The sequence below is a fragment of the Frigoribacterium faeni genome (genome assembly GCF_007988805.1).
GTDB classification, from domain to species: Bacteria; Actinomycetota; Actinomycetes; order Actinomycetales; family Microbacteriaceae; genus Frigoribacterium; species Frigoribacterium faeni.
Genome location: NZ_BJUV01000015.1, coordinates 1 through 91,019, shown reverse-complemented (window position 1 = coordinate 91,019; position 91,019 = coordinate 1). Strand labels below are relative to the sequence as shown.

Annotated in this window: 65 protein-coding genes; 27 read left to right on the top strand and 38 right to left on the bottom strand. The window is 70.0% G+C overall.

All coding sequences use genetic code 11. The annotated features are described in order from the left end of the window. The first annotated feature begins 259 nt into the window (after window positions 1–259). Both FFA01_RS08875 and FFA01_RS08870 read left to right on the top strand, forming a co-directional pair. Window positions 260–1,717: an ATP-binding protein gene (locus FFA01_RS08875; RefSeq protein WP_146855163.1), complete on the top strand. Its 1,458-nt coding sequence runs from the start codon at window positions 260–262 to the stop codon at window positions 1,715–1,717. Next, window positions 1,714–3,651, top strand: a complete 1,938-nt coding sequence (locus FFA01_RS08870) for a Druantia anti-phage system protein DruA (protein WP_146855161.1) — start codon at window positions 1,714–1,716, stop codon at window positions 3,649–3,651. The genes FFA01_RS08875 and FFA01_RS08870 overlap by 4 nt, the downstream gene beginning before the upstream one ends. Window positions 3,652–3,753: 102 nt before the next feature. Here the strand turns inward: FFA01_RS08870 and FFA01_RS08865 are convergent, their stop codons facing one another. From FFA01_RS08865 to FFA01_RS08855, 3 genes are read right to left on the bottom strand one after another with little or no spacing between them, the layout of a single operon-like run. Next, window positions 3,754–9,372, bottom strand: coding sequence for a DEAD/DEAH box helicase (locus FFA01_RS08865; RefSeq protein ID WP_208720875.1), 5,619 nt, complete (start codon window positions 9,370–9,372; stop codon window positions 3,754–3,756). Continuing rightward, a complete protein-coding gene (gene druD / locus FFA01_RS08860; RefSeq protein WP_146855158.1) occupies window positions 9,336–10,421 on the bottom strand; it encodes a Druantia-type antiviral defence protein DruD in 1,086 nt (361 codons plus the stop codon). The genes FFA01_RS08865 and druD overlap by 37 nt, the downstream gene beginning before the upstream one ends. After that, window positions 10,418–13,237, bottom strand: a complete 2,820-nt coding sequence (locus FFA01_RS08855) for a hypothetical protein (RefSeq protein ID WP_146855155.1) — start codon at window positions 13,235–13,237, stop codon at window positions 10,418–10,420. Before FFA01_RS08855 ends, druD begins: the two co-directional genes overlap by 4 nt. 252 nt (window positions 13,238–13,489) lie before the next feature. On the opposite strand from FFA01_RS08855, the gene FFA01_RS08850 reads away from it, so the two are divergent. Continuing rightward, window positions 13,490–14,704, top strand: a complete 1,215-nt coding sequence (locus tag FFA01_RS08850) for a hypothetical protein (protein ID WP_146855152.1) — start codon at window positions 13,490–13,492, stop codon at window positions 14,702–14,704. A 462-nt stretch (window positions 14,705–15,166) separates the two neighbouring features. On the opposite strand, the gene FFA01_RS08845 is transcribed toward FFA01_RS08850, so the two are convergent. After that, complete coding sequence (locus FFA01_RS08845) at window positions 15,167–15,721, bottom strand: hypothetical protein (protein ID WP_146855149.1); 555 nt, start codon at window positions 15,719–15,721, stop codon at window positions 15,167–15,169. Continuing rightward, window positions 15,688–16,824, bottom strand: coding sequence for a hypothetical protein (locus tag FFA01_RS08840; protein WP_146855146.1), 1,137 nt, complete (start codon window positions 16,822–16,824; stop codon window positions 15,688–15,690). The genes FFA01_RS08845 and FFA01_RS08840 overlap by 34 nt, the downstream gene beginning before the upstream one ends. A gap of 344 nt (window positions 16,825–17,168) precedes the next feature. On the opposite strand from FFA01_RS08840, the gene FFA01_RS08835 reads away from it, so the two are divergent. Further along, window positions 17,169–17,369 (top strand): hypothetical protein, encoded by a 201-nt coding sequence (locus tag FFA01_RS08835; RefSeq protein ID WP_146855143.1) that lies wholly within the window; start codon window positions 17,169–17,171, stop codon window positions 17,367–17,369. A gap of 464 nt (window positions 17,370–17,833) precedes the next feature. On the opposite strand, the gene FFA01_RS08830 is transcribed toward FFA01_RS08835, so the two are convergent. Further along, window positions 17,834–18,127 carry a hypothetical protein gene (locus FFA01_RS08830; RefSeq protein ID WP_146855140.1) on the bottom strand — a complete coding sequence of 98 codons (294 nt, stop codon included), beginning with the start codon at window positions 18,125–18,127 and terminating at the stop codon, window positions 17,834–17,836. A gap of 175 nt (window positions 18,128–18,302) precedes the next feature. Here FFA01_RS08830 and FFA01_RS08825 point away from each other — a divergent pair, with 175 nt between their 5' ends. The 3 genes from FFA01_RS08825 to FFA01_RS08815 all read left to right on the top strand — a co-directional run bounded on the left by FFA01_RS08825 (window position 18,303) and on the right by FFA01_RS08815 (window position 20,807). Continuing rightward, complete coding sequence (locus FFA01_RS08825; RefSeq protein ID WP_146855137.1) at window positions 18,303–19,154, top strand: helix-turn-helix domain-containing protein; 852 nt, start codon at window positions 18,303–18,305, stop codon at window positions 19,152–19,154. Then, window positions 19,151–19,855: a GOLPH3/VPS74 family protein gene (locus tag FFA01_RS08820; protein WP_146855134.1), complete on the top strand. Its 705-nt coding sequence runs from the start codon at window positions 19,151–19,153 to the stop codon at window positions 19,853–19,855. Before FFA01_RS08825 ends, FFA01_RS08820 begins: the two co-directional genes overlap by 4 nt. A gap of 232 nt (window positions 19,856–20,087) precedes the next feature. Then, a complete protein-coding gene (locus FFA01_RS08815) occupies window positions 20,088–20,807 on the top strand; it encodes a small multidrug efflux protein (protein ID WP_244289777.1) in 720 nt (239 codons plus the stop codon). Window positions 20,808–20,855: 48 nt separating this feature from the next. Here the strand turns inward: FFA01_RS08815 and FFA01_RS08810 are convergent, their stop codons facing one another. The 15 genes from FFA01_RS08810 to FFA01_RS08740 all read right to left on the bottom strand — a co-directional run bounded on the left by FFA01_RS08810 (window position 20,856) and on the right by FFA01_RS08740 (window position 42,458). After that, on the bottom strand, window positions 20,856–22,316 hold the full coding sequence (locus tag FFA01_RS08810; RefSeq protein WP_208720873.1) for a hypothetical protein: 1,461 nt from the start codon (window positions 22,314–22,316) through the stop codon (window positions 20,856–20,858). Continuing rightward, window positions 22,309–23,286: a hypothetical protein gene (locus tag FFA01_RS08805; RefSeq protein ID WP_146855131.1), complete on the bottom strand. Its 978-nt coding sequence runs from the start codon at window positions 23,284–23,286 to the stop codon at window positions 22,309–22,311. The genes FFA01_RS08810 and FFA01_RS08805 overlap by 8 nt, the downstream gene beginning before the upstream one ends. 116 nt (window positions 23,287–23,402) lie before the next feature. Further along, window positions 23,403–24,686, bottom strand: a complete 1,284-nt coding sequence (locus FFA01_RS08800; protein WP_167627327.1) for an exonuclease domain-containing protein — start codon at window positions 24,684–24,686, stop codon at window positions 23,403–23,405. Window positions 24,687–24,816: 130 nt separating this feature from the next. Further along, window positions 24,817–30,720 (bottom strand): anti-phage protein ProA, encoded by a 5,904-nt coding sequence (gene proA, locus FFA01_RS08795; RefSeq protein ID WP_146855126.1) that lies wholly within the window; start codon window positions 30,718–30,720, stop codon window positions 24,817–24,819. Window positions 30,721–30,826: 106 nt separating this feature from the next. Further along, the gene (locus FFA01_RS08790) at window positions 30,827–32,620 is read right to left on the bottom strand and encodes an alpha/beta hydrolase family protein (RefSeq protein ID WP_146855123.1); all 1,794 of its coding nucleotides are present in this window, start codon (window positions 32,618–32,620) and stop codon (window positions 30,827–30,829) included. Window positions 32,621–32,776: 156 nt separating this feature from the next. Next, the gene (locus FFA01_RS08785; protein WP_146855121.1) at window positions 32,777–33,871 is read right to left on the bottom strand and encodes a type I restriction endonuclease; all 1,095 of its coding nucleotides are present in this window, start codon (window positions 33,869–33,871) and stop codon (window positions 32,777–32,779) included. A gap of 234 nt (window positions 33,872–34,105) precedes the next feature. Then, window positions 34,106–35,425 (bottom strand): hypothetical protein, encoded by a 1,320-nt coding sequence (locus FFA01_RS08780; protein ID WP_146855119.1) that lies wholly within the window; start codon window positions 35,423–35,425, stop codon window positions 34,106–34,108. 214 nt (window positions 35,426–35,639) lie between these two features. Further along, the gene (locus FFA01_RS08775; protein ID WP_146855116.1) at window positions 35,640–36,170 is read right to left on the bottom strand and encodes a hypothetical protein; all 531 of its coding nucleotides are present in this window, start codon (window positions 36,168–36,170) and stop codon (window positions 35,640–35,642) included. Between the two features lie 816 nt (window positions 36,171–36,986). Next, window positions 36,987–37,688, bottom strand: a complete 702-nt coding sequence (locus FFA01_RS08770) for a hypothetical protein (RefSeq protein WP_146855113.1) — start codon at window positions 37,686–37,688, stop codon at window positions 36,987–36,989. 62 nt (window positions 37,689–37,750) lie between these two features. Next, on the bottom strand, window positions 37,751–38,038 hold the full coding sequence (locus tag FFA01_RS08765) for a hypothetical protein (RefSeq protein ID WP_146855110.1): 288 nt from the start codon (window positions 38,036–38,038) through the stop codon (window positions 37,751–37,753). Between the two features lie 103 nt (window positions 38,039–38,141). Continuing rightward, a complete protein-coding gene (locus FFA01_RS08760) occupies window positions 38,142–38,546 on the bottom strand; it encodes a Rid family detoxifying hydrolase (RefSeq protein ID WP_146855108.1) in 405 nt (134 codons plus the stop codon). Next, window positions 38,543–39,682 (bottom strand): aminotransferase class V-fold PLP-dependent enzyme, encoded by a 1,140-nt coding sequence (locus FFA01_RS08755; RefSeq protein WP_146855106.1) that lies wholly within the window; start codon window positions 39,680–39,682, stop codon window positions 38,543–38,545. The genes FFA01_RS08760 and FFA01_RS08755 overlap by 4 nt, the downstream gene beginning before the upstream one ends. Then, complete coding sequence (locus tag FFA01_RS08750; protein ID WP_146855103.1) at window positions 39,679–40,494, bottom strand: amino acid ABC transporter ATP-binding protein; 816 nt, start codon at window positions 40,492–40,494, stop codon at window positions 39,679–39,681. Before FFA01_RS08750 ends, FFA01_RS08755 begins: the two co-directional genes overlap by 4 nt. Beyond that, a complete protein-coding gene (locus FFA01_RS08745; RefSeq protein WP_146855101.1) occupies window positions 40,491–41,483 on the bottom strand; it encodes an amino acid ABC transporter permease in 993 nt (330 codons plus the stop codon). Before FFA01_RS08745 ends, FFA01_RS08750 begins: the two co-directional genes overlap by 4 nt. Further along, window positions 41,484–42,458: an ABC transporter substrate-binding protein gene (locus tag FFA01_RS08740; protein WP_146855098.1), complete on the bottom strand. Its 975-nt coding sequence runs from the start codon at window positions 42,456–42,458 to the stop codon at window positions 41,484–41,486. Between the two features lie 111 nt (window positions 42,459–42,569). On the opposite strand from FFA01_RS08740, the gene FFA01_RS08735 reads away from it, so the two are divergent. Next, window positions 42,570–43,409 (top strand): helix-turn-helix transcriptional regulator, encoded by an 840-nt coding sequence (locus FFA01_RS08735; protein WP_146855095.1) that lies wholly within the window; start codon window positions 42,570–42,572, stop codon window positions 43,407–43,409. A 193-nt stretch (window positions 43,410–43,602) separates the two neighbouring features. Here the strand turns inward: FFA01_RS08735 and FFA01_RS08730 are convergent, their stop codons facing one another. Further along, entirely contained in the window at window positions 43,603–43,902 is a 300-nt protein-coding gene (locus FFA01_RS08730) for a hypothetical protein (protein WP_146855093.1), read from the bottom strand. A 213-nt stretch (window positions 43,903–44,115) separates the two neighbouring features. Between FFA01_RS08730 and FFA01_RS08725 the strand changes: the two genes are divergently transcribed. Continuing rightward, window positions 44,116–44,823, top strand: a complete 708-nt coding sequence (locus tag FFA01_RS08725; RefSeq protein WP_146855090.1) for a 2OG-Fe(II) oxygenase family protein — start codon at window positions 44,116–44,118, stop codon at window positions 44,821–44,823. Between the two features lie 394 nt (window positions 44,824–45,217). Here FFA01_RS08725 and FFA01_RS08720 read toward each other — a convergent pair whose 3' ends face one another. Beyond that, a complete protein-coding gene (locus FFA01_RS08720; RefSeq protein WP_146855088.1) occupies window positions 45,218–46,417 on the bottom strand; it encodes an HAD-IA family hydrolase in 1,200 nt (399 codons plus the stop codon). Window positions 46,418–46,633: 216 nt separating this feature from the next. Between FFA01_RS08720 and FFA01_RS08715 the strand changes: the two genes are divergently transcribed. The 3 genes from FFA01_RS08715 to FFA01_RS08705 all read left to right on the top strand — a co-directional run bounded on the left by FFA01_RS08715 (window position 46,634) and on the right by FFA01_RS08705 (window position 48,722). Beyond that, window positions 46,634–47,185 carry a GNAT family N-acetyltransferase gene (locus FFA01_RS08715; RefSeq protein WP_146855084.1) on the top strand — a complete coding sequence of 184 codons (552 nt, stop codon included), beginning with the start codon at window positions 46,634–46,636 and terminating at the stop codon, window positions 47,183–47,185. 239 nt (window positions 47,186–47,424) lie between these two features. Beyond that, window positions 47,425–48,141: a G5 domain-containing protein gene (locus FFA01_RS08710; protein WP_182501129.1), complete on the top strand. Its 717-nt coding sequence runs from the start codon at window positions 47,425–47,427 to the stop codon at window positions 48,139–48,141. Between the two features lie 71 nt (window positions 48,142–48,212). Next, on the top strand, window positions 48,213–48,722 hold the full coding sequence (locus FFA01_RS08705; RefSeq protein ID WP_146855081.1) for a hypothetical protein: 510 nt from the start codon (window positions 48,213–48,215) through the stop codon (window positions 48,720–48,722). A gap of 104 nt (window positions 48,723–48,826) precedes the next feature. On the opposite strand, the gene FFA01_RS08700 is transcribed toward FFA01_RS08705, so the two are convergent. Beyond that, entirely contained in the window at window positions 48,827–49,258 is a 432-nt protein-coding gene (locus FFA01_RS08700) for a GNAT family N-acetyltransferase (RefSeq protein ID WP_146855079.1), read from the bottom strand. 148 nt (window positions 49,259–49,406) lie between these two features. Further along, window positions 49,407–50,174, bottom strand: coding sequence for an inositol monophosphatase family protein (locus FFA01_RS08695; protein WP_146855076.1), 768 nt, complete (start codon window positions 50,172–50,174; stop codon window positions 49,407–49,409). Between the two features lie 246 nt (window positions 50,175–50,420). On the opposite strand from FFA01_RS08695, the gene FFA01_RS08690 reads away from it, so the two are divergent. After that, window positions 50,421–51,641, top strand: a complete 1,221-nt coding sequence (locus tag FFA01_RS08690; protein ID WP_146855074.1) for an MFS transporter — start codon at window positions 50,421–50,423, stop codon at window positions 51,639–51,641. 150 nt (window positions 51,642–51,791) lie between these two features. On the opposite strand, the gene FFA01_RS08685 is transcribed toward FFA01_RS08690, so the two are convergent. Continuing rightward, window positions 51,792–52,406 (bottom strand): histidine phosphatase family protein, encoded by a 615-nt coding sequence (locus tag FFA01_RS08685; protein ID WP_146855071.1) that lies wholly within the window; start codon window positions 52,404–52,406, stop codon window positions 51,792–51,794. 217 nt (window positions 52,407–52,623) lie between these two features. On the opposite strand from FFA01_RS08685, the gene FFA01_RS08680 reads away from it, so the two are divergent. From FFA01_RS08680 to FFA01_RS08655, 6 genes are all read left to right on the top strand, one after another. Beyond that, window positions 52,624–54,237, top strand: coding sequence for an ABC transporter substrate-binding protein (locus tag FFA01_RS08680; RefSeq protein ID WP_146855069.1), 1,614 nt, complete (start codon window positions 52,624–52,626; stop codon window positions 54,235–54,237). Continuing rightward, complete coding sequence (locus FFA01_RS08675; protein ID WP_244289776.1) at window positions 54,234–55,343, top strand: ABC transporter permease; 1,110 nt, start codon at window positions 54,234–54,236, stop codon at window positions 55,341–55,343. The genes FFA01_RS08680 and FFA01_RS08675 overlap by 4 nt, the downstream gene beginning before the upstream one ends. Beyond that, window positions 55,340–56,317, top strand: coding sequence for an ABC transporter permease (locus tag FFA01_RS08670; protein WP_244289775.1), 978 nt, complete (start codon window positions 55,340–55,342; stop codon window positions 56,315–56,317). Before FFA01_RS08675 ends, FFA01_RS08670 begins: the two co-directional genes overlap by 4 nt. Window positions 56,318–56,388: 71 nt before the next feature. Beyond that, on the top strand, window positions 56,389–58,227 hold the full coding sequence (locus FFA01_RS08665; protein ID WP_146855172.1) for a dipeptide ABC transporter ATP-binding protein: 1,839 nt from the start codon (window positions 56,389–56,391) through the stop codon (window positions 58,225–58,227). Then, entirely contained in the window at window positions 58,224–60,569 is a 2,346-nt protein-coding gene (locus FFA01_RS08660) for a CocE/NonD family hydrolase (protein ID WP_244289773.1), read from the top strand. The genes FFA01_RS08665 and FFA01_RS08660 overlap by 4 nt, the downstream gene beginning before the upstream one ends. Before the next feature lie 47 nt (window positions 60,570–60,616). Then, the gene (locus FFA01_RS08655; RefSeq protein ID WP_146855067.1) at window positions 60,617–61,198 is read left to right on the top strand and encodes a TetR/AcrR family transcriptional regulator; all 582 of its coding nucleotides are present in this window, start codon (window positions 60,617–60,619) and stop codon (window positions 61,196–61,198) included. 49 nt (window positions 61,199–61,247) lie between these two features. Here FFA01_RS08655 and FFA01_RS08650 read toward each other — a convergent pair whose 3' ends face one another. The 3 genes from FFA01_RS08650 to FFA01_RS08640 are packed head-to-tail and all read right to left on the bottom strand — an operon-like array spanning window position 61,248 to window position 67,359. Continuing rightward, window positions 61,248–64,712: an ATP-binding protein gene (locus FFA01_RS08650; protein ID WP_146855064.1), complete on the bottom strand. Its 3,465-nt coding sequence runs from the start codon at window positions 64,710–64,712 to the stop codon at window positions 61,248–61,250. Further along, a complete protein-coding gene (locus FFA01_RS08645; protein ID WP_146855061.1) occupies window positions 64,709–65,605 on the bottom strand; it encodes a DUF4194 domain-containing protein in 897 nt (298 codons plus the stop codon). The genes FFA01_RS08650 and FFA01_RS08645 overlap by 4 nt, the downstream gene beginning before the upstream one ends. Next, window positions 65,602–67,359: a DUF3375 family protein gene (locus tag FFA01_RS08640; RefSeq protein ID WP_167627326.1), complete on the bottom strand. Its 1,758-nt coding sequence runs from the start codon at window positions 67,357–67,359 to the stop codon at window positions 65,602–65,604. Before FFA01_RS08640 ends, FFA01_RS08645 begins: the two co-directional genes overlap by 4 nt. Before the next feature lie 141 nt (window positions 67,360–67,500). Here FFA01_RS08640 and FFA01_RS08635 point away from each other — a divergent pair, with 141 nt between their 5' ends. Continuing rightward, window positions 67,501–68,460 (top strand): ATP-grasp domain-containing protein, encoded by a 960-nt coding sequence (locus FFA01_RS08635; RefSeq protein WP_146855055.1) that lies wholly within the window; start codon window positions 67,501–67,503, stop codon window positions 68,458–68,460. Window positions 68,461–68,651: 191 nt separating this feature from the next. Here FFA01_RS08635 and FFA01_RS08630 read toward each other — a convergent pair whose 3' ends face one another. The 5 genes from FFA01_RS08630 to FFA01_RS08610 are packed head-to-tail and all read right to left on the bottom strand — an operon-like array spanning window position 68,652 to window position 75,082. Beyond that, window positions 68,652–69,983 (bottom strand): amidohydrolase family protein, encoded by a 1,332-nt coding sequence (locus FFA01_RS08630; protein ID WP_146855052.1) that lies wholly within the window; start codon window positions 69,981–69,983, stop codon window positions 68,652–68,654. Between the two features lie 60 nt (window positions 69,984–70,043). Then, window positions 70,044–71,363: an ABC transporter permease gene (locus FFA01_RS08625; protein WP_146855049.1), complete on the bottom strand. Its 1,320-nt coding sequence runs from the start codon at window positions 71,361–71,363 to the stop codon at window positions 70,044–70,046. Then, window positions 71,360–72,469, bottom strand: coding sequence for an ABC transporter permease (locus FFA01_RS08620; RefSeq protein WP_146855047.1), 1,110 nt, complete (start codon window positions 72,467–72,469; stop codon window positions 71,360–71,362). Before FFA01_RS08620 ends, FFA01_RS08625 begins: the two co-directional genes overlap by 4 nt. Continuing rightward, on the bottom strand, window positions 72,466–74,034 hold the full coding sequence (locus FFA01_RS08615; protein WP_146855044.1) for an ABC transporter ATP-binding protein: 1,569 nt from the start codon (window positions 74,032–74,034) through the stop codon (window positions 72,466–72,468). Before FFA01_RS08615 ends, FFA01_RS08620 begins: the two co-directional genes overlap by 4 nt. Window positions 74,035–74,038: 4 nt before the next feature. Next, entirely contained in the window at window positions 74,039–75,082 is a 1,044-nt protein-coding gene (locus FFA01_RS08610; RefSeq protein ID WP_167627325.1) for a BMP family lipoprotein, read from the bottom strand. 180 nt (window positions 75,083–75,262) lie between these two features. Here FFA01_RS08610 and FFA01_RS08605 point away from each other — a divergent pair, with 180 nt between their 5' ends. Genes FFA01_RS08605 through FFA01_RS08585 form a run of 5 tightly spaced genes read left to right on the top strand, consistent with a single transcriptional unit; the run spans window position 75,263 to window position 83,046 of the window. Then, the gene (locus FFA01_RS08605) at window positions 75,263–76,696 is read left to right on the top strand and encodes an amidohydrolase (RefSeq protein WP_146855038.1); all 1,434 of its coding nucleotides are present in this window, start codon (window positions 75,263–75,265) and stop codon (window positions 76,694–76,696) included. A gap of 2 nt (window positions 76,697–76,698) precedes the next feature. Next, window positions 76,699–77,457, top strand: coding sequence for a creatininase family protein (locus FFA01_RS08600; RefSeq protein WP_167627324.1), 759 nt, complete (start codon window positions 76,699–76,701; stop codon window positions 77,455–77,457). After that, window positions 77,454–78,512: a LacI family DNA-binding transcriptional regulator gene (locus FFA01_RS08595; protein ID WP_146855033.1), complete on the top strand. Its 1,059-nt coding sequence runs from the start codon at window positions 77,454–77,456 to the stop codon at window positions 78,510–78,512. The genes FFA01_RS08600 and FFA01_RS08595 overlap by 4 nt, the downstream gene beginning before the upstream one ends. A gap of 40 nt (window positions 78,513–78,552) precedes the next feature. Further along, on the top strand, window positions 78,553–82,029 hold the full coding sequence (locus tag FFA01_RS08590; RefSeq protein WP_244289772.1) for a TM0106 family RecB-like putative nuclease: 3,477 nt from the start codon (window positions 78,553–78,555) through the stop codon (window positions 82,027–82,029). A gap of 9 nt (window positions 82,030–82,038) precedes the next feature. Continuing rightward, window positions 82,039–83,046 (top strand): SseB family protein, encoded by a 1,008-nt coding sequence (locus tag FFA01_RS08585; protein WP_146855030.1) that lies wholly within the window; start codon window positions 82,039–82,041, stop codon window positions 83,044–83,046. 93 nt (window positions 83,047–83,139) lie between these two features. On the opposite strand, the gene FFA01_RS08580 is transcribed toward FFA01_RS08585, so the two are convergent. From FFA01_RS08580 to FFA01_RS08565, 4 genes are all read right to left on the bottom strand, one after another. Further along, window positions 83,140–83,532 carry a hypothetical protein gene (locus FFA01_RS08580; RefSeq protein WP_146855027.1) on the bottom strand — a complete coding sequence of 131 codons (393 nt, stop codon included), beginning with the start codon at window positions 83,530–83,532 and terminating at the stop codon, window positions 83,140–83,142. 150 nt (window positions 83,533–83,682) lie between these two features. Next, on the bottom strand, window positions 83,683–85,509 hold the full coding sequence (locus tag FFA01_RS08575) for a DEAD/DEAH box helicase (protein WP_146855024.1): 1,827 nt from the start codon (window positions 85,507–85,509) through the stop codon (window positions 83,683–83,685). A 102-nt stretch (window positions 85,510–85,611) separates the two neighbouring features. Continuing rightward, complete coding sequence (locus FFA01_RS08570) at window positions 85,612–87,042, bottom strand: threonine/serine exporter family protein (RefSeq protein ID WP_244289771.1); 1,431 nt, start codon at window positions 87,040–87,042, stop codon at window positions 85,612–85,614. A gap of 231 nt (window positions 87,043–87,273) precedes the next feature. Next, on the bottom strand, window positions 87,274–87,654 hold the full coding sequence (locus FFA01_RS08565; RefSeq protein ID WP_146855021.1) for a hypothetical protein: 381 nt from the start codon (window positions 87,652–87,654) through the stop codon (window positions 87,274–87,276). Window positions 87,655–87,819: 165 nt separating this feature from the next. Between FFA01_RS08565 and FFA01_RS08560 the strand changes: the two genes are divergently transcribed. Beyond that, complete coding sequence (locus FFA01_RS08560) at window positions 87,820–88,908, top strand: SDR family oxidoreductase (RefSeq protein ID WP_146855017.1); 1,089 nt, start codon at window positions 87,820–87,822, stop codon at window positions 88,906–88,908. A 251-nt stretch (window positions 88,909–89,159) separates the two neighbouring features. Continuing rightward, complete coding sequence (locus FFA01_RS08555; RefSeq protein ID WP_146855014.1) at window positions 89,160–90,851, top strand: alpha-amylase family protein; 1,692 nt, start codon at window positions 89,160–89,162, stop codon at window positions 90,849–90,851. Window positions 90,852–91,019 lie beyond the last annotated feature (168 nt).

Genomic DNA, 91,019 nt, shown 5'->3' with positions numbered 1-91,019 from the left:
CCCCCCCCCCCCCCCCCCCCCCCCCGTGCACTTTGAAACTTCCAGCCGTCGCCGTCATCTGGAGGTCGACGGCACCCATATCATCGGCAAGGTCCGACCCGTTCTCCGTCCGAACCGGGCGCAGTCAACCATGTTTTACCGCCCCGTGGATTCGGTGGGCAGGTCGACTTACGTCGATGAGAATTAGTACCGTGGCTCGCTCGCGACGGCTTCGCCCAGCTACTTTGGAGTGACCCCGATTTACAGCGAGAGGGCTTTGATGAGCAATAGGAACGATCCCGCCCGGCGAACCGAAGAACTTGTCGTATCTTCTAATTTCATCAGGGCAGTGCGCGAATCGGGCTACGTCAACCTCGCGACGGCGCTCGCGGAACTCATCGACAACTCTATCCAAGCAGGAGCAAGCGAGATTGACCTTACAATCGCGCGACCGAAAAACGGAGTATATCCTGTGATCGAGGTACTCGATAATGGCGTCGGAATGGACCGACGAGAGCTCGAACTATGTCTAAAATTTGGCGGCTCCTCTCGCTTCGATGGACGAGAGTCTTTTGGCCGATTTGGAATGGGCTTACCTGCAGCATCCCTTAGTCAGGCGCGCCACGTCGAGGTCGCGGCGTGGCAAGGCAGCACCCCTGCCCTAGTCGTTGCTCTCGATGTTGATGCGATCGTCGCTGGAAGCCCTCCCGCGCTGCGAGCAAGGGTCGCGGCGCCTTCGTCGACGCCCTCCGGGTGTCGGGTGACGTGGCGTATCTGTGATCGTATTGACTATCAGCGCCTTGGGTGGCTGGAGCGTTACCTTTGCCGGGAACTTGGGCGGATGTACCGAAGATTCCTGTCCGGGGGATTGAAGCTTTCACTGAACAACCGGCTGCTCGAGCCCGATGATCCGATGATGATGTCTAAGTTTATTAAGGGTGAGGCGGCAACCCTTGCCTTCGCGCCACTTGCGTACGAGCTTCGAACACCTGATGGCGGTTTGGCCTGGGTGCACGTTAGGTTCGCCAGTCTTCCGGTGCATCGCTGGCATGATCTCGACAAAATTACAAAGCGGCGGAGCGGGATCGTTGGTGGGGGCGGGATCTCGGTACTTCGTGCCGGAAGAGAGATCACCCACGGCTGGCACCTCATGGGAGGTAAGCGCCGTGAGAACTATGATGACTGGTGGCGCTGCGAGATCGAGTTTGAGCCAGCACTTGACGACCATTTTGGAATCACCATCAATAAGCAAGGTATACGTCCCTCCGCAGAACTACGCGAAGCGCTCGAACCCGAACTCGAGTCGATCGCGCGCATGCTCAACGCCCGAGTTCGGCAATCGTTCGAGGACGTGAAGTTCCAGGCTGCCGCCCAAATTTCCTGTCGAGTGGCTGCGACGGCCGATCCGGACCTCCCCCTAGTAGGAGACGGCCGTGGGAGCGGAAGGGGCCCACTGTCATACCGGATCAGCACCACTCAACTCACTCCTGACTTGCTATTCGCGACTTCTCTCAACGACAGCACACTCGAAGTGCAACTCAACGTCGACCACCCGGCGTTCCCTGCGCTCTATGCACCCCTACAGGGGCTGTCTGAAGGAGCCGGTGTCCAACTCCGCACTGCGGTGGAACTGCTTCTTCTCTCCCTCGCGCGAGCAAGCGTCGACAGTGGCAACGGAACAGATCAACTTCTGGCTCGATGGAGTTCGACCTATGGACGAATGCTGCAGAAAGTATGACCGAGTCGAAGTATCTGCCGCTCAGCCTTCCTGCCGGGTCGAGTCGCGCCGAGCGGGCGAAGTATCTCCGGCTCTGTCGCCTGCTCGCCGAGTCACCCGCGCCGGGATCGACGCATGCCCAATGGCTGGAGCGCGCAGGACTAGGAGACACTTACGCTCAGCCGGCTCTCGCGGCCGCCGCACACACTGCGATTGATCTAGTGGACCAGGGATGGGTTGTCCAGGTGAACCGACTTGGCCCGCTTTTTTCGCCACCTGCTGTTCATGGAGACCGTGATTCCGAGAAGTCGCGCCTTCGCGCCCAAGAGCATCTCAGGCGCGACGAACAACTTCAGCGCCCAAGCGTGCGGCGCTTCGTGCAAGGCATGGAGAAACCGCGCGAGTTCGGCGATTCATTGGTTTCGATTTTCGATCTGATGCGCGATGGGCGAGACCTCGTGGACGCACTTGACCGCGACTCAACAGGGCGCAGCGCGATTCGGCCATACGTGCAGGTGGTCGACGATTCTGTCTGTAGCTTGACTGGTTTCAGGCTCCACGATATTTGGCGGTACTTTCGCCACACGTGGTCGAACGCCTATGCGACGGTGCCAGGTCGCTCGATGCCGATTCTCGTTCGCGACGCGGCCACCCCTTATCACTCAGTTATCGGACTCGCCGCCATCTCGAGCCCCGTCGTCCAGATCGCCGAACGCGACAATTGGATGGGCTGGGAAACAGACAAGTTCCTCCAGTCGATCCGGAACGAGCCCACCGATGAGCTGGCGATTTGGGTAAACCGGCGGATTGCATCGCAAATCGACGCAATCTACTTCGAGGACCTACTCCGTGGCGGCGTGCTGCAGCCCACGGACATCTTGAAGCCAACTCGAGAACTCGTCGCGCGCCTCAAGGTGGACGCGGAACGATATCGGCGGCGTCATCATCGGTCTACGACGATTCGTGAAGTCCGCAACATCCAGCGCGATGCTTGGGTCGCTCGTGCCGAGACGGACCTCTTTCGAAGCAAGCGGTCGGCGGCCCTCGCTGAAGCGCTCGACATTCACATGGCACTGGGCTCGTACCTTCGCCCTCACCCGTCCGCCGAGGGGCTTGTCGCGGCATTGGGGGATCGCAGAGCCCACGCGCAACTCCGCCGGCTCATTCGCCGTGCTCGCGGCGAACGGGTCGGAACCGTCATCGCGGACCTCACCGTATGCGGTGCGGTCGCCCCCTACAACGGACTCACGGCGGGCAAGCTCGTCGGGGCGCTCGCAGTATCACCGACCGTGTTGGCCGCATATAAAGAGAAGTACAACCGACCAAGTGAGATCGCGTCCGCCATGGCGGGCCGGCCCATCGTGCGCGAAGCCCGCCTCTCTCTTATTAGCACCACATCGTTGTACGGAACGGGGTCGAGCCAGTACAACCGGCTCTTCTGGTCAGCCGACGTTGTCGGCGGTGATGAGGGAACGCGCATGGGCTTCCATGAGCTGGGACGGTCGCGGTCGTTCGGCACGTCGCACTTCACGGACGAGACGGTCGAAGCGCTGCTTCGTCTTTCATCACTGCGCGGCTCGTCCGTAAGTGTGAACAGTCTGTTCGGCGAGGGCGTGAGCCCGCGGCTTCGCAAAGTGCGTCTCGGTCTTGCCGCGCTTGGCTGGCCGTCGAACGAACTTCTGAAGCACGGACGTCAGCGAATTCTTTATGGCGTGCCTCTAGTGCGAAATGTCCGGGACTACTCCCTCGGGATCGATGACAATCCCGAGTATCTCCTTAATCCCTCCCTTCCCGACGGCGATCAACGAATCGCTGAATGGTGGCTGGACCGTTGGGCGCTGCGGCGGGCTGAGCGGGCAGAGACTCGAGACGCCATGGTTCGACACCGCCTGACTCGTCCCGTAACGCACGGCGCTCGAGTGCACCTTCCTTCAGAGGACGGCGATTGGCCGTAGTTCGCCGCAAACGCGCAGTGATAACCCAGGAAGCGGCATGGGAATACTGACTCTCCCCACCTATCGTTCCTTTGATACCTGTCTCAGGGCCGTTCGGCGTGGTCACTGTAGGAATTCCAGCACCTCACGAGATGCGTTCGGAAGACTGCGCGCGATGATCAGGTCGTCGACGAACTTAAGTCGTTCGGAAGTTTCCTCAGCCACGCGATGCAATTCGGGCGTGGGAGCCATTTTGGGTGTCAGGGGGCCATGGACACCGATCAGCGCTCGCTCTCCGCTCGACTTGGTAGCAAGGATGGGAACGACCACTTGACCGATGCCGGTGACGTCGATCTGGGCGTCGCGTTCGAAACGAATGTCATCCGCGCCGAACCGATCGAGGTCCTCGAAAAGACGTTGTACGGAGCGGTTGACACGTGCGGGCGAAAGCTCAGGGAGCGTGCCTTCGAGCAGGTAGCGCAGCAGACTAGCGCCGACATGGCGGTCGAGTTGGGAGTGCTCGAATCGGTTGCGGAAGCTCCGAAGGCACCTGTAACAGGATTCTTCGCACTCAGCCGGGCAATCAATTAGTCGCTCAAGTGCGAGCTCAAAGATCTTCCGTCCCAGTTGGCTCACCTGCTGAGTGAAGCCAGCGCCGCCGGAAAGTGTGTCGTAGAGGTAGATTTCGGCTTCACGTCCATGCCCGCCCCATTGGGTGAGTGCCGGCCGAAATTCCGCTTGCAGTTCGCTGGCCTCAATCTGGAGGTGCTTCGCCGCCGCGATGGTGATTGCCTCCGCGATGGTACGCAGCGCGACTTGAGAGGACAGATATGACGGTCGGAGTGTCACCGGGTCGGAGACCGTCAGTCGGAGCAGCAAGACATCCGAGAAGAAGTCCGTGCCGAGCACCAAACCTCGGGAGGCTCGACCGCCGGGACACATCGGATCCTTGTCAGGGAACGGCTTGGCATGCGTTCCCGCGAGCAGTGGTGTTGGCATCGCGGTCGGTTCGATGAGGCCGCACCATGTGCAAAAAGTGTAACCCTCGTTGTTCGGGCCGGTGTTGGACACCAGAAGCTTCTGGTGATCAAAGTTCAGTTGAATGCGATCGTTCACGTGCTCCCAGAGTTCCGTATTTCCGGGGCCGTCGGCGATAAGTTTGGCGCGGGTCGCGTAGCTCACGGCTGGTGCATCGTCAGGGCTCGTGCCAGGCGGTTGGCCAATTCGATGCGCGAATCCTGGCGGACGAAGCCAATTCATGCCGGGACCGAAGCGGTCGCCCATGCAGGCAGGGCAGACGTCCGTGCGCCCACGATCCGCGTGCTCCCATGGAGTGTGGATCGCGTAGTGGCAGTCCTGGCACTCGAAGTAGATGCGACGATCGTTCCAAGCCTCCGAGAGCTCCCTGCGCATTGGGGAGTAGAGGGCGCCGGATGTCCATTCGCGCTTGTCGACCCAAACGACTTTGCCGGGCGCGTACTGACTCAGGGCGACGGTAAGACCCTGACTTGGCGCGTACTGGAATGCCGGACGATATGGGGTAGACCGATCCTCGTCGAATACGTGGAAGCTGACAACGTCGGTCGGGAAGGCATAGCGGGGAAGTACGCCCTTATAGAGCAGACGATCGAGAAGCTTGTCTCGCGCGCGCTGAGAGCTCAACTCCTCGCCACTGTCCTCAGCAACATAAGCTTCATCCCCTGAGTCCGTTCCTGCTGCTCCTGAGCCCCCGTTGGCCGAAGTTGCGTCATCGGCTGGGGGGGGCTGGTTGGGCGCCGGCTCGGCGATTGCCGGCCTCGTTCGGATGTCGAGAGCGTCATCGATGCCGTGAAGTGTTGTGGTGACCAGGCCTTGCAGTGCTCCGTCTCGACGATCACCGCTAATTTCGCTTGGAAGCCAGTCGTCGACTTCGGTGCGAAGCGAGGCTTCGTTGCTCAAGAGCCAACTCTCGAAATCTCTCCGGTTAAGCGTCGCCGAACTCGACAGAAATTCGCCAACCGAGCCAAGCACTTCGAAGAGATTGGCGGGCATCTTCGCCGGGTCAATGTTCGGAACTCGGTCTTGATGATATCGCTGCAGCAGAAAGGCGGTGATGTGCCGCTTGGCGATCTCCACGTTGTCGATAGTAAGGACGGGATCGGCGACTTCTCCGCTCACCATCTCGGCTGGCTCGCGGAAGTAGTGGTCATCGTGCGTGTCAGCGCTGCCGAACGCGATCACCGTTGCTACCGCGTTGCCGCGGCGCCCTGCCCGACCAGCACGCTGCTGATAGTTAGCTCGTGATGGAGGCATGTTGCGCAGTGCGACCCCGCTCAGCGACCCGATATCGATGCCGACCTCCATCGTGGTCGTGCAAGACAGAAGGTCGATCGCTACTTCTGGTTGCTCTCCTGGTGCGGGCACCACGATGTTCACGTCCTGGAACAGCAACTCGTGCATCTCTGCCTTTGAGAACACGTCGTCACTCCGAGACGAGTTCAGCTGGGCGGTGTGCTCAGCTGCAACGACACTCATCACCTCGCCAGATGGCACCGCAAGGGCGCGACGCGAACTTGCGCGGTAGTAGCCCTTGCGAGCTTGGAAGACTTCGTCCGCCTCTGCATCGAGTGACCTCAGCTTGTCGGCACCACAGGAGATGCAGGTGAGCCGGCCGGGGAAGTGGCGCTGGGTCGAGCGGCACCGCTCGCAGTAGCCCCAGACGGTGTCGAGATCGAGCGCGACCGTGCGGGCGGCGAGCTGATACTTGTCGCCGACCTTTTGACAGAACTTGCTCTGCAGCACGGGCAGCCATTCGGCATTGAAGGTCCGCCGAGCCTCTCGCGTGCCGAGCCAGGTCGTCAACTTCGTAAACTTGCCGCTCACGGCCTGCACCTTGGTGCCCTTCCAGTCCGCACTCATCGAGGAGAACCAGATACCGGGGCGAATCCAGAGCGACAGCCACATCCGGACCAGCGCGAGCTTCTCGTCCTCGGTCGTCGCGACACCCGGAATGTCGACCAGTTCGGCGAGCACGGAGTTCTTCAGATTGCCCCGCTCGCGGAGAGAGGCGAGGCCGAGCGACATGAATCCGTAGTAGCGGCTCGTGAGCGCGGGGACCAGGCTTCGCAGAAGCGACTGCGGTGGCGGATCCTTAATGGCGTACAACTGCATAAACTCCGCAGAATCGCTCAGAGCGCCGCGATCGAGCGACTCCGAGACCTGCGTGAAGGCCTCAAAGTTCTCCGTACCTGTGAGCTCAGGGCGGAGGCGAACCCCCAACAGCTTCGCCCCCACCATCGCGACCAGGTAGAGGTCCTCGAGGCTCATGGTTGGCGCGACAGGGTGCTTCGATAGCTCGCTCCAGCCCTTGAGGATGATCGGCCGCACGGCGTCGCGGAGTGAGTACTCCTGGACATTTGGTGCGAGTCGAGCGGCAACCTGTCGCGAGTCGGAGAAGGCGAGCACCTTGCGGCCTCGCAGCGGAGCGAAGTCGTCGGCTGGCTTCGGCCCGGGAGGCTGCACCTCAATCTGGCGACTTACGAGTGCTCGGAAGGGCTCGTCACCCTTGGTCTGATGGTCTTGAACGCTGGTGCGACCAAACAGTGCGTGGTCGCCGCACACGCCACATGGGTTGAACTCTCCGGGTTGCTTCTGTCCGCCCGCAGGTTCGGCATCTGCTTGGTGCCCGTCGTCTTTCTGAAGTCGCACCCAGACTCTCCGCCAGCGATCACCGGGATCGTGTGGGTTGAGGCGACCGGTAACGAGGTCGAGCTCCTTGAGTACGGCATTGCCGACATCTTCGGACGGTTCTTCAAGAAGCAGGTCGATCGGTTCAAGCGCCGCGATAGGCCCCGAGGCCGTCTGGAAGGCACTTCCAGGCTCTTGCCACAAGAACGAAGGATTGGCGACGTCGTCCGTGTACGCCCGTGCATACGTAGCGCCGCATTCGCGACAAGTGAAGAACTCAAAGACGCGCGCACCGCAGTCGCAGGTGCTTCGGGGCTGGCCGTACATCGCACCGACGGGCCCCTTCGGGATTCCGCCGCGGTCTACAGAGCAGTCCTCATCGAGGCACACCCAGATGCCAGGAAGGCCTCGGAAGAAGGCGTGCACGCGGCACGGGAGCAGCCCCGCATCGTCAGGCTTGAGGCGAGCGGCGCTCGCGAGCGCGATCAAAGTGGAAGCGGCGCGCTCCGCCTCCGTTGGGTCGATTCCCGGGAACGCGTGCGAGCCCAGTGTATGGACCGGCAACGCCTGCTTCATCGTCTTGTTGATCAGAAGGCTGAGTGGGGCGTACCCATTCAGCGCGCGGAACAGCAGGGCGCTCGAGGAGCTTTCGGCGTCGTGAGCGACTTCCCTGTACTTCAGCAGCGGAGCCAGCGCCTGAGTTCGCGCCTCGTCGGTCTTCGCGCTGTAGTAGGCGTCCATGTGAACTGAGGCCAGCACTTCAGCATCTTTAGGCGACCCAGGTTCCGCTGAATTTCGCAGGTCGAGTGTGCCCGTGACCGCGTCAAAGTCGCTTACGTCCTTGCCGGTCAGCTGCGCGGCGAACGCCTGGGCTTTCTCGGCCCCCGAGAAGCTCGCACTGGTGGCGATGACCTGGAGGCGATCGGCGGGGATATCGAGCCTCGCTCGCAGACGTCGCATCAGGAGCGCAACCTCGGCGCCTGCCGCGCCGCGGTATAGGTGTGCTTCGTCGACGATTAGGAGGAACTTCTCCTCCGGGTTTTCCCGTAGCCACTGCCGAGTCGCATCGAAGATGGGACGCTCGAGCGGCCGCATCAGCATGTACTCGAGCATTGAATAGTTGGTGATGAGAACATCGGGCGGCCATGCCAGCACCTCGTGGCGCGTGAGGAGCTCAGCGTCGCCCGGGAGCATGACCGCGCGCTGGAAGGCACCGGTCTTCGAGTCCACCCAGTGTTGTCCACTAGACCCGTACCAAGCCTTCAAGTCCGGCTTCGCCGGCCACTTGCCGCGCGCCTTTAGCTCGCCAACGAGCCTCGCTGCGCGCTTCTGCCGGGGCGAAGCCGGCTTCGCTGCTTCATCGAGGAGCGCGATGTAGTACTTCTCCAGCGACTTAAGTTTGATTCTGTCTTTGGCAACAGTTCGCACACCGGGGTAGAGGGTTCTACTCGTGTAGCGCGCAAAGCGTGCGGGTCGATCAGCCCACGTTGTGAACTGGCTAGTCACTCGCCCATCACCGAGAAGCAGTCTAAGGCGGCCAAGCTGGTCGTTTACGAGCGCGTTCATGGGATAGAGCACGAGAGCGCGGACTCCAGGCGCCGCGAAAGACTGCGGCCGATTGGCGGCTTCCTCGGCAAGCTTCGCCAGCATTGGGAGCAAGAAGGTCTCTGTCTTACCGGAGCCGGTACCGGTCGTGACCACGAGACTCCGCCCGGACGCCGCAGCCTCGAGCGCGGACGCCTGGTGCGTGTAGGGAGGATCGAAGAGCAGCGGCGCGTCATTGCGCTCCGTCGACGTCAGTCGAGCGAATAACGCTAGTGCGGCCTTGTCAAGCGTGAGGTCGGCGAATTGCGTGCCCGGGGTGTAGCGGGGCGTGCTCTCAAGGAACGGGGTTTGGAAAGTGTTGCCCTGCTGATCGAGGAGCACCTGCCGCTGACGGATCAACGACGGATGGCCGACGTGATATGTCGCTTCGATGTAATCGCGGAGGGCGTTCCTGATTTCGTCCGCCGTTTGAGCGATCGTGAGTGATCGTCCTGTCATCGTCCCTGCACTTCCTTGATTCTCGTCATCCACAGCGATTTCGAGAGAAGCCCCGCGAGTGAATCCTCAGCATCGAGCGGAACTCGATAGGTGAGGAGCGCACCCTTTGATCGGCTCACCGGTATTCCGATAAGCGTGATGTACCGCTCTGCCCATGAGGGTAGCGGAGCGAAGAGGTCGAGCAGTCGACTGCCGTCGGGCAGTCCGGCCGAGCGGATCTTGAAGACCTGTGGATGGCCTCGATAATGATCGATGGCCGCTTGGAGATGGCGGGCCTCGTCCCACCCCGGCATAACTGAGGAGTCGATCGGGAAGTCGAGAACGGCGCGCGGAATCCCGCCCGCGACGTACAGGACACACCACACCGGGGCGCCATATGCCTGCGGGCGCCGGCCAACGAGCATGCCTTCATCGTTGGAGGTAAGTTCCCGCCAGCGACCGACGTAGTACTGCACCTGTGTCGCCGAATCGATGATCTCAAGACCCTGTATCTCGCCGGGCATCTGGTGCTGGCCAAGCAGGCGGGCCGTTCGCTCAATAAGCGATGAAGCAGGCTCTTCGCGAGGGACGCGTGCCCATTGCTCGGTGGTCACACGATGAAGCCCGGCGGCCACCAACGAAGCTGCGGTGTTGTCCATCTCGAGCGTCAGGAACCGCGTGTGGGCTTCGTACTCCACCGGGGCGCCGATGAGGGACTCGTCGACGATCGGACTTGCGTTTGGCCTGACGCCGAGCAACAGGTGCCGGCTTGGTCCAACTGTCACATACGAGGGTGGGGCGAGGTAAAGCTGGCGCACGCCTGATTCCCCTAATTTTAGTTCGAGAAGATCGCCAACGCTGACGACCAGATCAAGTGCTTCGGCGACTACGTCGCGCTTTAGGTCCCGTGAGAGCGGACGTAACACTTCGAGTACGGCGTCGACAAGTTGACGCGGCGTCGCCGGACACAGCAGTGACGCTGCACGGCGGATGGACGTGCACAATCCCTCTATCGAGAGCAGCCCGGTCGCTTCGTGGTCGAGACCGAGCAACTTGGCCGCCGTTGCCTCGAGGTCCCCCTGAGTCATCCGTTGAATGTTCATCCGACGCCTCCTGCGACTTCTTCAACGGTACCAAGCACGGCGAATCGTGCCGCGCGTAAGAGCACAGGGTCAGTCATGACTGCGCGGAGGTACTGATTGCGTTCGGCCGTTTCCCACTCGAGAAGCTCGCTCGGAGAACTGGCGAGCTGGAGTAGGAACCGCGCGCCCTTGTGTTTATTCGGCATGCCCGACGACGATATAAGCGCCCCCGCTGCCTCGCTGAACCCTTCGATAAGCCGCGCGCGGGTATCCCACTCCCACAGGTGGTTCGCAATCGCATGCGCGGCGGCACGGTGCGCAGTACTCTCTCCAACGAGTGACTGGGCGCGGTCGAGGTCCACATCCGCCGCCGCCCTCGTCGCGATTTGGCCCTCAATGCTCAACCATTTGCCAGGCGTAAGCAATCCCACAAGCGCCCCAGTGATCGCGTCGAGAACCCGACGACGCTGGCGTATTCCGAACGGATGGGCAGGGAGCTGTGCGTTCTTCCACAACTGGTGACCCTTCATGAGTCTCGTGCATTCGACCAAAGACTTCTGCACGGTAGGAATCGATGGCGTTGCTTCACAGGCGCCAATCAATTGGGTCGCGTCGGGGGGAATGATCTGCAGGGCTCGATCCTGATTGTTACTGGCAACGAGTAAGCCGCCGCGTGGCGGGCCTGAGAACTCCTGGTTGGCCGGCTGTGGCTGGCCGCTGAGAGGGCGTTCGGCTGGATAGAAGACGACGTCGACCGGGTCGCCATCGGTGCGGTCGATGAGACGCGCAATGTAGCCGTTGTCGCGATGCCGCCTTGAGATAATCCATCGCAGCCCCTGAAAGCCGCGCTCACATCGGAGCGTGGCGAACCCCACGCCCGCCCTACTCACGGCCAGTTCGGCCGTGTCTGCTGCGTCGTAGTGACGAGCAATCTGGGGCTGCTCGCGCAGCCGAACAAGGAGTTGTTGCCAATCGCTGCCCGTGACCGGGAGCCGGAGATTCTGGCGGTGGATTGCCAGTTGCGTGCCGCCACCACCGTGAAGGGTAAGCGCGAGTTCGGCGCCCGAGTCACTTGGCCCATCGATCTCTAGGAACGCTCGACCATCCCAGAGTTCAGGAAGACTCGGCTGCGCGGGGAAGCTGCGTACTCGAATACCTTCGCCTGCGAGGCCGGCTTCACCGTGCACGTCCGGATTACGGATGATCGCAAGCAGGGACCCCTCGGTCTTGAAGTTCTCGCCGTTCAGGTCAACCGACACAGCGATCTCGTGTGTCCCCGCGGCCAACTCCCCAAGCGAGAGGAACATCTCGGACTCGCCCTCAGGCCAGTCGAGTAGATAGGCATCTCCGTTGATGTGAAGGCCGACCTTATTGGGCGAGTGCTCGGCATGGATTGCAATCAGCACCGACTCGCCTGACAGCCACTCGGCAAGGCCGTCGCCATCCCAGCGGCCCGCCACAACCCCGACTGGGCGCACTCGGATGTCGGAAACTACTGAGATGCCAGCTTCGACCAGCGCCGCAGCGTCCTCCTTACTCAGTGTGGTGGGCACGCTCAGGACGTAGGCACTCATGCCTTCAAGGGCGATGTCCACCTTGACGCACCATTCAAGCGCCGGCGGGGATAGTGCTTGGTCGCCGAGGATGCAGTAGCTGGCTCCGGGCCGAACGAACTTGCCTTTTACCTCGCCCGCGGGTGCTCCTGGTTTCCGGCGAAAGACCCACCATGGCCCCTGGGTGATCCGGCATTGCTCAGCGAGCAGGAGGTTGACCTCGTCCGATGCGCGTCGCAACTGCAGGAACGGCTGGGGCGGTGCAGGCCAACGGGTGAGTTCGATCGGTGGCGTGGCGTAGAGGAGTCCACTGGTGGGGATGTCCCGACGGGCGCCCGCAACGACCGCACGTGAAGTGCGTAGCGCCTCGTAAAGGTGAGGCATGGCGTGCTGCAGGAGTCTAAGATCCGGCAGAATCGCCAATGCTCGCCAGAGTCCGGTGGCGTCTTCGCGCAATTGAAGTGGCGGGTCAGTTGCTGCCGGACGCCGGGGCCGAAGACGCGTCGGGTCTTCCTGGGCGTCCGGGGGTCTAAAGTTGTGGGTGTGGATGCTGCTGGCAGAGCGGCGAGCTTCTGACAGCCACCGCCGCGACTGGCGCTCCGAATTAAGGCTCTCGACAATGCGTGCGAGGGCAGTCGACTCAATTAGCGGCGAATCTGTGTATTCGTCGGTGATGAGTAGGGCTACGGCAAGGCGGCCAACGATCTCCGTGTTTTGGCAGAACTTCTCGAGGCGGTCACCGTAGTACCGAGACCATGCATGCAGCCGCGTACCCAGGGCTGAGGGGTCGTCGAGCAAACTCGGCCAGCTCGCTCGGTAGTCGGACAGCATCTTCGCGAGTTGCACCTGGAGATACCGGGGGAGGACTGCATGGGTAATCGGCCAGGCAATCTTGCTGAAGGTTCGCGCCCAAGCACCCTGCGGGATAGCACCTCCATACTGCCGCGAGAACTTGACGAACCAGTTGCGGACGCGATCTCGCTCGTAGTCGCTGTCGGCCCAGCGGAGAGTCTTCGAGGCGTAGATCGGCCAGTACTCGACTCCGTCGTAGATATAGCCAACCTCGGCGGCATGCACCACGAAGGGGAGCCAGGAGTTTTGGCTCGCGGCTGGCATCAAGCCCAGTCGATGTGCGTCGCCTACTGCTTTGGTCAAGAGCGTGATGTCGTTGGCGCTCAGGCCGTGCTCGAGTGCAAAGACAGGCGCTGGTGGCGCGAGATTGGCGCGGCGCGCAGCCAACTCGGTGAAGTGAGCGTCAAGGTTGGCATGCAGGTGCTCGATCAACTCACTCGGGCTTGCGCGTGCAACGTCCTCCAAAGCGATAGCCCCCTCTGTTTCCCGAGTCCCTGACCCGTACGATGAATGTTCCTCAGTCTGCCTGAGCGCACCGACACTCCACGACGCGAAAGCGTGCGTGTCCGCCAGAACGGGCTTGCCGCATTGCGTCTCCGGCACACTTGAATCTTCGTAAAGCCTGCGCGTGGCGGATGTCGACACGCGCCGATAGGTTTTTCACTCAGCACGAAGGAGCAGGGAGTGGCAGAGATCGAACTGGTCGGCGACGACGACGGCGTGGTTGTAGTTGGCGATCGCTCGGCCATCGGACGATTCCTAGATCACGCTGGTCTCGTGACGTGGGCGCGTGAGTTCGACCTGGGTAAGCTCCGCACCGTCACGAAGACGGGTGCCGCTGTCCTTGGGGCCGCTTCGGGTGTCGTGGAGCAGTCGGCGATGTACCTCAAGCTGACGCCCGAGTCCGCAAAGCGACTTCAAGATGCGGGCGGACTGATGAAGACAAGGACTAAGGGTATTAGCCACGCGATGCTCGGGGAAACGGGCAGGACATCACTCAAGTGGCTCCAGGTCGAAGACGGCCCAGCGTCCATGCTCGCGAACCCTGCGGTGTTCTCCGGCGTGGGAGGGCTCATGAGCCAGTTCGCCCAGCAGGCGGAGGCTCAAGAGCTTCGAGCGCTGCTCGTCAGCATCGACGAGAAGCTCGACGATGTACGCCGTACACAACGAGACGCCGTGCTCGCCAGGATGAAGCGCGCCGGTGAGGCGATTGAGGAGGCCAGGACACTCGGTGAAAACGGCGGGGACCCGAGAACGCTGTGGGAAAAGGTGAGCGGTGAAGCTTCGACGATCCTGGACGTGCAGGAGGACGCGTTGCTCGCACTCCGTGCACTAGCGGACAAAATCGACGGCCAGCGGAAGACCGGTGAGCTCAAGAAGGTGACTCGAAAGGTCGAGCGCGAGGTTACAGTCCAGCTCGCCATCCTCGCTCGCTGCTTCGAGCTCCAGGACGAGTTCAGAGTCGTCGAACTTGACCACGTCCTTTCGACCGCGCCCGAGAATTTCGAAGGTCACAGGCGTGGACTGGTTGCTGCACGCGAGAAGCGCCGGGCGGGTGTGCTCGAACACACGACCCGGTTGATGGCACGAATGGATGCCGCCGGCGGCATCGCCAACGAAAACATCATCCTCCACGCGAGAGCCGCGCGGTCCGTGGTCGCTTCGCTCAACTCACTGGCAGAGATCGTCGATGGCTTCCATGCCCCACTCGGTATCGAGTCCGATCGCTACGTCCTCAGCGCGACGCCGTGGCAGGTGGCGTTCCTTGATCCTCAGCAACGCAGAACGGCGGCCAAAGAAGCCGGACGGAGGGCGCTCGTAGGAGTTGGAGTTATCGGTGCCATTGCGCTCCCGGCAGTCGCGACGCTTTCCAAAAATGCCTCCAAGCCCCGCGTCTAAACACGGCCTCGTCGTCCTCCAACCTCTTGATCAGGTCGACCGAAAGGCCGATGCGCTTTCTACCAATATCTGTCTGCGGCGCCCTGTCTTGCTGTCAGCCTCGATGAACGGTAAGGCGCGCATCCGCATAGATTAAGCCGCGGCACCTATATGGTCTATCGCTTCTGAAGCGACGGCGCGACCGATATCTCCACATACTCCCATAATGAAGGGCTCGCTCGTTACCACGGCACCAAGCAACTTCACCGAGTGCTGGCAGGGATGCCCGATTAATAACATGCAGATTACGTCGTCGCGGACCTGGTCGATCCGTCGGAACTAAAGTTGGATGTGTGTCTCGCGCCTTCTTTCGTAGATACTTTATCGACTGTTCCACATTCGATAGCATCGGTACGCGGCCAGACAGTGACTTCGTCGATGGTCACCGAGGGGTGGCCTCCAAACACTGATGGCCTGCGCGCGCTAAATTTTTTTCTGTGCGTCGCGCTGGGCCTGCGTAATAGCGTCTTGTTCTTCAATGCCATTATTCCACTCATAAACGGCGGTGACGTCGCGAACTATTTGCAGCGACATAAGACCAAGCAAAACCACGCCAGATATCGCGATGGCGCTGATGGATCTGGCCAGGAAGTCGTAAACATCAGTTCCTACTAAGTCCGCAAACTGACCCTTTATAGCAGGTGCGATTACACTGAACAGCATGAGCATGAACGAAAGCGTAGACCCCCGGAGCGCGAAGAGTACGCTACGGTCAATCACGCTTCGCCACTTGTCCTCAACCTGCATGTAACGCTGTTTCCGGTTAGTGACGGCGCTTCGCCACGAGGTCAGGATGGTAAAAACGCCCAAAAGGGCAGCAGAGTAGAGACCTAGTGCGCTCGCAATCGTGTCGAAAGAGGATGCACGCGCATTCAGTAGAAAGAGGAGAGCAAGGCAGATAACTATCGCGGCTATGCCGATGCCGCGGTGATACTTAGGAACAGCTACTCGTTGTTTGGAGTCTCCTGCACTTGCCACCCTTCCTCCTCTCGTTGAACCCACTCGATCATTTCTGAGCCCTCGGGTGTTACGAGAGGGATTTGCGACGGCTTTTTTAGTTGATCAATCTTACTGAGCGTCGTTGTGTAGTAAGGGGAGTCTCCTGGTCGGCCTGCTGCCTTAAAGGAATAATTGAAGAGATCCGAGATCTTTCCCGGCGCGAGAGTAGTTGTGCCGTCGTTGCCGCGCACATGCGCCTTTACCTTATTCGGTTCGATTTTCGCCGCACGAAGCCCCTCGGCATCCATGTCAAGCTCCTCGAGTGTCTGCCTGATAATGCTGTCACCGTCACCTGTACCCGCAAGCAAGTCGACAATCGATCGCTGGACCTTTTTCTCGCGAACCTTCACGATGAGGCGCTTGTCAGTCTCGTTGTTATCTTCGTCAAGTTCGGTGTACTCAGTATCCATCGACTGAATATCATCCAGAATTTGCTTGAGTAGCTCAGGGTCTGCTACGCGCTCCACTCGAATGCTGAGCGTCTTAGGTACCGCGGCGTGAGCCTTGGTCTTCGACACACGGGTGCCTTCTGGGTCAGGTGTTTGGTAAAGGCTCGTGATTGCGTCAAGCTTCTGTTTCCTCTGCCTCATTGAGACGTGTCTAATCCATTTAGCAAGCAGGGGTATTGGATCCTTCATTCCTACAACTTCGGTGACGAGGAAGCCCTCGAAGCCGGCCGAGGCGAAGTAAAAGTCGGTCCGACGTGGCGTTTCGGCGGAGCGGCTCTTGACGTCAACTCGATCGGAACCTTCAGCGGGATTAATGGCGTAATCATGGAGCCCCTGTTCGCCGAGGGCAATGTTGGCGTGGATAGCCGAGAGGTCTTTGTCGAAGGCGCTACCACGCACTGTCAGAGTGGGTTGAGTGTTCTCGTACTCATCTTCGGGCAGCTCCTGGAGGGCTTCTTCATCGCCCACTTCAGCTTCCGTCGTGCCTCGATATGGCTTTCCAACTCGCGTTCTCTGTCCAACCAGAGTCAGCACTTCGTGAAGGCGCTCCCGATGTTCTTCGATCTCTTGGGAAAGCTCGTCCTGACCCCCAACCAGCTTAAACGTGTAGACACGGTATCCCCAGGTCGCCATAGCTCTCCTCGGTTGATGGATGACTTTGTCACCGGGCAATTTTGCCCATCGATGACGCTGATCACCATACATTGAGCCACCGACAGAATTGCTTTAAACGCGCCCGCGGGTTCGCGGCGTCGATCTTGCGATGCGGCTGCGGGGCCCGTCGGTGGACTAGAAATGGGCTCCGCGGAGGTGGCCTAAGTCGGACCTGCCTGTCCTGGTGCGGCGGGCATCCGCTTTGTTGTCTGCTTTCGAAGTCAAGTCTTGTTAGCGCGCGAGTATTCAAGTTGCGCAGCAGTCGATCCCAGGTGTCGTCGCCGGCATCGCGACGCCCCCGCGTCCAGGCTTCTCGGGACAGCGTGAGTGAACTGCAGCAGAACCTCGCCACCGAGCCGGCCAGCAGGCCGGGCGACAACCCCGAGCGGACCGCGGTCAGCGCCTCCCTGCCGCGAGCGCAGGGGATGGGATTCGGGGTCAGCACACTCTCTAGGCCAGGCGAGGAGCCTCTGGTGTTCCTGCTCGATTGTTCCGGGGACTGGGACGTCGTCCCCATCCCGTGACCTGACGGGTATCGACGCTGCCGGTCGAACACCTCCAGTCCGGCGCCACAAGGCCACGCGGGGGCGCCCAAGACCGAGACGACCGCGTCGAGCGCCGCCGGCGTGGTCGTCGCATGCACGCTGAGACTCGCGCGGTCGTCGCCGTGCAGCGTCGCTGTCACACCCCCGGCCTCGAGGCGGGCGCCCACCGACACGGCCAAGCCACCGGGGACACCCGCCACTACGATGCCGGCCCGTTCCTCGCGAACCGTCGGCAACAGCACCGCCACCTGCAGCGCCCAGCCGAGATGAGGACACCCTCCGTAGCGCCGATCCGCCACGCGATCACGTCGACGCCGACCGACTCCACCTGCGACAGCGCCGTCGCCAGCGGACCCGACGCGAACGGCGGTCCGTTCGTAACTGACAGACGCTGTGCCCCGGACAACGGCTCGTGCGGCACGCCGTCGTACCGCGACACTCCCTCAACACCTGTCCAGCCACCCAGCAGCAGCCGTAGACGCTCCAACGCCCTCGATGACAACGCCACGAAACCCGGCACCCCACCGGGCCGGCAACCACTTCTGACCACCCATGACCAGCGCATCGGCCAGCGTCCAGTCGAGATCGACCACGCCGAAGCCCTGGATCCCGTCGACCACCAGCAGCCGATCACCCATGGTTTCCCGCAGCACCGCCAGATCGGCGACCGAATTCGGGCGGACGTTGACCGCACTCACCGCCTCAGCTCGGACGGCACTCACTTCAGCAAGAGCCATCGACCCGCGCCAGCTGTCCGATCACCCGTCGTGACTCGTGCAATTCGAGCCAAGGGCAGGTTCGTCGCCTGTCTTAGCGAGAAAACTGCGTGCATACCTTGACCCTGCCCCGAGGTCACAGTCTCTACTGGGTACACGCCGGCATCCCGCCGGCGCAACCGAGAGGAGCCCACCCGTGGCCTGGAGCACCCGCGAGCTGGCCGGGCTGGCCGGCACGACCGTCAAGGCGGTGCGGTACTACCACCAGCTCGGGCTGCTCGACGAGCCCGAGCGGCTCAGCAACAACTACAAGCAGTACGAGGTGCGGCACCTCGTCCGCCTGCTGCAGATCACCCGCCTCACCGAGCTCGGCGTTCCGCTCGCTCAGATCGAGTCGCTCGGGTCGTCCGTCGACGACCCCCAGGCGGCCCTCCGCACCATCGACGCCGAGCTCGCCGCCACGATCGAGCGCCTGCAACGGATCCGGCGCGAACTGGCGGCCATCCTGCAGCACGGGACCAGCGCCTCCTTGCCCGAGGGGTTCGCCGAGGCGGGGCGCGACCTGAGCGCGGCGGACCAGTCGCTCCTCCTCATCTGGTCGCGTGTGTTCGACGCCGAGGCCATGGGCGACCTCCGCCAGATGCTCATCGACACCCCTCGGACCGCCGCCGACATCGCCCTCGACGAGCTCCCCGCCGACGCCGACCGCGCCACCCGCCGGCGACTCAGCGAGGAGATCGCCCCGGGGCTCGCCGCGATGGTCGAGAAGTACCCGTGGTTGAACGATCCGGGGTCTCGGGCGCGGGGGAGCGCCTCCTCGACTCAGTCGACCGTGGTCGACTCCGTGGGCGAGCTCTACAACGGAGCTCAGCGCGAGGTGCTCTACCGCGCCAGCCTGATCAGCAGCGGCTCTCTCGACGCCCTGGCCGCCCTCGAGGCGGCGCTGCCCCCGGAGGACGATGCCGAGGAGGCGCGGGCCTCCTCCCCGGATCCCGTCACCTCCGCAGACTCCACCTCGACTGCGACTCCGCGAGGAGACGACCGATGACCGATGCGATCACCACGGCGGCTCCGTCGCTGGCCGAGGACCTCCTGCTCGTGCTGTTCGACCCGCCGTCGGGCTCGATCCGCAGCGAGGGCTCGCCGCTGTTCCACGTGCTGGCCGGGGCGGTGCTGACCGAGCTCACGCTGGCGGGTCGGGTCGACATCGACCGCACGACGACGCTGCGTGGGCGGCAGGTGCGTGTGACGGACCTGCCGGCGCCGACCGATCCGCTGCTGCGCGGCACCTGGCAGCGGATCGAAAGGAAGCCCACCGACGCGTACTCGCTGGTGCTCGAGATCGGGCCCGGACTGCGGGCGCCGACGATCGAACGACTGGTGCAGCGTGGTGCGTTGCAGCGCGAGGCGACCAAGAGGTTCGGGTTCATCCCGGGGTCGCGGCTCGTCGAAGGAGGCACGGGGCGGAGGAGCGAGCTCGTCGCGTCCTTGAGGCGCGTGCTGGTGGACGGCGCGGAGCCGTCGGTGCGGGAGGCGGCGCTCGCCGCTCGCGTCTCGGCCAGCGGGTCGCTGCCGGCGATGCATCGTGAGATCCCGTGGTCGGGGGACGTGTACACGCGGGGTCGGGCGCTGCAGCACGGGGAGTGGGGCGCGCGGGTCGCGGGAGACGCGATCGCTGCGGCGGCGGCCGCGATGCTGTCGACGACGCTGTTCGTGACAATCGGATTGCCGGCGGCCGAGGGCTCGTGAGGTGCGTTCTTGCGGGCGGGGCGGGTTCTCGTCGTGGGTGGCGGGTCAGGGCTGACCCGCCGCGGATGACGCCCACCCGCCGCATCTGCCGGATCCGCCGACTCGGCTAGAACGCTCGGCACGTTCCGTTTCGCCGTGCTCGACCGCTCGAGCGCTCGGTGTCTACCGCTTCTCTCGCGCCGGTGTTCGGCGCGCCTGTCCGCTTCAGCGACACCAATCGAAGGAGATCATCATGTCCATCAGGTTCACTGCACCGTCCACTACGTCCTTCGCATTGCCAGGTGCGGCGGGTGAGTCGGGTGCTTTGCCGGGAGGCCCGTTCGGCTGGTTCCAGGAACTGGTGGGCCAGGTGCCCGAGATCCTGCAGCCGCTCGTGATCATGCTGGCCGGGGCGGTGCCGTTCATCGAGGGGGAGGGGTCGGCCGTGCTGGGGGTGGTCGGCGGGATGAACCCGGTGGTGGCGGCGCTCGCGGGCATCGTCGGGAACCTGCTGTGTGTCGCGGCGGTGGTGTTCGTCGGGTCGCGGGTGCGGGAGGGGGTCGTCGGGAGGCGCAGGAGGAGCGGGTCGGCCGGGGTGGGAACGTCCGGTCAGGCCGGCGCGTCGGGTTCGGGCGGTTGGTCGGGCTCGGCCGGTGCGGCTCGTTGGGCGGGCACAGCTCGCTCGGCCGGTGTAGCGGGTACGGCGACGGTCGTGGTGCCCGAAGCGACGTTCGAGCCCAAGCCCGAGAAAAAGGGCCAGAAACGTCTGAAGCGCTGGCTGGTGAGGTTCGGCGTCCCGGGAGCGAGCCTCCTCGCCCCGCTCGCCCTCCCAACCATGTTCACCGCCGCGACCCTCGTCGGCAGCGGAGTCCCCAAGAACTGGGTCATGCTCTGGCAGGCCGTCGCCATCGTCCTGTGGACGACGGTGCTGACGATCCTGGCGACGGGGATGGTAAGCGTGGTGGCGAGCTAGACACTCATCGCCGTGTCAGGGGATGGCGCGGGTCGGTGAGCGGTGTCCTCAGCCGAGGAAGAAGGTCATGGCTTTCTCCTCGGTGTCGAGCACCTCCGCTTCGTCCACCCCCATCTTCATCGCGAGTTCGACCGACCCCAGGGCGGCGACCACGACGTCAGGGGAGAAGGCGCGCTCGAGCACCTCGAGGTAGTCGGACAGGCTGACGTTGAGCGTCTCGATCAGCTGGTCGTACTCGGCGCTGAGTTCGTCGCCGAGCTCTCGCTGGATGCGCAAGTAACCCTCGATGAGGTCTCTCTCCCTCCGAGACAGTGAGGCACGGGTCGCCTGGTACATGACGGTCCCGACCGTATTCCCGATGACAGCCCCGAGGACGGGCACGGGGATGAAGGCCTGACCGACGAGTGACGACAGTGCGCTCACTGCGGCATCGAGGCAGACCAACTCGGCGTTCTCGATGAACTCCATCTCCGTCATCTCGCCTCGACGGAGCTTGCTCGCCTGTTGTGCGATGCTGAACGCGCTCGTGACGACCGAGCTGGCCACCGCCGCCGAAGTCGCAGTGAAGTTCGTCAGCGAGTAGATGGTGACTCCCCGCACGCCTCCCTTAACGAAGCCGTGACCTGCGGTGCCCGCGATATCCGTCCAGTCGTCGCGCGTGAAATCCCGGAGCTTCATGCCGCCGCGGACCTTCTGGACGATCGCCATCACGAGTGCGGCTCCACCCTCGAAGGCGGCACTGAGGAGGGTGACCTGAAGCCCCTCTTGGAGACCCGGGCGGCTGTCGTTCCGCAGGTCGTCGCGAATGTTCTCGTCCGTCGACTGCAACGCCTCTTTCTCGGCGTCGAGGGTCTCTCCGAAGGCACTCCTCTGAACCTGGTCGTAGTCGAGTCGGGAGGGTTCCAACGAACCGAGGCCGACATCCCCTGTGTCGAAGAACGCTTGGACGCGACTCCAATCCTTGAACGACGGGCCCTCACCGGTCCGGGACAGGAGTGTTCCCGCATCCTCAGCGCTCATGGCATGGAGGTCCCGGATCACTTCGTAGTGATCCCGCGGGATCTGATATCTGCCCCCGTTCTCGACGAAGTCGGGGTATCTCGTCAGGTGATCGGTGATGGCGCCGAGCCCGAGACGACCGCCGGCCGCGACGAACTTCTGCTGTATCTCGATGCCCTCCCGCAGCAGGTCGACCGGTCCGTTGTCGTTTACCCATTCGAACGCCGCGCCGTCGCCGACGACTAGACGTCGCGCATTCCCGATCCCGACTTCGGCCACCTCGGCGATGAAGCCGTGCATTCCCTTCACCCCACCGCGATTCCTGCTGACGACCTCGAGATCGATCTTCCTGATCGCGGAGTCGATGCTCGAGAGTGCGTCGCCCAGGTGCTCATCCTGCGCCGCCAGTCGGCTGAACAAGGTGTCGAGTCGCAACTGGTTGAGATGCCCGATCCAGGCAGCGACTGCCTGCTCCTGATTGCTGCTGGCGACGTCGGAGACGTCACGCACCGTCGACGCTCCGCTCCAGTCGCGTGCCCAACAGAGCCGCACAGCTCTTCGTGTTGTTCACCAGTGCGATGAGCTGGCTTTGCTCGGGCGATGTCAGAGAGAGGTAGTCGCGGCCGTAGGTCGACAAGGCCTCACCGTAGGTCTTGGCCAACGAAGCACGGATCGATGTCGTCCTCGTGAGGAGATCGCCGATCTCGGCGTCCATTCCCCTCACCATCGCCGTGTTCGCCTTCACCGCGGTCAGAGCCTCTTCCAGCGCTTCTCGGTTCTCGAGCTTCTTCTTCGTGAAGAGAGCGATGGACGCGAGGAGTCCTGCACCCGCGATCGTCCAGCCGACCGGCCCTGCGAGTGCGAGTAAGGCACCCCCTGCGGCCGCGCCTCCTCCTCCGGCGGCGAGTGTGCCCCCGCCCAGCCAGGCGAGTGCGGCGTTGGTCGCCGCGACTCCGGAGAGGGTGGAGATCGCCGTGCCCGTCGACGCAGCACCGAACGTGGTCGCGACCCAGAGTGCTGCGGTCGGGGCGAGGCTGGCGATGGCTGCGCCCGTCGTTAGACCGGCCCCGACGCCCAGGGCTGATCTGCGAGCGGCATCGAGATCCCTCCGCGCGAACTCCTCGGCGTCGAGGAACTCCGACCTGGCCGCGGCGATCTGCTCGAAGTCCGCATCGAACGACTTGGGCGTGTTCGCCACGCTGTTCACCAGGAGCTCAATGAAACCGATCAGGTCGGTCGACCGATCACGTTGACCGAGGAGAGCGACGCCCTTCTCACTCATCGACGTGAAGGCGTCGTTGTAGTCGGCTATCGCCTCCGTATACGGGTCCGCCTTCTTCGTGGCGAACCTCTCGACGGTGTCCGCGGCAGCCTCCTTGACGTCGGCTGCTTGCTCGGCGACCTTCGCCGACGACTCTCGGGCGAACCTGGCGAGGTTCCCGACGGCCTTCACCACGTTGTCTTTAGCCTTTTCCGGCATGCGCGAATCCGTGATCGCAACCCCCCTGGTCTTCTGATCTGCGGTCTGAGTGCGAGCGTATCCAGAACGCCCGACATCGGAGATGCCCGGCCGGGGTGCCCGAGATCTGGCGATCGTCAGGGCGTTCGCAGCAAGGCGCGCAGCTCGGCCTCGCCGACGATCGGGATGCCGTACTGGCGGGCCTTCTGGGATTTGCCGGAGAGGCTGTCGGGGTCGGCGGCCACGAGGAGGGACGTCTTCTTCGTGATGCCGGCCTTCACGACGACCCCCAGCGCGATCAGAAGTGCCTCGATGCGATCGCGGGGTTCGGACATCTCGCCGGTGAGCACGACCAGATCGCCGGGTGCCAGACGTGTCATGGGTGCCGTCTCAGCGACGATCGCTGTGGCCGCGCGCGACTCGAGTGCTGCGCGGCGCGGCCCGGCGGCGATGTCGAGCATGATGGCCACGGCCTCGATGTCGGCCTTCTCGGCCGAGGTGAGCACGCCGTCCGCCCACGCCGCATCGACGATCCCGTCGAAGTACTCGTGGTGGAGCTCGACACGACGGGTCGGGGTGACGCCGATGGCCTCGGCGACGCTCCGCAGCTCTTCGCTCTCGGACACCGACAGGAAGCCGTCGGACAACGCCCGGTCGAGCACGGCCACGTAGTCGAGCTCTCGACCCGTTCCTGCGATCGGACGCAGACGGTCGGTGGTCCGATCGAGGAACGACTTCGTTTCGCCGACCAGCGATGCGCTGGGCTGACCCGCGCGCACGAGAGCCGGAGCGTCGACGCCGACTCCGCGACGACGGGACATCCACGGAGCGGACGACCCCGTCGTGAGCACCGGCCAGGGAGCCTGCGCGGCGAAGTCGCCCCACTGCGCCCACCAGGCGCGCTGATCGCGGCCCGCCTCGAGGTACGCGCTGAGGAGGTGCGCCGTAGCACGCGCATCGGCCAGAGCCTCGTGGGCGTCGACCAACGGGATGTCGAACGCGGCGCAGCAGTCCGCCAGCTTGCGCCCCGAACCCGGCAGATACGTGGTCGCGAGCTTCATGGTGCAGAGCGCGCCGTCGTCGGTGATGGGAGATGTCACGCCGAGCTTGCCGAGCTCGTGACGCAGGAAGGTCGTCTCGAAGCGGGCGTTGTGCGCGACGAGCACCCGACCGCGGAGGTGCTCGACGAGCTGCGGCGCGATGTCGGCGAAGGGAGGGGCGTCTTTGACGTCCGCACCACGCAGCTGGTGAATGTGCGTCGGACCTAGGTCGCGCGACGGGTTGATCACAGTCTCGTACGAACCTTCGATCGTGCCGTCGGGAGCGACGTGGACGATGCCGACCTCGATGATCCGATGGTGGTGCTGAGGTGAGAGCCCGGTCGTCTCGAAATCGATGACCGCATAGCCGTTGTGCACCACGTTCGTTCTCCTGATCCGACTGCGCATACGCCGAGCACAATCCTTGATCCATGCTCACATACGCATGGCCCGCAGTCACCCGTGTCGGCGACCCCGTTCTGGGGCCGACGGCAGGTGCCGAGCGCTCTGCCTAGCGGCCGGCCGGCCCAGGAACGGCCGCGACCAGCCTGTCGAGCACACCCTCACGATCAGCGAGCCACTCGGGCAGCCACACGCGCTCGACCGCAGGCCATTTCATCAACCCGCCGAGCACCTCCACGGGCAGTGCGTCACGATCGGCGACCGTGCCCCGCTGGGCCCAGCTCGGACCGTCGAGCAGGACGGCCGTCGTCGGCGCACCAGGGTGCCCTGCCGCGGAGACGGCGAGGTCGACCTTGAAGTCCGAGAGCCCGACGTCGGTCGTGACCTCGAGACCGCGACCCCGCAGCGCCTCGGCCAGATCCTCACGGTGGAGATCCGACCTCGTCGTCGTGCGGGCGGCCGAGAGGACGTTCTCCGCGCCCCGCTGCGCGAGCTCGAGGTACGCCCGGAGGTCGCGGATGCCGCGCGACGTCGTCTCTTCGGCCCGCAGATCACCCGGGTCGAAGCTCGAGAACAGGATCACCTGACGGCGGGCTCGCGTGATCGCCACGTTCAGACGGCGCTCGCCGCCGAAGTTCGTCAGAGGGCCGAAGTTCAGCGGCAGCACGCCCTTGTCGTTCGCGCTGAAGGCCGTCGAGAACAGGATGGTGTCGCGCTCGTCCCCCTGCACGTTCTCGAGGTTCTTGACGAACAGTCCGTCGGTGGAGGCGTCCAGCGCGTCGACGATCCGCTCGTCGCCCGTGTCGCGCAGCATCGACTCGATGAGCGTGCGCTGCTGGGCGTTGAACGTGACGACGCCCAGCGACGGCGTGCCCGCCGGGTCGACGGCGAACCGGTGACGGATCTCGGCCACGATCGCGTCGGCCTCGACCTGGTTCGTCCGCAGGGTCTTGGCGGGGCCGGACCGGAGGAACCTCCCGTCGACGCGACGCAGGGTGATCCCGTGGCCGCCGACGCCGTCGTCGACGGAACCATGGGCCGGAGCAGGGAACGACGTCAGGCGGTCCTCGTAGTAGTTTCGGTTGCTGAAGGCGATGAGGGACTCGTCCTGGCTGCGGTAGTGCCACGAGAGCCACCGGCTCTCGATCCGGGCCTGCTTGCACTCCGCGAGGATCGACTCCTCGTCGCGGGCGAGGACGTCCTCGATCTGGGCCTCGGTGTCGTCGTCGTCGACGGTGGCCTCCGCGAACGACGTGGGAGGCATCTGCTTGCTGTCGCCAACCACGACCACCGAGGTGGCCCGCCCCATGGCCCCGACGGCGTCGGCCACGCGGACCTGCGAGGCCTCGTCGAAGACGACGATGTCGAAGAGGTCGGCCTTCGCCGGGAAGAACCGGGCGACGGAGTCCGGGCTGACGAGGACGCACGGGGTGATCTCGGCCACGAGGTCGCCGTAGGTCGTCATGATGTCGCGGACGCTCATGCGGCCGCGCATCTTGTTGACCTCGGCGACGAACTTGCCGGCGCGGCCCTTGGCCGTCTGATGGTCGAAGCCACGCCGCCCGAGGAGCTGCGCGGGGATCGACTGCGGAAGCTCGTCTCGGATGTCGCGGGCCGAGTCGGTGTAGCGATCGATGGCCCGCTCCTGCCCGAGCGCGTCGAACTCGTCCAGACCAGTCGAGCGTGCGCGTTCGTGTGCGCTGGCCGTCGCGAATCCGCGCTCGAACGCGTCGCGGGCCTCGTCGGCGGGCAGAGCACCCGTGAGAACGGTGTTGTAGGCCTCGAGCAGCCCGTGAGTCCGCAGCGGTGCGACGGCGCGTCGCCATCTGATCCAGTTCGTGAGACTGACCCCCGCAGGCTGCAGAGGGTCCCGCCCTGTGCGAGTCGCCTTCCACGAGACGAAGAACGGAGCGTCTCCGGACCAGGAGGCCCAGGCCTCGGGCGTCGTCCCGGGCGCGGACCTCAGCGCCTCGGTCGCATCGGCCAGCCGTGTCACTCGTGTGGCGGATTCGGGAGCCGCGCCCTGCCTCTCGGCCGTCAGGCTCTCCAGAGCGGTGCGGAACGCCCGCCCACTCGCATCGCCCGTCTCCGGATCGGTTACGGACGACAGCCACCGCAGCCACGAGACCTGAGCGCCGACGTGGCTGCGGTCGGATTTGCGGACGGGATTCCAGCCCGACCAGACACCGAGCCCGGGGACCGCATCGATCTGCGCGGCGAGACTGCGGACGGCGTCGCGCAGGGCCACGAAGCGTGCCGTCGAGGACGGAAGCGACTTGAGATCGACGGTCACACCCGGGCGGGTGACATGAGCGAAGGAGGCGGCCACGGCTCGTCGACGCTTCTTGCGTCCGAAGAACCCGGAGGAGTGCGCGACCGTCGCCTCATGCGCGATGCGGTCGAGGTCGAGCGCCAGGATGTCGGGCTCGACGACCGTCAGCACATCGCCGAACGCCGGGGTGAGACCCTCGAGCTCGGTGAGCAGTCGCTGAGTCTCTGTCCGCCAGTTCGCCGTGCGCGCCTCCTTCAGGACAGATCGGCTCACGCCGCCTCCGTTGAGCGTCCCCACCAGCGTGCGGAGTTCGGCGACCGTCGAGGCCGTCTCCAGGACGGCGGCCGTCGCCTCGTCGGCGCTCGCCGCGTCGAGGGCGTCGTCGAGTTCGGCGACGGAGGCGAGAAGGGACGCCTCGTCGACGGTGTCGCTCTCGGTCACGTCGACGAAGCTCCAGGCGTGCCGGGCAGCGGGGCGGGCGCGACCGGCGTGGTCGGCCAGTTCGCGGAGCGCGGTGCGCACCGCATGCAGATCATCGGCGGAGGCGGTGGCCGCGAAGTGCTCGGGGACGGTGAGCTCGAAGGCCGCCTCGGCATGCACCAGCTCGGCGACGTGGGCGGAGTAGAGGCTGTGACCGGTCGTGTTGACCTCGTGGACCTGGCCGGTGTACCGGGCCAGGCGACGGCGGGCGGAGTCCATCGAGTCCGTCGCGCGGGCGAGGCCCTCGGAGTCCGCGGAGGCGCGCTGCGCCAGAGAGGTCCGCAGGTGCTCGCGAAGGGGCGCCGGCTTGCTGCCCTTGTCGTGCAGGTCGAGCGTGAAGGGCCCGAGACCGACGCCGGCGAGCCTCCTCTGCACGACCTCGAGCGCCGCCCGCTTCTCGGCGACGAACAGCACCTTCTTGCCTTCGGTGATGGCCTTGGCCAGCAGGTTCGTGATCGTCTGGGACTTGCCGGTGCCGGGCGGGCCTTCGAGGACGAACGTGCGCCCTGCCGTGGCGGCCGCGACGGCCGCGGCCTGAGACGAGTCGGCCGAGACGGGGAGCGTCGCGAGGAGTGCGTCGAGATCCGTGCGCGCCGGCTCGGACACGCCTTGTGCCGCAGCGGTCGACGCGTCGACGAACGGCTCGGTGGGGGACTCGATCAGGTGACGCACCAGATCGTTGCCGGCCAGCGCCTCCCAGTTGTCGTCGAGGTCCTTCCAGAGTCGGAACTTGGCGAACTGGAGGATCGCGACATCGACGGTCGGCTCGACATTGGCCTCGATGCCCGATTCGAGGATGGCCAGACGCGTCTCGGTCAGCACGCGCTGGATGTCGATGCCGGAGGCGTCGCCGGCGGGATCGGCCAGAGCGGGGATGCGGAGCCCGTGCTCGGCGCGGAGCTTCTCGAGCAGGCAGTAGTTCGGGGTCGAGGCCCCGGCATCGTCGAGGACCACCTGATACCCGCCGGACTTGCCCTTCGCCCGCAGCGTCACCGGTACGAGGATGAGGGGGGAGCGGACCGTCTTGTCTTTGACCTTCCAGACGAGCGAGCCGATGGAGATGTACAGGTTGTTGGCGCCGGTCTCGTCGAGCACGGTCTTGGCCTTGTAGGCGAGGGCCCGCAGGAGGCGCGGGTACGCCTCGGTCGACGCGTCCGTGTAGAGCTGATGCTTCGTGTGGAACAGATCGGCGCGGTCGTCGGACGACAGGTCGCGTCCCCACCGGACTCCGCGCTGCACCTCGACGGCCGGGAGAGCGTCGGACGGGAGGAGCTCGAAGGCCTTGCCGCCGTTCAGGTAGTCCTCGAACTCGGCGAGGCCCTCTTCGGCGACGTGCAGCGGGAATCGTGCTCGGTCGGCGAAGTTGATGAGGCGGTTGCGGAGGCTGAGGTCGAGGAGGGAGTTCTTCCAGCGCTGGACGCGGGGCGGGACGGGTGCGGCGTCGGTCTGACCGTCGTCGTCCGTTCGGAGTTCGGGCACGTACGCGGCGGGACGCGAGTGGACGGCCTGGTAGTCGACCACGACCACGGCTCCGTCTTCGGATGTCACACGCGCCGGCAGCGGGTAGACCCTGCTCGTGCGCGCCTGGTGCACGTCGGTGATGCCGACGACGCGGTCGAGGTCGCCGGAGAGGTGCTGTTCGAGCGGCAGTCGGCGGATGTCGTGGAGACCGACGCCTGCGTGGTCCTCCGTGAGCATGGTCGTCTCGATCACCCGGGCATAGTCGGTGCGCACGAGGTTGGGGAGCGCGAACGCGCTCGTGGTCGCCGGGCTCGCCAGCGAGGTCTCCTCGCGCCAGTACGCCAGGAAGGCGTGGCCTTCGACGACGACCAGCATGGGGCGGATGCCGACCCGCTCGAGGGCCGCGGCGAGTGTCACGGTCGTGTCGAGGCAGGTGCCCAACCGGCCGACGAGGACCTCGTGGGGCGTGCGGACCTTCTGCCCGTCGTCCGACCAGCTGGCCGGCGGCACGCTGTACCGGATCGACCGGGCGCGCATTGCCGTCATGATCGCGTCGACGGTCGCATCCACCCGCTCGGGACCCTGCTGGTATCCGACCAGGGCGCCGCTCCCCGTCTGCCTGGCCAGTTCGTCGGCGGCCTCGGCGACGAGGGACTCGAGGGCGGGGTGGTTGGGCTGCACGTGCGCCGCGAGCATCTCGAGCGACATCAGGGTCGGACGGGCGAGCCACTGGTTCGCGGCGAGGAGCAGCACATCGACGGTGCCGCGGCCGAGCTCGAGGTCGTCGTGGACGACGGCGACGACGACTCTGGCAGGCCGCGCCTCCTCGATGCCCAGCATCACCGCGGGGTCGACCTTGATGTCGAGCTGGGGAAGCAGCGTCTCGGACCCTGCGACGAGATCGACGAAGTACTCGGTGGGAGCCCCGATGGGCCCGGCGGCCGACTCGATGCCCACGGTCAGTCGTGCGCCTCGGGCCGTCGTGGTCGGGCTCGTCAGGGTCACCTCGGAGATGACGGTCAGGCCGTTGTGCGCCATCGCGTAGCTGATGACCGGGGCGCAGGAGATGGAGACGGTGACGGGTGAGGAGGCGCGGGCGGGCGGTGTCGACGCGGGGGCTGCCGGCGCGGGGGCGGGTGTGGGCGGTGTCAACGCGGGGGTGGGTGTGGGCGGTGTCGACGCCGGGACTGCGGGCGTGGTCGCCGCGGGTGCGGGCGCGGGTGGCATCGAGGCGGGGACGGCCGGAGGCGTCGGGAGGCGCGGGGGAGTCTGGGGCGGAGGCGCGAGTGTCAGAGACGCGGGCCGGTCAGGCGTCGTGGCGGCTGGTGTCGGAGTCGCTGACGGGGTCGTGGTGGCCATCCGCACCTGGAGGTCGCGCCGGAGGGTGCTGAGCGCGTCGGCGCTCGCGGTGGCGCCGCAGATGGTGAGAAGGCGTTGGGCGGAGTCGACTGCGCGGTAGGCGTCAGCGTCGTCGAAGGCGACGTTGTGGGCCCAGTCGTTGCGGACCTCGCGGAGCTCACCGGCGAGACGTGTGCCCGCCCGACCGAGCAGGGCCTCGAAGGGGCGGCCGAGCGCGCCGAGCGACTCGGTCATGGTGCGGAGGATGACCTGGAGGTCGGTCTCGGTGTAGACGCCGCCGCTTCTGCCGCCGGCTTCGTCGCGTCGTTCGAGCAGAGTCGTCCACGGCATCCCCGCCAGCAGATGCGGCGCGAGAGCGTCGGCGACGACCGGCTGCAGTCCACGGGCGAGTTCGGTGACGGCTCGTCCGACGTATTCGTGGTTCGTGATGCTGGTGCTCACGTGCGCCTCCCGGTGCGGTGTTCGGGAGACCCTGTGACCGCGTCGCTCGACGCGCCCCTTTCGATTCCCCCTGGTGCTGCTGTTGTCATCGTGCCATGCGGCACCGTCACTGCTGTGCGGAGACTGCTCCGGGCTCCAGACCGTTCTCCGTCAGATAGCGCAGCGCTCTCTCGACGGTGAGGATCTTCCGCTTCAGGTCTTTCAGGCCCGGTGCGGACTCGTCGCTGAACTCGTCCATGCGTTCGTGTTGGCGGCGGACATCGATCTCGATCTGCGCGAGGACGCTCCAGACTGCGGGATCAGGCTCGAGGCCCTGCAGCTGCCTCAGGATGGTCGCGGCCAGGCGACGCTCGACGATGGCCTCGAGGGTCTCGGCCGTCGTGCCCTGCCCGGCGAGACCGTACGCGATGCCACCGCCGCCTCCCGAGACGAGGGTTCCGGCCGTCAGGAGGCCGCCGATCATCCCACCTGGTCCGAACGCCGCGAGGGCGCTCGTGACCGCAGCTGCTCCAGCGACGCCGGGGGCCGCTGCGAGCGCCAGGCCGCCGGTCGCGACGACGATGGCTGCGGCGCCCACGCTGAGGGCTCCCCACTTGATCCAACCCGCCCCACGACCAGGGCTGAGGACACTGCGTGCGCGCTTAGCGGCCTCGAAGATGTCGATGCCGTACTGCGTGCCCAGCCCCATTTCGGCGCAGAGTTCTTTCATCGCCTCGAGCCACTTCTCACGCGGCAGATCGATCTCGAAGGGGCGGAGGACGTTCTCGGCCGCCAGCACGGTGAGGAGAACGACCGCCTCGTCTTTGCCCAGGTAGCGCCCCGGTTGCGGTTCGACGAGGTCACCTGTTGGGCTTGGCGGATGGACCATGAGCCGCGTCACGTTGACGGGAACCTGTCGGCCCTCAGCTTCATTGCGCGCGATGATGTCCGTCACGACGTCGGTCTGGACGCGGCGGAGTGCGCCGGTGAACCGGTCCAGCTCGTCGCCTTTCAGTCGCCTCCGCATGAGGTGGGCATATCGCAGCGCCATGATCGCCATGGACTCAGCCGGATCGAGAGGGATGTCGACACCCCTCTCCACCGCCTCGAGCTCGGTCGACAAGGAGCCGAACAGGGCGTACCCGATCGCGGCGCCGACAGCGTCTGATCCCAGGTACTCCTCGGCGAGGTGCCCTCGGACGAATGACGGAGTCGTGGCGATGCGGAAGTCCACCATCCACGGGAACACGGACGACAGCCCGCGGTGAGCCGCGACGGGGTCCGACGCGTTCCAGAAGTTGACCCACCAGGCGAGGTTAAAGGGAGGCTCCTTCAGGCCGTCCTTCAACTTGTCGACGTCGAAGGCGCCGTTCGCGAGAGGGCTCCCGATCGTGACCATCCCGACCACCTCGACCCCGGCAGGAAGGCGGCGCAGGAGATCGGCCGCGATGACCGAGCCGAGGCTATGGCCCACGAGGACAATGCGACCCGTCGACGGCAGGGCGTTCAACACCCGGTTGAGCACCTGAGCGCGGATCTGCGGGTTTGACAGGTAGTTTCGGGCCTGCTTGAAGTAGGGCACGGCGACGGCAGCACTCACGGCGGTGTCCAACCCCAGCAGGCCGTTTCCCCGCGCGTGCTTGCCCAGGCGCCATTCGACAGCACCCATCCGGCTTTCGAAGGCCCGGCGGTTGGTCTTCGCCGCTTCGCGAGTCGGAGCCTTCCCGGTGTAGTCAGGGAGTGTCTCGCGGACATCCCAGTCTTTCAGCGCATGGGCGTACTTCGGGGCCACGACCTCCGCCGACTCGAGACCGGGGTACCCCAAGCGGACCAGAGACTCCGACAGGGTGGCCTTCCACTTGTCGTCTTGATCGCCGTCGCCGACGCCATGGAGGAAGACGAGGATGGGGGCTGTTGTCACAAGTGGCTCCAGTGCAGTTCGAGAGGTCGTAGTGGTGTGAGCGGCGCAGGCTCTCGCCCAGCGACTCGCAGATGTGCAATTCGGCGCAAGTGCTGCCGGGACCGGGCTGACACGGTCGACGGGTGCATGCGCCCCTGTCGCGTCGACGGTGCGTGCCTAGGCGTAGGCCTTGACGGACTCGCGGATCGCTTCGGCGTGGGAGTAGATCTCGTCGAGGGACTCGATGGCGTGCTTGGTCTCGACCTTGGCCGCGTCGAAGAGGCCGAGGTACTTCTGCTTCTTGCCGTTGAAGTGCAGGCGCGCGATCGGCTTGCGGTTGTTGTCATCGAGCAGGACCGCGAAGTACGACTTCGCATCACGGTGCACCACCCGCTGCGGCTTGACCTCGCTGCACGCGATCGCCTTGACGATCTGGTAGCCCTCGAGCTCCTCCAGGGTGGTCTCGGTCTCCGTGTCCCGGTCCAGGTCCGCCTCGACGACGGCCTCGCTCGTCACCGCGCCGGTGGGCGCCTCCGCCGGGATCGACGGGAAGCTCGATGAGCCCAGCGCGGTCTTCAGGCGGTCGTTGACCTGGTCGTTCAGGAACTGCTTCGACGCCTTCGTCACGAGCGGCGTGAACTGCTCGCGCACCTTCTGCGTGAACGACCCCTCGTAGACCCGCGTGGTCACGAACTTGACCCAGTCGTCCGACGGCTCGCGGAACTGAGCAGCGATGGCCCGCTTGAGCTGTCCGACGTACTTGAGCTCCTCGGCGGCGCTGATGACGGAGTCGAGGTCGAAGACGTCTTTCGTGAGCTTGCTCAGCTCGGGCAGGAGGGTCTCGTCGATGTCGGACAGGTCGAGCACCAGGAAGGGCTTGTCGTCCATCCGGTTCGGCGCGTCGAGGTCCGTGTAGAAGTGGTAGCTCTCGCCGTTGGTCAACACAGCGATCCGAGCGTTCGTCACGGCGAAGTAGCGGTAGAGCTGCGAAGCGTGCTCGATGCGGAGGGGCTCCGTCGATTTTTTGCACTCGATGAGGATCTGCACCTCGCCGTCGCGCATGATCGCGTAATCGATCTTCTCGCCCTTCTTCACACCGACATCGGCCGTGAACTCGGGCACCACCTCGAGCGGGTTGAAGACGTCGTAGCCGAGGATCGTCGAGATGAACGGCATGATGAACGCGTTCTTCGTCGCTTCTTCGGTCTGAATGGCCTCGCGCTGGTTCTTGACCTTCAATGCGAGTGCGGCGAGCCGCTCGGCGAACTCCATCGTTATCCCCTTTAGTGACGGTTTCTCATGACACTAATTCATGCGCATGGACTCGTGTGACCGATCCTCAGGATCGTTCGGACCCAGTTCTGGTGTCCTGAAGGCAGGGGCAGTGAGAATCCTCGTGAGATGCCCGGAGACATCGGGCAGTAGCTCGCTGACTGCGAGGGCTCCATCGTCCCCTAGCGAAAGCGGAGAACGTCACGGACAATGGCCTCTCCGTGCGCCGGCGCCTTAGCTGCGTGGCTTCACGGCGACGGTCGGGGTGCTCGTCGTCTTCACGGTCGCGTAACCGGCCTTGGTGCCGGTGACGGAGACGGTGACCTTCTTCCCGGCCGCGGCCTTCGGCAGGATGAAGGTCCGCCCGGTCGCGCCCGAGACGGCGACCCCGTTCAGGTTCCATTGATACGACAGCCCGACCGGTCCGGGGGACCAGGTTCCGGGTGTCGCCGTCAGGGTGGACCACACTCTGACCGTGCCCGAGATCTTCGGCACGGGCGTGGACGTCAACGCTCGATTCACCGGAGCGGTCGGAGCGCTGACCATCCTCGTAGTGGAGAAGCCGTCTTTGGTGCCGGTCACGGCGGCGGTCACCTTCTTGCCGGCTGCAGACGCGGGCAACGTGAAGGTGCGTCCTGTCGCACCCGCGACGACCAGCCCGTCAACCGACCACTGGTAGGTCAGCGCCACCGGTGCGGGGGCCCAGGTGCCGGGCGTGACGGTCAGAGTGGAGCCGACCCTGACCCATCCCGACAGCGTGGGCACCGGACTCGCGGTGAGCGCTCGAGTCACGGGGGCGGTCGGCGAACTCGTCCTCTTCACGGTGGCGTAGCCGGTCTTGGTGCCGGTCACCGAGGCGGTGACCTTCTTGCCGGCGGCGGATGTCGGCAGGGTGAAGGTCGATCCGGTGGCACCTGAGACGGCGACTCCGTCGAGAGCCCACTGGTACGTCAGTCCGACCGGGGCGGGTGCCCATGTGCCGGGCGCGGCGGTCAGGGTCGATCCGACCTTGGTCGGGCCGGAGAGCGTGGGCACGGGTGTGGACGTGAGCGTCTTCAAGGTCGACGTGAGCGGCGCGATCGTGGTGCCGGCCACGAACGTCAAGCCCAGACTGCAATCGCACGCCCGCTCCGGCGCGAAGAGGATGACGGTGATCGGTCCGGAGCGAGAGTGCGTGTATGTCCGGGAGATGTGTCCCGAGGGGGTCGGATACGGCACCAGGACGTCGTCATCGGTCCACTCGGTGGTGTGCGTGTTGGACCCCAGGTTGTAGGTCGTGTACGTGGACGTCGAGAACGGATATCGGGTGCTCGACCCCTCGTAGATGCCGAGCGCTACCGGGGCCCATCCGGACTGGGGCTGCTGGAAGTCGAAGTCGATGGAGAAGCCGGTGGCGTTCCCGGCGATGACGACGTTCGTGATGGCCGGGGCTGAACTCTGCCCGCTCGTCACGATGGGAGACGGGTTCTCGGCCGCCATCGCTGCGGTTCCGCCAGCACCCAGCAGGAGCGTAGATGCCAACGTCACGGCGATGATTCGGGTGGACCATGTCATCGGAGGCTCCATCACAGCGTCATCGCCGTCATCTGGCTCATCGCACGGGCGCGACGAGGAGTCGATTCATCGGCTCAGCTTCAGCGGCGCCGATGGAAATGACTGATCCTCGCACAAGGCCGACTCGACAAGCCAGCTAATTTTCTCCCCGCGCGGTGGTCGCCCGATGCGTCGAGGTCGGAACCGATCTCGACGGGCCGGGTCTGGAGCGGCATCAAACCCGGCGGGCCCTCCGTCGCTGCAGCGCCACCACCACCGTCGTCGCGAGCGCCGCGGCCGCCGCGACGGTCGCGGACGACGAGACGCCGGTCGGCGACAGCCACGACAGGTCGGTCACCTTGGTCACCACGATCGCCCACGGCACCGTCACCATCACCGTGATGACCACGACCGCGAGCACGGCACCGAGGAGGCGCAGCTCCGGCCGCCTCCGCAGCAGCCAGTCAGGCAGACCCGCGAGGAGGCCCGCCACCAGCCCGTAGAACCAGAGCGCCAGCGCGCCGCCGAGCATCACGGGGTAGGCGACCGCGAGGACCTGCAGCCCCTCGGCCGAACCCGAGAAGACCAGCGCGACGAGTGCGAAGCCGATGGGCACCAGGCAGACCGCCGCCGCGCCTCCCCACGCCGTCGTCCAGGGCAGGACGGAGAGCAGCGTCGACTGCTTCCGTGTCGTCGGCGTCGGCGTCGGCGTCGCCGTGGTCGGGCTCGGGTCGACGTCGGCGCTGACAGCGGGGGTGAGGGTCATGGTTCGACGCTAGAGAGATCCGCCGCCGACCTCGTCGTCCGCAGGTCGCAGCGGGGTCGTCCTCGCGGACGGATTCGGCGGCGCGACGCCCTCGTTCCGACGGACGGCTCAGTCCTCGAGTGGGACGGGCGAGCAGCTCGTCTCCGCGGCCGGTGAGGCCTCCGGGGAGGCGCGCCATCGGTCTGCGGCTATTACGCGTCTATGCGTAACAGCTGGTGCGGGATGCAGTGACTCGACGCGGCGCGGGCGGGATGCGGTGACTCGACGCGGCGCGGGCGGGATGCGGTGACTCGGCGCGGCGCGGGCGGGATGCGGTGGCCTGACCCGGCACGGTCGCGGAGCACAGACACTCGGCCCTGCACCGACATTGCAGGCTGTCACCGGATGCGGCACTCGCCGTTCGGCTCCTCCGCATCGATGCGTAATAGTTCGCGAGCGATGCAGTCACCCGGCACGGCACGGCACGGCACGGCACGGGCGCGGAAGGCGGTCACCCGACACGGCACCGCTGCGGCATGCAGCCACCGGATTCGGCACTCGCCGTGCGGTTTCTACGCATCGATGCGTAATAGCTCGCGAGCGATGCAGCCACCCCGCACGGCACGGCACGGCACGGCACGGCACGGCACGGGCGCGGAAGGCGGTCACCCGACACGTCACCGCTACGGCAGACAGTCGCCGGACGCGGCACTCGGCGCACGGTTCCTCCGCATCGATGCGTAATAGCTCGCGAGCGTTGCAGCCACCCTGCACAGCAGGGGCCCGGGCTACAGCGCCCCGACCCGCCCTGACCCGCCCCGCCCCGACCCGCCCCGCCTACGGCTCGAGCGGGATCGCCGGCGCTCGCGGCGGGATCCCGAGATCACGCGCCGCCTCGACGGAGGCCCCGTAGATCGCGGCATAGCGAGCACGCGCCCGAGCAGCCGACGCCGCCTGGGCCGGACGCTCCACCTCCACCTCGTACCCGATCGTCCGACGAGCCGTCGCCTCGGCGTCCAACGCCGTGCTCCAGAGCCAGACACGTCGCGGAGGCGGGCCGTCCACGTCGGCGACCAGCACCTCCTCGGGGACCCTCACCACAGGCCCCGGCGCCCCGTCCGGCTGCGTCGCCAGCATCACCCCGATCGCCACCCCGATCCCGACCAGCAGCCCCAGCGCACCCCCGACGATCACCCCCGTCGGATCACCGGCCGACGCGAAGTCCGCGCCCCGAGTTCCGACCCCGGGCAGCACGCCCGACCCACCGACGACGACACCGACCAACGCGCCGGCCGACGCGCAGGCGACCGCCAGCAGCACCGAGCGGAGCACGACCCCGAGCCCAGCCAGAAGCCTCCGTCGACGGACGGTCGCCGCATCGAACGCCGCCCGCCAGCGCCGCTCGCTCCCCGGCCCGAGCCCGTCGCGGTCCACGTACCACTCGCCGTCAGGAGCCCGGAAGACAGGGAGGCGCGGGTGCGGGAGACCACCGAACGGCACCTCCCGCGACGGGGCCGGCTGGTGGTCGGGTGGGGTCACGTCGTGTCGTCGATTCTGTCGAGCGCCGTCCATCCACTCCAGCGCGGACGGTCTCGGCGGTGTCAAGCCGCTTCGCGCGAGCGGCGGGCCCAGCGGACGAGCAGCACGGAGGCGATCACCGCAGCGACGGCGACGGCCACCAGGGCGGCGAGGATCAGCACAGCGGAGACGGTGAGCGAGAACGCGAACCAGTCGAACGGCTGCTCCGACGTGTACACCGCGGTCGAACCGGCCGACCGGAACGCCATGTCCTGGATCAGCACCGACGCGACACCAGCGACGACGCCGAACACCCCGAGCACGACGCCCAGACGGGCCAGGCTCGACCGCCGCGTCGTCGAAGACTCCATGGGCTGAGGATAGGGCGGCCAGGCGCCCGTGTCACCCGGCGGAGCCGCGCCGGGCACGACCCAGAGCCCGAGCCCGACCCCGAACCCGAGCCCGGCCCCCCCCTCAGGCGACGACCGCCCCCACGAACTCGATCTCGACCCGGGCCCCCTTCGGCAGCGCCGCCACCTGGTAGGCGGCCCGCGCCGGCAGCACCCCGCCCGAGAACACCTCGGCGTAGACCTCGTTCACCACCGCGAAGTCCGCGATGTCGGCCAGCAGCACCGTCGTCTTCACGACCTGGCCGATGCCCGAGCCGGCCGCCTCGAGGATCGCCGCCCCGTTCCGGAGCGACTGGCGCGCCTCCTCGGCGACCCCCGGACCCGCGAACTCGCCCGAGACCGGATCGATCGGCAGCTGCCCCGAGACGAAGACGAGGTCCCCGACCCGGACGGCCTGCGAATAGGGCCCGATCGCGGCCGGAGCCGCCTCGGTGTGCACCGCGCGGACGGAATCAGGAGACAGGGTCATGCGCGTCCTCCCAGGACGGTCAGAGCCGCGTCGAGCGCAGCCGGAGTGGTCGTCGCGTGCACGCTCAGGCGCACCCGGTCGTCGCCGTGGATCGTCGCCGTCACACCGGCCGCCTCGAGCCGAGCACCGAGCGAGGCCGCCGAGCCCGACGGCGCACCCGCCACGACGATGCCGGCCCGCTCCTCCCGAGCGACCGGCGAGAGCACCGGCACCCCGGCCTCCTCGAGCCGCTCGATCAGGGCCCCCGCCGTGTCGCCGATCCGGGACGCGATCATGCCGACCCCGACCGACTCCACCTGCGACAGCGCCGCGGCCAGCGCCCCCGACGCGAACGGCGACCCGTTCGTCACCGACAGACGCTGCGCCCCCGGCAACGGCGCATGCGGCGACCCGTCGTACCGGGACGCCCCCTCCACCCCGGTCCAGCCGCCGAGCACCGGCCGCAGCCGGTCCAGCGCCCGCGGGGACAACGCGACGAAACCCGTGCCCCAGCCCGCGCGCAACCACTTCTGACCGCCCACGACCAGCGCGTCGGCGAGCGTCCAGTCGGCCTCGATCACGCCGAAGCCCTGGATGCCGTCGACCACGAGCAGACGGTCGCCCACCGCCTCGCGGAGACCCGCCAGGTCGGCGACGGCACCCGTGCGGAAGTCGACCGCGCTCATGGCGACGGCCACGGTGTCCGGACCGACGGCGTCGGCCACGCGCTCCGGCGTCACCGGCGCCAGCGGTCGGCCGGGGACCGGAGGCAGGGTGCGCACCGTGGTGAGCCCCGCCTCCTCGGACCGCCACCAGGCGTAGAGGTTCGACGGGAACTCGGCACCGCTCACCAGCACCTCGCCGCGGGGCAGACCGAACGCGACCTGCATCAGCCCCAGGGAGGTGCTGCTCGCCAGCACGACGCCGCTGCGGTCGAACCCGGAGAGACGCGAGACCGCCGCGAGGGCGCGTTCGTCCTCGGCGTGCAGGCCCGACGAGGGGACCCCGGCGCTCGCCGCCGTCGCCAGCCGCGTGATCGTGTCGATCACCACCCGCGACGGCGGACCGTAGCTGCCGAAGTTGAGGTAGCCGACGGGCTCGGCGAACGACGCGAGGTAGGCGTCGAGCGACGAGCCCGTGCCGGCGTCCGCCGTCACGAGAGCACCCGCTGCAGGAACTGCTTCGTGCGCGCCTCCCGCGGCGCACCGAGCACCTGCTCGACCGGACCCTGCTCGACGATCCCGCCGTCCGCCATGAAGACCACCCGGTCGGCGACCTCGCGGGCGAACTGGATCTCGTGCGTCACGACGAGCATCGTCATCCCGTCACGGGCCAGATCGCCCATCACCTTGAGCACCTCGCCGACCAGCTCGGGGTCGAGCGCCGAGGTCGGCTCGTCGAACAGCAGGAACAGCGGCTTCATCGCGACGGCCCGCGCGATCGCGACCCGCTGCCGCTGCCCGCCCGAGAGCTGGCCCGGGTAGGCGTCGACCTTGTCGCCGAGTCCCACCCGCTGGAGGATCTCGACGGCCTCGGCCCGCGCCTCCTTCGCATTCCGCCTCTGCACCCGCACCGGACCCTCGACGATGTTGCCGAGCACGGTCAGATGGGGGAACAGGTTGAAGTGCTGGAACACCATGCCGGTGCGCGCCCGCTGCGCCGAGAGCCGGCGTTCGCTGAGCTCGTGCAGCCTCCCGTCGCGGAGCTCGAAGCCCATCGGCTCGCCTCCGACCCAGACCTCGCCGGTGTCGGGCTCCTCCAGCCGGTTCAGGGTGCGGAGGAACGTCGACTTGCCGGCTCCCGACGGGCCGATGATGCAGACCACCTCGCCGCTGCGCACCGTCATCGAGACGTCGCGGAGCACCTCGTGGCTGCCGTACGACTTGCCGATGCCGATGGCCTCGAGGACGGGGGCGGCGTTGCCGTCGCGACCCGCGCCTCCTGATGTCGTCGCCGTCGTCGCGGTCATGGGGTGCTCCTCACGAGGGGTGCGCGGCCGAGGTCGGCGGCGACTCTGCGGCGCAGGGCGCGCGCGTTCGGCGGACCGCCGGGGCGGCGGTCCTGTCGGTCGAAGCCGCGCTCCAGGTAGAACTGGCCGACGCTCGCGACGCTGACGATGACCATGTACCAGATGGCCGCGGCGATCAGGGTCTCCATCACCTGGAGGTTGAACGACGCGATGTTGTTCGCGGCCTTGATCAGCTCGAGATAGCCGATCACCGACGCCATCGCCGTGCCCTTCAGCATGTTGATGAAGTCGTTGCCGGTCGGCGGGATGATGATCCGCATCGCCTGCGGCAGCACGATGCGGGACATGCGCTGCATCGGGGTCTGGCCGATCGACTGCGCGGCCTCGATCTGACCGCGGTCGACGCTCTTCAACCCCGCGCGGACGATCTCGGCCATGTACGCGCTCTCGTTGAGGGCGAGGCCGAGGAACGCCGCGACGAACGTGGTCATGATGTCGTTCGTGCTGACGTCGACGAACACGACGTCGGTGAACGGCACCCCGAGCTGCAGCCGCGGGAAGATCAGCGCCAGGTTGTACCAGAGCAGGATCTGCAGCAGCACGGGCAGCCCGCGGAACAGCCAGGTGTAGCCGGACGCGAACGCCTGCGCCACCGGGTTCTTCGAGATGCGCATCAGGGCGATGACGACGCCGATGACGATCGCGCTCACCTGCGCGGCCACGGCCAGCACGATGGTGCCGACGAGGCCCTGCAGGATGATCGGCGAGACCAGGTAGTACGGGATGTCGCGGTACGAGATGTCGCCCTGCGACGCCCCGTAGACCAGCGCGACCAGCAGCACCACGATGACGGCGGCGCTGATCCACCGGCCCCAGTGCTTGAGGCGGACCTGGGGGAGCAGCTGACGGGGAGCCGAGGAGGCGCGGGTCGCGTCTCCGACGTCGGCGCCCGCCCCCGTGCCGGCGCCCGTCGGTCGTCCGGTCGCCACCTACTCGCCGCCGTTGACGGTCGCCTCGGTGACGCTGCCCGAGGTGATGCCCCAGGCGTCGAGGATCTCGCCGTAGGTGCCGTCGTCGATCAGCGAGTCGAGGGCCGCGGCGATGGCGTCGCGCAGCTCGGGGTCGTCCTTGTTGACGCCGATGCCGTAGGGCGCGCCGTCGATGACGTCGCCGGGCACGACCTCGAAGGCCTCGCCGTCCTGCGCCGTCTTCGAGATGTAGACGGCGCTCGGCAGGTCGTTGACGATCGCATCGATGCGGCCGGTGCGCAGCTGGGTCTGGTTCTGGCTGTCGCTGTCGGTCACGGTGATGTCGAGGGGGTCGCCGCCGTCGGACTCGCACTGCGTGCTGGTCGCCTCGGCGAACTCCTGCTGGCTCGTGCCGGTGACGACGGCGATCGACTTGCCGCAGAGGGTGTCGGGGCCGGTGATGTCGGCCGGGTTGCCCTTCTGCACCATCAGCGTGATGCCCGAGGTGAGGTAGTCGACGAAGTCGATCGCCTCCTGACGCTCGGCGGTGTCGTTCATGGCCGCGATGGTCACGTCGACGCGACCCGACTGCAGGCCGGTGATCAGCGAGCCGAAGTCCTGGTTCTGGTACTCGACGTCGAGGCCGAGCTTGCTGCCGATCGCCGTGATCAGGTCGTGGTCGGAGCCGATCACCGTCGAGCCGTCGGCCGCGTAGAAGTTGTTCGGCGGCGACTGCACGAACGAGCCCACGTTCAGCGTGCCGGCCTCGGCGATGTCGGCGGGGACCTGCCCGGCCAGGGAGTCGTCCACCTCGACGCCGGCGAGCAGCGCGCTCGTGTCGGGGATGGTCGACGACGAGGCGTCGTCGGTGGAGCCGCCGCCGGCGTCACCCGGCTGCGGGGCGCTCGGTCCGCCGCACGCCGTGAGGGTCAGCGCCAGGACGGCGCCCGTGGCGACGGTGCCCCAGAGGGCGGAGCGGGAGCGGGATCGGGTCATGGTCGAGCCTTTCGTGAACATCGTCGGTCATCGCGCTGGCCGGATGTCAGGCAGCGTGAGAAGAAATTATCACAGTGCGAGGATCTGGTCACACGTCGGTACCCTGGGGGCATGACGAATCACGGTGGTGGGGCGGCCGCGGGTGCGGTGGCCGCGGGCGCGGCGGCTGAGGGCGCAGCGGCAGGCGCGGCGGCTGTGGGCGCGGCGGCGGGCGCGGCGGCGGGCGGGGCTTCGGGCAGCGCGACCGAGGTCGACCGCAGCCGTGTGCTGCGTGCGGAGTTCGGGCCCTATCTGCCGATGATGGACTTCCTGGCCGAATTGCTCGGTCCGCGCACCGAGGTGGTGCTGCACGACACGAGCGACCTCAGCCGGTCGATCGTGGCCCTGACGAACGGTCACGTGAGCGGTCGCAGCGTCGGCGGTCCGGCGACCGACCTGGTGCTGAAGGTGCTGCAGAACCACGAGCACGACGACCAGGACTACCTCGCCAACTACCTGGCGGAGTCGCGCACGGGCGGCACGTTCCGCTCGTCGACGTTCTTCATCCGCGACGCCGACGGCGAGGTGGTCGGCATGCTCTGCATCAACATCGACGACGAGCCGCTCACCCGGGCCCGCGACCTGCTCGAGGCGATCACCGCGACCACGGGTCTCGTCAAGGGCGGGAGCCGAGGAGGCGCGGGCCCGGTCGGCCCGTCACCCACGACGGTCGCGGAGCGCCTGAGCATGAACGTCGACGAGCTCGCCCTCGACGGCGTCGCGCGCATCGTGGCGGCGCAGCGCGTCGACCCGCAGCGCATGACCCCGGACGAGAAGATCGCCGCCGTGCGCGAGATCGAGCGCGCGGGGCTGTTCCTGCTGAAGGGCGCCGTCGCGCAGGTGGCCTCGGCGCTCTGCGTGTCCGAGCCGACGGTGTACCGGTACGTGCGCGCGGTGCGGACCGAGGGCTGAGTCGTGGCCCCGGCCGCCGTGCGGTCCGAGGGCCGAGTCGTGGCCGAGGCCGCCGTGCGGTCCGAGGGCTGCGCCGTGGCCTGGGTCGTCGTCCCGGCCGTGGCGCGTGCGGCGCCGCGGACCGTGGCTCGGACAGCTGGCCGGGTCGTGCCCGGGTCGAGTCGTGCCCGGGTCGAGTGGTGCCCTGGTCGGTCTAGTTCGCGGAGGGGGAGCGGGGCTCGTCGGCGGGGCGGGCGGCGGCGTCCTGGTGCGCGGTGCCGGTCCGACGAGGGACGTCCGTCGCCTGTGCGGCGTCGGTCGCGGGCGCCGTGCCGTTCGTCGGCGACTGCTCGTCGCGCCGGCGCTTGCGGATCATCAGGCCGAAGTACGTCAGGCACCCCGCACCCGAGATCAGCATCAGCCAGCCGATGGGCTGTCCGAGGGCGATCAGGACGATCGCGAAGACGGCCGTGACGCTGAGGATCACGATGAGCTGCTTCTCGGCCTTCGTCATGTGCACAGACTAGGGGGTCCTCTTCCGCCCGATGGCTCTAGGGTGAAGGTCGGGGATCGCGTTCGAAGCCGCCACCCGATCGAGTGGTCGGAAGATGTTCTTCGCGCGACGAGGAAGAGCATCGTCGGACCACTCGATGCTCGCGGGGCTGACGAGGGGGAGGTTCGCATGACGGTGTTCGCCGGGGGTCGGAGGCGTGCGACGACGCGGGTGATGAGGCGCTCGGTCCGGCGGGGGATCGCCGCCGTGCTGGTGGCGACGACCGCGGGCCTGCTCGCGGGATGCACCCCCGCCTCGGAGCGGAGCCCCAGCCCCATGACCCACAGCGGACCGCCACCGACCGCGATGACGATCGAGGACGGGGTCGAGGTCTGGGATCTCACCGTCCCTCCGAGCGCCGAGGCGTTCGGCATCGCCGAGCGCGACGATCCGGTCAGCAGCTTCGCCGTGGGCGGCTACAGCTCGCACGGCGGCGGAGGGCGGCCCGTGCGGTTCGAGCTGCCCGGAGATCGGACCGTCGACCTGCGAGCCCACGATGTGGTCTTCCAGCTGAACGACTCGCCCGAGGGCGTCACCGACCCGCGGACGGGCGAGGTCCTGGTGCCCGAGGGGCGGCGGTACTCGCTCCGGGTCAGCACTCCGGCCCTCGAGGGAGCCGAGGCGGGCCAGGCCGGCTACGAGGAGGCGCTCGCCGAGCTCGGTCTGCCGGGGGACTCCGCGAGGGAGCTGCAGCAGGAGATCGCCGACGCGCCGAACGCCTCGCCGCTGGATGTGGGGCGGGTCGGTGCGAGCGCGGAGCTCCCTTCTGAGAAGGGAATGACGTTCGGCGTGAGCTCGAGCTTCCGGCCCGATCCCGATCCCGATCGCCAGGTGTTCCTCCTCGAGTACTCCGCGGTCTGGGACGTCGTCCCGATCCCCTGACCCGCAGGCGGGTCCGCGGCCCCATCGAGTGGTCCGAAGATGTCCCTCGCGCGTCCGTGAAGAGCATCTTCTGACCACTCGATGTCGTCTAGCCCGCGAGCGGGTTCGTCGCACGATCGAGTGGTCGGAACATGTCCGTCGCGCGTCCGTGAAGAGCATCGTTCGCCCGATCGAGTGGTCGAAAGATGTCCTTCGCGCGTCGAGGAAGAGCATCTTCTGACCACTCGATGTCGTCTAGCCCGCGAGCGGGTTCGCGGCCCGATCGAGTGGTCGAAAAATGTCCTTCGCGCGTCGAGGAAGAGCATCTTCTGACCACTCGATGTCGGTTCGACTCGCGAGCGCCAGCGGGCGGGGGCGTCCTCGGGGCGCGACCCGCGCCTCCTCGGCTGGTCGGTCAGGGGCGCAGATCGGCGAGGGGGCGCGTCCAGGCGACCTCGCGGGCGAGCTGGCCGGTGGCGCGGAAGAGCTGGACCTGGTGCGTGTCGGCGAGCGCTCCGGCGAGGGCGTCGCGATCCGCGGGGACGAAGCCGAGCTTCTGCCAGAACGGCCCCGAGCGACGAGAGAAGAGCCAGGCGCGCTCAGCTCCTGCAGCAGCGGCCTCGGCGAGCGCGTGGGTCGCCAGGCTGGTGCCGGCTCCGTCGGCTCGGAGGTTCGGTGCGACGGCGACGCTGCGGACGAGAGCGTGCTCGCCGTCGGCGCTGAGTTCGAAGCCGGTGCTGCCGACGACGGCGCCGGCGCTGTCGCGCTCGAGCCAGAGGCGCAGGCCCGGCGCGTCGAGGCCGGCGAGGGTGAGATCGGCCTCGGTGAGGAACGCGCGGACGTCCCGCTCGTCCGCGGGTCGAGCCGGCGCGAGGGAGGTGCGGGGCGCGGGTGACCGTCGTGCCGTCGTCCTGCCTCGCGACGGTCGCGCGCCGGCCGGTCGGAGCATCGACGCGAGCGCTCCCGCCAGAGCGTGCTCACCGTCGTCGGCGCCTCGGTCGACGAGCACCGCCGACATCCGGGCCGCCCGAGCCCCCGCGACGTCGTGCTCGGCGTCGTCGCCGGCGAAGAGGCACTCGGACGGCTCGACGCCGAGCTCGCCCGCGAGGTGGTGGAACGCCCGCGCATCGGGCTTGGCCACGCCGATCCTCTCGGAGGTGCAGATCACGTCGACGAGGTCGGTCAGGCCGATCACGTGGAGCTTGTCGCGCTGCTGCTCGTCCGTGCCGTTCGTCAGGATGCCCAGCCGGTAGCCGTCGTGCCGCAGACGCCGGAGTTCGTCGGCGCTGTCGGAGAACGCCCGCCAGGCCCCGCGGTAGGCGTCGAGGTAGCGCTCGAAGAGGGCGTCGAGCCCGGCGTCGTCGGTGGGGGTGGACACGCCGAGACCGGGGAGGACCTGCCGCAGGCGGCGCCGGCGCTGCTCGGCGAAGCCGATCCGCCCCGCACGCCAGTGCTCGAACTGCTCGCGCTCGGCTGCCGACCAGGCCTCGCGGACGGCGTCCGACGGCGCGACGCCGAGCGACGCGACGAACGCGTCGACCCCGGCCCGCGCCGACCCCCGGTGATCGAAGAGGGTGCCGTCGAGATCGAACCCCACCGCCCGGATCCGCGCCATGCGTGCAGCTTAACGGGACCCCCGTCGAGGAGGCGCGGGTCGACGTCACCCGCGCCCTCCCGTCGACACCACCTCGCCCGGCGTGCTCTCGCTCGACGTCCCTCGCTCGACTCTCGCTCGCTCGACGGCATCGAGTGGTCGGAAGATGCTCGTCGCGAGCCCGGGAAGAGCATCTTCCGACCACTCGATGGCGAGCGGGGCCTAGGGTGACGTCTCATGTACAGCGTCGAGGTCGTCCGCCCAGGGGAGCCGGCGGCGCAGGAGATCATCACGGCGTATCTGATCGAGGTGGCGTCGAGGTACCACGGTCGCCCGGCCACGCCCGAGGAGATCGAGCAGGCGCTCCGCGACGAACCGTTCGAGGACCTCGAGGGCGACAGCGGGCGGCTCCTCGTCGCGCTGACGGGCGACGGGCCGGCGGCCTGCGCCGGGGTGCGCTTCGTCTCGGCGGGTGGGGATGGCGCTGGCGCCGATGCCGACGGTGGCGGTGGCGTCGGCGGACGGACCGTGACGAGCGCCCGCCTCGAGACCGTCGGCGAGCTGACCAAGGTCTTCACTCTGCCGGCCTTCCGCTCCCAGGGGCTCGGCACTCTGCTCATCGCCGAGGTGGGGCGGGTCTGCCGGGCCCGCGGCATCCGGACGCTCCGGCTCGACACCCGCGCCGACCTCGTAGAGGCGTGCGCCCTCTACGAACGGCTCGGCTTCGAACGCGTCGCGCCCTTCAACGACGAGCCGTACTCGGACCGCTGGTACTCGCTGGTCTTGTAGCGGGCCCGGGCGAGCCGCGCCTCCTCGGGCCGGGAGCCGCCCGCCCTCGCGTCGTCGTCCGGCTCGAGTGGTCGGAAGATGCTCGTCGCGGGCGAGGGAAGAGCATCTTCGGACCACTCGATGACGGTCGGCGGGGCCCGTCGCGTTCTACCCCTGAACGGGGCCTGCCAGGGGTCGTGTCCGTCGACGATGCTGTGCGGGCCCTATGAAGACGTCACGGGGCGAGACGGGGATTCGCGATGAAGCGCTGGTGGCACGGACTGACGAACAAGGGGCGCGTGCTCGTGGCCGTGGGCTTCACCGGCGCGATGCTCGTGGTGGGAGTCCCGCTCAACGTCGCCGCCGTCGGTCTGGCCGACAGCCTCCCGGACACCTCGACGGCGGCCGGTGTGGCCCACGTGGACGGCGCGACGACCGAGGCCGCGTCGCCCCGCGCGACGGCGACACCGAAGGCCGCTCCGACCCCGACAGCGAGACCGACCCCGACACCGGTCGTCACCGTCGAGCGGGTCGACGTGAGCGAGGCCGTCGCCTTCGACTCCATCTCGGTCGACGACCCGACGATGGACGTCGGAAGCAGCTCGATCACCGTCGCCGGCCGCGCGGGGACGCTCGTCCGGTCGTGGGACGTCACGTACACCGACGGCGTCGAGTCCGCGCGCGAGCTCGCCGGCGAATCGGTCACCGTCCCTCCGGTGCAGCAGGTGACCAACGTCGGGTCGAAGGCGCCGTACGTGGCCCCGGCTCCCGTCGCGGCACCCGCCCCGGCTCCCGTCGCCGGGGGCTCCGGCTGCGACACGAACTACAGCGGCGCCTGCGTGCCGATCGCGTCGGACGTCGACTGCGCCGGAGGCAGCGGGAACGGCCCGGCCTACACCGAGGGCCCGGTCACCGTGGTCGGGTCGGACGTCTACGACCTCGACCGCGACGGCGACGGGATCGCCTGCGACAAGTGACCCCCGCCGATGCGGGTCGGGTGCGGTGCTCGCGGTGTCCCCGAGGAGGCGCGGGTCGCTAGGGTCGGCGCATGGACGAGTATCCGAGCTGGTCGCCTCCCGACGTCGAGCGGCGCACGGCGTTCGTGCTGAACACGCCGCACGTCCTCGGGGCGGTGGGCGAGGTCGTCGTGGTCGCCGAGCGGGTCGAGATCACCGATGCGCGTGTCTGGCTGCATGCCCGCGCCTTGTCGAACGCCTTCACCGAACGCCTGACGACCGAGTTCAGGGCGGCAGGTCGGGCCTGGCGCGACCTCGTCGCGACGGACGGGTGGGATGCCGCGGGCGACCCGCCGGAGGAGCCGGGGCTCGTCATGACGGAGGTCGACGTCCGGCTGGGCGACGGGGCGGACGGCCACGACGGGCACCCCGGGCATGGTGGACATGGCCATGATCGGGTCGTCTCCGTCGGCGGCTCGGGCACCGATTGGGTCGCGACGTGGAGCTGGGCGCGCCCGGAGGGCGACGAGCTGACGTTCGTGGCGACCTCACCCGACGGGGAGGTGACGAGCCTGCGGGTCGACCCGCGCCTCCTCGGCTGACGGGTCTCGCCGCGTCGACTCCGATCGACTGGTCGGAAGATGCTCGTCAGACGCGTCGGAAGAGCATCTTCGGACCAGTCGATCGCGCCCGTCGCGGTCGGGAGTCAGGGGTCGCGGCGGGTCATGAAGACGTCGACGGCGTCCTCGGTGTCGAGCACGAACCCGTGCCGCTCGTAGAGACGACGCGCCGCGCTGCCGACCAGCACGTTCAGGCGGAACGGCGCCGCCCCCGGCTCGGCGAGCACCGAGCGCAGCACGTGCTCGCCGACGCGTCGGCCCTGGAGCGCCCGGGCGAGGTAGAAGTGCTCGATCCAGCGCGCCTCCTCGGTGGGACGCACGGCGATCGACCCGACATCGCGACCGTCGACCACGATCACCCGGGTGCACGCCGGATCGTAGGCGTCGCGCATGCGCTGGCGCACCCGCACCTCGTCGTAGACGCCGAGACGCGTGAGGTCGTCGCGCATGACGTCCGCCCGCAGTTCGAGCAGCCAGTCGAGATCGTCGGCGGTGCTCGGACGAAGAGTGATTTCCACCCCACGAGCCTACGGGCGCCGGACACCTCGAGCTCCCGAACGCGAGCCCGTCCGCGGGATCGAGTGGTCCGAAGATGCTCTTCGTTGTGCCGGGAGGAGCATCTTCGGACCACTCGATCTCCGCGATGCGAGGGACGCGCGACGACGCTCAGCCCGGGCGCTCGACCTCGCGGACGCGCGCGACGGCCTCGCCGACGGCCCGAGCGGACCCCGCGATCTGCCAGCGACGCCCGAGGTGCTCCAGGACCTCGGTGAGGCCGCCGGCGCCCTCGACGAGCGCCCGCCCGGGCAGCCAGTCCCAGTCGTCGCAGTCCGCCTGAACCCACAGCCCGATCCGCCCCGCGGCGACGTCGGCCAGGTCGCAGGTGCCCGACCCGCTGACCCGCACCGTCGCCGAGGACCCGAGGAGGCGCGCCATCACGGCCACGCTCGTCGCGTCCCCGAGATCCGACGCGTTCACGAACGTGGCCACGCCGCACTCCGCCAGCGGCCGATCGACCAGGCGCTCGACCGGGTGGCCGTTCAGCCGCGTGCCGTCGGCGTCGGCCAGCCAGGTCTCGTCGAGGGCCGGGCGGTGCACGGCTCCGAGCGCGAGGTCGCCGTCGACCTCGAGGGCCACCGCGCTGCACCACGATGCCAGCCCCGACAGGAAGTTGAACGTGCCGTCGATCGGATCGACGACCCACTGACGGCCGTTCCTCGACTGGGTCGAGGCGCCCTCCTCTCCGAGCAGGCCGTCGCCTGGCCGAGCGTCGAGCAGCGTGCGCCTGACCTGATCTTCGGCCGCTCGATCGGCGGCGCTCACCAGGTCGGCGTTCGAGGTCTTGCGCTCGGAGGCGAGACCCTCGCCGCGCATCCTGATCGCGAGGCCGGCGGCCTCCCGTACGAGTCGTCCGGCCAGATCGATGTCGTCCATCGCTCCACCGTAGGGCCCCGCGCCGCTCGGGAGATCGAGTGGTCCGAAGATGCTCGTCGTCGCGCCGGGAAGAGCATCTTCGGACCACTCGATCTCGGCAACACGAGTGACGCGAGGCGACGCTAGGCTGCGGGCATGCTCAACGCCGGGGATTGATCGGGATCCGCGCCTCCTCGAGGTGCGGACCACCCGATCTCATTCATCAGCACGCCGCTCGGCGTGCTCGTTCCCCTGGAGTCATCCGCCATGCCGTCCACCCGGACCGCACGTCATCTCGACGTGCTCGCTCTACCCCGCGTACCGCTCACCTTCTCCGCCGCCCTCGTCGGCCGCGCCGCGTACGCGCTCGTCCTCCTGCCCCTGCTCTACGCCGTCACCGAGGCCACCGGATCCATCGCCCTCGCCGCTACCGCCGTCGCCGTGTACGGCGCGACCGCCAGCCTCCTCGCCCCGGGCCGCGCCTGGCTGATCGACCGCCACGGCGCGCGACCCGTGCTCGCCGTGCTGATCGTCTCGTTCGGAGCCGGGGTGGCGGGGATCGCCGCCGCCTCCCTCCTCGGCGCCCCGGGCACCCTGCTCATCGTGCTCGCGGGGCTCGCCGGGGCGTGCGCGCCTCCGCTCGGACCCACCATGCGCGTCGCCTGGGGGCGGCTCACGCCCGACGACGAGATGCTGCGGACCGGCCTCAGCTTCGACGCGGTCATTGAGGAGCTGCTCTACCTGGCCGGGCCGGCGCTCGCCGGGCTCGCCCTCGCCATCGTGGCTCCCGGGGCGGCGCTGTTCGTGCCCGCCGTGCTCGTCGTGGTCGGCGGTCTCGCGTTCGTCGCCACGCCGACCGTCGGCGAGATGAGCGTGCGCGGCGTCGCTCCGCACCGTCGCGGGCGGGGCGGATCGCTGCTGCGCGACCGTCGCTTCGTCGGACTGCTGCTGCCGGCGGTCGTCGCCGGCGGGGTCTCGGGCACGATCGGCATCGCGGTGCCCGTGGTGCTCGCGGACCGGGGCGGTCCGGCCGCGGTCGGCATCGCGCTCGGCGTGTTCGCGGGCGGCAGCGCGCTCGGCGGGCTCCTGTTCGGCGCGATGCGGGTGCCGGGGTCGCCCGCTCGACAGCTCGTCGTCCTCGCGGCGGCGCTGATGGGGGTGACGTCGCTCGTCGCGGTCGTCGGCGGGGCCGTCGGTGTCAGCGTGGTGCTGGCCGTCGCGGGGCTGTTCTTCTCGCCGATCATGATCGTCGCGTACGTCGCCGCCCACGCGGCGGGCGGCGAGCACCGGCAGAACTCGGCCACGACCTGGGTGAACACCGGGCACAACCTCGGCGGCTCGGTCGGCAGCGCCGGAGCGGGCGTGCTGATCCAGGCGGCGGGGGCGCCGACGACGCTGGTCGTCGTCGCGGGCGTCGTCGGGGTGCTGCTCGCGGTGTCGCTCGTCCTGGCGTCCGCTCGCCCCGCCGCGGAGGACGCGAGCGCGTGATCCCGGGCGGGTCCGCCCGAGCCGGGCGCCCTCGGGTGCTCGTCTCCCGCGGACCCGCCTCGCCGCCCTGGCCGTCGAGTGGTCCGACGATGCTCTTCGTGGCGCCGGGAAGAGCATGTTCCGACCAGTCGATCCCCGGGGCCGACGCGGTCAGACGGAGAGCGGCTCGCCGTCCCACTCGGCGGCGCGCCAGCCGTCGACGCTCGAGCCCTCGAGCACGACGACGCCCGTGTTCGCGACGCCATGCGTGCGGCTGAACTCCGCGTCGAGGTTGGTCGCCGTGCTCGACGCCCAGACGCAGATCGCGGCCTCGTGCGAGACGATCGCGACCGTCGCGTCGGGCGACCCGGCGGCGGCCTCGACGGCGGCGACGGCCCGGTCGAAGCGCGCCATGAACCCGACGCCGCTCTCGCCGCCCGGGATCCGCGCTTCGGGGTCGACCCACCAGCGCTGCATCGTGCCGGCGTAACCCTGCATCGCCTCGGCGTAGGGGAGGCCCTCGAGGTCGCCGGCGTCGATCTCGAGCAGACCGTCGAGCTCGACGTGCGGCACGTCGAGCGCCTCGGCCACGACCGACGCCGTCTGCACCGCCCGCAGGGCCCGCGACGAGTGCACGGCGGCGAGCGGCGTCCCGGCGAGCGAGGCGGCGAGGGCCGTGGCCTGCTCGAGGCCACGCTCGGAGAGGGGCGGGCCGGGAGGCCGCGACCCGATCGTGCGGGCGACGTTGTCGGCGGTCTCGCCGTGGCGGATCAGCAGGAGTCTCATGAGGTGACGCACGTTACCGCAGCCCCGCGCCTCCTCGGCGTCCGGCCGGTGCCCGGCAGATGGGGAGCCGTGCCGAGGATGCGCGGGGTCAGGAGCCCAGGAGGCGCGGGGTGCGTCGGGCGGTGTAACGAGTGCGTAAAAGGTGGGGCCCGGGTTCGTGGTCGTCACGGATCTGCCTTATCGTTCAGCGGAACGATAAACGGAAGGCCATTCCCGAATGACACCGCTCGTCCCCTCCTCCGACCACCGGTCGCAGCCGAGTCGCCGCACCGTGCTGGCCGGCGCCGCCGGCCTCGCGAGCCTGGCCGGGCTCCTCACGCTCGCCGGATGCGCGCCGGCCCGCAGCACGCCGACCATCCCCGAGGCCGCCGCGACGGGCACCGCCGCCCGGGGCGGGCGCCTCCGCATCGCCCGGCCCGCCGCATCCGCGGCCGAGACCCTCGACTCCGCCAGCTCGCTCTCGGCCTACGAGTACCTCGGCGCGCTCTACAACCGCCTGGTCAAGCTCGACGACGCGGGCGTCACCGTGCCCGACCTCGCCGCCGACTGGTCCGCGAACGCCGACGGCACGAGCTGGACCTTCCGGCTGCGCGAGGGCGTGCGGTTCCACGACGGACGCCGCTTCACCGCCGCCGACGCGATCTACTCGATCGAGCACATCCTCGACCCCGACACGGCCTCGCCCCAGGGGGAGGTGCTCGCCGCCATGATCGGCCCCGGCGGCATGAGCGCCCCCGATCCTCTCACCCTGCGCATCGACCTGCTGACGCCGAACGCCGAGTTCCCCTCGCTGCTGACCGCGTACCAGTGCTACATCATCCCCGAGGGCAGCGCCGACCCCGCCGAGGGCGGCGGCATCGGACGCACCGGCATCGGAACCGGGCCGTTCCGGCTGTCGGGCTTCGAGCCCGCGGGCACCGGCAGCGTCGAGGCGTTCGAGGACCACTTCGCCGGCCGCCCGGTGCTCGACGGCATCGACTTCTACTCGATCCAGGACACGACGGCGCGGGTCAACGCCCTGCTCGCCGGCCAGATCGACCTGATCAGCCAGACCAACCTCGACTTCGCCACCGCCCAGGTCGTCAGCGCCTCGGCCGGGGCGACCGTCGCCCGGGCCCCGGACGCGCAGTGGTACACGATCCCGATGCTCGCCACGAGCGACGAGTTCAGCGACCCGCTCGTGCGCCAGGCGATGAAGCTGGCCTACGACCCGACGGCGGTCGTCGCGACCGCCCTGCAGGGCACCGGCTCGCCCGGCTGGGACAACCCCGTGCCTCCCTCGCAGGCCGTCTGGCTCGACGAGCAGCGCGAGTACGACCCCGACAAGGCGCGCGCCCTGCTGAAGCGGGCCGGCCGGGAGGGGCTCCGCACCGAGATCTACACGTCCAGCTACGAGTCGGTCTTCACCCCGATGGCCGTCGCCTACCGCGACGCCGTCCGCGACGCCGGCGTCGACCTGACCGTGCGGAACGCCTCGTCCGACTCGTACTACACGCAGATCTGGATGCAGAAGCCGCTGATGGTCAGCTACTGGTTCACCGGTCGCCCGATCGATCAGCTGCTCAACCAGATCTTCCGCACGGGCTCGTCGTACAACGAGAGCGCCTGGTCGAACCCGACCTTCGACGGCCTGCTCGACGACGCCCGCGCCGAGATGGACGACGACCGCCGCCGCACCCTCTACCAGGACGCCCAGCGCATCGTCGTCGAGGACAGCGCCGACATGACCCCGATGTTCGGCGACCGCCTCGTCGGGCTGTCACGCGAGGTCGTCAACTACCGCGAGTACGGCTTCGAGTTCGACTACCTGCAGATCGGACTGCGCGCATGAGCCCCACGACCGACGCGGACCGCACGACCCCGCCGACCCCGCGCTCCGCCGCCACGCGCGGCCGCGACGCGATGCGGGCCGTCGAGAGCGAGACGGCGGAGCCCGGCCCGACCCGCACCTCCTCGACCGGCCCCGCGGTCGCGGCGACGCTGATCGTCGTCGCCCGCCGCGTCGGCACCGCCCTCCTGACGGTGCTGCTCGCGTCGTTCTTCGTCTTCTTCGCCGTGCAGGCGCTGCCCGGCGACGTCGCCCAGCAGCTGCTCGGGCAGGACGCCACGCCCGACGCGCTCGCCGCGCTCCGCGAGACGCTCGGCCTCGACCAGAACGTCTGGGCCCGCTACGGCGAGTGGCTGCTCGGCGCCGTGCGCGGCGACTTCGGGCTCTCGCTGGTCAGCGGCGCCCCGGTGGGCCCCGACCTGCTGATCGCGTTCCGCAACAGCATGCTGATCGCGCTGCCGGCGATGATCGTCGGAGTCACCCTGTCACTGACCCTCGGCGTGATCGCCGGGGTCCGCCGCGGACGCCCGAGCGATCACGCGATCTCGCTGATCAGCCTGGTCGTGATGAGCGTGCCCGAGTTCATGGTCGCGACGATCCTCGTGCTGCTGTTCGCGATCGCCATCCCGATCTTCCCGGCCGTCGTGCTCCGCGGCGACAGCGCCACCGTCGCCGAGCTGCTGCCGAGCGTCTGGCTGCCCGTGATCGTGCTGACCCTCGCGATGGCCGCCTACATCGTGCGCACCGCGCGGTCGTCGACGATCGACGTGATGGCGAGCGAGTTCGTCACCACGGCCGAGCTCAAGGGCCTGTCGACGCGTCAGGTGGTCTGGCGACACGCGGTGCCGAGCGCGCTGCTGCCGACGCTCAACGTGGTCGCGCTGAACGTCGCCTGGCTGCTCGGGGGAGTCGTGGTCGTCGAGAACGTCTTCAACTACCCGGGCATGGGCAAGCTCATGCTCGAGTCCGTCTTCAACCGCGACCTGCCGACGATCCAGGCGATCGCCGTGGTCAGCGCCCTGGTCTACGTCGTCTGCAACCTGGCCGCCGACCTCATCGCCCTCGCGCTCGATCCGAGACTGCGCACCCGACGGAAGGCCCGCTCATGAGCACGACGGACAGCGGAGGCACCGGCGGCCGCGGCGGCGTCGGGACCGAGGAGGCGCGCGTCGCCCCCACGGGACGGCCCGGCGGACCGCAGACCCCCGGCGGCCTGCCCCGGCGACTGCACGGGATGGCGACCGGTCTGACCAGCAGCCTCCGCGCCTCCTCGGCCCTGCGCATCGGACTCGGCCTGATCGCCCTGCACGTGCTGCTGGCCGTGCTCGCCCCCGTGATCTCGGGGCACGACCCGGTCGCCACCGACTCGACCGCCGCCCTGACCGGATCGAGCGGGGCGCACTGGCTCGGCACCGACCAGTACGGGCGCGACATCCTGTCGCGCACCCTGAACGGAGGGCGCTACGCCCTCGTCGTGACGTTCCTCGCCACGACCATCGCCGTCGCGATCGGCACGGTGCTCGGCTGCGTGACCGCGTACGCCGACGACTGGTTCGACGAGGTCGTCATGCGCATCGTCGACGCGCTGCTCAGCGTGCCGTCGATCCTCGCGCTGCTGGTCGTCGTCACCGTGTTCGACTCCGGGCTCTGGGTGATCGTGCTCGCCGTCACGGTGATCTACGCGCCCGCCGTGACCCGCGTCGTGCGCGGAGCGGCGCGCACCGTCATCACGCAGGACTACGTGACCGCCGCCCGCGCCCGCGGCGAGAAGCCGCTGAGCGTCGTGTTCCGCGAGATCCTGCCGAACGTGACCGACGTGGTGCTCGTGGAGTACGCGATGCGCGCCTCCTGGATCGTGCTGCTGATCTCGACCCTGTCGTTCCTCGGGTTCGGCGCCAACCCGCCGACGCCCGACTGGGGGCTGATGGTGCAGGAGAACCGCACCGCCCTGACCGTCGTCCCGTGGGGCACGCTCGCCCCCGTCGTCGCCCTCGCCACGCTCGTGATCGGGCTCAACCTCAGCGCGGACGGGCTCAGCAAGTCGCTGGGCGTCGACCGCGCGCAGAAAGGGGCGGTCTCGTGAGCGCTCGTGTGAACGACGGTCCGGGAGGCGCGGATCGCGTCAGCGGATCGGCCTCGGCCTCGGACGGTGCGGTGGCGGTCGCCGACCGCGGCGCCGACGTCGTCGTGCGGGTCTCCGACCTGGCGATCTCGTACGCCGCCGGTCGCCGTGAGGTGCCCGTCGTGCGCGGGGTGAGCTTCGACGTGCGGGCCGGGCGCGCCCTCGGTCTCGTCGGCGAGAGCGGCAGCGGCAAGTCCACCGTCGCCCGCACCCTCATCGCCCACCTGCGACGCGGATCCCGGATCGTCGGCGGCAGCGTGACCGTGGCGGGCGACGACGTGTTCGCCCTCGACGAGCGCTCCCGCCGGGCGCTGCGCGGCGGGACCGCCGCCCTCGTCGCCCAGAACGCCGGTCAGGCGCTCACCCCGTCGATGCGCGTCGGCCGCCAGCTGCGCGAGGCGCTCGAGAGCCACGGCCTGCCGGGCGGCGACGACCGCGTGCTCGAGCTCGTGCGCCACGTCAGGCTGCCCGACCCCGAGACCATCGTGCGGCGCTACCCGCACCAGCTGTCGGGCGGTCAGCAGCAGCGCGTCGCGATCGCCATGGCCATCGCGGCGCGACCGAGGCTGCTCGTGCTCGACGAGCCGACCACCGCGCTCGACGTCGTGACGCAGTCGGCGGTGCTCGAGCTGATCCGCGACCTCGCCGTCGAGCTCGAGATGGCGATCGTGCTGGTCAGCCACGACATGGGCGTCGTCTCGACCATGGTCGACGAGATCGCCGTCATGCACGACGGGCGCATCGTCGAGCACGCCCCGACCGCCTCGCTGTTCGCCGAGCCGCAGCACGAGTACACCCGCGAGCTGCTCGCGAGCATCCCGCGCGTGCGGTCCGCCGACGCCGCGCCGCCGGCGGCCGCCGCGGCCCCGTCGGCCGCCGCGGCCACCGCACCGGGTTCCGAGCACCGCACCGGGTCGAGACGCGGTGCGCTGCACGAGACGCGGCGCGCTGCGGCCGCCGCCTCGCCCGCGCCCGCGGCCGCGTCCGCGGCCTCGCCCGAACCGCCGATCGTGTCGGCCCGCGACCTCGTCGTCCGCTACGGCCGCGGCCTCCCGGCCGCCGTCGACGGCATCTCGTTCGACATCGCCCCGCGGGAGACGCTCGCCGTCGTGGGGGAGTCCGGCAGCGGCAAGTCGACCCTCGCGACGGCGCTGGCCGGACTGATCCCCGCCGAGTCGGGCACCTTCGCCTTCCGCGGCTCGGACGGCGTCGACAGCGACCTCGCCCAGCCGGTCGCCGCCCGGTCGGCGGCTCTGCGACGGTCGATCCAGCTCGTCTTCCAGAACGCCGACACGTCGCTCAACCCGCGTCGCACCGTCGGCGCGGCGATCGCCCGTCCGCTGCGGCTCTTCACGGGCGAGGCGAGCCCGGCCCGCGTCGCGGAGCTGCTGGTCGAGGTCGGATTGCCCGCCGAGTTCGCCTCGCGTCTGCCCGCCCAGCTCTCGGGCGGCCAGCGTCAGCGCGTCGGCATCGCCCGGGCGCTGGCCGCCGGCCCCGACCTGATCATCGCCGACGAGATCACGACCGCCCTCGACGTCCGGGTGCAGGCCGACGTGCTCGATCTGCTCACCGGCCTGCGCGACGAGAAGGGCCTGAGCTGCCTGTTCATCAGCCACGATCTCGCCGTCGTGCGCGGGGTCGCCGACCGGGTGGCCGTGATGACCGGTGGTGCGATCGTCGAGATCGGCCCGACCGACCGCGTCTTCGCCGGCCCGAACCACCCCTACACGCGCACGCTGCTCGACGCGACGCTCGACCCCGGCAGCACCGAGCTGCCCGGCGTCGGCGACGCCCGACCGCGCTGGCGCGACGCCGACGGCTGGGACGACCTCGGCGACGGACACCGCGTCAAGCACTGGGAGGCCCTGTGACCCACGACGCCACGAGCACGGACGAACGAGCCGAGGAGGCGCGGGTCGAGAACTCAGGACGCCCGGACCCGTCGCGGGTCGGCGACTCCGGAGATCCGGCGGCGGATCGCGTGGGCGGCACCGAGCGGCGGCAGGAGTCCGGAGCAGCCGACGGCGGCGGCGGCGACGGGACGGGCGACCGGGTCCTCCGTGAGCTCCCGTTCCCCGACCGGGCCGAGGTCGAGGCCGATCGCGAGCGGCGTCGACGAGCCGAGGCGCGCCTCCTCGACGACGCCCGGGTCCAGGCCGGCGCCCGCGAGCTGAACGCGCAGGGCGTCCTGCCGGTCGCCGTCCGCGACGAGTGGGTGCCGATGCCCGACGGCACCCGGCTGCACGCCCGCATCTGGGCGCCGATCACCGACGAGCCGGTGCCCGTGCTGCTCGAGTACCTGCCCTACCGCCTCGACGACTGGACCGCCCCGCGGGACAGCGAGCGGCACCCCTGGTACGCCGCCCGCGGCTATGCCTCGGTCCGGGTCGACATCCGCGGCACCGGGTCGAGCGACGGGCTGTTCGACGACGAGTACTCCGAGCAGGAGCTCGCCGACGGCGTCGCCCTGATCGAGTGGCTCGCCGCGCGACCCTGGTCGACCGGCGCCGTCGGCGCGTTCGGCATCTCGTGGGGCGGGTTCAACGCCCTCCAGCTCGCCGGCCGCGCCCCCGCCGCGCTCAAGGCGATCGTCACCGTCTGCTCGACCGACGACCGCTACGACAACGACGTGCACTACATGGGCGGCGCCGTGCTCGGCATCGACATGGCCTCGTGGGGCGGCACCATGTTCGCCTTCAACTCGCGACCCCCGCGGCCGGAGGTCGTCGGGGCCGACTGGATCGCCCGCTGGCGCGAGCGCCTCGAGCACAACCGCCCGATGACGACCACCTGGCTCTCGCACCAGGAGCGCGACGACTACTGGCGTCACGGCAGCGTCTGCGAGGACCACTCGTCGATCCGCGCCGCCGTGCTCGCCGTCGGCGGCTGGGCCGACCCGTACCGCGACGCGGTCCTTCGTCTGGTCGAGAACGTCGACGCCCCGGTCAAGGGCATCATCGGACCCTGGTCGCACCAGTACCCGGACCGCGGGCTCGCTCCCGGACCGGGCATCGGGTTCCTGCAGGAGACCCTGCGCTGGTGGGACCGCTGGCTGCAGGGCATCCCCACCGGCGTCGACGAGGAGCCCGCCCTCCGCGCCTGGATCAACGACTCCGAGCCGCCGGCGACCTACTACGCGAACCGCACGGGGCGCTGGGTCGCGGCGTCGTCCTGGCCGGCACGGGAGACCGACGCCCGCACCGTGCCGCTGAGCGCGCTGCGCGGCGGCGGGCACGGCGACGTCGTCGTCCGCTCGCCGCAGAGCACCGGGCTCGATGCGGGCCGGTTCTTCCCGTTCGGCAACGCCACCGACCTGCCGCCGGATCAGCGCGCGGAGGACGGCCGCTCGGTCTGCTTCGACCTGGTGGTCGGCGACGGCGGCGACGCGCCCCTCGACCTGCTCGGCCGGGTCGTCGTCGACCTCGCCGTGACGAGCGACGTGCCCGACGCCACCGTCATCGTGCGGCTCTGCGACGTCGCCCCCGACGGCGCCTCCACCCTCGTGACCCGGGGAGTGCTCAACCTGAACAAGAGGAACGGGCGCGATCGCGCCGACGACCCGATGGAGGCGCGGGTCGAGCAGACCGTGCGGGTCGAGCTGGTCTCGACCGGGCACTCCCTCCCGGCCGGCCACCGCCTCCGGATCGCCGTCTCGTCGGCCTACTGGCCGTGGGTCTGGCCGCACCCCGTCGAGGCGACCCTGACCGTCGCACCCGAGCGCAGCAGCGTGACCCTGCCCGTCTGGACCCGGGGGCGCGACGAGGGGCCGGTCGACGACGGCATCGTCTTCGAGGCCCCTCAGCGGGCGGAGCCCCTGGCGATCCGCGCCCTGCCGGCGACCTCGGACCTGCCGCAGCGCAGCGTGTCGCACGACGTGGGCACGGGCGAGTGGGTGCTCGACGTCGATCCCGGCTACGGCGGCGGGCGCGTCTACCCCGACGGGCTCGTCTTCACCGAGGACAGCCGTGAGACCTACCGCATCGTCGACGGCGACCCGCTGTCGGCGTCCGCCGAGTCGCGCTGGGCGATCGGGCTCGAGAAGCCCGATTGGCGGGCCTGGCTCGAGACGAGCTCGCGGGTGACGGCGTCGGCCGCCGAGTTCCGGGTCGAGAACACCGTCACGGCGTGGGCGCGCGACGGCGGGCCCGAGGCCGAGGTCGTGCTGGTCGCCGAGCGCTCGTTCGACGAGCGCGTGCCGCGGACGTCGGCGTGAGCGCGGCGGCGGCGACACCGCCCCCGGGCACGCGGCAGAAGCCGGCCGTGCGCCGGGCGCTGATCGTCGAGGCCGCGCGCGGGGTCATCCTGCGCGACGGGCTCGGGGCCACCCGCCTGCGGGACATCGCGGCCGGGGCCGGCGTGTCGATCGGCACGGTCACCTACCACTTCGCGAGCGTCGCCGAGATCCTGAACGAGGTCGTCGTGCTCGAGACGGCGCGGTTCTACTCCTCGATCATCGAGGCCGTCGACGCCGAGCCCGACCCCGTGGTCGGCGTCCGGATGCTGGTCGATCCGCTCTTCGCGGCGACGGACGAGACGGACGAGCACTGGCGGCTCTGGTCGGACTACTGGACGGCCGTGGCCCGCAAGCCCGCCGTCGCCGCCGAGTACGTCGAGCGGATCCGGGTCTGGGAGGCCTGCCTGACCCGCACCCTGCGGCGCGGCGTCGCGGACGGCCGCTTCACCACCGCCGATCCCTCCGCCCTCGCCCTCAAGCTGGCCGCCTACAGCGACGGCCTCGCCACGCAGCTCGCGCAGAAGGCTCCCGGGCTGACGAGCGAGCTGGCGCTGCAGTGGATGTGCACGTTCCTCGAGCACGAGACCGGCGCCTCCTTCACGGGCTGACCCGCGCCTCCTGAGCGGGCCGGGGAGGCGCGGGCCGGGGAGGCGCGGATCAGTCGAGCGCGGCGGGGTCGAGACCGTGCCGCTCGACCTCCATCGCCTGGCGGATCGTGAGGGGGTAGATGCGCGACAGCTCGGGGTCCGACGGGTCGCTCGAGATGTACGCGACGCTCTCGACGTGCTGCTCGAACGCGTTGACCTTGTCGCGCGGCGCGCCGACGACGAGCTGGAACCCCAACGACCGGAAGGCCGCCAACGACCGACCGGTGTATTCGTTGTCGGCCTTGACGAAGCCCTCGTCGAGCACGATCGGCGCGTAGGTCGGCACCCGGTCGGTGCCGTCGCCCAGCCGGAACCTCAGGGCCGCGCCGAGCACGAACGCGATCAGCTCCTGCCCCTCGCCGCCCGATTTGCCGGCCACGCCCTCGTGCACGATCTGCGTGCCGTCCCGACGCGTCTCGATCGCCCGGAACTGGTAGTGCTCGCGCGCGTCGAGGACCCGGCGGCGCCACGCCTCGCCCGCCCGCGAGCGCTCCTCGAGGTGCGCGAGGTCGTGCCGCAGGGCGAGGAACCGCCGCTCGACGACGTCGGGATCCGAGGAGGCGCGGGTCGCGTCGCCGGCGGCCCCCGACGTGTGCTCGCGCAGCGTCCGCCGGAACTCCTGCAGGTCGCCGTTCGACACCGGCCGGGGCTCGATGTCGAGCGTCGACCCCTGACGGAACTCGATGGCCCGCAGCGCCTGCGAGATCGGCCGGACGCCGCGCCTGATCACGTGGCCGTCCTCCTCGATCTGCACGAGGAGCGCCCGGAGGCTGTCGCCCATGTCGCTGCCGGCCTTCTCCAGCCAGCGCTGCTTCGCCTGGGGCAGGTCGTCGTCGAGCAGGGTCCGATGGATCGCCCGCACGGCGGGCAGGCTGTCGATCGTGGCGTCGATGCCGGCCGAGCGGTCGAGCTCGAGGTAGCGCTCGAAGACCACGACCAGCGTGTTCTCGGTCTGGCTCCGCTCCCGATCGTGGGCGTCGACCTGGGAGCGCAGCTGGGCGGCGGCGTCGCGGTAGGCGCGCTCGACGTCGGCGACCTCGCGGGGTGCCGCGAACGGCAGCGGGGCGAGCAGCGCGCGCTCGTCGTCGGTGAGCGGCTCGGCCTCGGCCAGCGCCAGGGCGTCGCTGAAGGCGTCCTCGATGTCGACGAGGGTGGCGTGCGTCGCCTCGAGCTGGTCGAGCAGCTGCTGCACGGCCGAGCCGCGTCGCACGGCGGCGAGCCGGTCGTCGTCGTGCTTCGCCGCCTCCGCCTGCAGCGTGCCGATCTCGGGCCGCTCGGTGGCGAGACGGTCGAGCTGCGCGGTCAGCTCGTCGAGGCGCCGCCGGGCGGGGGCGGCGTCGAGGTCGGCCCAGGTGAACTCCGTCGACCGCGCCACGGCCTGCTGCACGCGGCGACGCTCGGTCGCCTCGGCCTCGGCGGCGTCCCAGGCGGCGCGGGCCTCGGCCAGGTCGCGGTCGAGGGTCGCGATCTCGTCGGACAACTCGGAGATGCGCGAGCCGTTGTCGAAGCCGATCCACGAGCGCGTGCGCCGGTCGTCCTTGACCACGCGACGGCGCGCCCCGGTGCGGAGGCCCGTGCGGGTCACGGCGCCCGTGACCCCGGAGGGCAGCGGCTCGTCGAGCTGATCGGCCTCCTCGACGCAGAGCACGCTGCGGTCGCCGACCAGCTCGTCGTGCAGCCAGCCGGCGAACGGGCTCGACTCGTCGAGCTGCACCATCGCCGGCACGGTCCGCTCGATCGCCTCGCGCTGCGGGCGGACGCCGGTCGTCGCGGGCACGAGCGTGAGGCGCCCCCGCATGTCGTTGTCGTTGACGAAGCGGCGCACCGCGTCGAACCGCGCACGGTCGACCAGGAGGTGCGTGGCCAGATCGCCGAGCACCCGCTCGATCGCCACCGACCAGCCCTCGTGCTCCGGGGCGACCTCGAACAGCTCGCCGGCGTAGGGCAGGCTCGAGACCGGCACGCCGGCCCCCTGAGCGATCCGCAGGCGTCGCTCGACGGCGTCGTCGGGCACGTTGCTGCGTCGCTGCTCGAAGGACTGCTTCTGCTTCCGACGTGCGGCGAGGGCGCGTTTCGCCTCGCTGATGCGCGCGGCCAGCTCGGTTCGCTCGTCGGCGCCGGCCCGGCGGGCGACGGCGTCGTCGTCGGCGAGCCGGTCGGCCCGCTGCTGCAGGGCGGCGAGCTCGTCGGCGGACCGCGGCAGGGCCTCGCCGGTGCCGTCGAGCACGGCGGCCAGCCGGCCGCGCTCGCGCTCGATCTGCGCGAGCCCTCGCTCGGCGTGCGCCACGTGCTCGCGGAGCGACTGCGACGGGTCGCCCCCGAGATCGGCGATCTGGGCCAGGGCGCTCTCGCGGCCCCGGAACGCGGCGTCCTCGTCCGCCGCGGCGCTCCTCCTCGCCTCGGTCTGCCGGCGCTTGTCGGCCGTCACCCGGTCGACCTCGCCGCTGACCCAGGTGCCGACCCTCTCGGCCAGCCAGACGCGCAGCCGGCTGGGGCCGGCGTCGTCGACCAGGAGGCGGCGCTTCGCCGAGGCGTCGTGCCCGGCGAGCTCGTACCGGTCGGCGAGCGCGGGCACGTTCTCGAGCACGCCGAGCTTCTTGCGCGTGGTCTCGAAGACGTCGTAGAGCGCGGAGGCCTCCCGGTAGGTGCCGAGCGTGGTCTCCCACCGGCTGAGCGCCTTGGGCTGCGTCAGCACGAACTGCTTGAACAGCTCGTCGATCGAGAAGACGCCCTTCGACGCCTGGGCCCGGCGCAGGAGGGTGAGGGCCTTCAGCTGCGACTCGTCGCTGCCGCCGATGCCGAGCTCGGCGCAGAGCTGCACCCGCAGCTCCGGCTGCGAGTAGGTGACCAGGTCGCGGGTCGGGTCGACCAGGCGGCCGAGGGAGCCCTTGGTCAGCGGACTGGTGCTCGTGCCGTCGCGCTGGACGTCGTTCAGCCGGCTCAGGTCGAAGCGGCCGCGCACGAGCAGGTAGACGCTCGCCTGGGTCACGTCGTCCTGGCTCGAGGTGTCGGCGGCGATCCAGGCCAGGCGCACCGCGGTGACGGTCTGACCGAGCTCGGTGCTGTACGTGATCGCGGCCCCGCTGGCGAACGCCTGACCGAGCGGACGGAGGAACCGGGTCGTCGTCCGGTCCGTGCCGGCGTCGCGGACCTCGTCGGTCTTGCCGCGGGCGTAGCTGTAGACGGTGCGCTCGGAGCGCTGACGGGTGTCGTCGCGGGCGGCGCGGTTGAACTCCTGCGGGTTCGGCATGATGACCGCGGCCATCGCGTCGAGCACGGTCGACTTGCCCCGTCCGGTCGGTCCGAGGATCGCGATGCCGCCCCGGCCGACGGGCATGCGGTGCAGCCCCGCGTAGCCGCCCCAGTTGAGCAGCTGGACGAGCTCGATGCGGTACTGGCCCGAGTGGAACATGCCGAGATCCGGGGAGGCGCCGGTCTCGTCGGCGAGAGGCGTGGTGGGGTCGGCCGGGGTCATGCCTGGTCTGCTTCCGGGTCGAGGGGGAGGTCGAGGGCGACGGCGGTGGGGTCGGGCTCGGCGGTGTCGTCGGGGTCGCCGGAGTCGGAGTCGGCGCCGTCGTCGGCGTGCCCGGGTTCGTCGCCGGCGTCGTCGTCGAGGGCGTCGGGTTCGGCTGCGCCGTCGATCGAGGCGTCGGGCTCGTCGGCCGGCGCCTCCGCCCCCGCCGCCTCGAGGAACACCCGCTCGACGTGCGCGAGCTGCTCGACGGTGATCAGCGGGACGATCGCCGGGGCGACGACGAACAGGCTCGGGTCGTCGGGCTCGGGCTCGAGGAGGTCGCGGTGCACCATCGCGGCGATGGCCGCGTCGACCCGTCGCATCGAGCGGATCTCGTCCTGCCCGGCGTCGTCGTGGTACCGGCTCAGGAACTCGGCGACCTGGTCGCGGGACACCACGACGGCCTCGTCCCGCGCGTCGCTGTACGCGTGCTCGCGGCGCAGGAAGACCATCAGCAGCGACGCGTCGCGCGACAGCGGCTTCTCCCGTCGCAGCAGCACGGGGACGTCGTCCCGCCCGCTCTGGCGCTTGAAGGCCACCTCGTACTCGTGGTCGACCGTCAGCACGAGGAACATCTCGTCGAGTCGCGCCCGGATCTCGGGCTCGTAGGCCAGCAGGCCGGCCCAGGCCTCGCCCTGCTTCGCCCGGGAGACGAAGCGGTGCGTCAGCAGGGTGACGAGCGCCTTCCGGCCGGCGAGCGGCAGCTCGTCCGGTGCGCGCAGCCCGGCGTCGGCGCGGGCGTCGAGGTCGCCGACGTCGGTCCCGGCCCCGGGCGGGTCCGAGGCCTCGAAGGCGGAGGAGGCGCGGGTCTCGTCCGACCCCGGGGACTCGTCGAGCGGCGATGCGGGGGTCATGCGGGGTCCTTCGGGTCGTGCGGCGCGAGAGCGGGGGTGGGGGCGGGAGCGGGCGCGGCCGCGTCGTCGGGCGCGGCGTGGCGACGGAAGACCAGGCGGGGCAGCGTGACCCGCCGACCCGCGCCTCCGGGGCTCGCGTCGTCCGCCGACAGCGTGACCGTCTCGGTCTCGTCGTCGACGGCGCCCCGGTCGAGTGCGAGGTCGAGCATGCTCAGCACGAGCCCGAGGCGGCGGAACTCGGGCTCGGTGGCCTCGTAGACGTCGGCGCTGGTGACCTCGTCGCGCTCGAGCAGCAGCCGGTCGAGCGTCGCCGAGACGGCCGCGGTGCTCGTGCCGGAGGTGAGGCGCAACGCGGCGCGGTCGGCGGCGGGCAGGCTCGCCCCGGCGTCGGAGACCGTCACGTCGACCGTCGGACGGCCGCGATCGCTGTGGAGCTGCGCCTGGCTGATGTCGACCACGTCGAGGGCGCCGAGACCGAGGACGTCCTCGGGCATCGTCGCGGGACCGGGGCGGCGCTCGGCCCAGACGCCGCCGGCGTGCAGGGCGCGCTCGGCGAGGGTGAGCAGCCGCTGGTGCCTCTCGGCGCTCGTGCGACTGAGGAACCGGCGGAGCGACGACGTCCAGCGCCCGTACGTCTCCTGGACGGACTGCTCCTCGGCGAGCAGCGACGAGATGAGCGACTCGAGCTGCGTGCGCTGCCGGTCCGTCAGGTGCCGGGCGGCGGCCGGGTGCGAGAGGATCGCGTCGATGTCGGCCCGCATCACGTCGATCTCGCGTGACGACAGCATCTGCGCGAAGCCGCGGTAGGCCCGGCCCTCGGGGGTCTGCTCGAGCAGGTCGTTCTCGCGGAGGTACTGCTCGACCAGGGCGCCCTTGCCGACGTGGTCCATCGACGCGCTGCGGGCGACGAGCCGGTGCCGCTGCTCGACCATCTGGCTGAGCTGACGGAAGTCCTCGGGCAGCGACGCGGTCAGCCGGACGACCTCGCGCACCTGGCGCTTGAGCACGTCCGGGCTGACCGGCTCGGTGCCATGCTGCTCGATCTGGTCACGACGGCGCTGCAGCTCGGCGATCTGCTCGTCGAGGCGGGCGACCTGGGCGTCGCGGCTCGGGTCGGCGAGGCCGGCCAGCTGGCCGACGGCGTGCGCGATGCTGCCGAGGCGGGCCTCGCTGACCGCGTTGTCCTGCTCGACGAGCTCGCGGACGATCCGCAGCGCCTTGAGCGCGTGCGGCGAGAGACGGTAGCGGGCACGGGAGTCGCCGCCGGTGCGGTCGCGACCGCCGTCGTCGCCGCGCCCGTCGCCGTCCTCCGAGGAGGCGCGGGTGCGGATCAGCCAGCGGCTGTCGACCCAGCTCCGGCAGTAGTCGGCGGGCGTCGTGCGGGCGTCGGGGGCGGCGGCCGGATCGGGGGCGGCCGCGTCGGGAGAGTGCGGGGCCGGGGCGCCCGGAGCGGCGGGGTCCGCGGTCGACGCGACCCGCGCCTCCTCCGGGAGCGTGCCGTGCTCTCCCGCCTGCGCGGCGGACGCCTGCTGCTCGGCCTGCTCGGCCGCGTTCCGCTCCAGGGCGACGGCGACCCGCTGGTGGAACCAGTCGGCCGAGACGGGCCCCTCGGCGTGCTCGAGGTGGCGGGAGAACAGCGGCAGCATCCAGCGGCTGTTGTAGCTGCGGAGCAGAGCCCAGGTGGGGTCGTCCTCGTACGCCGCGCGCACGTCGTCGCGGCTCAGGGCGTCGTCGTGCCCTGACGATTCGTTCACCAAGCGGACCTCCGGCAGTCGTCGGACGAGGATACCAACTGGCCGCCTCCCGTCCGGCCGCGTGCGCCGCCTCGCCGCGCGTCACGCGTCACGCGTCGACATGTGGAGGATCGACGGAGGCGGGTGGTGCAGTCTCGAGGGATGACCTCCCGCTCCGACGTCACCGACCCGACACCCGTCGTCCACATCCTGCACGACAACGCCGAGTGGCTGCCCCCGCTCGTCGCCGCCCTCGACGCCGCGGGCGTCCCGCATCGCGAGCACCTGCTCGACGGGTACGCGTTCGATCTGTCCGCCGCGCCTCCTGCCGGGGTGTTCTGGTCCCGCCTCAGCGGGTCCGCTCACACGCGGGGCCGGTCGACGGCCAAGGAGGTGGCGAGGGCGACGCTCCGCTGGGCCGAGCGACACGGTCGGCGGACGATCAACGGCAGCGGCGTCGTCGAGCTCGAGGTGAGCAAGGTCGCCCAGTACCTGGCGCTGGCGCAGGCGGGCTTCGACGTGCCGGCCACGACGGCGGTGTTCGGCACCGACGACCTGAAGGCGCGCGCCCGCGAGCAGACGCTGCCGTTCATCACGAAGCACAACCAGGGCGGGAAGGGCCTCGGTGTGCGCCGGTTCGACGACCTCGCCTCCTTCGACGCCTACGTGGACGGCCCGGACTTCGAGGTGCCCATCGACGGGATCACGCTGCTGCAGGAGTTCCTCGAGGCGGAGGAGCCGTTCAACACGCGCGTCGAGTTCGTCGGCGGACGGTTCGTCTACGCCGTGCGGGTCGACACGTCGGCGGGGAGCTTCGAGCTCTGCCCGGCCGACGCCTGCGTCGTGCCCGACGGCGCCGACCCGGCCACCTTCGCGCCGTTCGCGGTGCGCGCCTCGGTGACGGCCGAGCACCCGCTCGTCCGTCGGCTCGAGGCGTTCGTCGCCGAGCAGGGCATCGAGGTCGCGGGGATCGAGTTCATCGAGACCGCCGACGGCCGGTCCGTCCCGTACGACGTCAACACGAACACCAACTACAACCCCGACGTCGAGCGCGCGTCGTCGGTGTCGGCGGCGGCCACGCTCGCCGCGTGGCTCGGGCGGGTGCTCGCGGACGAGGCGTAGCCCGCGCGTCGTCGTTCTCCCGCCCGCGTCGAGCCCGCGTCGAGCCCGCGTCGAGCTCGCTCGTGCGGTAGCGATCGAGTGGTCCGAAGATGCTCGTCGCTCGCGCGGGACGAGCATCTTCGGACCACTCGATCACCAGGTTGGCCCGGATGCGGGCGCGCGACGAGCGTCGGGGCCCGAGGAGGCGCGGGTCAGGCGGTCGGGAGGCTCCCGGCCACGACGCGCCCTCGCGCCACCACGGCCACGATGTTCGCCGGATCGAGCGCGTCGACGTCGAGCCAGGGGCGCCCGCGCAGCAGCACGAAGTCCGCGGCGGCGCCGACGGCGATGCGCCCGAGCACGGGCCCGCCCGAGGCCGAGACCACGGTCGAGCCCGAGCCCGAGCCCGATCCCGAGCCCGGTTTCGCGGACTCCGAACCCGCGCGGGCCCCGCGCCCGATCGCGACGGCCGCCCGCGACGTGCCGGCCTCGAGCACCCGCGCAGCCGACCAGCCGAGCACCTCGCCCATCCGCCGCAGCTCGGCCATCTGATCGCCGAACCGCACGTGGAACCCGTTGGCGTCGGTGCCGAGCACGAAGTCGACCCCGGCGTCGGCGGCCGCGCGGAAGCCCGCGTCGCGGTCGACGACGAGCGCCCGGGCCGCCTCCTGCTGCTCGGCCGTGACCGGCACCGAGCCGTCGGCGATCGCGTCGTTGATGAGCAGGGTCGGCGCCACCGGCAGACCGGCCTCGACGACCTCGCCGGCCAGCACGCCGTCGAGCTGCGTGGCGTGCTCGAGCGAGTCGACCCCGGCGCGCAGCGCGATCCGGATGCCCTCGTCGGTGTGCGCGTGAGCGGCGACGAGGAGGCCGAGCGCGTGCGCCTCGTCGACGATGGCGTCGATCTCGGCCGTGGTGTGGTTCCGCCACGACGGCTTGTCGCCGTCGGAGAGCAGCCCGCCGCTCGTCGCGATCTTGATGCCGGTCGCCCCGGCCCGGGCGTGCGCGCGGACGAGCGCACGGCAGGCGTCGACGCCGTCGGCGGTCGGCTTGCGCAGCCGGGGGTCGACGCCCGGCGGCACGAACATGTCGCCGTGTCCTCCGGTCATGCTCACCATGCCGTGCGCGAGCAGCCGCGGCGCCTCGACCAGCCCGGCCTCGACCGCGCGGGCCAGGGAGAACTGGACCTCGTCGGCCGAGAGGTCGCGCAGCGTCGTGACTCCGCCGGCCAGCGCGCGGCGGGCGTGCGCGAGTCCGTGCAGCACCTGCTCGGTGGGGGGAGTGACCAGCGGCCAGGTCAGGAATCCCGACGCCGCGCCTCCTGCGTTGCCGATCAGGTGCACGTGCGTGTCGATCAGCCCGGGGATCAGCGACAGCCCCGCGAACGCGGCCGACGGGCCGACGGCGCCGAGCTCGGTGACGACGGCGTCGGGCGCCGAGCCCGACCCGTGCGGACCCCAGGTCACCTCGTGCGGGCCGAGGTGGTCGTGGCCGTCCCAGACGTCGACGCCGACGAGGGTGGTGGGGGAGGAGAGGCGGTGCACGGGGTTCCTAGCGGATCGGTGGAGGGCGGGAGTCGAGGAGGCGCGGGTCGGCCGACCGGGTCAGCTGCGGCGCGTCCGGCGGGGCACGAGCCTGCCGAGTGCGGCGGGCGGCCGCATCCGGGTGCCCGCCACCACCAGCACCGCCAGCGTCACGACGTACGGCGTCGCGCTCGAGATCGCGGCCGGCAGCGGGACGGCGACGAAGACGACCAGCAGCACGACGCCGACGACGAGCGGCGGCAGCCCCTCGCGCAGGCGCCGCCCGGGGACGACGCGCCGCAGACGCACGAGCCCGAGCACGGCGAAGACGACGGCGAGCACGAAGACGAGGGCGCGCAGCGTCTCGGGTCGCCCGATCCCGACGGCGTCGCTGATGCCGAAGAGGGAGGCGCCGAAGAACACGCCGGACGGCGTCCAGTTGCCGAAGATCAGCGTCGCGAGGCCGATGAACCCCCGGCCCGCGGTCTGGTTCTCGATGTAGCCCTGCGAGATCAGGGTCAGATAGCCGCCCGCGAACCCGGCGAGGCCGGAGCCGACCAGCACCGCGATCCAGCGGGTGCGGTGCACGCTGCCGCCAAGGGCCTGGAGCGCGGCCGGCTCCTCGCCCGCCGCGCGCCAGCGCAGACCGAACGGCGTCTTCCAGAGGATCCACGCCACGATCGGGATGACCAGCAGGCCGATCACGGCGGCGAGCGACACGTCGCGGGTGAGTCCGCCGAGCAGGCCGCCGATCTGCGCCACGACCGGGAGGTCGGAGCCCTCCATCGTGCGGCTGAGGTCGGGGGTGCCGAGGCCGCCGCTGACGAACGGCAGCGAGAGGTGCGGCACGTCGGCCCCGATGCGCGGCGACCGCGCGATGGTGCCGCCCTCCATGCCCGAGAAGACGATGTCCGAGAAGAACCGGGCGACGGCGGCCGCGATCACGTTGATCGAGACGCCGACGATCAGCTGGTTGATGCCCATCTCGATGCAGAGCACCGCCATCAGCACGCCGAACACGAGACCGCCGACGACGCCGCCGGCGAGGGCCGCCCACGGCCCGGCGATCGCTCCGAAGAGGCCCGCCGTCCAGGTGCCGCCGATCATCATGCCCTCGAGGCCGACGTTGATCACGCCCGCGCGCTCCGAGAACAGGCCGCCCATCGCCACCAGGGCGATCGGCACGGTGAGCCGCAGGGCCGAGCCCCAGGTCGACGACGCCGTGATGCCGGGGGCGTCGGCGAGGTACCGGGCGAGGATCAGCAGACCGAGGCCGAGCAGGGTCCAGCGGAGCGCGGCCCGCACGTGCCGGACGGACGGCCGGAGGCGCGCGACCGACGCGCGGGGAGGCTCGGCGCCCGAGGGCGTCACGGTGGTCAGCGGTTCGGGCCCGGTCGTCATCGTGCTGCTCCTTCGGTGGCGGCCGGCGGCGTGCTCTCGCCGGATCGGAGGCGACGGCGCAGGGCCGTGGCCAGCGCGATGCGCTGGTCGGCCCGCTCGGTGAGCCAGTAGCCCACCGCCGACGACAGCAGCACGACGGCGAGGAACACCTGGCCGACCTCGGTCGGCAGCTGCACCAGCCCGAGCACCTGGGCGCTGCGTTCGACGAAGGCGAGCACGAAGGCGCCGAGGGCCATGCCGATCGGGTGCTGACGCCCGAGCAGGGTGGCCGCGAGCCCGGTGAACATGAGGTCGGTGGGGAGCGTGCCGTCGAACCGGCCGGCGACCGAGAGGATGTGCGGCAGCCCGACGAGACCGGCGACGGCCCCGCTGATCAGCATCGCCTGCACGATCTTGCGGTCGACGCGGATGCCGGCCGACTCGGCCGCCTCGGGCGACCGGGCCGCGACGCGCAGCGAGTAGCCGAACACGCTGCGGTCGATGACGAGGTGGTAGACGATGCCGACGACCAGCGCGACGATCACGAAGCTCGAGACCGAGCCCTGGCCCGAGCCGGTGCCGGGCAGCGTCGGCATCAGGCCCGACGGGTCGATGACCGCCGTGCCGGTGTTCTGTCCGCCGCCCGAGCGGAAGACGTCGCTCAGCAGCACGGCCACCACCGTCGTCGCGATGGCGTTCAGCAGGATCGACGTGATGACCTCGTTCACACCGCGGTGGATCTTGAGCAGCGCCGGGATCAGCGCCCAGAGCGCGCCCACGGCGCAGGCGATCAGCAGCGTCAGCGGCAGGCGGATGGCGAGGGGGAACGGCAGGGACGCCGCGGCGACCGCGCCGGCGAGGGCCGCCATGCGGTACTGGCCGTCGACGCCGATGTTGAACAGGCCCATCCGCACCGCGAAGGCGCCCGCGACGGCCGCGAGGTAGAGCGGCACGGCGTCGTTCAGGCTCGACACGAGCGAGTTCGGTTCGATGCCGTACGACCACATGACCGAGAAGGCGCTGGAGGCGCTGTAGCCGCCGGCGGTCAGGAACAGCGCGGTGACGCCGAGGGCGAGCAGCACCGAGACGACGGGACCCGCGGTGGTGACCGCGACCCGGCGGATCACGCCGCGCCTCCTCGGGGTGCCCGATCGGACGGCGGCGCGTCGCCGGGGGACGGGGCGTGGGCGCCGGTCATGTGCTCTCCGAGGTCGATGGCGGTCACGGTGCGGGGATCGAGCTCGGCGACGACGCGACCGCCGTACATCACGAGCAGCCGGTCGCTCAGGGCGAGCAGCTCGTCGAGGTCGGCCGACACGAGCAGCGTGCCGAGACCCGTGTCGCGGGCGGTGACGAGCTCGCGCCAGACGGCGCTCTGCGCCCCGACGTCGACGCCGCGCGTCGGATGCGCCGCGACCAGCACGGTCGGGTCGCTGCCGAGCTCGCGCCCGATGATGAACTTCTGCTGGTTGCCGCCCGACAGAGCGCGGGCGCGCGTGCCGGGTCCGCCGCCGCGGACGTCGAAGCGCCGGATGACGGCCGAGGCCGTCGACGACGCGGCCGACCGGCTGAACCACCAGCCGCGCCGGATCGGGGCGCGCTGCTGATAGCCGAGGGCGGCGTTCTCGGCCAGCGTGAAGTCGAGCACGACGCCGTCGCGATGCCGGTCCTCGGGGATGTACGCCAGCCCGAGCGCCCGGCGCTCGCGCGTCGACAGGGCGTCGATCGACCGACCGCCCATCGAGACGGCCCCGTCGTACTCGACCCGGCCGAGCAGAGCCGCGAGCAGCTCGGACTGGCCGTTGCCCTCGACCCCGGCGACGCCGACGATCTCGCCGGAACGCACCGAGAGCGACACGGCGTCGAGCAGGGGGCGCTCGCCGGGGCGGCCGACGGTGAGATCGGCGACGGCGAGCACGAGGTCGTCGCCGGGGGGAGTCGTGCGCGGCTCGACGGTCGGCATGGCGACCTCGACCATGAGCCCGGCCAGCTCGCGCGGCGTCGTCTCGGCCGGCGTCGTGCGACCGACCACCCGGCCGGCGCGGATCACGGTGATCTCGTCGGCGAACGCGAGGACCTCGTCGAGCTTGTGCGAGATGAAGACGACGGAGGCGCCCCGTGCGGTGAGGGCGCGGATCGAGCGGAACAGCGCGGTCGCCTCGGTCGGCACCAGCACCGCGGTGGGCTCGTCGAGGATGATGACGCGCGCCTCGCGGTACAGGACCTTGAGGATCTCGACGCGCTGCCGGTCGCCGACCCCGAGGTCGGACACGAACGCGTCGACGTCGACCTCGAAGCCGTTCTCGGCCGCGAGGGCCGAGACCCGCTCGCGGGCGGCCGACGAGTCGAGGCGCCACGGGGTCCCCGGCTCGTCCGCCAGCACGACGTTCTCCCACACGCGGAGGGCGTCGGCGAGCAGGAAGTGCTGGTGCACGATGCCGACGCCGGCCTGCTGGGCCTGACGGGGCGACCGGAACTCGTGCGTGATGCCGTCGACCTCGACCGTGCCCTCGTCGGGGCGCTCCTCGCCGGCCAGCACCTTCATCAGGGTGGACTTGCCGGCGCCGTTCTCGCCGACGATCGCGTGGACGGTGCCGGGGCGCACGACGACGTCGATCCGGTCGTTGGCCGTGAACGTCCCGAAACGCTTGACGATCCCGGTCAGCCGGACCGACGCCTCGTGCACCGTCATCGGGTCAGAGCGCCGTCGGGACGGTGACGTCGCCGGCCACGATGGCGGCCTCGGCGTCGTCGAGCTGGTCGGAGATGGCGTCGACGAACCCTCCGCTGGTCGAGTAGCCGACGCCGCCGGTCTCGAGGTCGAAGACCTGCTCGCCGGTCTCGAGGGTGCCCGCGTCGAACGAGGTGATGACGTCTTCGACCGCGACGTCGACGTTCTTCAGCGCGGAGGTGAGGATGAACGGCTTGATGTCGTCGTCGACCTGCTCGTAGGCGTCGCCGTCGACGCCGATGGCCCAGACCTTGGCGTCGTCGGTGCTCGATGCGGCCGCCTGCTCGTAGACGCCCTGGCCGGAGCCGCCCGCCGCCGCGTAGACGACGTCGGCGCCGCCGGCGTACATCGAGGCGGCGGCCTCCTTGCCCTTGGTCGGGTCGGAGAAGCCGGTGAAGTCGCCGAGCGGCGAGAGGTAGGTCGAGTCGATCGTGATCGACGGGTCGACGGACTTGGCGCCCGCCTCGTAGCCGACGAAGAAGTTCTGGATCGAGGGCTGGTCGACGCCGCCGACGAAGCCGATGTGGCCGGTGGTCGAGGTCAGCGCCGCGGCGACGCCCACCAGGTACGAGGACTCGTTCGCCGCGAACGAGATCGTCGTCACGCCGTCGATCTCGGTCCCGATGTCGGTGTCGACGTCGACGAAGGCCGTGTCGGGGTGGTCGGTGGTCTCCATGGGCTGGGCGAACTGGAACCCGATGCCGACCGCGAGGTCGGCGCCCTGCGACACGGCCAGGTCGAGGCGGTCCTGGTAGTCGTCGGTGTTCGGGCTCGACAGCTCGAGGGGCGAGAAGCCGAGCTTCTCCTCCGCCGCGGTGAAGCCGGCGTAGCCGCCGTCCATGATCGAGTAGTCGCCGGTCGTCCCGTAGAGCAGGGCGACGGTGGCGGCGTCGGGGTCGGCGGACGGCGCGGTGGCGGCCGTCTGGCCGGCGCACGAGGCGAGCAGCAGGGTGGCCGTCAGGGTGGTCGCGGAGGCGAGCAGGAGGCGGCGGGGACGCAGTGTGGGCACGGGGACTCCAAGAAGTAAACGATTACCTGATCGAGGACGAGGGGCCGGGTTCTCGAGGGATCGGAGGGATGGTGAGGGTGCGACAACCGTAACCGGGGGCGTGTTACGGCTGTGTTTCGAACAGGTAAGGAGTGGAGTAAACGTTTTCATCGGAGTGACTCGCTGTGTCAGCCTGACGTCATGACGACCGATCCCTCCGCCCCCGCCGTCGATCCGGCGCCCGCCGTCGATCTCGTGATCCGGAGGGTGACCGTGCTGGCGCCGACCCGGCGTCCGGTCGCCGCCTACCCCGACCTCGCGCCCGACGACGCGGCCCGGCCCGGTCCTGCGACGTTCCTCGCCGACCAGGCGATCGGCGTGGTCGGCTCCGTGATCGCCTGGATCCGTCCCGACGCCGACCTGACGGCCGCCGACCTGGGCGCGGCGCGGGTCGTCGACGCACCCGGACGCGTCGCCGTCCCGGGCCTGATCAACACGCACAGCCACTCGTCGATGACCTACTTCCGGGGCTCCGCGGAGGACGTGCCCACCGCCTCCTGGTTCAACGACCACATCTGGCCGATGGAGGTGAACCTGACCGACCGGGACGTCCTGCTCGGCGCCCGCCTGGCCGTCGCCGAGATGCTGCTCGGCGGGGTCACGACGGTCGCCGACCACTACTTCTCGATGACGCAGATCGCCCGCGCCGTCGACGAGGGCGGCATGCGGGCGGTGCTCGCCGAGACGTACTTCTCGTCGCAGGGCGCCGAGGGCCTGGAGCGCAGCGCCGCGTTCGCCGCCGAGCACGACGGCGCCGCGGGCGGCCGCATCACCACGATGCTCGGGCCGCACGCGGTCTACACGGTCGACGACGCCGACCTGGTCCGCACGGCGGAGCTCGCCCGCTCGATCGGCGTGCGCAGTCACGTGCACGCCGCCGAGACGATGCACCAGACCGAGTCCTCGCTCGCGCGACGGGGCGCGACGCCGATCCAGGTGCTGCACGACACCGGCATGCTCGAGGCCGGCGCGTTGATCGCGCACGGCACGGGGATCGTCGAGAGCGACCTGGCGTGGCTGACCCCGTACGCCGACCGCGTCGGCGTCGCGTGCTGCGCCAAGGTCTACCAGAAGCACACGCACACCTCCACGCCGATCCGACTGCTGCACGACGCCGGCATCGCGGTCGGGATCGGAACCGACGGCTGCGCCTCGAACAACACGCTCGACATGTTCGAGAGCGTGCGCGCGACCGCCCTCGTGCAGAAGGCGGCCTCGCGCGACGCGACCTGGCTGACCAGCTCGCACGCGCTCGACCTCCTCACCCGGCAGAGCGCGCAGGCGATCGGCCGCGAGCACGACCTCGGCGCCCTCGCCCCCGGGTACACGGCCGACATCGTGCTGATCGACCCCTGGAAGCCCCACCTGCAGCCGATGAACGACCTCGCCGCAGCCCTGGTGCTGAGCATCCGGGCGAGCGACGTCGAGACGGTGATCGTCGACGGCCGCATCGTGGTCGACGGCGGCCGGCTGGTCGACACCGACCTCGACGCGCTGATGACCGAGATGAACGCGAGACTGCCCGGCCTCACCGACCGGTCGCACGGGAGCACCATTCAGACCTACGCTCCTTGATGATGATCGACGCAGACCGCACGCCCTGGCCCGACGTGGCCGCCGCCTTCGACCGGGGCGCGGGTCTCGCCGTGCTGCCGTTCGGCGCGTTCGAGCAGCACGGCCCGCACCTGCCGCTCGGCACCGACACCGCCACGGCGGCCGAGGTCGCCCGCCGTCTCGCCGAGCGCCTCGACGCCGTGCTGCTGCCTCCGGTGCACTACGGCGACACCTGGAACACCGCCGGCTACCGCGGCACCCTGTCGCTCTCATCGGCGACCGTCACGGCGATCGTGGTCGACCTGGGTCGCGCCCTCGCGCGCTCCGGGGCGGGCGGGCTCGTCGTGGTGAACGGGGACTGGGGGAACCGCGGGCCGCTGTACACGGCCACGCGCCTCCTGCTCGACGAGGGTGTGCTGCCCGCGATCACGCTCGACCACCCCGGGATGGACGCCGCGATCGACGAGGTCCGCGAGAGTCGCCCCGCGGCCGCGGGTCTCGCGCACGCGGAGGAGATCGAGACCTCGATCATGCTGCGGCTCGCCCCCGACGACGTGCGGACCGACCGTTACGGGGCCTGCTACCCGGCGTTCCCCTCCGACTTCGGCACGCGTCCGATGCAGCTGCACCCGTTCTCGCCGTCCGGGGTGTTCGGCGACCCGTCGCCGGCCACCGCCGACAAGGGCGAGCGACTGCTCGACGCGACCGTCGAGGGGTCGATGGCCGTGCTCGCCGACTTCGTCGCCGACGTGCTCCGCGGCCGAGCCGAGGAGGCGCGGTGAACCAGACCACGGAGCCCACCCTGGTCGACGTGGCCCAGAGGGCGGGGGTCTCGATCGCCACGGCGTCGCGCGTGCTCTCCGGCGCCCAGCACGTCTCGGAGTCGCGATCGCGGGCCGTGCGCAAGGCGATCGCCGACCTCGGCTACCGGCACAACGCGGTGGCGAGCGCCCTGCGCAGCCAACGCACCGAGACCGTCGGGCTCATCCTGCCCCGGTACACCACGGGGTTCCTCTCGGCGCTGATCGAGTCGGTCAGCGCCGCCCTCGACGACGCGGGGCTGTCGCTCGTGCTGCGCTACTCGGCCGAGGGCGACGACCACGACGTGGAGACCGTCGAGTCGCTGCTCAACCGCCGCGTCGACGGGCTGATCGTCTGCCCGCCCTCCGAGGACGTCAGCCGGGACGCCATCGCCGCCGCCGCCCGCGTGCCGGTGGTGCAGGTCGGCCGGCACATCTTCGGCGACGGCACCGACTCGGTGGGTCTCGACGACAACCGGGCCACCGACCTGCTCGTCGGCTCGCTGGCCGACGGCGGGGCCCGGTCGTTCGCGACGGTCGGCCTGTCGCCGGCCGACCACGCCGACGCCCGACGCATCGCGGCCGTGCGCGCCTCGTGCGACTCGCGGGGCACGGCCTTCGTCGCGGCGCTCCCGGCGGACGCGGTCCTGGCCGGCGGGGTGGCCGCCGCCAACCGGCTGCTCGCCTCCCGCGACCCGGCCGGGCCGGACGGAGGCGCGGGGCTCGTGGTGGACGGCCGCCGCGTCGACGCGATCGTCTGCGCCAACGACGACGTCGCGCACGGTCTCGTCACCGTGCTCCGGCTCGGCGACGTCGCCGTCCCCGACGACGTCCAGGTGGCGAGCCTGCTCGACGTCTCGTTCGGTGAGGGCGACGACCGCGACATCACGACGCTCCGACACCCCTGGCCCGCCATGGGGCGCGAGGCCGTCCGGCTGCTGCTCGACGCGCTCGGGTCGACGGGCGGGGGCGATGCGGGAGGCGCGCGGCGGGTCACGCTCGCACCGCGCCTCCTGAAGGGCCGTTCGTCGCGCTGACGGTGGTCGACGCTAGCGTGACTCGCACGGGCCGACACCCGTGCGAGGCGCGATCGAGAGGCACACCATCTACATCGACGACGAGACCGTGGTCACGAGCCCGTCCGACCTCAGCACCTGGGCGGCGTGCGAGTGGGCGTTCCTCCGGCGTCTCGACGCGAAGCTCGGCCGCATCGACCCGATCGCCGACGCGGCCGACTCGATGCTCGACCGCACGGCCCGCCTGGGCGACGACCACGAGATCCGGTTCCTCGAGCAGCTGCGCCGCACGCACGAGGTGGTCGAGTTCGAGCGCCCCGATCGGGCCGACTACCCGGCGGCCGCCGACGCCGCCGAGCGCGCCCTGCGCGACGGAGCCCCCGTGCTGTACCAGGCCACGTTCTTCGACGGCACGTTCATCGGGTTCTCCGACTTCCTGATCCGCACCGACGACGGCGCGTACGAGGTCTACGACACCAAGCTCGCCCGGCACGCGAAGATCCCCGCCCTGCTGCAGCTGGCCGCCTACGCCGAGCAGATCGCCGCGCGCGGCGTCGCGGTCGGGCCTCTGGTCCATCTCGTTCTCGGAGACGGGGCCACCTCGAGCCACGAGCTCGCCGACATCGCGCCCGTCTACCGGGCCCAACGCGACCGGCTGCGGGCCGCCGTGGAGGAACGTCGGCGGGCCGAGGGCGCGCTCGCCTGGGGCGCACCCGGCGTCCGCGCCTGCGGCAGGTGCGGCCCCTGCGCCGAGCAGGTCGACGAGCACCGCGACCTCGTGCTCGTCGCCGGGCTGACCCTCGGCCAGCGGACCAGCCTCATCGACGCCGGCATCGCCAGCATCGATGCCCTCGCCGCGAGCACCGGGCCGGTGGCGGGCGTGGGGTCGACCGCCCTGGCGCGCCTCCGGGGTCAGGCGGAGCTGCAGATCGCCAGCGAGCACGGCTCGGCGCCCGAGATCCGCCTGGTCGACGCGGGGGCCCTCGCGGCGATCCCCGCCCCCGACCCGGGCGACGTCTTCTTCGACTTCGAGGGCGATCCGCTCTACACCGAGGGCGACGGCACGGTGTGGGGGCTCGACTACCTCTTCGGCCTGGTCGACGACCAGGCGCGATTCACCGCGTTCTGGGCGCACGACCTCCGCGACGAGCGCCGGGCGCTGATCGACTTCCTCGCCTACGTCCGCGAGCGACGCGCCGCCCATCCGGGCATGCACGTCTACCACTACGCCTCGTACGAGCGCAGTCATCTGCTCTCGCTGGCCGCACGGCACGGCGTCGGCGAAGACGACGTCGACGACCTGCTGCGAGACGGGGTGCTCGTCGACCTCTACCCGATCGTCCGCAAGGCGCTGCTCGTCGGATCGCGCAGCTACTCGATCAAGAAGCTCGAGCCGCTCTACATGGGCGCCGACCTCCGCGACGACGGCGGGGTCGTCACCGCGACCGACAGCATCGACGCCTACGTCGAGGCCGCCGCGGCGCTGCGGGCGGGCGACCCCTCCGGGCAGGCCCGCCTCGATCAGGTCGCCGACTACAACGAGTACGACTGCCGCTCGACCCTGCGCCTGCGCGACTGGCTGCTCGCGTTCGCTCCGGCCGGCTCGTCGACCGACGGCACCCTCGACCTCGTCGACGACGAGCGCGTCCGTGCCGAGCCCGATCCCGTCTTCGTCGAGCTCTCGGCTCAGCTCGCCGACGTCGACCCTCTCGACCGCACACCCGACCAGACGGCGCTCGCCCTCGCGGCGGCCGCCATCGACTATCACCGTCGCGAGGCCAAGACCTTCTGGCAGGAGCACTTCGACCGGCTCCGCAACCCGATCGACGAGTGGGCCGACGCCCGCGACGTCTTCGTCGTCGACCGCGCGGAGGTGGTGCGCGACTGGCAGAGACCGCCGCGCAAGCGGACGCTCTCCCGCGACCTCCGACTGGTCGGCTCGCTCGCCCCGGGCAGCCGCCTGCCGATCGGCGCGAGTCCGATGGTCGTCTACGACACGCCTCTGCCCGCCTCGGCGAACCGGGCCGGCCCCGGATCCCGGGGCTGGGCCGCCCGGGGCACGGTCGTCGACGCCGAGACCGACGGCCGCCGGGTCGTGCTGCTGCTGACCGAGACCGTGCCGGTCGGTGCGGAGACGCACGACGCGTTCCCGGTGGCTCTGACGCCCGCCGCGCCTCCTCGGGCCGCTCCGCAGCCGGCGGCCATCTCGGAGTGGGGGCGCCGGGTGCTCGACGGCCTGCCGGGCCTCGTCGCCGACGCCGCGCTCGACCTGCTCCGCCGGGTGCCGCCCCGGGGCCGGGTGGTGCCGGTCGAGGGCGACGACACCGTGGCCGCGGTCACCGCGACCCTGCTCGGGCTCGACCGGTCGTATCTCGCGGTGCAGGGGCCTCCCGGCACAGGCAAGACCTTCGTCGGGTCGACCGTCGTCGCCCGGCTCGTCCGCGAGCACGGCTGGCGGGTCGGCGTCGTCGGCCAGTCGCACGCGGTCGTCGAGAACTTCCTCGAGGCCGTGGTCGGCAAGGGGGTCGACCCCGAGCGCGTGGTCAAGGTGCCGAAGAGCGGCGCCGACCCCGAGGCGGTCGAGGCGGCCGCCTGGACGGCCGTCAGGAACGGCGCCGAGCTCGCCGGGTTCCTCACCGGACCGGGCGGGACCGGGGGAGTCGTCGGCGGCACGGCGTGGACCTTCGCCAACGCCGACACCATCGCGCGCGGATCGCTCGATCTGCTCGTGATCGACGAGGCCGGGCAGTTCTCGCTCGCCCCGACCATCGCGTCGTCGGTCGCCGCCCAGCGGCTGCTGCTGCTCGGCGACCCGCAGCAGCTGCCGCAGGTGAGCCAGGGCTCGCATCCCGAACCCGTCGACCGGTCCGCGCTCGGCTGGCTCGCCGACGGACACGACGTGCTGCCGCCCGAGCTCGGGTACTTCCTCTCGCGCACCTACCGCATGCACCCGGCCCTGACCGCCCCCGTCTCGCGACTGTCGTACGACGGCGCCCTCGCATCGCGGGCGCCCGAGCGGCATCTCGAGGGCATCGCCCCCGGCCTGCACGTCGAGGCGGTGCGTCACCACGGCAACACGACGTCGTCGCCGGAGGAGGCCGAGCGCGTCGTCGCGCTCGTCGCCGACGTGGTCGGTCGTCGCTGGACCGACGGCGACGGGCGGACCCGGGCTCTGACCGACGACGACGTGATCGTGGTCGCGCCCTACAACGCGCACGGAGCCGTCGTCCGCGCGGCGCTCGACGCGGCCGGGTTCCGCGGCACGACCGTCGGCACCGTCGATCTCTTCCAGGGGAGGGAGGCCGTCGTCGCGATCCTCTCGCTGGCCGCGTCGAGCGCCGCCGACATCCCCCGGGGGCTCGAGTTCCTGCTCCTGCCGAACCGGCTCAACGTCGGGATCTCGCGCGCCCAGTGGGCGGCATACCTGGTGCACTCGCCCGCGCTGGCCGCCTCGATGCCGACGACGATCGCCGGTCTCGGCCTGCTCTCGCGGTTCATCGACCTCGTCGCGCCCGTCGAGCACCCCGCTTCGCCCTAGGCTCGACGCATGGGGATCTTCTCGCGCAAGAAGCACACGTCCGCCGCCGACACCGGAGAGGCACGGGGCGACACCCCGACGCCGTCCCCGGGCCCGCAGCCGATCGCCCCGGAGGCCCCCGGCGCGCCCGACGGAGTCGCGTCCGCACCCGCGGTGCCCGCCCCCGCGACCCCCGCCGCGCCGGAGACGCCCGCGACCGACGCCTCCGCCCCGCCCGTGCCCGAGCACCGTGCGGCGGCACCCGTCGTGCACACGTCCCTGCAGGAGGCGCTGGCCGGCTGGGGAGAGAAGAAGAACATCCAGACCATGTACTCGGTCATCAAGGAGCTCGCGGCGGGCGATCTGCTGCTCGACATCGGGTCGTCGTCGATCGCCGACCCCACGGTCGGACCGCAGAAGGGCGACACGATCTCGATCGCCCACCAGGTCGACAACAACGGCAAGAAGGTGCTGCTCGCCTTCACCAGCGGCGACCGGCTGGGCTTCTACCGCAAGACCCCCGACCCCGTCTCGCTGGTGGAGTCGGCGCCGGCGGTCGTCGCGATGGCGACCTCGAAGTACGACGGCCTCGTGCTCGACCCCGGCTCGCCCGAGACCCAGTGGATCGGCTACACCGACGAGCTCGTCACCGGCCTCACGGACGACCCGGCCGAGAACACGCGGGTCAAGCGCGCCATGGCCGAGAGGCGGATCCCGTGGATCACGATGCTCGAGATGCTGCGCGACGCCCCGGCGCTCTACATCGCGGCCCTCGAAGAGGAGGACGACGAGGGCGTCCTGACGTCCGCCGGCGTCGCCACGGTGACGTCGAACGGAGGCGACACCTACTCGGTGCTGCTCACCTCCCCGGCCGAGGTCGGCGCCTGGGCCCCGACGGCCCGAGCCCGGGCGACGCGCCTCGATCTCATCGCGAAGGTCGCGATCGATCGCGGGCACGCGGGCATCGTCGTCAACCCCGCCGGATCCATGCTGACCGTCACGGTCGACGAGCTGCGCGCCCTCCTCGCCTCGGCCTAGCCCCGCCGCCTCGAGGAGCCACCGGAGGCCGTCTCCCCCGGAGACGGGCGGCATGTCGCGACACTCGGTGCGGTCGGGGCTTTCGGCTGAGGGTCAGCGACCCGGGGCGGGGGATGCCGCGTACGCGGCCGCGGCCACGACCGTGAGCGCGATCGCCCCGATGTTCGCCGGCACGAGCGGCCCGGCGAACGCCGCCACCAGGCCGATGCTCGTCCCCAGTCCGACGATCAGCTGTCCGACCAGCAGCAGGGCGAGACCGAACGCCGAGCCGAGCAACGACACCCGGGCCAGGTCGTGCAGGCGTCGTGCGTGCTCCGACGACCGGTCCGGTGTCGAGCCCGCACCGCCCGCCGCACGCCGGGTGCGCACGAGGATCACCAGCGCGACGACCGCGAGCACCAGCGGGATGACGCTGCCGATCGTCAGCGCCGTCTGCACCACCCCGAACAGGGCGTCGGTTCCGGTGGGGGCGGTCGTCGCGCTCATGAGCGGTCTCCTCGGCGATCGGGGCGGCGGGGGCGCCTGGCGGTGGCCGCCGGACGACGAGCGCCGGGCGGCCGGGGGACGGGTGGGCCGACGCGACGACGCCGACCCGCGCGGTGTGCGGGGTCGGCGTCGAAGCGGAGCGGGGTCTCGCTAGTGGCGGGGTTTCCGGGCCGGACGGTCGGAGCCGTACGAGCGCTCGGGGCGGTCGCCGCGGTCGGGCCGGTCACCGCGGTCGTCGCGACGGGCGGCACCGCCGCCGCCACGACGGTCGGGCTTGATCTCGATGAGCTTGCCGCTGATGCGGGTGTCGCTCAGTCGGTCGAGCATGTCGCGGCTCACATCGGACGCCAGCTCGACGATGGAGAAGTCGGGCCGGATCGCGATGGCGCCGAAGTCGTCGCGGCTGAGGCCGCCCTCGTTGGCGAGGGCGCCGACGATCTGACGGGGCTCGACGCGGTGACGGCGACCGACCTCGATGCGGTACGAGGTCATCGGCTTCGACGTGCGCGGGCCGCGTTCGCGACGCTCACCGCGGTCGTCGTCGCGACCGGCGCGCGGGGCGCGGTCGTCACGCTCGCGGATCGGGCGCTCGTCGCGCTGCGGGCGCTCGTCCTTCGGGTCGAGCAGCAACGGCGTCTCGCCCTGGGCGACGACCGCGAGGGCGGCGGCGACGTCGGCCTCGGGAACGTCGTGGTGCTCGACGTAGTGGCTGATGATGTCGCGGAACGCCGAGATGCGCGCCTCCTGCGACAGGGCTTCGGTGATGGCGTCGTCGAAGCGGGTCAGGCGCGTGCTGTTGACGTCGTCGACCGACGGGAGCTGCATCTGCGTCAGCGGCTGACGGGTGGCCTTCTCGATCGCGCCGAGGAGACGTCGCTCGCGCGGCGTGACGAAGCTGATCGCGGCACCGCTGCGACCGGCACGACCGGTCCGGCCGATGCGGTGCACGTACGACTCGGTGTCGATCGGGATGTCGTAGTTGACCACGTGGCTGATGCGGTCGACGTCGAGACCGCGGGCGGCGACGTCGGTCGCGACGAGGATGTCGAGCTTGCCGCTCTTCAGCTGGTTGACCGTGCGCTCGCGCTGAGCCTGCGCGACGTCGCCGCTGATGGCGGCGGCCGAGTAGCCGCGGGCGCGGAGCTTCTCCGCGAGCGTCTCGGTCTCGCTCTTGGTGCGGACGAAGATGATCATGCCCTCGAAGTTCTCGACCTCGAGGATGCGCGTGAGGGCGTCGACCTTCTGCGGGTACGACACCATCAGGTAGCGCTGCGTCGTGTTGACCGACGTGGTGGTCTTCTGCTTGACCGTGATCTCTTCGGCGTCGTTCAGGTACTGCTTCGAGATGCGGCGGATCTGCGCGGGCATCGTCGCCGAGAAGAGGGCGACCTGCTTGTCATCGGGGGTGTCGGCGAGGATCGTCTCGACGTCCTCGGCGAAGCCCATCTTGAGCATCTCGTCGGCCTCGTCGAGCACGAGGTACTTGAGCTCGGAGAGGTCGAGGGTGCCCTTGGCGAGGTGGTCCATGATGCGACCGGGCGTGCCGACGACCACGTGGACGCCACGGCGCAGGGCGCTGAGCTGGACGCCGTAGGCCTGTCCGCCGTAGACCGGGAGCACGTGCACGCCGCGCATGCCGGACGCGAACTGCTCGAACGCCTCGCAGACCTGCAGGGCGAGCTCCCGGGTGGGCGAGAGGACGAGGGCCTGCGGCTTCTTCGCGCTCACGTCGAGGCGCGAGAGGATCGGGAGCGCGAAGGCGGCCGTCTTGCCGGTGCCGGTCTGGGCGAGCCCGACGACGTCGCGGCCGTCGAGCAGAGTGGGGATGGTGGCGGCCTGGATGGCCGAAGGGGTCTCGTATCCGATGTCCTTGATCGCCTTGAGCACCTGGTCGCTCAAGCCCAGATCGGCGAACGTCGGCGGCGTGTCGGCTTGCTCGGTGGCGTCGCTCGGGGCTTGTTCGGTGGTGTGGCTCATGGTGCAACGGTAGCCGGTCCGGGAGCATACGCCGTGCTGACATGGCTGGTTGCGCGAATCGGGCGACCCGCGCCTCTCCGTCGGGCGACCCGCGCCTCCCCGTCAGTCGGCCTGTCGCCGCTCCGGGTCGGGGGCGGCCGGGTCGACGGTCGGCTCGGGCACGATGACGTTGATCGGCGTCGTGTCGCTGTGCAGCGACTGCACCCAGACCTTCTTGCGCCGTCGCAGCCAGCGTCGCGCGCCGGGCGTCGCGAGCAGGCTGCCGAGCACGAGCCCGGCGCCGATGGCGAGGGTCGTGAGCATCGAGAAGACGAAGTCGACCTCGGCGCCGTCGGTGCCCGACATGACGTTCAGCAGCGCCGAGGCGACCGCGAGCGACGGCAGCAGGGATCCGCAGAACGCCGGGACGGCGATCACGGTGGCGGCCGTCCGGAGGCGCGCGGCCGCGATCGTGGACAGCGCGCCGAGCAGCGTGGCGGCCAGGAAGGTCGCCCCCATCAGCGGCAGACCGAGGGTGCGCAGCGTGAAGAGCGAGAGGTTGCCGACCAGCGCCACGCCGATCGTCACCGGGATCACGCGCGCGCTCGACCCCTGGGCCACGGCGTTGGCCGACGCGGCGACGAAGCTGGAGATCAGCGACAGCCACAGCGGCAGGGCCTGCAGCGTGATGTCGGTCGGGTCGACCTCGATGTCGACGAACCCCGTCACCGCCAGGCCGGCGGGGATCCCGCAGACGATGCCCGCCACGATGAGGCCGATGACGAGCGCGCGGCCGAGAGCCATCGCCCGGAACCCGGAGATGGCGTCCTGCGCCCAGGTGACGATGGTCGGGTGCGGGAGGACGAGCACGACCACCGCCGCGACCATGGCGGCCGCGCCTCCTGCCGACAGGGCGTCGAGCGAGATCGCGACCGTGCCGAGGGCGGCGGTGGCGCCGGCCTGGACGCCGACGACGAAGAACGGGGGGATGCCCCGGGCCGCCAGCCCGCGTCCGGTCATCATGACGCCGATCATCAGCACGAACGCGCCGAGGGCGGCCTGCCAGGTCCCGCCGGCCTGCAGGGTGACCGAGACGCCGAGCAGTCCCATCGCGAGATCGGTGATCCACGAGGGCCAGCGCGGGGGAGACCGCAGCACGTCGACCAGCCCGGCGACGGCGGTCGTCATGTCGCGGTCGTCGTGCAGCAGGTCGTCGACGATCTGGTACACCCGCGACAGGCGGTGCAGGTTCGACCCCTCGGCGTAGATGACCCGGGTCTTGATCAGGGGCGGGCCCTCGACGGGCGTGTACTGCACGGTGATGGCGGTTCCGGTGATGTCGAGCTCGAGCGGGGCGAGGTTCCACTTCGTGCTGACCGCGACGATCGCGACCTCGGTGCTCCGCACGTCGGCGCCGGAGGACAGCATCACGTCTCCGAGGTCGAGGCAGAAGTCGACGATCTGTCGCGGCGAGTAGAGGTCGCCTCCGATGCCGTGCTCGGGGGTCGTGCCCTCGTAGAGGGTGCCGCGCAGGCGGGCGCGGACGTCGCGCATCTCGTGCGGGTTCACGTTGCGGGCACGGGCCCGCGGAGGCCGCGCGGGCCGCCCCTTCGCTCTCGGGGCGGGGCGTTCGGGTCGCTCCGGTCGGTCCGGTCGTCCGGGTCGACCCGGTGTCCGGGGTTCGCTCACAGGCGGGCTCCGATCGGTCGCATCGGTCGATTCGCGTCGAGTCTAGGAGGCGCGGGGCGCTGGAGGAGAACCGCTCGCTCGGGTGTCGGGCCGGCCTTACGACGCGTGGTCGGGGTCGTCCTCGTCGCGCTCGACGAACGTCGTCTCGGGCTGCGTCTGAGCCAGGATCGCCTCGGCCGCCGACCCGAGCACGCGACCCGCGTCGATGCCCTTCTCGCGCGCGAGCGCCTCGGAGAGTCCCGCCGCGAGGCTGCCGCCGGCGGCGCCGAGGGTGGCGACGACGTCCTCCTGGCGGGGCGTCAACGGCGCGTCCGAGAGGCCCGAGACGACGTCCCGGAGGTTCTCCTCGCTCGCGTCGAGCGCGTCGGGATCGCCCTGCGTGATGGCCGACGCCTGCGACACGACGACGAGCGCGAGAGCCGCGGCCTCCTCTTCGGGGGTCCGTTCGGGCGTGGGCTCGTTCGCGTCCTGATCCATCGCTGCACCGTACGCGACGGCGGCGCGGGGACTGTCAGCCGGGGGACAGGACGACCGGCACCGGACGTGCGGCCCCCGGGCGGACGGCGGACCGAGCCGTGCGCGTGGGCCGGCCGGCCGCGGGGCCGAGGGAATGCGAGGAGGCGCGCAGGACTTGGAGCCTGGATGACCGACAACCAGACCTCCCCTCCCGGCACCGCGCTCGTCGTGGGCGCGAGCGGCATCACCGGCACCGCGCTCGTCGACCAGCTGACCCGAGACGGCTGGGACGTGCTCGCCCTGTCGCGCCGCGCCTCCTCGGCCGACGGCGTCACCGGGATCGCCGCCGACCTCACCAGCGCCGACAGCCTGCGCTCGGCCCTCGCCGACGCGAAGCCGACCCACGTGTTCTTCGCCGCCTGGCAGAAGCGCGACACGGAGGCCGAGAACATCGAGGTCAACGGCGGCATGGTGCGCGACCTGCTGGCCGCGCTCGATCACGCCCCGGTGCGGCACGTGTCGCTCGTCACCGGCCTCAAGCACTACCTCGGCCCGTTCGAGGCCTACGGCACGGGGAACATGCCCGACACCCCGTTCCACGAGGACGAGGAGCGCCTGCCCTACCCGAACTTCTACTACGCGCAGGAGGACGAGCTCTTCGCCGCCGCCGCGCGCCAGGGCTTCACCTGGTCGGTGCACCGCTCGCACACCGTCATCGGGTTCGCCGTCGGCAACGCGATGAACATGGGGCTGACGCTCGCCGTGCAGGCCGCGCTGAGCACGCGCCTCGGCCGGCCGTTCGTGTTCCCCGGCAGCGAGACGCAGTGGAACTCGCTCGTCGACGTGACCGACGCCGGGGTCCTGGCCGAGCAGATGATCTGGGCCGCGACCGACCCGGCCGGTGCGGACGAGCCGTTCAACATCGTCAACGGCGACGTCTTCCGCTGGCGCTGGCTGTGGCCGCGACTGGCCGCGCACCTCGGCGTCGACCCCGCGCTGGTCGAGGGCTTCGAGGGCGAGCCGCGACCGCTCGAGCAGCAGATGGTCGGCCTCGAGCAGGAGTGGCGCGACCTCGTCGCCGAGCACGGCCTCGCCGAACCCGAGCTGTCGCGCGTGGCGTCGTGGTGGCACACCGACGGCGACCTCGGCCGCGACATCGAGGTCGTCACCGACATGGGCAAGGCACGCGATGCCGGCTTCACGCGGTACCGCCGCACCGAGCAGGCCTTCGTCGACCTCTTCGAGCGCTACCGCGCCGCGCGCCTCATCCCCTAGGGGCGCGACGACTCGTCGCAAGCGGCGGCGGCGGTCCGCCCTCCGCGACGGGTCGCATCGGGTCGGCCGAGGAGGCGCGGGTCGGGTTCTCAGCCCCGGCACAGGCGATTGACAGGGCCCGGGACCGACCCCGTGCGTACCGTCGGGCGGGAGCGACCCACCCGAGACGGAGCCGAGATGACCCACCCGACCCGCGCCTCCCGCGCCCGCACCCCTCGCGCCGAGCGCGACCTCGTGATCGGCGCCGCCCGATGAGGGTCACCGACACGAGCGACCTCTGGTGGAAGACCGCGGTCTTCTACAACCTCGACGTCGAGACGTATCTCGACTGGAACGACGACGGGGTGGGCGACCTCGAGGGGCTCGCCCACCGACTCGACCACCTCGCCGAGCTCGGCGTCACCTGCCTCTGGCTGGCGCCGTTCTACCCGTCGCCGCAGCAGGACAACGGCTACGACATCTCGGACTACTACGGCGTCGACCCGCGCTACGGGCACCTCGGCGACTTCGTCGAGGTCGTGCGCACTGCGAACGACCGGGGCATGCGGGTGATCGTCGACCTCGTCGTCAACCACACGAGCGACCAGCACCCCTGGTTCCAGGCCGCACGCAGCGACCCGTCGAGCCGGTTCCGCGACTACTACCAGTGGCGCGACGACGTGCCGGACGACCAGCCCGAGAACATGTTCCCCGACGTCGAGGACGGCGTCTGGTCGTTCGACGAAGCGGCCGGTCAGTACTACCGGCACTCGTTCTACTCGCACCAGCCCGACCTCGCCACCGACCGTCAGGAGGTGCGCGACGAGATCGCCAAGGTGATCGGCTTCTGGCTGCAGCTCGGCATCGACGGGTTCCGGGTCGACGCCGTGCCGCACCTCATCGACACCGACGAGGGCGCCGAGCACGGCTTCCTGCAGGCGCTCCGCGGGTACGTCTCGAGGCGCAGCGGGAACGGCATGATGCTCGGCGAGGTCAACCTGCCCTACGACGAGATGGTTCCCTTCTTCGGCGCCGACGACGGCGACGAGCTCACCATGCAGTTCGACTTCGTCGCGAACCAGGCGCTCTACCTCTCTCTCGCCCGGCAGGACGCCACCCCGCTCGCGACGGCCCTGGCCGCACGACCGGCGTTGGCGCGCGGCAACCAGTGGGGCAACTTCGTGCGCAATCACGACGAGCTGACCCTCGACCAGCTGAGCGACGACGAACGCGACGAGGTGTTCGAGGCGTTCGCGCCGCTCGAGTCGCAGCGGATCCACGGTCGCGGCATCGTTCGTCGTCTGCCGCCGATGCTCGACGGCGACCCGCGACGCATCCGCATGGTCTACAGCCTCATGTTCTCCACCCCCGGAGCGCCGGTGCTCTTCTACGGCGAGGAGATCGGCATGGGCGAGAACCCCGCCGTCAGCGGACGCGGGGCCGTCCGCACGCCCATGCAGTGGACCGACGAGACCGGCGGCGGCTTCTCGCGCGCCGACGCCGACGACCTCGTCGCACCGCTCGCCGACGAGGGCTGGGCTCCGGAGCACGTCAACGTCTCGCGGCAACGGCACGAGCCCGACTCGATGCTGCGATTCGTGCAGGACCTGATCCGGCACTACCGCTCGTCGCCGGAGATCGGCTGGGGCGAACTGACGCTCCTCGCGTCCGGGCACGACTGCGTGCTCGCCCACGCCGTCGTCAGCAGCACGGGGACGCTCGTCGCCGTGCACAACTTCGCGCCGGACGGCCGATCGGTCGACCTCGATCTGAGCGGGCTGCTCGGCGCGGCTGCGGGTGACGGCGGCGACGCGGGCGCCGACGCACCCCGCCTCGTCGATCTGCTCGCCGAGCGGTCCACCCCCGAGGCGCCGGCCGACGACGGCCACCACCGCATCGAGCTCGAGGGCTACGGATTCCGGTGGCTCCGCGTGCTCCGGGCGGACGAGAAGCGACTGGTCTGATCGGGGAGGCGCGGGTCGGCAGGCAGGCGCCGCGTGCCTCCTGCTCCCGTGACCATCGAGGTGACCCGACGGGGGCAGGAGCGGCCTCCCGCGACCCCCGTCGGGTCACCTCGATGCGCGCGGGCCGCGCGGCGCGCCGGCCGCGCGGCGCGCCGGCCGCGCGGCGCG

Coding starts and splice junctions, on each gene's coding strand:
- druD (WP_146855158.1), bottom strand. CDS start 10,421: ATGAACATTCAACGGATGACTCAGGGGGACCTCGAGGCAACGGCGGCC.
- FFA01_RS08785 (WP_146855121.1), bottom strand. CDS start 33,871: ATGGAGTTCGCCGAGCGGCTCGCCGCACTCGCATTGAAGGTCAAGAAC.
- FFA01_RS08605 (WP_146855038.1), top strand. CDS start 75,263: ATGACGACCGATCCCTCCGCCCCCGCCGTCGATCCGGCGCCCGCCGTC.
- FFA01_RS08875 (WP_146855163.1), top strand. CDS start 260: ATGAGCAATAGGAACGATCCCGCCCGGCGAACCGAAGAACTTGTCGTA.
- FFA01_RS08780 (WP_146855119.1), bottom strand. CDS start 35,425: ATGACATGGTCCACCCGAATCATCGCCGTGACGTTGGCATCTACGCTC.
- FFA01_RS08555 (WP_146855014.1), top strand. CDS start 89,160: ATGAGGGTCACCGACACGAGCGACCTCTGGTGGAAGACCGCGGTCTTC.
- FFA01_RS08735 (WP_146855095.1), top strand. CDS start 42,570: ATGACGAATCACGGTGGTGGGGCGGCCGCGGGTGCGGTGGCCGCGGGC.
- FFA01_RS08600 (WP_167627324.1), top strand. CDS start 76,699: ATGATCGACGCAGACCGCACGCCCTGGCCCGACGTGGCCGCCGCCTTC.
- FFA01_RS08565 (WP_146855021.1), bottom strand. CDS start 87,654: ATGGATCAGGACGCGAACGAGCCCACGCCCGAACGGACCCCCGAAGAG.
- FFA01_RS08740 (WP_146855098.1), bottom strand. CDS start 42,458: ATGACCCGATCCCGCTCCCGCTCCGCCCTCTGGGGCACCGTCGCCACG.
- FFA01_RS08645 (WP_146855061.1), bottom strand. CDS start 65,605: ATGACCCCCGCATCGCCGCTCGACGAGTCCCCGGGGTCGGACGAGACC.
- FFA01_RS08650 (WP_146855064.1), bottom strand. CDS start 64,712: ATGACCCCGGCCGACCCCACCACGCCTCTCGCCGACGAGACCGGCGCC.
- FFA01_RS08625 (WP_146855049.1), bottom strand. CDS start 71,363: ATGACGACCGGGCCCGAACCGCTGACCACCGTGACGCCCTCGGGCGCC.
- FFA01_RS08690 (WP_146855074.1), top strand. CDS start 50,421: ATGCCGTCCACCCGGACCGCACGTCATCTCGACGTGCTCGCTCTACCC.
- FFA01_RS08575 (WP_146855024.1), bottom strand. CDS start 85,509: ATGAGCCACACCACCGAACAAGCCCCGAGCGACGCCACCGAGCAAGCC.
- FFA01_RS08680 (WP_146855069.1), top strand. CDS start 52,624: ATGACACCGCTCGTCCCCTCCTCCGACCACCGGTCGCAGCCGAGTCGC.
- FFA01_RS08670 (WP_244289775.1), top strand. CDS start 55,340: ATGAGCACGACGGACAGCGGAGGCACCGGCGGCCGCGGCGGCGTCGGG.
- FFA01_RS08805 (WP_146855131.1), bottom strand. CDS start 23,286: ATGCCGGAAAAGGCTAAAGACAACGTGGTGAAGGCCGTCGGGAACCTC.
- FFA01_RS08765 (WP_146855110.1), bottom strand. CDS start 38,038: ATGGAGTCTTCGACGACGCGGCGGTCGAGCCTGGCCCGTCTGGGCGTC.
- FFA01_RS08720 (WP_146855088.1), bottom strand. CDS start 46,417: ATGGCGCGGATCCGGGCGGTGGGGTTCGATCTCGACGGCACCCTCTTC.
- FFA01_RS08705 (WP_146855081.1), top strand. CDS start 48,213: ATGGACGAGTATCCGAGCTGGTCGCCTCCCGACGTCGAGCGGCGCACG.
- FFA01_RS08775 (WP_146855116.1), bottom strand. CDS start 36,170: ATGACCCTCACCCCCGCTGTCAGCGCCGACGTCGACCCGAGCCCGACC.
- FFA01_RS08815 (WP_244289777.1), top strand. CDS start 20,088: ATGTCCATCAGGTTCACTGCACCGTCCACTACGTCCTTCGCATTGCCA.
- FFA01_RS08710 (WP_182501129.1), top strand. CDS start 47,425: ATGAAGCGCTGGTGGCACGGACTGACGAACAAGGGGCGCGTGCTCGTG.
- FFA01_RS08730 (WP_146855093.1), bottom strand. CDS start 43,902: ATGACGAAGGCCGAGAAGCAGCTCATCGTGATCCTCAGCGTCACGGCC.
- FFA01_RS08570 (WP_244289771.1), bottom strand. CDS start 87,042: ATGCGCGACGTCCGCGCCCGCCTGCGCGGCACCCTCTACGAGGGCACG.
- FFA01_RS08870 (WP_146855161.1), top strand. CDS start 1,714: ATGACCGAGTCGAAGTATCTGCCGCTCAGCCTTCCTGCCGGGTCGAGT.
- FFA01_RS08760 (WP_146855108.1), bottom strand. CDS start 38,546: ATGACCCTGTCTCCTGATTCCGTCCGCGCGGTGCACACCGAGGCGGCT.
- FFA01_RS08695 (WP_146855076.1), bottom strand. CDS start 50,174: ATGGACGACATCGATCTGGCCGGACGACTCGTACGGGAGGCCGCCGGC.
- FFA01_RS08560 (WP_146855017.1), top strand. CDS start 87,820: ATGACCGACAACCAGACCTCCCCTCCCGGCACCGCGCTCGTCGTGGGC.
- FFA01_RS08685 (WP_146855071.1), bottom strand. CDS start 52,406: ATGAGACTCCTGCTGATCCGCCACGGCGAGACCGCCGACAACGTCGCC.
- FFA01_RS08615 (WP_146855044.1), bottom strand. CDS start 74,034: ATGACGGTGCACGAGGCGTCGGTCCGGCTGACCGGGATCGTCAAGCGT.
- FFA01_RS08715 (WP_146855084.1), top strand. CDS start 46,634: ATGTACAGCGTCGAGGTCGTCCGCCCAGGGGAGCCGGCGGCGCAGGAG.
- FFA01_RS08585 (WP_146855030.1), top strand. CDS start 82,039: ATGGGGATCTTCTCGCGCAAGAAGCACACGTCCGCCGCCGACACCGGA.
- FFA01_RS08725 (WP_146855090.1), top strand. CDS start 44,116: ATGAGGCGCTCGGTCCGGCGGGGGATCGCCGCCGTGCTGGTGGCGACG.
- FFA01_RS08820 (WP_146855134.1), top strand. CDS start 19,151: ATGACCGATGCGATCACCACGGCGGCTCCGTCGCTGGCCGAGGACCTC.
- FFA01_RS08830 (WP_146855140.1), bottom strand. CDS start 18,127: ATGGCTCTTGCTGAAGTGAGTGCCGTCCGAGCTGAGGCGGTGAGTGCG.
- FFA01_RS08635 (WP_146855055.1), top strand. CDS start 67,501: ATGACCTCCCGCTCCGACGTCACCGACCCGACACCCGTCGTCCACATC.
- FFA01_RS08675 (WP_244289776.1), top strand. CDS start 54,234: ATGAGCCCCACGACCGACGCGGACCGCACGACCCCGCCGACCCCGCGC.
- FFA01_RS08580 (WP_146855027.1), bottom strand. CDS start 83,532: ATGAGCGCGACGACCGCCCCCACCGGAACCGACGCCCTGTTCGGGGTG.
- FFA01_RS08750 (WP_146855103.1), bottom strand. CDS start 40,494: ATGACCGCGACGACGGCGACGACATCAGGAGGCGCGGGTCGCGACGGC.
- FFA01_RS08840 (WP_146855146.1), bottom strand. CDS start 16,824: ATGGCGACCTGGGGATACCGTGTCTACACGTTTAAGCTGGTTGGGGGT.